The 90,206-nt window shown below is 64.6% G+C and carries 87 protein-coding genes, 2 tRNA genes and 2 pseudogenes; 48 read left to right on the forward strand and 43 right to left on the reverse strand.

Annotated elements, in window-relative coordinates; all coding sequences use genetic code 11:
- Together C489_RS03870 and C489_RS03875 are read right to left on the reverse strand one after the other, a co-directional pair.
- Positions 1–754 (reverse strand): enoyl-CoA hydratase/isomerase family protein (locus C489_RS03870; RefSeq protein ID WP_006429834.1); only part of this gene is annotated, 754 nt, incomplete at its 3' end.
- Positions 754–2,322, reverse strand: coding sequence for a long-chain-fatty-acid--CoA ligase (locus C489_RS03875; protein WP_006429835.1), 1,569 nt, complete (start codon positions 2,320–2,322; stop codon positions 754–756). The genes C489_RS03870 and C489_RS03875, both read right to left, overlap by 1 nt.
- 160 nt (positions 2,323–2,482) lie before the next feature.
- Here C489_RS03875 and C489_RS03880 point away from each other — a divergent pair, with 160 nt between their 5' ends.
- The 4 genes from C489_RS03880 to C489_RS03890 all read left to right on the forward strand — a co-directional run bounded on the left by C489_RS03880 (position 2,483) and on the right by C489_RS03890 (position 6,930).
- On the forward strand, positions 2,483–3,103 hold the full coding sequence (locus C489_RS03880) for a universal stress protein (RefSeq protein ID WP_006429836.1): 621 nt from the start codon (positions 2,483–2,485) through the stop codon (positions 3,101–3,103).
- Positions 3,104–3,289: 186 nt separating this feature from the next.
- On the forward strand, positions 3,290–4,939 hold the full coding sequence (locus C489_RS22385) for a COG1361 family protein (RefSeq protein WP_006429837.1): 1,650 nt from the start codon (positions 3,290–3,292) through the stop codon (positions 4,937–4,939).
- Positions 4,940–5,431: 492 nt separating this feature from the next.
- The gene (locus C489_RS22080; RefSeq protein WP_169331184.1) at positions 5,432–5,602 is read left to right on the forward strand and encodes a hypothetical protein; all 171 of its coding nucleotides are present in this window, start codon (positions 5,432–5,434) and stop codon (positions 5,600–5,602) included.
- Between the two features lie 749 nt (positions 5,603–6,351).
- Positions 6,352–6,930 carry a FixH family protein gene (locus C489_RS03890; protein WP_006429838.1) on the forward strand — a complete coding sequence of 193 codons (579 nt, stop codon included), beginning with the start codon at positions 6,352–6,354 and terminating at the stop codon, positions 6,928–6,930.
- Positions 6,931–7,574: 644 nt separating this feature from the next.
- On the opposite strand, the gene C489_RS03895 is transcribed toward C489_RS03890, so the two are convergent.
- The 6 genes from C489_RS03895 to C489_RS03920 form a co-directional block, all read right to left on the reverse strand.
- Positions 7,575–7,648, reverse strand: a tRNA-Thr gene (locus C489_RS03895).
- Positions 7,649–7,660: 12 nt separating this feature from the next.
- The gene (locus C489_RS03900) at positions 7,661–8,176 is read right to left on the reverse strand and encodes a GNAT family N-acetyltransferase (protein ID WP_006429839.1); all 516 of its coding nucleotides are present in this window, start codon (positions 8,174–8,176) and stop codon (positions 7,661–7,663) included.
- The gene (locus C489_RS03905; RefSeq protein WP_006429840.1) at positions 8,145–9,368 is read right to left on the reverse strand and encodes a phosphoglycerate kinase; all 1,224 of its coding nucleotides are present in this window, start codon (positions 9,366–9,368) and stop codon (positions 8,145–8,147) included. The genes C489_RS03900 and C489_RS03905 overlap by 32 nt, the downstream gene beginning before the upstream one ends.
- 100 nt (positions 9,369–9,468) lie before the next feature.
- Positions 9,469–10,074, reverse strand: coding sequence for a CBS domain-containing protein (locus C489_RS03910; RefSeq protein ID WP_006429841.1), 606 nt, complete (start codon positions 10,072–10,074; stop codon positions 9,469–9,471).
- 167 nt (positions 10,075–10,241) lie between these two features.
- The gene (locus C489_RS03915) at positions 10,242–11,012 is read right to left on the reverse strand and encodes a GTP cyclohydrolase III (RefSeq protein ID WP_006429842.1); all 771 of its coding nucleotides are present in this window, start codon (positions 11,010–11,012) and stop codon (positions 10,242–10,244) included.
- A gap of 72 nt (positions 11,013–11,084) precedes the next feature.
- Complete coding sequence (locus C489_RS03920; protein WP_006429843.1) at positions 11,085–11,411, reverse strand: DUF5785 family protein; 327 nt, start codon at positions 11,409–11,411, stop codon at positions 11,085–11,087.
- A gap of 327 nt (positions 11,412–11,738) precedes the next feature.
- Between C489_RS03920 and C489_RS03925 the strand changes: the two genes are divergently transcribed.
- The 4 genes from C489_RS03925 (at position 11,739) to C489_RS03940 (ending at position 16,856) form a co-directional block, all read left to right on the forward strand.
- On the forward strand, positions 11,739–12,041 hold the full coding sequence (locus C489_RS03925) for a HalOD1 output domain-containing protein (protein WP_006429844.1): 303 nt from the start codon (positions 11,739–11,741) through the stop codon (positions 12,039–12,041).
- A 393-nt stretch (positions 12,042–12,434) separates the two neighbouring features.
- The gene (locus tag C489_RS03930) at positions 12,435–12,620 is read left to right on the forward strand and encodes a hypothetical protein (RefSeq protein ID WP_086009363.1); all 186 of its coding nucleotides are present in this window, start codon (positions 12,435–12,437) and stop codon (positions 12,618–12,620) included.
- A 227-nt stretch (positions 12,621–12,847) separates the two neighbouring features.
- Complete coding sequence (locus C489_RS03935) at positions 12,848–15,517, forward strand: AAA family ATPase (protein WP_006429846.1); 2,670 nt, start codon at positions 12,848–12,850, stop codon at positions 15,515–15,517.
- A complete protein-coding gene (locus tag C489_RS03940) occupies positions 15,510–16,856 on the forward strand; it encodes a hypothetical protein (RefSeq protein WP_006429847.1) in 1,347 nt (448 codons plus the stop codon). The genes C489_RS03935 and C489_RS03940 overlap by 8 nt, the downstream gene beginning before the upstream one ends.
- Before the next feature lie 87 nt (positions 16,857–16,943).
- Here C489_RS03940 and mct read toward each other — a convergent pair whose 3' ends face one another.
- The gene (gene mct / locus C489_RS03945; RefSeq protein WP_006429848.1) at positions 16,944–18,116 is read right to left on the reverse strand and encodes a succinyl-CoA:mesaconate CoA-transferase; all 1,173 of its coding nucleotides are present in this window, start codon (positions 18,114–18,116) and stop codon (positions 16,944–16,946) included.
- A 160-nt stretch (positions 18,117–18,276) separates the two neighbouring features.
- On the opposite strand from mct, the gene glmS reads away from it, so the two are divergent.
- From glmS to C489_RS03975, 6 genes are all read left to right on the forward strand, one after another.
- Positions 18,277–18,732: a methylaspartate mutase subunit S gene (glmS, locus tag C489_RS03950; protein ID WP_006429849.1), complete on the forward strand. Its 456-nt coding sequence runs from the start codon at positions 18,277–18,279 to the stop codon at positions 18,730–18,732.
- The gene (locus C489_RS03955; protein WP_006429850.1) at positions 18,733–20,166 is read left to right on the forward strand and encodes a methylaspartate mutase subunit E; all 1,434 of its coding nucleotides are present in this window, start codon (positions 18,733–18,735) and stop codon (positions 20,164–20,166) included. It begins immediately after the preceding gene.
- A 1-nt stretch (position 20,167) separates the two neighbouring features.
- Positions 20,168–21,445, forward strand: coding sequence for a methylaspartate ammonia-lyase (locus C489_RS03960; RefSeq protein WP_006429851.1), 1,278 nt, complete (start codon positions 20,168–20,170; stop codon positions 21,443–21,445).
- On the forward strand, positions 21,438–22,502 hold the full coding sequence (gene mch, locus C489_RS03965; protein WP_006429852.1) for a 2-methylfumaryl-CoA hydratase: 1,065 nt from the start codon (positions 21,438–21,440) through the stop codon (positions 22,500–22,502). Before C489_RS03960 ends, mch begins: the two co-directional genes overlap by 8 nt.
- Before the next feature lie 54 nt (positions 22,503–22,556).
- Positions 22,557–23,600 (forward strand): L-malyl-CoA/beta-methylmalyl-CoA lyase, encoded by a 1,044-nt coding sequence (citE, locus tag C489_RS03970; RefSeq protein ID WP_006429853.1) that lies wholly within the window; start codon positions 22,557–22,559, stop codon positions 23,598–23,600.
- Between the two features lie 255 nt (positions 23,601–23,855).
- Positions 23,856–25,268, forward strand: a complete 1,413-nt coding sequence (locus C489_RS03975) for a GntP family permease (RefSeq protein WP_006429854.1) — start codon at positions 23,856–23,858, stop codon at positions 25,266–25,268.
- Positions 25,269–25,315: 47 nt separating this feature from the next.
- Here C489_RS03975 and C489_RS03980 read toward each other — a convergent pair whose 3' ends face one another.
- Together C489_RS03980 and tnpA are read right to left on the reverse strand one after the other, a co-directional pair.
- Positions 25,316–26,593, reverse strand: a complete 1,278-nt coding sequence (locus tag C489_RS03980) for an RNA-guided endonuclease InsQ/TnpB family protein (RefSeq protein WP_006429855.1) — start codon at positions 26,591–26,593, stop codon at positions 25,316–25,318.
- Positions 26,590–26,970, reverse strand: a complete 381-nt coding sequence (tnpA, locus tag C489_RS03985) for an IS200/IS605 family transposase (RefSeq protein ID WP_006429856.1) — start codon at positions 26,968–26,970, stop codon at positions 26,590–26,592. The genes C489_RS03980 and tnpA overlap by 4 nt, the downstream gene beginning before the upstream one ends.
- Before the next feature lie 371 nt (positions 26,971–27,341).
- On the opposite strand from tnpA, the gene C489_RS21465 reads away from it, so the two are divergent.
- On the forward strand, positions 27,342–28,031 hold the full coding sequence (locus tag C489_RS21465) for a hypothetical protein (protein WP_152423095.1): 690 nt from the start codon (positions 27,342–27,344) through the stop codon (positions 28,029–28,031).
- On the opposite strand, the gene C489_RS03990 is transcribed toward C489_RS21465, so the two are convergent.
- Entirely contained in the window at positions 27,951–28,616 is a 666-nt protein-coding gene (locus C489_RS03990) for a DDE-type integrase/transposase/recombinase (RefSeq protein WP_049890582.1), read from the reverse strand. The genes C489_RS21465 and C489_RS03990 overlap by 81 nt on opposite strands.
- Positions 28,617–28,709: 93 nt before the next feature.
- Between C489_RS03990 and C489_RS03995 the strand changes: the two genes are divergently transcribed.
- Both C489_RS03995 and C489_RS04000 read left to right on the forward strand, forming a co-directional pair.
- The gene (locus C489_RS03995; RefSeq protein ID WP_006429858.1) at positions 28,710–29,867 is read left to right on the forward strand and encodes a thiolase family protein; all 1,158 of its coding nucleotides are present in this window, start codon (positions 28,710–28,712) and stop codon (positions 29,865–29,867) included.
- Positions 29,864–30,223, forward strand: a complete 360-nt coding sequence (locus C489_RS04000) for a hypothetical protein (protein ID WP_006429859.1) — start codon at positions 29,864–29,866, stop codon at positions 30,221–30,223. The genes C489_RS03995 and C489_RS04000 overlap by 4 nt, the downstream gene beginning before the upstream one ends.
- 57 nt (positions 30,224–30,280) lie before the next feature.
- On the opposite strand, the gene C489_RS04005 is transcribed toward C489_RS04000, so the two are convergent.
- Positions 30,281–31,057 carry a DUF7547 family protein gene (locus tag C489_RS04005; protein ID WP_006429860.1) on the reverse strand — a complete coding sequence of 259 codons (777 nt, stop codon included), beginning with the start codon at positions 31,055–31,057 and terminating at the stop codon, positions 30,281–30,283.
- A 138-nt stretch (positions 31,058–31,195) separates the two neighbouring features.
- On the opposite strand from C489_RS04005, the gene C489_RS04010 reads away from it, so the two are divergent.
- The 3 genes from C489_RS04010 to C489_RS04020 all read left to right on the forward strand — a co-directional run bounded on the left by C489_RS04010 (position 31,196) and on the right by C489_RS04020 (position 34,738).
- Positions 31,196–31,852, forward strand: a complete 657-nt coding sequence (locus C489_RS04010) for a DUF7504 family protein (RefSeq protein ID WP_006429861.1) — start codon at positions 31,196–31,198, stop codon at positions 31,850–31,852.
- A gap of 192 nt (positions 31,853–32,044) precedes the next feature.
- Entirely contained in the window at positions 32,045–33,919 is a 1,875-nt protein-coding gene (locus C489_RS04015) for a midas domain-containing protein (protein WP_006429862.1), read from the forward strand.
- A 66-nt stretch (positions 33,920–33,985) separates the two neighbouring features.
- Positions 33,986–34,738: a ribonuclease H-like domain-containing protein gene (locus C489_RS04020; RefSeq protein WP_006429863.1), complete on the forward strand. Its 753-nt coding sequence runs from the start codon at positions 33,986–33,988 to the stop codon at positions 34,736–34,738.
- A gap of 144 nt (positions 34,739–34,882) precedes the next feature.
- Here the strand turns inward: C489_RS04020 and C489_RS04025 are convergent, their stop codons facing one another.
- Positions 34,883–35,164 carry a HalOD1 output domain-containing protein gene (locus tag C489_RS04025; RefSeq protein ID WP_006429864.1) on the reverse strand — a complete coding sequence of 94 codons (282 nt, stop codon included), beginning with the start codon at positions 35,162–35,164 and terminating at the stop codon, positions 34,883–34,885.
- A 246-nt stretch (positions 35,165–35,410) separates the two neighbouring features.
- Between C489_RS04025 and C489_RS04030 the strand changes: the two genes are divergently transcribed.
- The gene (locus tag C489_RS04030; protein WP_006429865.1) at positions 35,411–36,046 is read left to right on the forward strand and encodes a hypothetical protein; all 636 of its coding nucleotides are present in this window, start codon (positions 35,411–35,413) and stop codon (positions 36,044–36,046) included.
- Between the two features lie 6 nt (positions 36,047–36,052).
- Complete coding sequence (locus tag C489_RS04035) at positions 36,053–37,264, forward strand: hypothetical protein (RefSeq protein ID WP_006429866.1); 1,212 nt, start codon at positions 36,053–36,055, stop codon at positions 37,262–37,264.
- A gap of 17 nt (positions 37,265–37,281) precedes the next feature.
- Here C489_RS04035 and C489_RS04040 read toward each other — a convergent pair whose 3' ends face one another.
- The gene (locus tag C489_RS04040; RefSeq protein WP_006429867.1) at positions 37,282–38,544 is read right to left on the reverse strand and encodes a cation:proton antiporter; all 1,263 of its coding nucleotides are present in this window, start codon (positions 38,542–38,544) and stop codon (positions 37,282–37,284) included.
- A gap of 94 nt (positions 38,545–38,638) precedes the next feature.
- On the opposite strand from C489_RS04040, the gene C489_RS04045 reads away from it, so the two are divergent.
- Complete coding sequence (locus C489_RS04045) at positions 38,639–39,238, forward strand: hypothetical protein (RefSeq protein WP_006429868.1); 600 nt, start codon at positions 38,639–38,641, stop codon at positions 39,236–39,238.
- A gap of 30 nt (positions 39,239–39,268) precedes the next feature.
- Here the strand turns inward: C489_RS04045 and C489_RS04050 are convergent, their stop codons facing one another.
- The gene (locus C489_RS04050; protein ID WP_239642031.1) at positions 39,269–40,651 is read right to left on the reverse strand and encodes a hypothetical protein; all 1,383 of its coding nucleotides are present in this window, start codon (positions 40,649–40,651) and stop codon (positions 39,269–39,271) included.
- Positions 40,652–40,744: 93 nt separating this feature from the next.
- Here C489_RS04050 and C489_RS04055 point away from each other — a divergent pair, with 93 nt between their 5' ends.
- From C489_RS04055 to C489_RS23205, 3 genes are all read left to right on the forward strand, one after another.
- Positions 40,745–41,203: a MoaD/ThiS family protein gene (locus C489_RS04055; RefSeq protein WP_006429870.1), complete on the forward strand. Its 459-nt coding sequence runs from the start codon at positions 40,745–40,747 to the stop codon at positions 41,201–41,203.
- A 106-nt stretch (positions 41,204–41,309) separates the two neighbouring features.
- A complete protein-coding gene (locus C489_RS04060; RefSeq protein ID WP_006429871.1) occupies positions 41,310–41,615 on the forward strand; it encodes a CGCGG family putative rSAM-modified RiPP protein in 306 nt (101 codons plus the stop codon).
- A 95-nt stretch (positions 41,616–41,710) separates the two neighbouring features.
- Positions 41,711–41,842: a DUF7577 domain-containing protein gene (locus tag C489_RS23205; RefSeq protein WP_449289378.1), complete on the forward strand. Its 132-nt coding sequence runs from the start codon at positions 41,711–41,713 to the stop codon at positions 41,840–41,842.
- A gap of 77 nt (positions 41,843–41,919) precedes the next feature.
- Here the strand turns inward: C489_RS23205 and C489_RS04065 are convergent, their stop codons facing one another.
- Both C489_RS04065 and C489_RS04070 read right to left on the reverse strand, forming a co-directional pair.
- Positions 41,920–43,137: a TIGR04347 family pseudo-SAM/SPASM protein gene (locus C489_RS04065; RefSeq protein ID WP_006429872.1), complete on the reverse strand. Its 1,218-nt coding sequence runs from the start codon at positions 43,135–43,137 to the stop codon at positions 41,920–41,922.
- A complete protein-coding gene (locus C489_RS04070) occupies positions 43,134–43,484 on the reverse strand; it encodes an Htur_1727 family rSAM-partnered candidate RiPP (protein WP_006429873.1) in 351 nt (116 codons plus the stop codon). The genes C489_RS04065 and C489_RS04070 overlap by 4 nt, the downstream gene beginning before the upstream one ends.
- Before the next feature lie 147 nt (positions 43,485–43,631).
- On the opposite strand from C489_RS04070, the gene C489_RS04075 reads away from it, so the two are divergent.
- Positions 43,632–44,777, forward strand: a complete 1,146-nt coding sequence (locus C489_RS04075) for a TIGR04053 family radical SAM/SPASM domain-containing protein (protein ID WP_006429874.1) — start codon at positions 43,632–43,634, stop codon at positions 44,775–44,777.
- Positions 44,778–45,190: 413 nt separating this feature from the next.
- On the opposite strand, the gene C489_RS04080 is transcribed toward C489_RS04075, so the two are convergent.
- Positions 45,191–47,029: an acetyl-CoA carboxylase biotin carboxylase subunit gene (locus tag C489_RS04080; protein ID WP_006429875.1), complete on the reverse strand. Its 1,839-nt coding sequence runs from the start codon at positions 47,027–47,029 to the stop codon at positions 45,191–45,193.
- Between the two features lie 109 nt (positions 47,030–47,138).
- Positions 47,139–47,396 carry a hypothetical protein gene (locus C489_RS04085; protein WP_152423096.1) on the reverse strand — a complete coding sequence of 86 codons (258 nt, stop codon included), beginning with the start codon at positions 47,394–47,396 and terminating at the stop codon, positions 47,139–47,141.
- Between the two features lie 194 nt (positions 47,397–47,590).
- Here C489_RS04085 and C489_RS04090 point away from each other — a divergent pair, with 194 nt between their 5' ends.
- The gene (locus tag C489_RS04090; protein ID WP_006429877.1) at positions 47,591–48,739 is read left to right on the forward strand and encodes an SPFH domain-containing protein; all 1,149 of its coding nucleotides are present in this window, start codon (positions 47,591–47,593) and stop codon (positions 48,737–48,739) included.
- A 137-nt stretch (positions 48,740–48,876) separates the two neighbouring features.
- Here C489_RS04090 and C489_RS04095 read toward each other — a convergent pair whose 3' ends face one another.
- Both C489_RS04095 and C489_RS04100 read right to left on the reverse strand, forming a co-directional pair.
- Positions 48,877–49,245 carry a hypothetical protein gene (locus tag C489_RS04095; RefSeq protein ID WP_006429878.1) on the reverse strand — a complete coding sequence of 123 codons (369 nt, stop codon included), beginning with the start codon at positions 49,243–49,245 and terminating at the stop codon, positions 48,877–48,879.
- A gap of 4 nt (positions 49,246–49,249) precedes the next feature.
- Complete coding sequence (locus C489_RS04100) at positions 49,250–50,794, reverse strand: acyl-CoA carboxylase subunit beta (RefSeq protein ID WP_006429879.1); 1,545 nt, start codon at positions 50,792–50,794, stop codon at positions 49,250–49,252.
- Positions 50,795–51,065: 271 nt separating this feature from the next.
- Here C489_RS04100 and C489_RS04105 point away from each other — a divergent pair, with 271 nt between their 5' ends.
- A complete protein-coding gene (locus tag C489_RS04105; protein ID WP_049890585.1) occupies positions 51,066–52,415 on the forward strand; it encodes a sodium-dependent transporter in 1,350 nt (449 codons plus the stop codon).
- A 28-nt stretch (positions 52,416–52,443) separates the two neighbouring features.
- Here C489_RS04105 and C489_RS04110 read toward each other — a convergent pair whose 3' ends face one another.
- On the reverse strand, positions 52,444–53,178 hold the full coding sequence (locus C489_RS04110) for an SDR family oxidoreductase (RefSeq protein ID WP_006429881.1): 735 nt from the start codon (positions 53,176–53,178) through the stop codon (positions 52,444–52,446).
- Positions 53,179–53,247: 69 nt separating this feature from the next.
- On the reverse strand, positions 53,248–53,691 hold the full coding sequence (locus C489_RS04115) for a response regulator (protein WP_006429882.1): 444 nt from the start codon (positions 53,689–53,691) through the stop codon (positions 53,248–53,250).
- 185 nt (positions 53,692–53,876) lie between these two features.
- Here C489_RS04115 and C489_RS04120 point away from each other — a divergent pair, with 185 nt between their 5' ends.
- The gene (locus C489_RS04120; RefSeq protein WP_006429883.1) at positions 53,877–54,542 is read left to right on the forward strand and encodes a glycerophosphodiester phosphodiesterase; all 666 of its coding nucleotides are present in this window, start codon (positions 53,877–53,879) and stop codon (positions 54,540–54,542) included.
- A 53-nt stretch (positions 54,543–54,595) separates the two neighbouring features.
- Here the strand turns inward: C489_RS04120 and C489_RS04125 are convergent, their stop codons facing one another.
- The 6 genes from C489_RS04125 to C489_RS04150 all read right to left on the reverse strand — a co-directional run bounded on the left by C489_RS04125 (position 54,596) and on the right by C489_RS04150 (position 63,886).
- The gene (locus C489_RS04125; RefSeq protein WP_006429884.1) at positions 54,596–54,985 is read right to left on the reverse strand and encodes a secondary thiamine-phosphate synthase enzyme YjbQ; all 390 of its coding nucleotides are present in this window, start codon (positions 54,983–54,985) and stop codon (positions 54,596–54,598) included.
- A gap of 41 nt (positions 54,986–55,026) precedes the next feature.
- On the reverse strand, positions 55,027–56,052 hold the full coding sequence (locus C489_RS04130) for a HEAT repeat domain-containing protein (protein WP_049890595.1): 1,026 nt from the start codon (positions 56,050–56,052) through the stop codon (positions 55,027–55,029).
- A 132-nt stretch (positions 56,053–56,184) separates the two neighbouring features.
- Positions 56,185–58,212 (reverse strand): SpoVR family protein, encoded by a 2,028-nt coding sequence (locus tag C489_RS04135; protein WP_006429886.1) that lies wholly within the window; start codon positions 58,210–58,212, stop codon positions 56,185–56,187.
- Positions 58,205–59,533, reverse strand: coding sequence for a YeaH/YhbH family protein (locus C489_RS04140; RefSeq protein ID WP_006429887.1), 1,329 nt, complete (start codon positions 59,531–59,533; stop codon positions 58,205–58,207). Before C489_RS04140 ends, C489_RS04135 begins: the two co-directional genes overlap by 8 nt.
- Positions 59,524–61,812 carry a PrkA family serine protein kinase gene (locus C489_RS04145; RefSeq protein ID WP_006429888.1) on the reverse strand — a complete coding sequence of 763 codons (2,289 nt, stop codon included), beginning with the start codon at positions 61,810–61,812 and terminating at the stop codon, positions 59,524–59,526. Before C489_RS04145 ends, C489_RS04140 begins: the two co-directional genes overlap by 10 nt.
- 1 nt (position 61,813) lies before the next feature.
- Positions 61,814–63,886: a PrkA family serine protein kinase gene (locus C489_RS04150; RefSeq protein ID WP_006429889.1), complete on the reverse strand. Its 2,073-nt coding sequence runs from the start codon at positions 63,884–63,886 to the stop codon at positions 61,814–61,816.
- 657 nt (positions 63,887–64,543) lie between these two features.
- Between C489_RS04150 and C489_RS04155 the strand changes: the two genes are divergently transcribed.
- Positions 64,544–64,975, forward strand: a complete 432-nt coding sequence (locus tag C489_RS04155; protein ID WP_006429890.1) for a DUF5820 family protein — start codon at positions 64,544–64,546, stop codon at positions 64,973–64,975.
- Positions 64,976–65,071: 96 nt separating this feature from the next.
- Positions 65,072–65,518: a UPF0179 family protein gene (locus C489_RS04160; protein ID WP_006429891.1), complete on the forward strand. Its 447-nt coding sequence runs from the start codon at positions 65,072–65,074 to the stop codon at positions 65,516–65,518.
- A gap of 123 nt (positions 65,519–65,641) precedes the next feature.
- Here the strand turns inward: C489_RS04160 and C489_RS04165 are convergent, their stop codons facing one another.
- Positions 65,642–65,992 carry a winged helix-turn-helix transcriptional regulator gene (locus C489_RS04165; protein ID WP_006429892.1) on the reverse strand — a complete coding sequence of 117 codons (351 nt, stop codon included), beginning with the start codon at positions 65,990–65,992 and terminating at the stop codon, positions 65,642–65,644.
- A gap of 135 nt (positions 65,993–66,127) precedes the next feature.
- Here C489_RS04165 and C489_RS04170 point away from each other — a divergent pair, with 135 nt between their 5' ends.
- A complete protein-coding gene (locus C489_RS04170; RefSeq protein WP_006429893.1) occupies positions 66,128–66,757 on the forward strand; it encodes a flavin reductase family protein in 630 nt (209 codons plus the stop codon).
- A gap of 30 nt (positions 66,758–66,787) precedes the next feature.
- On the opposite strand, the gene C489_RS04175 is transcribed toward C489_RS04170, so the two are convergent.
- Entirely contained in the window at positions 66,788–67,204 is a 417-nt protein-coding gene (locus C489_RS04175) for an SRPBCC family protein (protein ID WP_006429894.1), read from the reverse strand.
- 121 nt (positions 67,205–67,325) lie between these two features.
- Between C489_RS04175 and C489_RS04180 the strand changes: the two genes are divergently transcribed.
- From C489_RS04180 to C489_RS04200, 5 genes are all read left to right on the forward strand, one after another.
- Positions 67,326–68,246 carry an ABC transporter ATP-binding protein gene (locus C489_RS04180; RefSeq protein ID WP_006429895.1) on the forward strand — a complete coding sequence of 307 codons (921 nt, stop codon included), beginning with the start codon at positions 67,326–67,328 and terminating at the stop codon, positions 68,244–68,246.
- The gene (locus C489_RS04185) at positions 68,243–70,165 is read left to right on the forward strand and encodes an ABC transporter permease (RefSeq protein WP_006429896.1); all 1,923 of its coding nucleotides are present in this window, start codon (positions 68,243–68,245) and stop codon (positions 70,163–70,165) included. The genes C489_RS04180 and C489_RS04185 overlap by 4 nt, the downstream gene beginning before the upstream one ends.
- The gene (locus C489_RS04190; protein WP_049890587.1) at positions 70,155–71,327 is read left to right on the forward strand and encodes an ABC transporter permease; all 1,173 of its coding nucleotides are present in this window, start codon (positions 70,155–70,157) and stop codon (positions 71,325–71,327) included. Before C489_RS04185 ends, C489_RS04190 begins: the two co-directional genes overlap by 11 nt.
- A gap of 124 nt (positions 71,328–71,451) precedes the next feature.
- Positions 71,452–73,323: a formate/nitrite transporter family protein gene (locus C489_RS04195; protein ID WP_006429898.1), complete on the forward strand. Its 1,872-nt coding sequence runs from the start codon at positions 71,452–71,454 to the stop codon at positions 73,321–73,323.
- 108 nt (positions 73,324–73,431) lie between these two features.
- Entirely contained in the window at positions 73,432–74,406 is a 975-nt protein-coding gene (locus C489_RS04200) for an aldo/keto reductase (protein ID WP_006429899.1), read from the forward strand.
- A gap of 163 nt (positions 74,407–74,569) precedes the next feature.
- On the opposite strand, the gene C489_RS04205 is transcribed toward C489_RS04200, so the two are convergent.
- Both C489_RS04205 and C489_RS04210 read right to left on the reverse strand, forming a co-directional pair.
- Positions 74,570–75,136, reverse strand: coding sequence for a twin-arginine translocation signal domain-containing protein (locus tag C489_RS04205; protein WP_006429900.1), 567 nt, complete (start codon positions 75,134–75,136; stop codon positions 74,570–74,572).
- A gap of 263 nt (positions 75,137–75,399) precedes the next feature.
- Positions 75,400–75,803: pseudogene (locus C489_RS04210) on the reverse strand (hypothetical protein); the annotation flags it as partial.
- Between C489_RS04210 and C489_RS22530 the strand changes: the two are divergent.
- Positions 75,798–75,980 (forward strand): annotated as a pseudogene (locus C489_RS22530) (PadR family transcriptional regulator); the annotation flags it as partial. The pseudogenes C489_RS04210 and C489_RS22530 sit on opposite strands and share 6 nt — an antisense overlap.
- Before the next feature lie 67 nt (positions 75,981–76,047).
- Here the strand turns inward: C489_RS22530 and C489_RS04220 are convergent.
- The 4 genes from C489_RS04220 to C489_RS04235 all read right to left on the reverse strand — a co-directional run bounded on the left by C489_RS04220 (position 76,048) and on the right by C489_RS04235 (position 78,524).
- Positions 76,048–76,950 (reverse strand): universal stress protein, encoded by a 903-nt coding sequence (locus C489_RS04220; RefSeq protein ID WP_049890589.1) that lies wholly within the window; start codon positions 76,948–76,950, stop codon positions 76,048–76,050.
- Positions 76,951–77,072: 122 nt separating this feature from the next.
- Positions 77,073–77,318, reverse strand: coding sequence for a hypothetical protein (locus tag C489_RS04225; protein WP_006429903.1), 246 nt, complete (start codon positions 77,316–77,318; stop codon positions 77,073–77,075).
- Positions 77,319–77,460: 142 nt separating this feature from the next.
- Entirely contained in the window at positions 77,461–78,000 is a 540-nt protein-coding gene (locus C489_RS04230) for a CBS domain-containing protein (protein WP_006429904.1), read from the reverse strand.
- A gap of 167 nt (positions 78,001–78,167) precedes the next feature.
- Positions 78,168–78,524 carry a DUF555 domain-containing protein gene (locus C489_RS04235; protein ID WP_006429905.1) on the reverse strand — a complete coding sequence of 119 codons (357 nt, stop codon included), beginning with the start codon at positions 78,522–78,524 and terminating at the stop codon, positions 78,168–78,170.
- Between the two features lie 302 nt (positions 78,525–78,826).
- Between C489_RS04235 and C489_RS22085 the strand changes: the two genes are divergently transcribed.
- Positions 78,827–78,997, forward strand: a complete 171-nt coding sequence (locus C489_RS22085; protein ID WP_006429907.1) for a hypothetical protein — start codon at positions 78,827–78,829, stop codon at positions 78,995–78,997.
- A 183-nt stretch (positions 78,998–79,180) separates the two neighbouring features.
- Positions 79,181–79,912, forward strand: a complete 732-nt coding sequence (psmB, locus tag C489_RS04240) for an archaeal proteasome endopeptidase complex subunit beta (RefSeq protein WP_006429909.1) — start codon at positions 79,181–79,183, stop codon at positions 79,910–79,912.
- Positions 79,913–80,091: 179 nt separating this feature from the next.
- Here psmB and C489_RS04245 read toward each other — a convergent pair whose 3' ends face one another.
- Positions 80,092–81,216 (reverse strand): Gfo/Idh/MocA family protein, encoded by a 1,125-nt coding sequence (locus C489_RS04245; RefSeq protein WP_006429912.1) that lies wholly within the window; start codon positions 81,214–81,216, stop codon positions 80,092–80,094.
- Between the two features lie 350 nt (positions 81,217–81,566).
- On the opposite strand from C489_RS04245, the gene C489_RS04250 reads away from it, so the two are divergent.
- Complete coding sequence (locus C489_RS04250; protein WP_006429914.1) at positions 81,567–82,262, forward strand: ThuA domain-containing protein; 696 nt, start codon at positions 81,567–81,569, stop codon at positions 82,260–82,262.
- A 24-nt stretch (positions 82,263–82,286) separates the two neighbouring features.
- Here the strand turns inward: C489_RS04250 and C489_RS04255 are convergent, their stop codons facing one another.
- Together C489_RS04255 and C489_RS04260 are read right to left on the reverse strand one after the other, a co-directional pair.
- On the reverse strand, positions 82,287–83,138 hold the full coding sequence (locus C489_RS04255) for a translation initiation factor eIF-2B (RefSeq protein WP_006429917.1): 852 nt from the start codon (positions 83,136–83,138) through the stop codon (positions 82,287–82,289).
- Positions 83,139–83,222: 84 nt separating this feature from the next.
- A complete protein-coding gene (locus tag C489_RS04260; protein ID WP_006429919.1) occupies positions 83,223–83,546 on the reverse strand; it encodes a DUF5783 family protein in 324 nt (107 codons plus the stop codon).
- 92 nt (positions 83,547–83,638) lie between these two features.
- Here C489_RS04260 and C489_RS04265 point away from each other — a divergent pair, with 92 nt between their 5' ends.
- The 4 genes from C489_RS04265 to C489_RS04280 all read left to right on the forward strand — a co-directional run bounded on the left by C489_RS04265 (position 83,639) and on the right by C489_RS04280 (position 86,227).
- A complete protein-coding gene (locus tag C489_RS04265; RefSeq protein WP_006429920.1) occupies positions 83,639–83,962 on the forward strand; it encodes a hypothetical protein in 324 nt (107 codons plus the stop codon).
- A gap of 206 nt (positions 83,963–84,168) precedes the next feature.
- Complete coding sequence (locus C489_RS04270) at positions 84,169–85,245, forward strand: Mrp/NBP35 family ATP-binding protein (RefSeq protein WP_006429922.1); 1,077 nt, start codon at positions 84,169–84,171, stop codon at positions 85,243–85,245.
- Positions 85,242–85,505, forward strand: a complete 264-nt coding sequence (locus C489_RS04275) for a hypothetical protein (protein ID WP_006429924.1) — start codon at positions 85,242–85,244, stop codon at positions 85,503–85,505. The genes C489_RS04270 and C489_RS04275 overlap by 4 nt, the downstream gene beginning before the upstream one ends.
- Before the next feature lie 119 nt (positions 85,506–85,624).
- Complete coding sequence (locus C489_RS04280) at positions 85,625–86,227, forward strand: uracil-DNA glycosylase (protein WP_006429925.1); 603 nt, start codon at positions 85,625–85,627, stop codon at positions 86,225–86,227.
- 16 nt (positions 86,228–86,243) lie between these two features.
- Here C489_RS04280 and C489_RS04285 read toward each other — a convergent pair whose 3' ends face one another.
- Positions 86,244–86,462: a hypothetical protein gene (locus tag C489_RS04285; RefSeq protein WP_006429927.1), complete on the reverse strand. Its 219-nt coding sequence runs from the start codon at positions 86,460–86,462 to the stop codon at positions 86,244–86,246.
- 110 nt (positions 86,463–86,572) lie between these two features.
- Between C489_RS04285 and C489_RS04290 the strand changes: the two genes are divergently transcribed.
- Positions 86,573–87,319 (forward strand): hypothetical protein, encoded by a 747-nt coding sequence (locus C489_RS04290; RefSeq protein WP_006429928.1) that lies wholly within the window; start codon positions 86,573–86,575, stop codon positions 87,317–87,319.
- Positions 87,320–87,555: 236 nt separating this feature from the next.
- Here C489_RS04290 and C489_RS04295 read toward each other — a convergent pair whose 3' ends face one another.
- Positions 87,556–88,899 (reverse strand): hypothetical protein, encoded by a 1,344-nt coding sequence (locus tag C489_RS04295; protein WP_006429929.1) that lies wholly within the window; start codon positions 88,897–88,899, stop codon positions 87,556–87,558.
- A 533-nt stretch (positions 88,900–89,432) separates the two neighbouring features.
- Here C489_RS04295 and C489_RS04300 point away from each other — a divergent pair.
- Positions 89,433–89,516, forward strand: a tRNA-Ser gene (locus C489_RS04300).
- Positions 89,517–90,206: the final 690 nt, after the last annotated feature.

Genomic DNA, 90,206 nt, shown 5'->3' on the forward strand with positions numbered 1-90,206 from the left:
CGCCCTCCTCGTGATCGTCGGTCTCGAAGACGATCCCCTGTGCGACGGCCTCGTCGGTCAGGGCCTGGTCGAGCGATTTCTCGAGGCCCTCGCCGACGAGTCGGTTGGCGTGGCGCAGGGCGATCGGCGGCCCGGAGACGATTTTCTCGACGAACTCGTCGGCTCGCTCGTCGAACTCGTCGGCGTCGTAGACGTGATTGACCAGTCCGAGCTCCTTCGCGCGGTCCGCGCCGAAGATGTCGCCGGTGAGGACCAGTTCCTTGGCGACGTTCTCGCCGACGATCCGCGGCAGCAAATAGGAGGTCCCGGCGTCGACGCTCAACCCGACCTGCCGGAAGACGAAGCCGAACGCGGCGTCGGTACTCGCCAGTTGCACGTCACACGCGATCGCGAGGTTCGCACCGGCACCGACGGCGGCCCCGTCGACCAGCGCGATCGTTGGAATCGGGAAGTCGATGAGCCGCGTCATCAGTTCGTTCGTCGACCGCTCGAGTCGTCGTACCCGATCGTCGGCGGGCACGTCGTCATCGATGGCCTCGGTCATTCGCTCGATGTCGCCGCCGGCCGAGAACGAGCCGCCGGAGCCCTGCAGGACGACGACGCGGGCGTCGCTGCCCTCGATCTCGTCGAGCGCCTCCGAGATCCCGGTGCTGATCTCCTCGGAGAGCGCGTTTCGCCGGTCGGGCTGGTCGAGCGTGATCGTCGCGGCTCCGTCCGCCTCGAGCTCGAGGCGGACCGCATCACCGAGCGCCATCAGTCGTCTCCCTCTCCTTCGCGGAGTTTGAACTTCTGGACCTTCCCGGTGGTCGTTCGGGGGAGTTCGTCGACGAACTCGACTTCGCGGGGGTGCTTGTACTCCGCGAGGTTGGTCAGACAGTACTCTTTGATCTCCTCCTCGGTCACGTCGCCGTCGGGCGTGCGGACGATGAAGGCCTTGACGGTCTCGCCGCGGCGCTCGTCAGGGATGCCGGCCACGGCGGCGTCGGCGACATCTTCGTGCTCGAAGAGGAGTTCCTCGACTTCCCGCGGGTAGACGTTGTAGCCGCCGGTGACGATCATGTGTTTCTCGCGGTCGACGACGTAGAAGAAGCCGTCCTCGTCGTGATAGCCGATGTCGCCCGTGTGGAACCAGCGACGGCCGCCCTCCTCGGTGAAGGCCTCCTCGTTTGCCTCGGGCAGGCCGTAATAGCCTTTCATGACGTTCGGCCCGGCGACGACGATCTCGCCGGTGATATCGTGGAGATCGGCTTCCTCCTCGTCGATCGGCCCCTCCTCGATCGGCGGAACCTCGCCGAAGTCGTCGTCGACTACCTTCGAGTCGACCCCGGGAACCGTCTTCCCGATGCTGCCGACCCGACGCCCCTCGATCGGGCTGTTGAAGTGGGTGATCGGGCTGGTCTCGGTCAGACCGTACCCCTCGTAGACCTTCGGCTCGTAGAGTTCCTCGAACTGGCGCAGGACCTCGACCGGAATCCCGGAGCCGCCAACGCCACAGAGCCGCAGCGAGGACATATCGAACTCCTCGGCGTCGGGCTGGTTGATCACGTCGTTGTACATCGCCGGCACGCCGTGCATGACCGTCAGCTGTTCGTCCTCGATCAGCGAGACGGCGTCCTGTGCGTCCCACGAGGCCATCGGATAGTACGCGCCGCCGTTGAACAGCGCCGCGTTCATCGTCACCGTCATCCCGTAGATGTGAAACAGCGGGAGGACGCCGAGCTGTTTGTCGTCCGGCCGGATGCCGTCCGGAATGAGCTTCGCCGCGGCCTTCGCGTTCGACGACAGGTTATCGTGGGTAAGCTGGACACCCTTCGGCTGCCCGGTCGTCCCGGACGTGTAGGGCTGGACCGCGACGTCGTCGTCGGCGCGGTCGGCGATGTCGGGAGCCCCCCGCTCGAGGAATTCCTCGAACTCGGTCGCACCCTCGGCGTCGCCGCCGATGCTGACCACGTGTTCGACGCTGGTTTCGTCTTGGACCTCCGTGACGAAGGGGACGAGGTCAGCCAGCGCGACGACGACCTTCGCCTCGCTGTCGCCGAGCAGGTGGCCGATTTCGCGGGACTTGTACTGGGGATTCATCGGGACGACGACCCCGCCGGCCCGAAGCGTCCCGTGGAAGGCGATCAGGTACGGCGGGACGTTCGGGAGATAGAGCGCGACGCGGTCGTCCTCGCCGACCCCCCGTTCCTCGAGTGCGGCCGCAAACGCCCCCGTCTGCCCCCAGAATTCATCGTAGCTCGTCTCGGACCCCTGATAGCCGATCGCGGTATTGTCGCCGTGTTCCTCGACGGCGTCCGCGACGTTAGTGACAAGATTTGTCATACTCCGTGCGATACGTTTCCGTGTATCGTAAAAAAGATTTACATCGTTCGGCTCGATCGGCGATTTTTCTTACCAGCGATAACAGGGGTGGCGGTCAGTCGCTGCGGGATGAGAGAGGACTCGAGGGTATTTACCGCCGCGCTCCCAATCTCGCGGTGTCATGTACCAGGACATCCTCGTCCCGACGGACGGGAGCGACGGGACCCGTCAGTCGCTCACGCACGGGTTGACGATCGCGGACCGCTTCGACGCGACGGTCCACGCGCTGTCGATCGTGCCGGAGGGGCCACTCGGCACGCTCCAGACCGACGAAGCGATCCCGGCGGCCGAGCGGGCGGTCGAGCGCGTCGAAGCGGAAGCGAAGCGGGAGGGCGTCGACGCCGCCACGGCGGTCGAACGGGGCGTTCCCCACGAGGAAATCCTCGAGTATGCCGACGAGCACGAGATCGACATGATCGTCATGGGAACGCAGGGCCGGACCGGACTCGATCGGGTGCTGGTCGGCAGCGTCACCGAGCGGATCGTCCGGATGGCCGACGTGCCGGTCGTGACCGTCCGCTTGAACGACGAGATCCGGATCGAAGACGCCGACGAAGCGGCGCGGATCGCTCGAAAGACGGCCGAACGGGAGGGCTACGACGAGGTGACCGTCCTCGAGGACCCGCATCGAACCAGCGCCTCGTGGATCGTTCCGCTCGAGACCGACGCGGGGCCGGTTCACATTCACGTCGACGCCGTGACGAGCGAGGCCCGCATCGCGCGGGGACCCGAGACCGAATAGGCCCGCCTCAGCAGGTGGCACACTGACGAGGCCGGCCCGGACGTGCCGACGGAAGTGTAGTTGGAGCCAACAGCGGGGTACGGACCGCCATCGTCGTTCCCGGAGGACTTACACGGGACAAACGCGCCGTTTTCGGTCGTAACGGTAGCGCTACTTTTTGACTGCGATTCGGGTTGGCGAGCACGAATGAGAAACACCGTGAACCGCCGACGACTGCTGCGATGGGCGGCGGCGAGTAGTACCATCCCGGTCGTCTCCGGCACCGGCCACGCACAGTCCGACGGAGCGACCGCGGGAACTAACGGCGGCGAGTCGGCCGTCGCCGTCCGTCTCGTTGACGTAACCGATCCGGTCGAGGGCGGCGGACTGCTCCGGTGGACCGCCGAACTCGAGAACCCGACCGACCGAACGGTTCGCCCGACCGTCGAGTACCTCGTCGACGGCGAATCGGCCGGGAGCGTCACGCTCACACTCGAGCCGGGAGAGACGGAACGGCCGTTTCCCCGCAGCTACCGGATCGAACCCGCCGCCCGGGATCGGGAGGTGACGGTTCGGGTCCGAACCGAGGGCGATTCGGCGGCGCGGGCGGTCACCGTGCTCGGCGTCGACGAACTGGACGATAGCTTGACGAGCCCCAACGACCCCGTCGCGGTCCAGCCGGGCACGACGGTCTTCTTCGAAGCCGGGGCCGTCGATCCCGACGCGGACCGGTCGCAGTTCACCGGTTGGTGGGTCGACGGCGAGCGCGTCGGCGACTCGCTGGTCGGCCCTGCCTGGCAGTCCGTCTACTACGCGGAGCAAAACGCCCATTACTGGCAGTACACCGCCGAGATCGAGGGCACCGATAGGGTCACCGCCGGGATCGACACCGAGGACGGCAACTACCGGGCCGACTGGACCGTAAGCGTGACGCCCGACGGGCACGCGTCGCCGACGATCGAGGCCGCTCGCCCGGAACGGGGGACGCTTCCCGTCGATCCCGGTGAGACGATCGACCTCGAGATCGACGTCACCGATCCCGATGGCGCGCTCGAGCGGGTCGTCTGGTGGCTCAGCCAGGCGGATCTCATCCTCGGCACGTCCGACGTCAGCGGGACGACGGATACGGCGTCGTTGACCGTCGATGGCGGCCTCTGTCACACGTGCTCGGTGATCGCGTGGGTGATCTCTGACGACGGCACGTTTACGTCGGACTCGCTCTGGCAGGTCGACGAGACCCGCTCCGACCACACCGGGCTGAGCGTCTCGATCACCGGGACGAACGATCCGGTCGACACCGGCGACGTGCTCGAGGTGACCGCCGAACTCGCGAACGGCGGACCTGACACAGTAACTCGGGATGTCGACCTCGTCGTCGGACACGACCCCCAGCGGGTGGATACCCGTTCCGTCTCCGTTGCCGGCGGCGGGACCGAGACGGTTACCCTCGAGTTCGAAACCGCCGTCGTCGACCGGACGCAGGCGTTCCCCGTCCGCGTCGAAACCGACGACGCCGTCGCCGAACGGACCGTCGAGGTGATCGGAACGGCCGACGCGGGCGGCCGGGTGACGATCACCGGGACGAACGACCCCGTCGACGCCGGCGACGTACTCGAGGTGAGGGCGACCCTCGAGAACGCGACCGACCGAGCCGTTGCCCGGGACGTCGAACTGATCGTCGGGCACGATCCCGCGGTCGTAGACACGCGCCGCCTCTCGATCGACGGCGGCGGGTCGGAATCGATCACGCTCGAGTTCGAAACGGCGATCGTCGCGAACGATCAGTCGTTCCCCGTCCGCGTCGCGGCCGACGGTTGTGTGGCCCAGCGCACGGTCACCGTTCGCGGGACGAACTGACAGGGAACGACACCGCCGAGGCTCGGATGGCCATCGCATGGGGTCGCTACCTCTGGGAACGCACTATCGCGGTCACGAGGGCCAGCGTCGCGTTCCGCTCGAGATCGCGTCCGACGCCGTCGCTTGTCGGTTTTGCGGAGAACGATCGAGGGACAACAGTCAGTCAAAGCGCGCCGTCCGTGGGGCGGTAGGTGGTGGTTTCGAACGCGACCCCACGGACAGGTATAACCAGATCGATCCCGAACTATAAACTTATTCACGCATCTCTCGGCCGTTCCACACCTGCACATCCGCAGACGGTCCGTCATTCGAAAGGCGACCGCCGACTATAGTCGCCACTGAAACGATTCACACACTAATCGCGACGCAGTCGTGCGATCAGGTGTACAATGACTTTCAGTGGTGACTATCGTGGCGTGTGTCTCGCCGCATCAGCCCGCCTGAGAATTCCGCGATAAACACATTTTAGTATTCGGTACCGTATGGTACACCATGGCAAACAAGAAGGGCGAGGGGCAGCCTTTCAGCGGGGTGGCCACAGAACCGGGGCGACTCGTAGGACTATTTCGTTCGGTCGATTCGCCTGAACCGCTGGTTTTGACGGCACTGGCGCTGCTGTTGCTCCTGACGCTTGCCATCGGGAACCTGATCGGATTCTGGTAACGTCGCCCGCTCGGATCTAAGACCCGCGGTGACGACGCGTCGGCCGCAGTACCACCAGCGATAGCAGCCCGGTCTCGAGACGAGACGGACGGATCAGTGAGACCCGACCGCCCCGTCGAGGCCGTCGACGCGCTCGATATCCAATAGCTATCGCTCGGCGTCTGATTGCCTCGAGAAGACCTCAAAAGGCCGCCCGGGTGGGCACAAGGGAATGGCCGCCGGGCGGATACAGGACATGGTTGGGGTTGGGTTCGGGTGCTGCTGTCGCGCCTGTGGGGAACGCGACAGTGAATATGTTCGGATCGGCCTATATCAACGCCGCCCCGATTCCGAGTGAGCAAGAATCGTCCTACTGACCCTGTGAAATCACACCCGCTCGGCGTCCCTCGAGGTCCTATCGCGCCTCTCTCGAACGGCCTCGCCGACCGTCTGGCCCTGCCCGATTGCAGCACCGTCTCACCCGCGTGGGCCTCGGTCTATCGAACCTGATACGGTCCCTCGCGGGGAAATTGCGCGGGATTGATCGCCTCGATCACCGATCACGCCACGCTGTCGTGGGGAACGGTCCCTCAGCATCGACGATCGCGTCGCCGGTCTCCTCGACCGGATAGAGCGCGACCTGATCGCGCATTTACTTTTTCTTGTCAGGTTCTAACGCGATTTAGCACCCCTATTTTCGAGAATTAGACCAGATTTTCGCCATATGTACCAAATGGCTCATGGCGCTACTATGTGGAGCATCGTACGGAATGACGCTCAAAAAACCGCTGGTCGCGCTCGTAGTATTCGGACTACTGCTAACCGGTAGCGCTACGCCGGCTCTGGCCCATAATACACAGAACGTCGAAGAATACGACATCACCTTCGGCGGTGCAGAGGAGCCGCTTATCACTGGAGAGCGGATGTGGGTAGAGTTCGAGATCGTTGATAACGAGACGGGAGAGCCCGTTGCGAACCAAGCTGAGAATTTAACCGTATCCGTCCAGCTTTCTGGGGGTGAGAAAACTGCGCTCGAACTCAGTGAGAAACACGGCGAGCCTGGTGTATACGAAGCGCCGGTCATCTTCACAGAACCCGGTGAGTACGTCGTTCATCTCGAGGGTAGCCTCGACGGGACTCAGGTTCACACTCACTTCGAAAAGGAAGTCCACGATCATACTGAGCTCGAATACCCAAATAACGGCTCACAGACTACAGAGAATGGTGACGGGTCTCAGAACGATAGTGATCAAACTGATAAAGCTGGGTTCGGCCCCTTGAACATCGTTATCGTCGGACTCAGTCTCGTGGCAGCTATCGGTGCTCTCCTGTTGCGTACGCAACGATAGCCTGCCCCAATAGCGACTCCACCACCTGCATTTATCACGAGTTGTCGAAGTGACCCTGAGACAGAAATCAGACTACTGTCAGAGCGAACTCACGCCACTGCTGCCGTCGCTCTCATCGCCACCGTCGTGATCGGCGACGTCGACTGCGCCAATCGACTCGAGTTTGGCGGCCGGCTTCTTGATCGCGCCGAAATCCGCTGCCCACTGCCGGGCCTCGCGGAGGAATCGATCGTTGCCGGTCCGAAGGTACTTCGCGTAGGCTCCTTGCCGACATCGGCGGTAAACTGGTCGCCGTGCTCCTCGAGGTCCTAACGTTCCCGAAGGCTCGCTGGGCGACTTGGAGTGTGTCCTCTGGGTGGACATCCGACTCGTTAGACATGGCCGATCAACCACGTAGCCGCCGGTGCAGCCCTCGCAGACGATGAGGTCTCCATGCTTGGGTGACGGATCACGATATCGGCCGGATCGTTGCAGCCGAGCGCTCCGCAGACCGGGGCCGGACCCGTCGGTCGCGGAGCTCACGCTGAACACCCCGGAGTGTCGCCGATAGAACGGGCGTTGAACCTCGGATTCGGGTTACTGGAAGAGGCACAACTTCCGGAAGACCGACACCGACAGGTAGAGGCCTTGAACCCACGGATTGAAGCCAGGGCAGGGATTTGAACCCCGGAAGTCTCGATTACAAGTCGAGTGCATGAACCGCCCATGCTCCCCTGGCGCAGGTCGTGGGTTAGCCGTCCTCCTTTGAGTGTGTATCGTTTTCCTCCCGGTCCTCGAGCGACCGGCCCATCGTCACCCGGAACTCGTCGTACCCCTCGCGGCGGTAAAACCGGCGGGCGGCCTCGTTGTCGGCCATCACCTCGAGGAGCATCCTGTCCGCGCCCCGCCGTGCGAGCGTGTCCTCTGCGGCCTCGAGCAGCGCGGAGCCGATACCCTGACCGCGGGCAGTGGGTTCGACGTAGATGTTCGAGAGGAGGCCGCGGGTGGTGTCGAGGTCGAGCGAGCCGCGCTCGAGCGACACGGAGGCGAACCCGACGAGTCGGCCCTCGAGGCGGGCGACGAGCAGGCCGTCGTTGATCTGATAGGCCGCGAGCGTCTCCCGCATGGTTTCGCGGTTCGCGTCGGCGCGCACGGCCGAGTCGTACTGGCGCTGATCGCGAGCGAGGCGGACCCACATGTCCGCGAGGGCGTCGAGATCGTCCCGATCGGCGGGCTCAATCGTCGGCTGCGGGTTGGTGGGGGGCATTCTCGAGTGCGGTCACGGCGGGGAGCGATTCGGCGGTGAGCATGCGGAGCGCCGCGCCGCCACCGGTGCTGATGTGAGAGAAGTCGTCGATGCCGAGTCGTCGCAGCGCGGAGGCCGTGTCGCCGCCGCCGACGATGCTCGTCGGGATTGCCGTGGCCGCGCCGTAGAGTTGTCGGGTCCCCGTCTGGAATCGGTCGTCCTCGAAGACGCCGGCGGGGCCGTTGAGGATGATCGTCTCGGCGTCGTCGAGGATCCGCCGGTAGTAGTCGAGCGTCGACTCGCCGATGTCCATGGCCGACTCCTCGTCGCCGGGTGGCAGGGCGTTGACGCCGAGTTCGTGGCGCTCGCCGTTTCGGGCGACGGCGACGTCTCGCGGGAGCGCGATCCGGTCGCCGTAGGCGTCGAGTAGGTCCGCGGCGCGGTCGATCTCGTCCCAGTAGCCCTGCTCGTAGATGAAATCCGAGCTGGCGTCGCCGAGGTCGACGCCGTCGGCGATGAGAAAGACGTTGCCGACGACGCCCGCGGTGAGGACGTGATCGGCCAGTCCCTTCTCCAAGACCGACCACGCGACGTCGATCGAATCGGGGACTTTCGCGCCGCCGAGGACGTAGACGCGGGGTTCGTCGGTCTCCTCGATAGAGCCCAGTACGTCGAGTTCGGACTCCATCACGCGGCCGGCGTAGCTGGGGAGGACGGTCGGGAGGCCGACGAGCGAGGGCTGTGAGCGGTGGGCCGCGGCGAATGCGTCGTTGACGTAGGCGTCGAGGACCGACTCGAGGCCCTCGACGAGGTGGGTCCGCGCGGCGCGCTCGGGGTCGAACTCCATGTACTCCTCGCTGTAGAACCGGGTGTTCTCGAGGACGACGCAGTCGCCGTTCCCGAGGCCCCTGATGGCCTCGCGGGCGGCCTCGGTGAAGGTCGCGTCGACGTAGTCGACGGGTTGGCCGAGCAGTTCCGAGAGGCGATCGGCGTGGGACTCGAGGGAGACGAAGTCGTCGCCGCCGGGCCGACCCTGGTGGGCCAGGACGGCGACGCGGCCGCCGCGGTCGACCAGCTCCGAGAGGGTGTCGACGTGGGCGCGGAGCCGGGCGTCGTCCGCGAGCCTGCCGTCGTCGTCGATCGGACTATTGACGTCGACGCGGACACCGACGGTAGTCCCTTCGACGTCCAGGTCGTCGAGGGTCGCGATCATTATCGACCCCTCCACCGCGACACCCGAAAGGTCTTTCTATCGGAGAGATACGGGTCGGTGGCCGCTGGCACGGGCTACCCGCCGTAGGGAGCGACTACCCTCAGACCGTCCGGCAGTCCGCACAGACCAGTTGCCCGTTGGCGTCCCACAGCGAATCGGCCAGCGAGCCGCAGGCCTCGCAGACGCCCTGGGTGGTGTACTCGTCGCCGCCGTTGGGCCGCAGTTGGGCGTCGCCCTCCTCGGAGACGCGGGCGGTCGCGGCGGCGACTCCAGGTTCACGGTCGACCGGCGGCTCGCTCGAGCGGGCAGGGGTCATCGTCGCCTGGAATGAGCCCGCGGCGGCGATGACGTCCCGCTGGGTGACCAGCCCGACGATACCGTCCCCGGCTTCGACGACGACGTTGCGGATGTTCTGACGGGCCATCGTGGTCGCGACATCGGTGAGCGACCGGTCGGGACTGACCGTGATGACCGGCGTCGTCATGGCGTCGCCGACGGTCGTTTCACCCGGGTCGTTGGCGTCGGCAACGAGCCCGAGCACGTCCCACTCGGTGACGATGCCGACCGGCTCCGCGCCGCGGACGACCAGCGCACAACTCGTCCGCTCCTCGCGCATGAGTTGAACGACATCGCGGATCGCGTCGGACTCACTGACGCCGACGTAATCGGTCGTCAACACGTCTCTGACGGACAGTTCTGATTCCATGTGTGAATGAAACCCACGGACGGGCTAAAAGCTACCTCCACTACACTTAAGCAACGCGGCGGCGAAGTCCAAGAGATCCGCGATTCATACGGTTTACTGTTCTGATTTCCCCGGTGGGACCGCAGGGCGGTCGCGGTCCCACCGGCACTGACGTACAGTAGACCGTCTCAGGCCGTTTCCCACTCGAGTTCGACCCGAGTCCCGTCGGCTCGGCAGGTCTCGAGGGCGTGTTTCGCCTCGAAGCCGGCCTCGTGGGCGCTTTTCCCGCGGCCGACGCCGACCTGCATCTCGACGTCGACTGCGGCCTCGACGTGGGCGATGGCCTCCTCGTAATCGGGTTCGGAAAGGTCGGGGCAGACGACGATGACGTTGTCGCCGCCGACGAAAAAGGAGAGGCTCTCGTGGGCGTGGCGCATGTGGCGCATGAGTTCCGCATAGCCCTGCTCAATCTCGATGAACGTGTCGTAGGCGTTGAGTTCGTCCGTGTAGTTGCCGGTCGCGTTGATCACGTCGAAGTGGGCGATCTGGACGTCGTCGTCGGTCCGGTGGTCGTCCTCGATGACCCGTCCCTCGAGACACTCGCGGCGGTTCTTGTCCTGTGCGCTGCCGGCTTCCTGAAGCCGTTCGGTCGCGTCGGAGAGCGCCTGGACCGGGCTCGTGCCGGTCGCGACGCCGAGGCTGAGCGTCACGGGGTAGCGGTTGCCGACCGATTCCTGGAGGAGCGCGTGGTCCTCGAGCGAGCAGCCGTTCGTGACGGCGATCATGTTGTCGAAGCGAGTGAAGAACGTGTAGCCGCCGCGGTTGCCGATAAACTGAGAGATATCCGCGAACAGCCGGGACTGCATCGTCTGGAGGTCTGCTTCCCGTCGCGGCTCCGGCGTCACGGTCCACGGCCCATAGTTGTCGATCTGAACGAGCGTCACCTGCGTGTTAGTCACGGTGACCGACTCTTTCGAACGCCGTCGTATAAGTGATACGTAATCCAGATTCGTGATGGGGAGAGCGGCCCGTTAGGCGTGTTTCTTTTCCGGATTCTTGCCCTGCGGGTGGTACGTCCAGAAGTCCCCGGCGCGCATCGCCGCGCCGACGGCCTTGTGCATGTCGATCATCGTCTCGAACTCCGCGGGTTCGACGTACTCGAAGATGTCGCTGAGCGCGACGACCGTCTCGTGGTTGATCCGGATCGGGTATTCGCCGTACTCCTCGACGAACTCGTCGGGGTCCATCGGGAAGTCCTCCTCCTCGTCGACCTTGTCCGCGATGATCCGCATGTCGTACTTGCGCATCCCCTCGCTGCCCTCCTCGCCGTCGGGATCGACCGGCCAGTTGCTGCTCATACTCCGACGTGTGCAGGGGACCCGCAAAAGGATTACTCTCCGCGGCGATCGTCGCTCCGGCCGCCGACACTCGAGGACGGTCTCGAATCGGCCGGTCGGCGACGACGCAGTTCGAGGGTATCGAAACGCGCGCCGGCGGACTTGTCTCGAGCGGTCACGGCTCTGCGGTTTCGATACCGGTGTCTACTCGAACGCCGACAGTGAGACCGTCTCCCGGGGGACTCGAATCCGGTATTTATCCCGGCCAGTTAAACTGTATCCGACATATTGGGTGACCGCTGAACGCCGACCGAAGTTTTATCCCTCCCGGTCGGCTGGAGTGGAGTAATGGAGAGTACTCACACAACCCGTGCGGCGACTACCGAGACGGCCATCACCCGCATCGTGGACGCAGTCGCGGACCGCGAGGGCGTCGCGCCGACGGCGCTCCAACCGCCGCTGTACGACGTGATCGATCCCGAGGCGCTGAACGCGCTCGTGTCGTCGGTGAACGGCGACGACGCCGATTCCTTCCGCGTCTCCTTCGAGTACAACGGCTACGAGATCACCGTCGGCGGCGACGGCGACGTCTCGGTTTCGGACGCCGGGTCACGGCGGTCGGTGCAGTCCGATCCCGATCTCGAACGGTAGCCCGGCCCGCCGCGGCCGCTCCGAACCTCGAGTAACGCGTGGGCCCGCTCGCGAGAGCGGTGGCAGTCGCCGTCGGCTCGAGTCCGCCGCTCTCTCCGGGCTCGAGACTGCGCGGTCCTCGCTCCCGGTCGATTCGGTCGGACTCTCTTTCACGCCGTTTGCAGTAGATATAAGTCACAACGAGTCAACGGTTAGAACGGAAGCCGATCTCCAGAACCGGGGGACGCGATCGAAACGTCCCGGGTGGTCAGAGCACCCGAGACTCGGCTTCCATCGCGCAGATCGAAGCCATGATTGCGTACATTCTACCGGGATATAAACGTCCCGCACGACCGTCGAATCGCATGACACGACTCCAGTCGGCGCTGCAGATAGATGGGGGGCGTACTCGCGATGCGTAGCGACATCGACTCGAGCGGTGACACCGACTCGAGTCCCGACGCCGACTCCTCGTCGCTGCCCGACTGTCCCCGCTGTGGCGAGCCCGTCACCACTGTGACTGTCAGCGGTCCCCACACCGGCATCGCGGGTCCGTGTGGCTGCTCGGTCTCGCCCGGACTGCTCGAGCGGGAGGAGTAGGTCGGGCCTCGAGCCCCGGCGGACAGCCGGCCGGTCGGCGGTGGCGACCACGACCACCACACCACCACCACGTTCGCCGACATCGGCCGCCGATCGGTCGGTCCGTAATCGGGGGCTCGAGTATCGTTCTGGTTACGGTATTACCGTCAAGGCTGTTGATTTAACCATCACTGCCTGTGATCTCGCAACAGGATTTATACGAGGATACTGTCTCGATTTAGGAAACAATGGGTGCGGGACTCTCGGGGACTGATGAAACGGATGCCGATCTGCCGACTGTCTATCAGGTTCCGATAAAGACAGCGGACGACGAACCGATTCGAACCAATTTCGAGCGAACCGTCGTCGACGGCGTTCGTCGGGATCGACTCGCGGATCTCTGTGACATCCCGCTCGAGCACGAGACGCTTCGCGTCTGGGGAAATCGAGAGAGCGAACCGGCCGAGGCGGGCGACTATCTTCTGTTTGCGGATCGTAACGGCCGCCATGACGGCGAGTATACGCTTCTCGCTCATGTCGAGCACGCGACGATTCTGGACGAGGAGACGGCGGCGGCGTTTACGGACGCGATCGGGTGGGGAGAGGTGACGGACACGTCGTATCCGCACGTACTGTTTCTCGACCCGATCTACGAGACGACGCTGGATCGTGCGGCCTTCTGGGAGACGCTCGGTTTCCGAGGGTGGCCGAACGATACGTTCAGCGGCATCAACTTCAGCCGCAGCGGGTCAACGTTCTTCACAGAATACGATTCGATCGCAGAGTTCATCGATCAAATCCGCGGTAACAGGATCTATCCGGCCGAATCGGTCGGTGAGTACGAAACGCTCGACGCGGCGATAACCGATGTCCGAACGCGACTCGAGCAGTCCGGAATAGAGACGACGTGGCTCAGAAGCCGCCTCGGGGAGGCGCTCGTTTCCGAGTGGTCGGCCGCGCTCACCGGGTTCAAACCATCCGATAGCGTCTCCGCGAGCACCGCCGCAACGTTCGATCAACTGCGGCGTATCTACGAATCGCTCGAACCTGAACTCGAGGTGACCGCTGACGAACTCGGTGTCCGGTCCCTCCACTCGTTTGCACCGGCGAAAATGCTCTTTTGCTGTTGGGTCCGTCTTCTTCAGGAAGGGATCGATCACGACGGGGGTGTGCTGAGTCAACCCCGATTGAATAGTATTCTTCGCGACACCTACACCGTAGAGACCGAAATCGAGACGGAGACAGAGGAGAACTCAGCATTCGAACTGACTGACAGTAGCCATCCGGTATTATCACATATTCGGTCGACCTCACCGGCGATATACGCGTTTACCGCACCATGTGACTACTGGCTCACGAGTCTGGAATATAGCGCGGTCTCTTTCGATGCAGACCATCGGAGTCGGTGGGCGGACCTCTCGGAAGGCGACGTTGCGATCCTCCACGCTCGTGCGGAGCCGTCGAACGAGGCGTTCGATCGGCAGCCGAACGGCATCATCGGCGTCGGGATTCTCGGCGAGACGTTCGAAAAAGACGAACCGTGGTGGCGAGACGAACACGAGTCCGGTGAGTCGTACCCACTGGTCGCAACGTTCGACCGGCTGTTCCTCACCGGTTCGACCGATGATATCGATACGTCTCGATCGATCACTGAAAAGACGGCATCGGAAATCAATCGGGAAAGCGCCGCATTGACGGAGGATCTCCTCCCAATCGAACGGGCGAACAGTCTCTGTGCGGCGGTTGCGGACACCGAATTCCCCGTCCAGTCACAGTACGCGACGTTTCGGACCGACGATGGGGAAATTGATTACGAACGGCCGATGGCACTCGTCGACGCGCTCACAGACGAGCTGACCGAAGTCCCGACAGTCAATGTTCACAAACCGTATCACGGTTCGATCCAGTCCGATCCGCTCGAGGGGCTCTACTTCCCGGACGATCAGGGCGAACAGATCCTCGAGCAGATCACGACAGCACTCACATCGGGCAAACACATTCTCCTGACTGGTCCACCGGGGACTGGAAAGACGGAGATCGCCCGCCGCGTCTGTTCCGCGCTCGCGGAGACGCGTCCGTCTCTGTACTCGGGGTTCGAAATGACGACGGCGACTGCCGACTGGTCGACGTTCGATACGGTCGGCGGATACATGCCGAACGAATCCGGCAGCAGTGGTGACGACGATCTCGCATTCACGCCGGGGATCGTCCTCAATCGACTCAAAAACAACCGGACGGGTACCCAGTCGAACGAGTTACTCATCATCGACGAACTGAACCGCGCCGATATCGACAAAGCGTTCGGCCAGCTTTTCACCGTTCTCTCGGGGCAGTCGGTCCAGCTTCCGTACACCAAAAACGGACGCGAGATCGAGGTGACGACGACCGACGACGTTACTGCCCACCCCGCATCCCATCAGTATCTCGTCCCGAATTCGTGGCGTATCTTCGCGACGATGAACACCTACGACAAGACATCGCTCTACGAGATGAGCTACGCGTTCATGCGTCGGTTCGCGTTTATCCGCGTTCCCGCTCCCGAACTCCCCGAGGACCGGACGGACGAAGAGCGATTGGAGCAACTCGTCTACGACTACGCAAACGCGTGGGACCTCGACCTCGATCGCCCCGAAGCAATGGCCATCGGTCGCGTGTGGCGAGAGACGAACCACGCCGTCGAGGAACGATCGATCGGCCCCGCGATCATCGAAGACGTCCTTCGATACGTCAATCAGCATCCGGAGGACGAACTCGAGTATCATCTCACGCAAGCGGTCATCAGCTACGTCTTCCCCCAACTCGAGGGCGTGCCGAAGCGACGGAAGATCGTACAGGAAATCGCAGCCGTCAGGGAGATCGACGCAGCCCTCCTCGAGCAAGCCGCTCGAGAGATGCTACAGGTGGCAGTGAATGAATAGGGACCAACTCCTCGACCACCTGACAGAGGATATCCTCGCTCACGTAATGCGCGGGTCGTTTCCCGAGCGCGAACTGGCGAAGTCGATCAAATCGGACCAGTTGGACGATCGGTTCGAAGAGTACGAACTGCTCCTCGATCTCCACTTCGTCCTCAAATCGGACGTCGTCTCGTTCGTCAGAGAACTCCCGAAACATCTGCGGAGCGTCCGAACGGAAACGCAGACGACATCGCGAACGCGGCGCGGTACTGTCGACGGACGAATCAACTGGGGAGAGACGATCAAGAAACGCTATTCCGAGCACCCACGAGACCGGTCGATTTTCGTCTGTGACAACCGATCGATCGATTACGATATTCCCGAGAATATCGTTCTGAAACGGCTGATTTCGGTTGTTCACACAACTATCCGTGAGGCCGAGGAATACCTTCGCGGGGAGTACGACTGGGTCCAAGAGACGTGGAAAGGCAACGAGAACCTCATCGACGAGTTACAACGAATCGTCGAGCGAAATGTCCACGTTCGACGAATTCGTGATCCGGACACCTACGAGCCCACCGAGCGGATGCTGACGACCGCTGAACAGTCGCGACAGGAAGTGTACCGCGAAGCTGCATCGCTCCTCAAATCTCGAGAGCGGCTATTCGCGGGCGATTCGGATAAAATTCGAGACCTCCTCGAGGAAACGGCAATCGCACCCGATGATCAGGATTCGCTCTTCGAACTGTACGTCCTCTTTCGGTTCGTCGCGACGCTCGAGCGGCTACAGGAGAGCCAGCCTGAGTTCAAGACTATCGCAACGGGTCGACAGGAGGTAGCTCGCTTCGACGGCGACAAAGAGATCGCTCTCTACCACGACAACTCTGCGTCCGACCGAAATCTGTCCTTCGTCGCTGTTCCCGACGAAGAGCAGGAGGAACTCTCGCGGACCGACGAGGTACAGCTTACGGCACAAGACATCGCCGGCGACTACTTCGGGCGAGAGTTCCGGAACCACACGGGCCGTCCCGATGTCATCGTCCTCGAGATTATCTCCGAGTCGGACGACCGGCACGAGTACCTGATCGTCGAAGTGAAAAACAGTACGAACGAGGAGACGATCCGCCGCGGAATCAAAGAGACGCTGGAGTATCTCGCCTTTCTCCGAGTCAACGAAGACTATGTCTTCGGGCACGACGACGAGAGCTACTTCGGATCAGGCTGGAACGGACTGCTGGTCGTTCAAGATTTAGATGAGGAGACCGCGTCGCTCGAGGAACAATCCGAGAATCCGGTGACGATACTGCAGGCGGCGGAGTTGGAACAGGAGTTGGCGGCTGTAATACAGGAGATTTTGTAAGCCGAGATCGATCCGGTAAGGTGTATCCGAATCGGACGTGCTCGCCAAATCGACGACTCAGCCGACGATCAGTCGTAGATCGTCGCCTTAGTCGTCAGCTGTCGTCTCCGCGTCCTCACCCAGCACTTCCTCGCGGTGCTCGTCCAACAGCGGCGCGCGACCGCGGGGCTCGGGGTTCGTCTCGCTCATCTTGATCGGGTTGCCCGCGATCTCGACGTCCCTGTCGGCACCCGGCTGTTCGACCGGCACGAGCATGTCTCGAGCCGCGACGTGCGGATCGTCGAAGATTTCCTCGGTGGTCTGGACCGGGGCGGCGGGGACCCGTCCCTCGAGCGCGCCCACGAGTTCGTCGTTGGTCTGCTCGATGGCCCACGCGGCGAGTTCCTCGCGGAGGGCCTCGCGGTGCTCGAGTCGCTCGGGGGTCGTGGGGTACTCCTCGGCCAAGTCTTCCCGACCCATCACGTCACAGAGTTCGGCCCAGTGGTTGTTGTTGAACGCGGCGACGACGGCGTAGCCGTCGGCGGTTTCGAAGGCGTCGTAGGGGAACAGCGTCGGGTGGGAGTTGCCCCGGCGGGTGGGGGCCTCGCCGGTGTAGGACTGCTGGTAGATAGCGCGCTCGGTGAAGCTGAGCATCGAGTCGTACATCGCGGTGTCGACGTACTGGCCCTCGCCGGTCTGTTCGCGGTGGTTCACGGCGGCCAGAATCCCGATGCAGTTCAGCGTCGCGGTAAAGAGGTCACCGACCCCGGGGCCGGTTTTGGTCGGCGGGCCGTCGGGCTGGCCGGTGGTCTCCATGACGCCGCCCAGTGCCTGCGCGATGAGGTCGAAGGAGGGCTGACCCTGCCGCTCGGTTTCGCCCGTCCGCGGGTCGCCGAAGCCCCGGATCGAGGAGTAGATCAGATCCTCGTTGTACTCCGTCAGCGTCTCGTAGCCCAGCCCGTACTTCTCCATCGTGCCCGAGCGGTAGTTCTCGACGACGACGTCGGCCTCTTCGACGAGCGAGAGGAAGTCCTCGCGGTCCTCCTCGTCCCCGAAGTCTAGTTCGATGCTCTTCTTGCCGCGGTTAACGCTCTGGAAGTAGCCGCCGTAGGCTTCTTCCTCGGGGTCGTCGACGAACGGCGGGTTCGAGCGGATCATATCGCCGCCCGGCCGTTCGATCTTGACGACGTCCGCTCCGAGGTCCGCGAGCAACATCGTACAGTACGGCCCGGCCAGCACCTGGGTCAGATCCACGACGCGAAGGTTCGAGAGTGCACCCATATGTGTAGCCACCTTGCGAAACCAGTACCTAAACTTTACCATCGATCATGTAGTTGCCCTCGAGAACCACGTCGGGTGTGAACTATCGACATAGGGACGCTGTTAGGATCTTTAAGGAGTATTATCATGGAAGATCATTAGGTTTATACCCGAGTCCATCATGGTTCCGAACACGATGTCCCAAACGGTCGTCCTCGGCGTGATCGGCTCCGATGCCCACGTCGTTGGCATCACAATCTTAGAGCAAGCCTTCAGTGCAGCCGGCTTCGATGTCGTGAACCTCGGCGTTCAGACCTCCCAGGAGGATTTCGCCGAGGCTGCGGTAGCCCACGACGCACAGGCTGTACTGGTCTCGTCGCTCTACGGCCACGCCGAGCAGGACTGCCAGGGATTCCACGGCGTCCTCGAGGACGCGGGCGTCGACGCGGTCAGCTACATCGGCGGCAACCTCGCCGTCGGACAGGATGACTTCGAGCAGACCCGGAAGACGTTCCGGGAGCTCGGGTTCGACCGCGTCTTCGACTCCGAAACCGATCCCGAAGACGCGATTGCTGCGCTGCGCGAAGACCTCCAGATTACACCGACGGAGTCGGAACGCGCCACGATTAGTTCCTAGATGATACGAGACGAACGGATTCCGTCCGACGAGCTACGGCGTATCGACGAGGAGATTCGGTCGAACTGGCCGACGGGCGAAGCCGTCGACTTCGAGGAAGCCATCGAGTACCACGAGTCGCTGCCGGAACACAAGCGATTCGCCGATGTCCTCGAGTCGGCCGACAAACCCCTCCTCCAACCGCGGGCCGGCGTCCCCCGGCTCGACGACCAGATCGAACTGCTGCGATACCTCCATCAGGAGGGGCAGGCGGACCTCCTGCCGACGACCATCGACTCGTACACGCGCGACAACGAGTACGAGAAGGCCCAGCAGGGCCTGGACAAGGCCCTCGAGACGGGCGACGACACCCTCAACGGCTTCCCGGCGGTCAACCACGGCGTCGACGGCTGTCGCGAACTGATCGACGCGATCGACGCGCCGATCGAGGTGCGACACGGTACCCCGGACGCCCGACTGCTCGCGGCGATCACCTTCGCCGGCGGCTTCCAGAGCTTCGAGGGCGGCCCGATCTCCTACAACATCCCGTATACGAAACGCCACGGCTTAGAGGAGACCATCGAGAAGTGGCAGTTCGTCGACCGGCTGGCGGGGGCCTACACCGAACGCGGCGTGCGGATCAACCGCGAGCCGTTCGGTCCCCTGACCGGCACCTTGGTGCCGCCGTCGATCGCGATCGCGATCATGATCGTCGAGGGGCAACTCGCCGCCACGCAGGGCGTGCGCTCGATCACGCTCGGCTACGGGCAGGTCGGCAACGTCGTCCAAGACGTGGCCGCCCTGAACGCCCTGAAGAAACTCGGCAACGAGTACCTCCCCGACGAGGTCGTCGTCACGACCGTCTTCCACGAGTGGATGGGCGGCTTCCCGCCGGACGAGGCCCGCGCCAACGGTGTCATCAGCCTCGGCGGCATGACCGCCGCCATCGCACAGCCGGACAAGGTCATCACCAAGTCTCCACAGGAGTTCCAAGGGGTGCCGACCAAGGAGGCCAATTCGGCCGGCCTGCGCACCACGCGGCAGGTCATCGACATGGCGATCGAGCAGAAGATCGACATCGACGGCATCGAGGAGGAACAGGACCTCATCGAGCGCGAGACCCGGTGTCTGATGGACACCATCTTCGAGCACGGCGACGGCGACGTCGTCCAAGGGACGCTCAAGGCCTTCGACTCCGGCGCGCTCGACGTGCCGTTCGCACCCAGCGACAGCGCGGCGGGCGCTGTCCTGCCCGCGCGGGACGACGACGGTCGCGTCCGCATCTTCGAGTGGGCCGACCTCGAGATGGACGAGGACATCAAGGAGATTCACAAGGCCAGGCTCTCCCAGCGCGCCGACACGGAAGGTCGCGACCAGTCGTTCCGGATGGTCGCGGACGACGTCGACGCGATCAGCGACGGGAAACTCATCGGCCGACCACAGGGTGACGTCTGATATGGAAATCACAGGAATACACGCCACGCCCGGTTATTCCGGGTTCTTCTTCGACGACCAGCGCGCGATCAAGCAAGGTGCCGAACACGACGGCTTCACCTACGAGGGCGAGCCCGTCACCGACGGCTTCGACGAGATTCGCCAGGCCGGCGAGACGATCATCGTCGACATCGAACTCGCCGACGGCACCGTAGTGCGAGGCGACTGCGCCGCGGTCCAGTACTCCGGTGCCGGCGGGCGCGACCCGCTCTTTCAGGCCGAGGAATACGCCCCCGTCATCGAGGGCCCCGTCGCCGACGAACTCGAGGGTCGGGACGCCACGGAGTTCCTCGACAACGCCGAACTGCTCGAGGAGATGACCGTCGAGGGCGACCGACTGCACACGGCGATCCGGTACGGCGTCTCGCAGGCGCTGCTCGCCGCAGCGGCCGAGGCCGAGAACACGACCCGAACGGACGTGATGGCCGACGCACTCGGCACCGAGCCCGCGACGGAGCCGGTGCCGGTCTTCGGCCAGTCCGGTGACGATCGCTACAACAACACGGAGAAGATGTTCGTCAAGGGCGTGCCCGTCCTGCCCCACGCGCTCATCAACAGCGTCGAGAAGATCGGCGAGAACGGCGAGGTCCTGCTCGAGTACGTTGACTGGCTCGTCGAGCGCTCGCAGGAACTGGGGCCCGAGGGCTACGAGCCTCGCTTCCACATCGACGTCTACGGCATGATCGGCGAGATTTTCGGCGCGCCCTACGACCGCGAGGAGGTCGTCGACTACTTCGCCGACCTCGAAGAGGCCGCGGCCCCCTACCCGATCCAGATCGAGGGGCCGATGGACGTCGGCAACCGCGCGGATCAGATCGACGCGATGGTCGAACTCCGCGAGGGGCTGGCCGAGGCCGGCGTCGCCGTCGACATCGTGGCCGACGAGTGGTGCAACACCTTCGAGGACGTGCAGGCGTTCGTCGACGCCGAAGCGGCGGACCTCGTGCAGGTCAAGACGCCCGATCTCGGTGGTATCCACCGCAGCGGCCAGGCGGTCCGCTACTGCGAGGGGACCGAAACACGAGCGTACCTCGGCGGCACCTGCAACGAGACCGAAACCTCCGCGCGGGCCTGCGCCCACGTCGCGCTCGCGACCGACGCCGCGCAGGTGCTCGCAAAGCCCGGGATGGGCTTCGACGAGGGGTACATGATCGTCGAAAACGAGATGCGACGAACCATCGCCCGCCGCGAGCGGGAGCAGCAACAAGTCGACACTGACGAGGTGACCGCGGATGACTGAGTGGACCGATCCCGACACGTTCGCACAGGCGCTCGAGCGAGCCGAGACCAAGGAGAAGGGCAACTGCTTCGAGGACTTCGCGGAGGGCGACCTCGTCGAGCACGACCCCGGACTCTCCCTGACGGAGTGGGGCAACGAACAGTGGATGAGCCAGACGCTCAACCACGACCCCGCCTACTGGCGGAGCGACGCCGCGGCGGAACGCGGGTTCGAGGAACCGCCGATCCACCCGGACTACCTCACCGCCGCCACCCTCGGCATCACCGTCGAGGATCTGAGCGAGAAGGGGGGCTACTTCCTCGGGCGGACCGACGTGCGGTTCCCCGGGACGCCGATCTACGCCGGCACCGAACTCCACGTCGAGAGCGAGGTCGTCAACTGCGCGACCTCGAGTTCCCGACCCGAGTACGGCATCGTCTCGTGGCGGACCCGCGGCAAAGACGCCGAGACCGGCGACGTGCTCTGCTCCTACGAGCGCACGAACATGATTCCGCGCCGCGACCCCGTGGCGACCGACGGGAGCGGCGCGGCGGCCGCCGAGGGAGACGAAGACGAGCCCGAGCTCCCCGACGAGTTCATCGCGCCCGAGGGCGGCTACTACGAGGATTTCGTCGAGGCCCTCGAGCGAGCCGACGAGGAGAACACCGCCGTCGCCTACCGCCACGAGCGGGGTCGCACGCAGGACGACGTGACCGTCGCCTCGCTGCCGTTGGCGACGCTCAACACGGCCAAACAACACCACAACGTCGACGTGATGGCCGACTCGCCGTCGGGCGACATCGTCACCTACGGCGACGTGACCCGGTCGACCGCGCTGGGCCACGCCCGCTCGGACGAGGAGACCTGGCGCGAGGTCGGCTTCGACGACGAATCGTTCCACACGTTCGTGGCGGTGGGCGACACCGTCTACGCGTTCACCCGCGTGCTCGAGGTCGAGGACGACGCCGCGAGCGACGCGGCCGGCACCGTCCGGTTCCAGCACATCGCGTTCAACCAGGACGACGAACCCGTCTACTCGGGGACACGAACCGCAGAGATTCAGAAACGTTCTAAGTAACACGATCGAACGTTACAGACGACCGCACCCAATCGCGACTTCAGATTCAAATCCATGACAGACGACATTCGACTCTGCCGCACGTTCCAGACCGCACCGGCCGCCGTTCCGAAAGACGACTCGGCGAAGTACCTGTCCTCCGCGCTCGAGGCGGAGGGCTTCCAGGCCCCCGACTGGCTCGTCCCCGACATGGAAGACGGGACCGCACCGGACATGAAAGCCGAGGGCCTCGAGAACACGATCGAGAAGGTGCCCCAGTATGACTTCCCCGGCGAGATCTGGCCCCGCGTCGAGTGGAGCTACGAGGACGAGGAGTACCGCGAAAAAGGGCGCAATCAGATCGACCGCCTCGTCGGCGAACTCGGCGACGAGATCGACGGCGTCGTCGTCCCCAAGGTCGGCCGCCTGGAAGACGTGCAACGCGCCGCCGAAGTCGTTGCCGAAGCGGAAGCCGAACACGGCTACGACGACGGCTCGATCGGCCTCTCGGTCATCATCGAAACCGGTCGCGCCCGCTCGGACCTGCGGGAAATCTCGAAGTTCGGCGAGGACTCCCGACTCACCGCGCTCGTCTTCGGCCCCGTCGACTACGCCGCCGAACTCGGCGGCCGCGACCTCGGTGACGGCATGCCCCGCTGGGACGGCCTGCTCGAGGCCCTCTCGAACGAGGCCAGCGCCGGCGGCCTGCTCTCGATCGGCGGCCCCTTCGACGACCTGTTCAAGGAACGCGCCGGCCTGACCTACTACAACGCCGATGAGTACGCCGACCAAGTCGAACACGAAGCCCAACTCGGCCTCGACGGCTCGTGGTCGCTGTACCCCAAACAGACGGTCCAAGCCAACACCGTCCACATGCCCACGCCCGAGGAACTCGAGCGCGACGTGAGCAAAATCGAACGCTTCAACGAGGCCAAACGCGAGGGCACCGGTGCAGTCACGCTCGATGGCCAGATGGTCGACGAGGCGACGTTCAAGAACTTCAAGAACACCGTCGAACAGGTCCGCGCGATCGACGAGATGCGCCCGGGTCAGACTGAGGAGTACTACGACGCGGATCTGCTCGAGCGAGCACGTGACCTCGAGCTCTCGTACCGCTGAGCTATCGAGACGCGCTGTATCGGTGACTGATCGATCTCGTTTTCGTCGCCGGTAACTCGCTCTCAGACGCGAGCACCGTTTCTCCCGTTCTCCCTCGATAGAGACGAGTTTCCGTCTGTCGCGTTCTCCTCCGATAGTGGCGAGTTTGCGCCTCTTTCGTCGGAACTACGTTTCATCGATTTTGACAGGCAAAATACAATAATTTACTATGATCGTAAACATTAATAATAGGAGAGGGTTGGGTACGATTCACGAATGGCGTATATGCCGCTCCAAGCGGTAGAGTTCGCGCATAGTCCGTTAATTACGTTCGTCATCGGGCTGCTCGCAGTCATCGCGTTGCTCGTCTGGCTCGATCTCCCGGCGTTCATCGGATTGGTCATAGCTGCGTTCACCGTCGGTGTCGTCAACACGGTCTTCCTCGCCGACTTCGGCGCAGCCGACGCCGGATCTCGAGTCGCGGCCGCGTTCGGCGAGAACATGGCCGGGATCGGGATCCCGATCCTGATGGCCGCAGTCATCGGTAAATCGATGCTCGAGAGCGGGGCGGCCCAGCGGATCGTCCGGAGCTTTCAGAACCTCCTCGGCGAATCCAACTCGGACATCTCCCTGCTCGGGAGCAGTTCCTTCCTCGCCGTCCCCGTCTTCTTCGACAGCGTCTTCTACCTCATGGCCCCCCTCGCACGGTCGATGCGCGCCCGCGTGGGTCGGGACTACACCCTCTTCATCGTCGTCGTCGGGGCCGGCGCGGCGACCACGCACGTCTTCGTCCCCCCGACGCCGGGACCGCTCGCCGTCGCAGCCGAACTCGAGACGGATCTGGGCATGACGATCGCGATCGGCATCGTGACCGCGATCCCGGCGGCGATTCTCGCCGGCCTCGTCTACGGTCGGTGGATCAACGCCAGACTCGATATCCCGCTTCGGGACACGATGTCGACGACGACCGAGGAACTCGAAGACGTCGCCGACAAACCGACGAGTTCCCTCCCGGGCATGCTCGAGTCCGCGGCACCGATCGTTCTCGCCGTCGTCCTCATCGCGTCGCTGACTGTCGTCGACGCGTTCCAGGAAATCGTGCCCGCGCTCGCAGCGATCGAGCCGGTCGCTGCCTTCCTCGGCGACAAGAACGTCGCGCTCACGATCGCTGCCCTCGCCGCGGCGTACACCTTCATGCGGCACAACGACCTCTCCCACAGCGAGTGGACCGACGAACTCACGGAGGCGCTGAAAAGCGGCGGGAACATCGCGGCGATCACCGCCGCCGGTGGTGCCTTCGGTGCGCTCCTCGCCGCCTCCGGAATCGGTGACTACCTCGCGGGTGCGCTCCAGGGCGTCGGTATCGGCCTACTGGTCACCGCGTGGCTCATCGCCGCGATCGTCCGCATCGCACAGGGGTCGGCGACGGCCGCGATGCTTACCGCCGCCGGCATCATGGCCCCGCTGACCGGCCAGCTCGAGGTTCACGCGGCCTACCTCGTGATGGTGATCGGCGCGGGTGCCAACATCTTCTCGTGGTACAACGACTCCGGCTTCTGGCTGGTCAAGGAGATCGGCGGACTCACACAAGCCGAGACGCTCAAGACGTGGACCGTCCTGACGACGATTATCTCCGTCTCCGGGCTGCTCACGAGCCTGCTGCTCTCGACGCTCTTCCCGTTCGCTTGACATCCTCCCCGCGCTAAAGCACGAGGATTCCTCCGTTGGGGTTTCGGCTATGCCGATTCCACGGAGGCAACTTGCGGGTTTGTGCGCAATTCTTTGGGACTTTCGCGAGGGTGTGATTTCCCCGACCAGTTGTGGTCGTCCCACTCGAATCGCACGGGCCGTGCCATCGGCCTGATTTCACAATCGCTGTTTTCCCGAAGGAACGTCTCCGACGCCGTGAGGTCGGCGTGCCCCTCGAAACCACATGGACACGTCAGCGTCTCCCCGTGGCGAACTGTCTCCTCGTGGTCGCCACAGTCGGGGCACGTCTGACTCGTCCACGCTTCCGACTCGGCTTCGAGGGAGATACCGTACTCCTCACAGACACACGCGAGACGGTTGATGAACTTCTTGAACGCCCAGAAGTTGTGCGTCTTCTCGTTCATCCTGACCGACCAATGCGTTTCCAACACGTCGGTCAAGTCGCCCACGTATACTGTAGCCACGCCCTCGTCGTACAGCCGTTCAACGAGGTCGCGCACCAGCGCGTTCTGTGCGTGGTCACGCCGTTTCGTCCGCTGTCGATACAGCCGTCGAATTCGCTTGGAACTGTATCGTCCCTCTCGGAGTTTCGACTGTAGGCGGGCGATTTCGTCAGTCGTCTCGCGGAACCGTCCGAACAACTCCCGACCGTCGTAGAGGTACTGGTTCCCAGTAGTCGTGGAACACGCGACGAGATTGTTCGCGCCAACGTCGAGGGCGGCTTCTTCGGAAGCCAGTGGTGAATCCAGTCGAGAATCAGGGACGGTAACTGGTTGAAAAGCCCTGAACGTGTCGCTCACCTCGTCGTATTCGAGTTCCAGACGACCCTGTTCGCCGTCCCACTTCGGGTTGCCCCGGACTTCGAGGCGGAGTCGATCGTGGTAGCCGAGTCCGTATTCGTCTTTCAGTTCTTGCCCGACAGGAATCTCAAGACGTGACTGCTTGCTCCACTGAATCGTGTACTGGTTGTTTCGGATGTAGGTACGGAGTTCGCGTCCGTCCTCCTCGTTGCCCCAGTACGACGGTGGGTTGGCGTCCTCGTCTTTCTCCTTGAGGGCGAAGAACGATCGCCACGCTTCGCTGTTCTTGCGCGTGACCTGTTGGACGGTCGCGCTCCCGACAACACCGTTGTACTGTCCACGGTATTCGGACGTGTCCCACACGTTGCCGTCACCAAAGTAGTTCTGACGACGTTCGTAGGTCAGTTCGTTCCACAGAGAAGCAGAGGCGTCGAGTAGCCGTAGAAGGCACTCTTTGTCGTTCTCGGTCTGTGGAACCACTTCGAAGGTGTTGACACGCTTCATTCGTCATCACCTTCCTGTTCAGCGATGTAGCGTTCGACAGCACCCTTCAAGGCACTTCCTGCCGTACCGACGTAGTAGGAACGAGTCCACTTCACGCGGTCGTCATACCGTTGATTGTACTTCCGCGCCGAGATACCCTTGACCCAGTTGACGATAAGGGACGGAGCATTCTTCGGTGGACTCCCGATGAACAGGTGTACGTGGTCGGCCATGACCTCGGACTCGGCCAGTTCAAGGTCTTTGTCCTCACAGATTTCCGCGAAGATGGTTTCGAGACGTTCCTTCGTCTTCCCCGTCAGGTGCGAACGCCGATACTTCGGCACGAATACTATGTGGTAGTAGAGTTCGTATTTCGCGTGACGGGTACTCTTTACCATCTATTCATACTATCATAGTCAGACGGATTAAAGGTTGCGTTGGAACCCTGTCTATGCCATCGTCAGCGGTTGAATACTGTTAGTCGACTACATCCCCGTCCTCGAAAAGCGAAACTTTCCGGTTGCACCGAGAGGTTCGCTCTCGCCATGCCCCTGAAGGGAGAGGCTTTCGCCTCGGATTTCCACGGTAGACTTAAATAAATTTTGTATAAAATCACATAGTATAGATAAAGGAGATGTACTCAAGCTTATCGACAGATATTCCACTTGCTGTAGTCAAATCGCGCCAACAGTCAGTCCTTGGATAGTGTAGTTATTAGAAAAACGAACTATGAAAATCTATTATTCATAGAAGGTGCCATAGAATTGTGATGACTGACCATATTCAGATCATTGCTATCATAGTAGGTATAATTGGATCAGTTGCTGTCATAATCAATTCTAGATTGCTGGCGAAGAAGAGAGACGTCTACACTCCCGTATATAATAAAGTGAATGAAAATATAAAATCTATCAATTATGATCGAGATAGTGGTGAATTTGATAAAATTTGGGAGACATTTGACGGTCATATTAAGGACAAAATCAGAGAAGACGACCTTGAGGGTTGGCTTGTGAGGTTTGATGGAATGGTAGTAAATCTTAACACATTTTTATATAACTATAAGCTGAAATTAGAAGCTATGTCCGATTCCTCAGATCTCGTTATCAAGTCTGGCAACGAATATATGTTTGATATGGGGGGCGAACGGGGACAGGTCTTACTTGACGATTTCATAAACCAACATGGGTGTGAAATCGTAACGACATTAGACAAAGGTGATTTGTGGAAGAGGTTACGAAGAAATTCAGAAGAGGGTTATCACCATACTGAAATCAAAAATTGGGACCCTACTGGCAAACGGATTGATTTCTTATGGGAATGTAGGGAAGAAGTCTATAGAGATGACCCGAATTTCATAGGATCGGGTCGTGTTAACTTAAGCATGATTCCACCAGACGGCGTGGGCTTGAAGCCAGGTTTCTGCGGTGACTGGATCGACGTGACTGAAGCAGTTTGAAAACGATGAGGTTCGTCGTTGTACCTCTCTGAAGACACGTTCGACCTGGTTTCTATCGCCGTGTAATTGAACGCGGTAGCTGAGGCCTTCTCGGCGGAGTCCGCCAATCAGATCATCGGCGTCGTCGACGAGAAACAGGGCGTCTTCGACGTCGTGTTTCTCGGTTAGCTCGGTGAGAAACTCCCGTGCAATCGGGATCGTATANTCGGCGTCGTCGACGAGAAACAGGGCGTCTTCGACGTCGTGTTTCTCGGTTAGCTCGGTGAGAAACTCCCGTGCAATCGGGATCGTATACGTCGGAAACAGCCGTGAATGAAGGATCCTGTTCGTTTCCGGATCGACTGCGGCGTGCAGCCAGTACTGCTGGTCATTGATTCGGATCGCCTTCTGATCAACCGCGACGCGATCCGGGCTTGCGCCGTCCGCCGGCTGTAGATCGGCCTTCTGCACCCAATTGTGGACCGCTGTTCGACTCCGTTCGACACCCAANCCCTTTTCAATGATCTCGCGGGGTGTCCGCTCTCGCTCCACAAACCCCAAGTCGATCCATCCAGTAGAGACGGCGAGGCGGTCAGTTTTGGCCATAGGCATCCAGAACTTCGACCGCCTCATTCCTAACTTAACACGGCCGCGGCGACGACCCGCAGTTATAAATTACTGACTCGAGTCCGGTAGGATATGGAACGTGTTGCAATCATCGGTGCCTCGATGACCCAGTTCGGGCAACGCGAGGGGGAGTGGATTCAGAACCTCCTCGCGGAGGCCGGGATCGAGTGTCTCGAGGACGCGGGGGTCGCGGTCGACGATGTTGAGCACCTGTACGTGTCGAACATGGCGAGCGGCGAGTTCGAGGGGCAGACCGGCGTTCCGAACGCCCTGGCCCACGACCTCGACGCGATGCCGGCGTACACCCAGCGAGTCGACCAGACGAGTTCCAGCGGCGGTGCGGGTATCTACGCCGCGTGGCAGTCGGTCGCCAGCGGGGCCAGCGACATGACCCTGCTCGTCGGCGGCGAGAAGATGACCCACAAGACGACCGGGGAGGCCACCGACGTTATCGCGTCGCTGACCCACCCCGCGGAGTACAAACACGGCGTCACGCTGCCGTCCTTTGCGGGGCTGACGGCACGGCACTACTTGGAGCGCTTCGACGCGCCCCGGGAGAGCCTCGGCAAGGTCGCGGTCAAGAACCACGAGAACGGCGTCGACAACCCCCACGCCCAGTTCCAGAAGGAAGTCGACCTCGAGACGATCCTCGAGTCGCCGATCGTGGCCGATCCGCTGCGGCTGTACGACTTCTGTCCGATCACGGACGGCTCGGCGGCGCTCATGCTCTGTCCCGAGTCGGTGGCCGAGGAGTACGCCGACGAGTACGCCGTCATCTCTGGTATCGACGGGGCGACGGACACGCACGTCGTCCACGAGCGCGAGGACCCGACCGTGATGGGCGGCGTCGTCGAGAGCGGTCGCGGGGCCTACGAGATGAGCGACACCGAACCCGAGGACATCGACGTGGCCGAACTCCACGACATGTTCACCATCCTCGAGTTCCTGCAGATGGAGGGACTCGGCTTCGCCGAGCAGGGCGAGGCGTGGCAACTCGTCGAGGAGGGCTACACCGAGCGGGACGGCGAGTTACCGATCAACACGTCGGGCGGGCTCAAGTCGAAGGGCCATCCGCTCGGAGCCAGCGGCGTGGCACAGGGTGTCGAGATCTACGAACAGCTCGTCGGCGAGGCCGGTCCCCGACAGGTCGACGCGGACGTGGGGCTGTGCTGTAACGTCGGCGGCTTCGGCAACTGCGTGATTACGACGATCATGGAGGCGGCACAATGACGATGGAAGCGACCCGCTACGACGACGGATCGATCACCTACCCCGGCCACCCGCGCGGGCCCGGCGGCGCGGAGCCGGTCGAAACGATCGACCTCAGCGAGTACACTGCCGAGGTCGTCACGTGGACGACGAGCACCGCGACGCCCCCAGGTGTCCGTGAACCCAACCACCTCGCGATCGTCGAGTTCGACGTGGACGGCGAATCGGTCCGCGCGATCGGCCAGGCGACGACCGATGATCTCGAGACGGGCGACGAGGTCCGGCCCGTCCACGTCGACGAACTCCGCGAACCCGGCGCAGGAATCAGAGAGCCCGACAGTCAAGAGTGGGACGGCTACCGGTTCGAGCCGGTCTAACGGGAGAACACGCGATCACAGTTTCACACGGCTTCGGTTTCGCGTCGCCTCAGTTCGTCAGTTTTCGTCGTCACCAGCGTCGGACCCGGGAGCGCCGGCGTCGGTGTCGTCTGCAGCCGTCCCGTCGCCATCATCGTCCGAGCCTGCGTCATCGATCTCAGTCTCGCTCGAGTCGCTGTCGCCCTCGTCGGCGTACTGATCCCGCAGCGTCTCGAGTTCGGCGTCGACGTCGACGGCGGAGTCGCGACCGTCGTCAGCGTCGTCCGTTTCCGACCGGTCATCGGTCAGCGGCCCGTCGTCGATATCGATCGTGACCCCGCCTTCGGGGTCCGGTCGATCGGGTCCGGCGTCGCCCGGCTGTGACTCTCGATCGGCAGCGTCCCGGAGGCGGCCGTCCACGTCGTCGCGGAGGTCACGCGCCTCTTTGAGGAGGTCTCGAGCCGTTTCGTCGGCGGGTAACCCACCGTCGGACGCGGCGCGCTGGAGTTCCGCTAGCACGGTATCGAGTTGGGAGAGCGTCGTCCGCCGGAGTTCGCTCGCGCGCTCGCTCGTCGCCTCGACGGCCTCGCCGGTTCGCTCGCGCGCCTCGCGTTCGGTCCGGACGACGCGTAGACTCCGCTGGAACGCCTCGAGCGCGCGGACGCTCGTCTCGAGGGCGGTGAGTACGGCGGGCAGTGCTATCTCGTCGGTGAACCGCAGGAGTTCTCGCGGCGTCGGCGGGCGAAGCGGCGGCCGCCGTCGGCTGTGCGGTCCGTCGAGTTCCTCCCGGAGGTCGTCGATCGTTCGCGTCAGTTCGCGAACGGCGTCGAGGAGTTCGTCGTCGTGGTCGTCCATGCGCGTGCTACGACCGCCGGTGTCAAAAGTCGGACGATTGAACGGGTTTCCGAGCGGTACGATTCACCGTTCGCTCGGCCGTTTCCGACCGCAACTGCCACAATTTTTATGACAGACCCGCGTGATGGATAGGACGGAATGGAAGACGACGGTGGGGCAGTCGTGTCGGACCGTGCGACGTTCGCGCGGACCCTCGACGCGCTCAAACGGGAGGGGAGCAACGTTTTGCTCGTCGGTGCGGCGGCGGGGACACACGAGCGGGTCTGTCAACGGCTGCTCGGTGGGACGAACCGAGACACACGATATCGACTGTTCGTCACCACCGAAGGCGATCGCCTCGCCTGCGAGAACGCCGACAGCGACGCGGCCGAACGGATCCGCACGATCGACTCGAGGGCGGTGCTCGAGACCGAGACGGAATCGGCGACCGAGAGCGGGGTCTCGTCGCTCGGCGCGCTCGGAATCCAAATCCTCGAGACGATCAACGAATTCGACGAGGATGCCGACGGGCTCGAGCCGTCGGCGCTTCGCGTCTGCGTCGGTTCGCTCGTGCCGCTGCTACAGGAGTATGACGCCGAGACGGTGTTTCGCCTGCTGCACGTGCTGACGGCACGGGTCGATCGGTCCCGCGGGATGGGCCACTATCACGTGCCGCTCGCGCCGGACCACGACGCCGTCGCGCTCTTCGAACCGCTGTTCGACGCGGTCGTCACGGTGCGATCCCGAGGGGGAACCGACGAACAGCGATGGCACCTTCGAGAGACGAACACGACCACCGACTGGCTCGAGTTGTAGGGCGGCCCGGTCGCGGGTCGGCTTGTAGTAACATATCGGACAGATACTCGATCGTGTATATCGAGTCGGATCCGGGGACAGCGAGTAGATCGGCGCGTTCGTCGGTCTCCGGCCGGTCTCACTCCAGTGTTATCGGTGTTACGGCACAAGGTCTATATATCGAACGACCTATCGGTTCAAAGAGTAGCATACATGGTCGAAGCTAGTACTGAGCTTCTCGGTGGAACTGCCGTTACCGTTTTCCTCGCGCTCTTGTTCTTCGGCGTCGTCGTCCTCTGGGACGTGGCCCTCGCTCTGCGGAGCGTCGGCGACAAGATCGATAAACTCGAGGACAATATCGACGACGATCTGACGGATATCGCCCACAGCTTGGATGGCATGTCGAACGGACCCGGCGGTGGCAGCGGGACCCAACTCCATCTGAGCGGCGGGACGATCAGCTCCGGTCCGGGCGCGAACCAGCCCCAGCAGGCACAGCACGCCCAACAGGCGGGACAGCAACAGGCGGCGGGACCACAGCAGGCGGCTCCCGGTCGACAGGACGGGCCAAACGCCGGGCCACAGCCCGCGTCCCACCCCCAGTATCAACAGCAGTCGGAAGCGGCCCGGCGAGAGCCCGGAGCGGAGGCAGAGCCTGCCGCGGATGATCCGTCGGCTGATTCGGCAGCTGCTGACCCGACAGAAGCGGACGCAGACGGTGATGACCCCGTCGATGAGAGTCCGCAATCGGACGACGAGCCGGAGGGTGAGCAGCCGAACGAAGGGCCAGCAGCCGAGGAGTTCGATGCGCCAGAGGAGTCGGCCGAGCATCCACACGCCGAACGCAATCGCGGCCGGTTCATCACCTCGCCCGATCGAACGGCGTGGTACGCTACGCCGCTCGACCGCGAGGCGATCGATGCGGCCCGCCCGACGATCGCCGGCGCGCTCCCGGACGGTTCGGAGTCGGAATCCGACGACGCCGAAGTAATCGCTGCGGGTTCGGGCGACACGAACGAGGCGGCTGCGAGCGACGAGGACGACGCCGTGGCGACGCCGATGCCGGGCGCAGCGCCGCCAGCAGACGAGGGTGCCAGCGAGGACGAGGACACCGACGACGCCGACGATCCTCCCGCCGACTCGGTGGCCGACGACCAAGCGGGCGAGACGGAAGACGAGTCCGCAGCCGACCCCTTCGAAGAAGCCGACTCCGCGGACGACGAGGCTGACTCGCTCGAGGAGGCCGACCAAAGCGACGACGCAGACCCCGACGGAAGCGACGATGTAGACGCCGACGAAAACGAGGCTAAGACCGACGACGGGGACGAACCCGACGCCGGACTCGAGGCGGACGAGTCGGCGGAGGCGGCCACCGACGACATCCCGCAATCGCCCGAGGAGATCGATGTGCTGTCGTTCGACGACGGAGACGAAGGGGACGAGGCCGATAGCGAGGACGGAACCGGCGATGAGGATGGGGCCGCCGACGCGGATGCTCACGGCGATGTTCCCGATCTCGTCGACGACTCGAGCGAAACCGGGCTCGCGGCCGCCGAGTCCGACACCGACACCGGAGCCGATACGGGTGACGAGTCCGACTCCGAGACGACTGCGGACGAAATCGGACCTGATGCGGACGACGGCGAATCCGCGGCCGACGACGCGGACGAACCGCCTGCGGACGCGCTCTCCGGGTTCGAATTCGACGACGAGGAGTTCGAACCCGACGAGGAAGACGTGACCGTCGAGGAGGCCGTCGACACGATGAACGAGGACGCCCCGGCACCGGAGCTCTCGAGCCACCGATTCGACGTCACGGCCGAAGAGACCGACGACGGCAGCGCGGTGCTGACCTTCGAGTTCGACGCCGGGACCGTCGACATCACCGGGTCGACCGAACGGCTGCTCCAGTATCAGATGCGCAGCTTCGCGGATCAGGCGTCGACGCCGGACGGCGAGGTCACCATCGGTCGGGACCGGATCGTCATCGAGATTCCCGATTCGGACGGGGCCGCGATCCAGCAGTGGGGCGAAGCCGCCGTCAGCATCATCGATCGAACGCTATATCTCTCCGACAACAGCAACTGACGCCGCAGTCCGCCGACACCGGTTGCGATCCAAGCGTTTTTACCCGCTCCGTGCACCCGAACAGGTGTGCGAATCGAGAACAGTTTCATTCCCGTTCACGGGGTCGGAGAGGCCACCGAACGACGCCTGTGGGAGAACGGTATCACCCACTGGGACGAGTTCGACGGCAGCGTCGTCGGCGCGACGCTTTCCGACCGCATCGAGACGTTCATTGACGAGGGTCGGACCCACTTGGACCGCGGGGACGTGTCCGTCTTCGCGGAGGCGCTGCCGGCCGCGAGCCGCTGGCGCTGCTACGAGAACGTCCGCAACGAGACGTGTTTTCTGGACATCGAGACGACCGGGCTCGACGCCGCCTGTAACGACGTGACGACCGTGAGCCTCCACCGCGGCGGCGAGACGAAAACGTTCGTCAAGGGCCGCGATCTCACCAGCGACCGCCTCGAGCGAGAACTCGACGAGGCGGCGCTGCTGGCCACGTTCAACGGCCAGCGCTTCGACGTGCCCTTCCTCGAGACGTGTTTCGACATCGATGTCGACGTTCCCCACGTGGATCTCATGTATCCCTGCAAGAAACTCGGGCTCGACGGCGGGCTGAAGGCGATCGAACGTGACCTCGGCATCGACCGGGACATGCCGGACATCAGCGGTCGCGACGCCGTCCGCCTCTGGCACGAGTACGAAGCCGGCGACGAGAGTTCGCTCGAGACGCTGATCGAGTACAACCGCGCGGACACCCGCAACATGGAACCGCTGCTGGAGATCGTCACGGACCGACTCCACGAGAACGTATTCGAGGCGGCGGTGGCCGACGACTGAGTGGTTTTTCGTTCCGGTGACTACTGCTGGCGACTCCGTCATTGCTCACTGCTCCGGCTGAACTGTACACAGGCGACTCTCGCAGCGAGAACCCGACGGCTGTTTCTCCGCGATAGTGGATTTCGCTACTTCGTTACTGACGTGTTACTCGAGCGGAGAAACGTCGACGTCACCCTCGCTCGTGACGACGACGTGATAGCCACAGAAGGGGAATTCGACGCGGCCGGTCGGCCGGTCCCGTCCGTTTTCTCGGGCCGCAAAGAGCGCGTCGAGCGCTTCGGGATTGATGACATCGTAGAGAGCGTCGTACTCGGGTGGCTCGAGGTCTACGGGATCGACGCCCTCCTGTTCGGCGACGGCAGCGATAACGTCGAAACTGAGAGACTGCTCGGCTGTGGCTTCCGACCGATCGACTGAGAGTAGCATTGACCGGACTCTTTCTTCGATCCGATATAAATCCTCTGCCCCGACACCGAAGTCAGTTACCAACCCTGGTTAGAAGCATACATATCTGATCATCGTTGTATTTTTTCGGGATTAATTATACACTGTTTCTATGTCAGTCACGCTTTCTAAAACGGTTCAGGGAGCGATGGCTATCGCACAAGCACTGGTTGTAGCCGTTAGTACGACCGTTCACGGTGACTCGAGTCGGGTATCAAACCCCGTTACATGTTCGGGGAGAGCTACTGGGCAATCCGGGCCATACTCCGTGGTACGATGAATCCCTTCTCGAGCGGACGATCGGCGGACGCCGACGGCGATGGGAGCTTCGACGAACCGGGGGAATTCGTCCCGGATCACCTGCCGGACCCGGGGCCGTTCCTCGAGGGCCACGACGTGCTCGCGGGCGAGGCACACGTCGCCTTCCACGACATCACGCGGGACCTGTTCGAAGAGCGGGGCGTCTACGACGCGACGTTCGGCTACAATCTGGCGCGGCTTAACCTCGACCGGCGACACCCCGAGGCGGGCTACCGGTACGCGGTCGACACTGACGACCCGACCGTCCTCCGGGCGGAGTTCAGCCCCACGACGGAGTTCTGCCCGCAGGCGGACGCGCTCGTCAAGGGCTCATTCCGGGCGTGGAACGGGCTGAGCGACCGCCACGAGTACGACCTCGTCCGCGTTCGCGTCCGCCCGTCTCACCACCAGTCCGACTCGCTCAACGAGACCCTCGAGTCCCTCGAATCGCAGTACCGCGAGTCCGGCGAGGTCCCGTCGGAGCCGTCCCGGGACGCGCCGAGTACCGGAGCGGCTGACCGGGGCGGCGCGGACGACGATTCGACGGTCCAATCGCCGTTCTGACCGGCGATGGCGACGGGGTCTGCAAACGCGGCCGCGACGGTCACGCGCTGGTCGCGCGCGTTCGTCGCGGTCGGCATCGGCTTTTTCCTGGCGTGGCAGGTCGCCGTCGCCGCGGGCGCGTCGCGGGCGGCGACCGTTCCGCTCGGCGTGTTCGGCTTCGTCCTGCACGTCGTCTTCGGGAAGGCGTACGCGCTCGTTCCGTCGTACTTCGCGCGCGAATTGGCCGTTCCGCACGCGCCGGCAGTCCACCTGCCGCTCGCGCTGACCGGTGCGATCGCCGCGTTCGCGGCCGGCGTCGGCATCGGCCCCTCGGCAGTCGCGCTCGCCGGTGCGGGAAGCTGGTTCCTCGGCAGTCTCGTCTTCGTCGCGACGCTCTGCTGGACCGTCCGGACCAACCTCGCAGGGCGGGAAACCGGCACCGGAACGACCGACTCCCACCGCGAGCCCGTCGACCGCCTCGCGAACGCCGCCGTCCCCGTCGTCCTCGCGTTCCTGCTCGTCGCCTCGGCGCTCCCCGTGGCGAGGGAACTCGGCCTCGAGCCGCCGGTCCTCGCGGCGAGTGGACCTGCAGCGACCCACCTGCTCGCGGCCGGCACGGCGGCCCTGCTCGTGTTCGCGATCGGGTTCCGGTTGCTGCCGCGGCTACTGGTCGCGTCGGTGGAGCGGCCGCTGGTTGCTCTCGTCCTGCTTGCCGGCACTGCCGGCCCCGTACTGCTCGCGGCCGACTTCCGCGGCGGCTCGCTGTTTCGCGCCGGGGCTGTCCTCCAAGCGACCGCGCTCGTTGGGTTCGCCATCGCCGTGGCAGCGCTCGCCCGCCGGAGCGACCGCCACCGCGTCGGTGACCGGGCGATCATCGCCGCCGCCGGCTGCGGTGCGCTGGTCGCCGCGCTGGGGCTCGTCTTCGCGTTCGCGCCCGCCGCGAGCCCGGCGACCGCGTTCGACGCCCACTACCGACTCGCCGTCGGCGGGTTCCTCGGGCTGACCATCGTCGGCGTCACCTACCGCTTCTACCCGCCCGCCATTGCCGCTCTTCCGGGGATCGGCGATTGGACTGCGAGCGTATCGATCACGGCGTTGATCGCCGGACTGGGTCTCGAGGTCGCGGGCCTGCTCGCATCGGTGCCGTCGCTGGTCGCGCCCGGTCGCTGGCTGTCGGTCCTCGGCGCGGGCTGCTACGCCGCGGTCTGCTGGACGATCTTACTCGAGCGGGCGGGCTAGGGCGAGGACGGGCGGTCTTATTCTACCCGCGCCTCGAGCCAGCGGACCGCGGGCGTCGCGGTGATGCCGTGGATGATGATCGAGATGAGGACGACGGCTCCGACGGTGGCCCACAGGAGACCCGCATCGGGGAACGCCCCCTCGTTTAACCCGTGTGCGAGGTAGTAGAACGAGCCGATCCCGCGCACGCCGAAGAAGGCGATCGTCGCCCGTTCGGCGGGGTCGCGGTCGAAGCCGAGAAACCCGATCAGTCCGGCGAGCGGCCGGACGAGGAACACGATCGCGACCGCCGCCGCGATCGCCTCGAGCGTGAGCGGTTCGAGGAGGCCGCCGACGATCGCGCCGCCGAAAAAGAGCATGATCAGCGCCATCATCACCTGCTCGGCGAACTCGCTGACCTCGTGGAGCGATCGGTTGTAGTCGTGTGAGCGCTCGTAGTGGCGGACCATCAGCGCGGCGACGAAGACCGCGATGAAGCCGTAGCCGCCGACGAGTTCGGTCGCCCCGTAGACGAGCAGGGTGCCGGCGATCGCCTCGAGTCCGCGGACCGACTCCGCGACGGGGGTGTCCGGTTCCGTCGCGAAGACGGCGCGAGCGGTCAGATAGCCGAGGACGACGCCGGCGATCACGCCGACGACGATCCGGTAGCCGACGTCGACGAGGAGCCACTCGCCGAGCCAGTTGCCCGGCGCGAGTCCGACGAGGGCGATCGCGATCGCCAGGTTGGTAAACGGGAACGCGAGCCCGTCGTTCAGTCCCGCCTCCGAGGTGAGCGCGAACCGGACCTCGTCTTCCATCCCCGCCTTCTCGTCGGCCGACTCCGCCTCGGTCCCCATTCCCGGCCCGCGGACCTGAACCTCCGAGGCCAACACCGGGTCCGTCGGGGCGATACAGGCACCGAGCAGGACCGCGGTCGGAATCACGAGCCCGGTCCACCACCCGAGCAGCGCCGCGCCGGCGATCGACAGCGGCATCGTGATCGCGAGCAGCCGCCACGTCGACGCCCACGCGCGCAGGCCCGGCACACGGTCGATCTTCAGCCCGACGCCCATCAGGGCGATGATGACCCCCAGTTCCGCGAGGTGTTCCGTCGTCGTCCCCTGCTCGAGCGGGTCGGGGGCGGGGAGGCCGATCGGCAGTCCGAAGACGAGCATCCCGAAGGCGACGAAGAAGATCGGCAGCGAGATCGCTCGATCGGAGACGAAGCGGGGGAGCACGGCGACGCCGAACAGTCCGACACCGATCACGACCAACCCGACGTTGTACAGCTCGAGGGCCATCTGGGGCGGGGAGTCCTACGACGAATCGGCCCTTCATCCCGGTGCCGGCGTTTGCAGAACGAATCCATTTGCGCCGGGAGGGCGACGCCTAGTCATGGCTCGGAACGCGGGCGACGAACGCGAGACGGCGACGCGGCGGCGGTTCCTCCAGGCCGGGTCCGTCGCCGCGGCCGTCGGACTCGCCGGCTGCATCGAGGAGATGGGCACGGAGTTCCCCCAGAACACGGAGTGGCCGGTCTCGGAGTACGTCCCCGACCTCCCCGTCGCGGAGCGAAGCGCGATCCTTGAGGAGCGGATTCCGGAACTCGCGGCCGCCGATATCGCCGATCCCGAGGGGCTCGCGTCGACGCTCGAGGAATACGAGATGACCGTCGAGTCGGTCGAACGCGACCGGGACGTGCTCACACTCGAGTACGTCAACACGGATCGCTCCGACGAGGGGAACGTCCACGACGTCGCCCTGATCGCGGGCGGCTACGCGGCGCTGCTCGACGCCGGCTACGACGCCGTCGCGCTGGGGGCGACGATCCTCGACGACGCGCCCGCTTCGTACGGCTCGGCGACGGTCGAGACTACCCATGCGGCGGAGTACAACACGGGCGAACTGACGGCCGCGGAATACGGCGAACTGGTCGTCTCGACGATCGAATCCCAGCGGTACGAACCGGAGGTCGGCGTCTCGCCGGAGGAGTAGGGGCGGCCCACCCGCGATGGCCGCTCTCGGTCACTGGTCGGGCGACACGTCCACGTCGGGTTCGCTTCCCCCTGTCGAAGCGGGGTCGTCGCTCGACTCGAGCGCGCTCGCGAGGACGCCGGCGATCCCCTCGGGCCCGTGTCGGTGGATCGTCAGCAGCATGTTCGCGACGAACAGACCCACGCCGAGCGTCGCGAGGACGCTGCTCGCGGTGACCGCGGCGGCCGGAAGCTCGATCAGCGGTGCCGCCGAGAGGCCGCCGAACCCGACGAGCGTGATCCAGAAGTCCGCCCGCTCGAGGCGGTCGTCGTAGAGATCGTCGATCATCGGCACCTGTTCGAAGCCCAGGCGATCGCTGTAGTGCTCGATCCAGATGATGAAGGGGACGATGTGGTAGAGCGAGCCGATGACGACGAAGCCGAAGACCCCGAAGAGCAGGAGTTGCCGCGCGTCGGGGTGACCGAACAGCGACTGGTAGGCGGTCGGCTCGGCCCACCACGTCGGCGCAGTGAGGGCGATCCACGCGGCGAGTGCCGCCGCGACGACCCAGTAGCGGGCGAGCATCGGCGATCGCTCGACCGTCGCGCCGGCGAGCAGTCGGACGATGACGATCACGAACGCGGCGAGTCCGAGGAGGAACGCGACCGCGCCGACGCGAGCAAGCGCCTCGAGCGCGAGCCCGCGTCCCAGCACGAGCGCGACGATCCCGGCGGGGACACACAGCTGCTCGAGGGTCAGCAGGCGCTCGCTGTACCGGTCGGGCTCGGCTTGGGTAAACATCTTCGCGAGCTGGAAGAGCGCGCCGACGACCGTCGCGAGCAGGGCTCCGAACAGCGCCAGCGTCGCGTGGGAGAGGTGGACCCCGAACCGGGTGACCGCGAGCGAATCGAACACGGGCGTCGTGAAGTCGACCGCCAGCAGGGCACCGAGCGGGGCGACGAGGGCGAACGACGCGAGCGCGACCGCGAAGTGTCGCTCCGTGAAATCGAACGGGCGCGCACGGGCGAGGGTTCGCCCGACGTTGTAGACGAACAGCCAGATCCCCGCGAGCAAGAGCGCGCCGCCGACCGGCAGCCACTCGAGGACGCCCGCGAGCAGCGCCGCCGCGAAGGCGGCCAGTCCGACGGTGACGAGCCACAACTGGGCGATCGCCAGCCGTTTGGAGTGGATCGTCACGCCGGACCAGACGGGGACGAACTGCGTCATCGCGCCCATGATCGTCACGGCGATCCAGCCCACGAGCAAGACGTGGAGGTGCGCCAGACTCGAGTATCCGGGAAGCGTTCCGACGGCCATCGCCGTACCGCCGACGACCCCGACGACGAGGAATCCCAGCGCGAGCACGAAATGGCCCAACGGGATCGCCATCGGGGGCTGCTGGTCGGTCCGCAACCCGCCCGGTATTCCGTTCATGTCTCGTAGTTCGGCCCGCACGGCCGTGCCGTTCGTCCCGAACAAGTTCGGAACGGAGGGTTTGCCGGCTCGTCACGTACCGCTACCCGAACCATGGAACCCAATCAAGCCGCGACCGCCGCCGCCGAGGAGCGAGCGGGTGGAACCGCCGCCGATCGACCGTCGGCCTCGACGACCGACCGAGACGCCGCCACGACGACCGTCACCGTGCGCTGTACCGGCCACGTCCGCGACGCCGTCGGCACGCACGAACTCGAGTTCACCTTCGAGGGCGATCGACTCCGAGATTTCCTCGAGTCGTTTTTCGAGGAGTACGACCTCGAGGACATGCTCATCGCCGAAACCGAGGCGGACGCAACCCACAGCGGGTGGGCACCGGTGCCCGACGACCTGCCCGGCACGTGGCGCAAGAACCCGGAGGGCGAACAGACGCGGCCGTACGCACGGGTCTGCATCAACGGCCGGTTCAACGAACACCGCGGCGGATTCGAGGCGGAACTCACCGACGACGACCGCGTCGCGTTGATCTATCCGTTCATGTTCTGTTGCTGAGCCCAACGGCGGCGAGAGCGGTCGTCGACGCCGGCGATCGAACTCCGGCGGACGGCCGAACGCGTTCGTCTCAGCCCTTACGCCCGTTCGGGACCGAGTAACGACTATGACCGAAGACGTCTCCGGCGTCGAACCCGTCACGCGCAACGAGCACGAGGCCTCGTGGTCGGCGAACCTCGAGGGGCCGGAACACGCCGCGGACCGGGACCTGATCGTTGAGGAGGCCAAAGACGCCGTCGCCGAGACCGCCGACGGCTACCACGTCAACCTCGTCACTCACGGCGACCACGGTCATCCCGAGACGTACCTCTGGGACGAACTCGAGGCCGCGTTCGACGGCGTTCGACTCGAGTACGTCGACCGGTGTGGCTGTGGCGGACACGTCACCCGCGTCCACGTCGGCAACGAGTAATCGGGACGGCGACCGCCGCGAAATCGGCAGACGACTGGCGTTTCCTTGCAATCGTCAGGCGGGGCGGTATTTGATCGGGGTTGCTACAATCGATGATGAGCACCCGAACGAGTCCGATCGACGAACCCGTCACCTGCCGGATCTGTGGCACCGAAAACGAGCATTGCTACACTTACTGCCGGCACTGTCTCGGCCAGCTTCCCGCGAGACCCGACTCCCGGCGCTGAGTTACTCGCGGTCGCTCGAGTCGGCGGAGCCTACTATCGACTTCGTTCCAGAAAGCGAGCGAAGAGCGCGTCGACGCTCAGTCCGCGGCACCGCCGACGACCGGCCCCGTTCCCTCGCCGTACACCTCGTCGTCACTGAGGTAACACTGCGGATCGGGGGCGAAGAGGTCGCCCGTCGTGGCAAGCGCCCGCAGCCGCGACGCGCCGCGACAGATCGACTGGTACTGACAGTCCGCACACTTTCCTTTCAGTCGCTCCTCGCGGTTCCGAAGCGCCTGGAGCAGCGGGTTCGACTCGTCGCTCCAGATCTCGCCGAACGGGCGGTCGCGGACGTTGCCCAGACTGTACCCCTGCCAGAACTGCGTCGGGTGGACGTTACCCTGATAGTCCACGTCCGCGATCCGCTCGCCGGTCGGGTCGCCGCCGTTTCGCTCGAGGTGCTCGTAGACCGCTCGGGCCTTCGCCTTGCCGAAGTTCTCGCGGGCGTACTCCACGAGGAACGCGGCGTCGGCGTAGTTACCCACCAGCAGCGTCTCGATCTCCTCGCCGCGGTCGTGGTACTCGAGCGTGAGATCGGCAACCTGCTTGATCGCCTCCCGTTTTGCCTGCGGCGAGAGGTCGGCGTCGACGATCTCGGCCCCGCGGCCGCCGTAATCGAGGTGGTAGAAACAGAACCGGTCGAGGCCCTTGTCGACCAGCAGTTCGACGACCCCCTCGAGGTCCGGCGCGTTCGCCTCGGTGATCGTGTACCGCAGCCCGGTCTTGAGCCCGGCCTCGAGACAGTTTTCGATGCCGCGCACGGCGGCGTCGAACGCGCCCTCTTCGCCCCGGAACCGGTCGTTTCGCTCGGGGAGGCCGTCGACCGAGATGCCGGCGTACTGGAGGCCGGCGTCGCGGAGCGCCGCGGCTTTCTCGGGAGTGAGCAGGGTGCCGTTCGAGGAGAGGACGGGGCGGAGTCCGCGGTCCGCAGCGTAGGAGACGAGTTCGACCAGATCGTCGCGCACGAGCGGTTCGCCGCCCGAAAAGAGGATGACGGGCGCGCCGAAGTCCGCGAGCTGGTCGAGGAACGACTTCGCTTCGGCGGTCGTGAACTCGCCGGTCGCGGGGTCGGTCTCGGCCCCGGCGTAGCAGTGCGAGCAGTAGAGGTTACACCGGCGGGTCGTGTTCCAGACGACGACCGGTCGCCGCTGTTTCTCCTCGGTGATCTGGGGCTTTTTCGACTCGTCGGCTGCGTCGTAGCGCAGGCCGTCGCCCTCGGCGTCGAGATCGCAGAGCAGCTTGCTGATCGAGATCACAGGCTGTTCACCTCGGAGGCACTCGCCGTCTCCTTGTAGACGCGCGGTTCCTCGCTCTCGTCGTCCTCGCCGCCGTCATCGTCGTCGGACCGGTCAGCGGCGTCGTCCGCGAGGCCGCGCGTCGAGTACCGTTCGACTTCCTCGGCCGGGCAGAGCCAGATGTCGGCGGCGTACCAGCCGAACAGCCGGGACGCGTGTTCGTGCGCTTCGGTCCCGCTGGCGGCGGCGACGCTGCCGACGTGGCGCATCGGGTCGCCCGCCTCGTCCCGGACGAAGACTTCCCACTGCCGGGTCGGGTTCCCTCGTTCGTCGCTCTCGACTGCCGACCGGCGTGCTTTCTCGACCATATCGAGACCTTCGGGACGAGACCGAAGGTCGTTGCGCGACCTCCCAGCGGGCGGGAACACCGGCCCGTGCCGGCGAACATCTTCCCGTCTTCCCGAGCTGCGGGAACGAGAGGGGCGCTTTCGGTCGCCCGAGACCCAGCCACCGGTATGCGCCCCGGCACTCTCGATACGTCCGAGCGACCGTTCGTCCTCATCTGGGAGCTCACGCAAGCCTGCGGGCTCGCCTGCGATCACTGCCGCGCCGACGCGAAGCCCCAGCGCCACCCCGACGAACTCTCCACGGCCGAAGGGAAGGAATTACTCGAGGGAGCCGCCGAGTTCGGCGACGGCCAACTGGTCGTGCTCTCGGGTGGCGACCCGCTCGTGCGCGACGATGTCGCGGAGCTGATCGCCCACGGCGACGACCTCGGACTGCGGATGACGATCACGCCGAGCGGGACCGGCTCGTTGACCGCTGATCGAATCGAAGAGATGGCCGACGCGGGGCTCAAACGGATGGCGGTGAGCCTTGACGGTGCCTCGCCGGAGGCCCACGACGCCTTCCGCGGCGAGGACGGCAGCTTCGAGGAGACGATCCGCGCCGTCGAGGACGCCCGCGAGGTCGGCGTTCCCGTCCAGGTGAACACCACCGTCTGTCGCCAGACGGTCTCCGAACTCCCCGAAATCCGAGAGCTCCTGACAGAAATCGGCGCGGTCATGTGGAGCGTCTTCTTCCTCGTGCCGATCGGACGCGGGCGGGTCCTCGAGCCGATCGCGCCCGAACGAGCCGACGCGGTGATGGAGTGGTTGGCCGAGGTCAGCGACGAGGAACCGTTCGGCGTCAAGACGACCGAGGCACCCCAGTATCGGCGGGTCGCGATGCAGCGCCAGCAACGGCAAGCGGATGCGGATGCCGACACGGACGACGGCGACGGGACCCCGACCGCCGGAATCAAGCGCCGAACCGGCATCGTCGCGGGCGATGGCTTCGGATTCGTCAGTCACACGGGAGAGGTGTTCCCCTCCGGGTTCCTGCCGGAATCGGCCGGCAACGTCCGTGATCGGCCGGTCACCGAACTCTATCGGGACTCCGAGCTGTTCCAGTCGCTCCGGGACCGCGATGGGCTCTCGGGGAAGTGCGGTGCCTGTCGGTATCGCAACGTCTGTGGCGGCAGTCGCTCGCGGGCGTTCGCCCACACCGGCGACCCGCTGGCGAGCGATCCGCTCTGCCCCTACGTGCCCGAGGGATACGATGGTCCGCTGCCGTGGGACGACGCCGACAGCGAAACGCGCGGCGTCTCGAGCGGCGACTGAATACCGCCTCGAGCCTTCTCGGACTCAAGCGGTACTCGATCAGGACTGACGGCTCTCGCTCTCAGTCCTGGAAATACGAGAAAACAACTCGAGCGGCGTCCGAGACCGTCTGGCTGTCGAACAGCCGAACGGGCACGCGGGGGCGAGCCCCGCACGGTCTCGAGCGCCGTCAACGATAGCTCGGTGGAGCCGCCGCATCGAGACGCCGGTATCAGACCGGTCCTCGAGTGCACGCGCCGCCGTGGCAGGGATGTATGGATGGTGGTCGTGGTCGCGCAGGCAATCGCGTCCGTCGACCGCTCGCAGAGTTCGGACCGGTGGCGCGTGCGATTACGCAACGAGCGGGAACCACCGTCGGCGTTTTCCCGAAGACGTTCGCCGGGGGCTGTGCGGCCGTCGTGTCGCGCTGATCGTTACTCGAGGACGACCAGCGTATCGCCCATGTCGACGCTCTCGCCTTCCTCGACGGCGATCTGCGTGACGGTGCCGCCCTTCGAGGCGACGATGTCGTTTTCCATCTTCATGGCCTCGAGGACGACCAGCACGTCGCCGGCTGCGACGTCGTCGCCCTCCTCGACTTTGACATCGAGGATCGTCCCCTGCATCTCGGCGTCGATGGTCTCGCCCTCGCCCTCGAGTTCGGACCCGCCGCCGCTTTCTCCGCCGGCCGGCTCCGGTCGACTGGCCTGTGCGCCGCCGGCGTCGACGTCGCCGGTCGGAATCGCGGGTGCGCCGTGTTCCTCGAGTTCGACCTCGAAGCGCTTGCCGTTGACCTCGACGGTGAACTCGCGTTCGACGGACTCCTCGTCGTCGCCCGCGCCGCCGTCACCGGTGTCGCCGCCCCACTGCTCCTGGGCCTCCTCGATGCGGCTCTCGTCGAGTTCCTCGTCTAAGTACTTCGTCGTGTGCGTGCTCCGGACGAACTCCTCGTCGGTGAGCATCAGCCGGTGGAACGGGATAATCGTCGGGATGCCCGCGATGTCGTACTCCCGCAGCGCGCGCAGCGACCGCTCGATACACTCGTCGCGGTCCTCGCCCCAGACCACGAGTTTGGCGATCATCGAGTCGTAGTCGGTGACGAGTTCGTCGCCCTGCCGCAGGGCGTCGTCGAGTCGGACGCCGACGCCGCCAGGCGGATCGTACGTCTCGAGGGTGCCGCCGGTCGCGGGCGCGAAGTCGTTGGCCGCGTTCTCGGCGTTGATCCGGAACTCCATCGCGTGGCCGTCGATATCAACGTCGTCCTGTGTGAAGTCGATCTCCTCGCCCGCGGCGACTTTGATCTGGCGCTTGACGATGTCGATCCCGGTGATCTCCTCGGTGACCGTGTGCTCGACCTGAATCCGGGTGTTGACCTCGAGGAAGAAGAAGTTCGCGTCGGGGCCGAGCAGTTCGCCCGCTTCGCGGTCTTCCTCTTCGACGAGGAACTCGACGGTACCGGCGTTGGTGTAGTCCGCGGCGGCGACGCCCCGACGCGCGGCGTCGCCGATCTTCTCGCGGAGTTCGTCCGAGAGGGCCGCCGACGGCCCTTCCTCGATGACTTTCTGGTGGCGTCGCTGTAGCGAGCAGTCCCGCTCGCCGAGGTGGCGCACGTTGCCGTGCTGGTCGGCGACGATCTGTACCTCGATGTGGCGGGGCTGTTCGAGGTAGCGTTCGAGGTAGACCGAGTCGTTGTCGAAGTAGGCCTCGCCCTCGCGCTGGGCGCTCTCGAGTTGGTCTTCGACCTCGCTTTCGTCCCAGACGACCTTCATCCCGCGGCCGCCGCCGCCGCCCTCGGCCTTGATGGCGATCGGGTAGCCGTGTTTCTCGCCGAATTCCTTGACTTCCTCGGGGTCGGTGACCGGGTCCGTGGTCCCGGGGACGATCGGCACGTCGGCCTCGCTCATGATCGTGCGGGCCTTGGTCTTCTCTCCGAGCGACTCCATGGCCTCGGCTGATGGGCCGATCCAGGTGATCCCCTCGGCGTCCTCGACCTTGCCCGCGAACTCGGCGTTCTCCGCGAGGAAGCCGTAGCCGGGGTGGATGGCGTCGGCATCGGCCTTCCGCGCCGCCTCGATAACGGCCTCGTGATCGAGGTAGGAGTCGGCAGCGCGTGCCGGCCCCACCTTGTACGCCTCGTCCGCGTAGCGGACGTGTCCCGAGTCCGAATCGGCCTCGGAGTAGACGGCGACGGTCCCGATGTTCAACTCCTCACACGCCCGCATGACGCGGACGGCGATTTCCCCGCGGTTTGCCACGAGAACCTTCCTAAACATTCCTGTGAGAACCGTCGTCAGGGTGCTACCTTACTTTTTCGCAACCGGTTCGGGAACGCGTCAGTTTTTGCCGGTCGACGGCTCCGACCGCCGCCGCTCGAAAACCGTATCAGTCACCGCCCGACTCGAGTGCGTGACACGACCGGCAGTACCGATACGTCCGCGACTCGAGGCCGGTCCCGCAGCCGCGACACGCGGTCGCTCCCGCGTCTCCGCCGGCCGAACGGTCCCCGAACGGATTCACCCGGTCGCCGTCGCCAGTTTCGAACAGATGGCGGCGCTTCGAGCCGGGCCGGTGGCCGAGCCGATCGGCTACCGCCGTCGACAGGACGGCGAGCATGGGTATTGCTACCAATGCGAGATCCATACGGGCCAAACGGATACGCCCATACTAAGTCGTATGTCTAACTAATATCCAGATACCTATACTATTCAAGGACATATTGGCTTTATAATTGTACATATGAATGTGAGGTGGCAGTACAGTCGCGGAGCCGGGCAGTACCGCGTCCCATGCTAGTTACGGGCAATCGTTATCCGCCGTCGACCCCTGATACGGGCATGGCCGAATTCGTACCCGGACCGTTGCAGACCCAGTCGCTGCTCGAGGACCCGCTCTTGCTCATCGGGGCCGCCGTCCTGCTGCTCGCGGTGATCACGGTCTGGCAGATGGTCGAGATCGTCGACGCCTATGACAGGGCGGCACTGACCGTCTTCGGGGAGTACCGCAAGCTGCTCGAGCCGGGACTGAACATCGTGCCGCCCTTCGTCTCCCGGATCTACACGTTCGACATGCGGACCCAGACGCTGGACGTGCCCCAGCAGGAGGCGATCACGCGGGACAACTCCCCCGTCACGGCCGATGCCGTGGTCTACATTCGAGTGATGAACGCCAAGCGCGCCTTCCTCGAGGTCGACGACTACCAGCGTGCCGTCTCCAATCTGGCCCAGACGACCCTGCGGGCCGTCATCGGCGATATGGAACTCGACGACACCCTCTCCCGGCGGGAAATGATCAACGAGCGCATCCGCCAGGAACTCGACGAACCCACCGACGAGTGGGGCATTCGCGTCGAGAGCGTCGAGGTCCGCGAAGTGACCCCGTCCGCGGGCGTCAAGGGCGCGATGGAGGAACAGACCTCTGCCGAACGCCGCCGCCGCGCGATGATCCTCGAGGCCCAAGGTGAACGCCGCAGCGCCGTCGAGAAGGCCGAAGGGGACAAGCAGTCGAATATCATCCGCGCCCAGGGTGAGAAACAGAGCCAGATCCTCGAGTCACAAGGTGATGCGATTTCGACCGTGCTGCGCGCCCGATCGGCCGAATCGATGGGCGAACGCGCGGTCATCGACAAGGGGATGGAAACGCTCGCCGAGATCGGGAAGGGCGAGTCGACGACGTTCGTCATGCCCCAGGAGCTCACCTCGCTGGTCGGCCGCTACGGCAAGCACCTCTCGGGCAGCGACGTGGAAGGCAACGGTGCCGACCTCGAGAGCCTCGAGTTCGACGACGAGACCCGCGAACTGATCGGCCTGGACGACATCGCCGACATCATCGGCGAGATCGACGAGCAAGCGGAGATGGATGTCGAGGCGATGGAAGAGCAGGCCCAGGCGATCAAGGAAGGGCAGGACGTGGGCATGGACGCCGAGGAGCCGATCACCATGTCCGAATCCGACGACGAGCCCGAACTCGGCTCCGACTCGGAGTAGCGCTGGCGCGCCGCGAGCGGCCGGCGGCTCGCGGTCGACCCACCTCACAGTCACCGATTGTCACGGCCACATCGGCGACGTTTCTCTCGAGAACTCGATCTCGCGAATCGGCGAACCGAAAACAGCGTTGCCGGCGCTCAGAACCGCTTCGTGCGTCCCGCGGCCGACCACGGATCGGTCGGGGCGTCCCGTGGGACGCGGACGGTCCGATGTTGCTGTGCCCGGACCTTGCCGCCGAACGCCCAGCGCTTGTCGTCCCACGTCTCCTCACCGTCGGCCGCCGCAGCGGCGGCCGCGAGCGCCTGATCGTGGAGATGTGCGCCGATGGCGGCCACGATGGCCGCTGCCTCTTCGTTGTCTGCGTCGTCCGGCAGCTCGAGGTCGACATCCGTCGGCAGCGCCGCCTCGAGGCCACGCGACCCGCTGGAATCGCCGTTCGAACCGTCGGCACCGGCGCTCTCGGGTCGCTCGCCGTCGTCGGTCGTCGGCTGTTGCTGGGAGGTCATCTGACTACAGCGGGATGTTGCCGTGTTTCTTGTCCGGGTTCGACTCGCGTTTCGTCTCGAGCATCTCGAGGTCGTCGATCAGCCGCGGCCGGGTCTCGGTGGGGACGATGACATCGTCGAGGAAGCCCTTGTCCGTCGCGGTGTAGGGGTTGGCGAACTCCTCGCGGTACTCTTCGATGAGTTCGTCGCGGAGTTCGTCGGGATTGTCGGCCTCCGCGAGTTCCTCCCGATAGAGGATGTTGACCGCCCCTTGGGGACCCATGACGGCGATCTCGGCGGTCGGCCACGCGTAATTGACGTCCGCGCCGAGGTTCTTCGAGGCCATGACACAGTAGGCCCCGCCGTAGGCTTTGCGCGTGATGACGGTCAGCAGCGGCACGCTCGCCTCGGCGTAGGCGTAGAGCAGTTTCGCGCCGTGGCGGATGATCCCGCGGTGTTCCTGATCGGTCCCGGGCATGTAGCCGGGGACGTCGACGAAGGTGACGATGGGGATGTTAAAGGAATCACAGAACCGGACGAACCGCGAGCCCTTCATCGAGGCGTCGACGGTCAGCGTGCCGGCGTTGACCCGTGGCTGGTTGGCGACGAGACCGACCGAACGGCCATCGAGGCGGCCGAAGCCGACGACGAGGTTCTGGGCGAAGTTGTCCGCGACCTCGAAGAACGAGCCCTCGTCGACGACGCTGTCGATGACGTTCGTCATGTCGTAGGGCTTTTGCGGACTCGGCGGGACGATGTCGGTCAGCGCGTCGTCGCGGCGGTCAGGGTCGTCCCACGGCTCGACTCGAGGCGGGTCCTCGACGTTGTTCTGTGGCAGATAGGAGAGCAGGCGCTTGATGTCGTCCAAGGCCTGTTCCTCGCTCTCGCAGGCGAACTGAGCCACGCCGGTCTTGTTGGCGTGGGTCATCGCGCCGCCGAGTTCCTCGTGGGTGACCTCCTCGCCGGTGACGGTCTTGGTGACGCCGGGCCCGGTGATGTACATGTGGCTCGTGTCCTTGACCATGAAGATGAAGTCGGTGATGGCAGGGGAGTAGACCGACCCCCCGGCACACGGGCCCATGATCCCGGAAATCTGTGGGATGACGCCGCTGGCTTCCTGATTCCGGCGGAAAATTTCGGTGTAGCCAGCGAGGCTCTTGACGCCCTCCTGAATGCGAGCGCCGGCGGAGTCGTTGAGTCCGATGACGGGCGCGCCGACCTCCATCGCCATGTCCATGACCTTACAGACCTTCTCGGCGAAGACCTCGCCGAGCGAGCCGCCGAAGACGGTGAAATCGTGGGCGAAGACGAACGTGGTCCGCCCGTTGACCTCGCCGTAGCCCGTGACGACGCCGTCGCCGGGAATCTGCTTCTCTTCCATCCCGAACTGGCTCGTCTGGTGGGTCCGGAGCTGGTCGAACTCCGTGAACGTCCCGTCGTCGAGGAAGTAATCGATCCGCTCGCGGGCGGTCATCTTCCCCTTGTCGTGTTGCTTCTCGATCCGCGCTTCGCCGCCGCCTTTCCGTGCCTCCTCACGGAGTTCCTCGAGTTCGTCGATGCGGTCTTCCATCGTCATGCCGGGAACACCCCTGCTCGATTCATACGCCGTTGTGCGAGGACCAACAGGAAAAGGATTCCGTAATACCATCACGGTTTATCACTCCTCGAGTCGACCGGTCGCATCCGATCGGGACACCGAACTGATATACTATTTAAAAGTAATGCGATCCGATCACTTCGTAATTCTCGCCGTCTCGACAGCGAATTGTCGACTTCAGCCGGCGTACATCATTTCGCAAACCACGAACAATTATATAGTGGCTCTTTCAAACCGATTCCACATGGCACAACGCGAAACATGGGCAACGAGAGCAGGATTTATCCTTGCCGCGGTGGGTAGTGCGGTGGGATTAGGTAACGTCTGGCGGTTTCCGTATCAGGTTGGTGAATACGGCGGTGCGGCGTTTCTCGTCGTCTACCTCGCTTTGATCGCGGTCATCGGGTTCCCAGTGATCTTAGTCGAGTTCACTGTCGGCCGGTATACGGAACGGAATCCCGTTGGTGCGCTCAAGCAGATCGGAGAGGGTGCGTGGACGAAAATAGGGTGGGTCTTCGTCACGGCCGGCTTCGTTATCCTCTCGTACTACAGCGTCGTCGCTGGCTGGGTCCTGCAGTACACCGTCTACGGACTGCAGGGGAACTACGCCGCAGACGGTGCGGCACAGTTCGGAGCGACCACGGGGGGAATGATGTCCATTCTCACGCACGCGATCTTCATGGCGGCGGTCATCGCTGTCGTCGGATTTGGTATCCGCCGTGGGATTGAATTCTCGGTGAAGTTGATGGTTCCCGCGATCATCCTCCTCTTGGTCGGTCTGGCAGTCTACGCCGGCACGCTCCCGAATGCTGGGGAGGCCTACGCATACTACCTGTCGCCTGATCTGAGTACTATTGCCGCAAACTGGACCAGTATCTTACCCGCAGCCGCCGCACAGGCGTTCTTCACGCTCTCGCTCGGGATGGGCGTGATGATCACCTACGCATCCTACCTCGGAGAGGATCGGAACCTCGCCAAAGACGCCGTCATCATCGTCGGCTTAGACACGGCGATCGCGTTCACCGTCGGCCTCGTCGCGTTCCCGGTCCTCTTCTCCGGTGACCTCGCCGTCGCCGATATCGTCGCAATCGGCGACGGTCCGGGTTTCATCTTCATCGCGCTTTCGCAGGCGTTTAGCAACATTCCGTTCGGCAGCGTTCTCGGCGCGGTCTTCTTCGGGACCGTCTTCATCGCGGCGCTCTCGAGCGCGATCAGTATCATGGAAGTCGTCGTGTCCTACCTGATCGACGAACGCGGCGTCGATCGCGTCCCGGCGACGCTGCTCATCGGGACCGCGATCTTCCTCTTCGGCGTTCCCGTCGCGTACGACGGCAGTCTCTCGTGGCTCACGGTCTACGACGAACTCGCGAACAACATCCTGCTCATTCTCGGCGCACTGTTGTTATCGATCTACATCGGCTGGGTCGGGACCGACATCGGCCTCGAGGAACTCGGCAAAGGGATTCGAAACCTCGGCGGCTGGGGAACGGCCTGGATCTGGGCCCTTCGAATTCCCGTCCTCGTCACGCTGGTCGTGATCCTCGGACTGAACGCGATCGGAGCCTACGAGGCGATCAGCGGCATCATCGGCTGACTGACGGAACTCGGTGTTTTTTCGTCGACTATGCCTCGCCGTAGACCGGCACAGCAGCGCCGCTGGTCACCGCGGCTCCGTCACTACAGAGAAACGCCAGCACATCCGCGATCTCGAGCGGATCGACCCACGAGTCGTGATCCGCGTCGGGCATCATCTCGCGGTTCATCGGCGTGTCGATGACGCTCGGCATGACGCTGTTGGCCCGTACCGTCCCGCTGTTTTCCGCGGCGATCGTCTCCATCAGCAGGCGGATGCCGGCCTTCGTGATCCGGTAGGGGCCGTCCCCGTCGCCGCCCTCGAGCGAGGATCGAGCGCTAATACTGGCGATCGAGCCATCCGTCTCTTGGAGGTGTGGCAGGGCGTGTTTCGAGGCGAGAAACGCGGTCTTCAGGTTGATGTCGACGAGCAGCTCGAACGCCTCGAGATCGGTGTCCTCGATGTGATCGCCGCCCCGCCACGTTCCGGCGATGTTCAGCAGGTGGTCGATTCGGCCGTGCTCATCGACGACGGATTCCATCAGATCCACAACGTCGTCCTCGTCGGTCAGGTCCGCCTCGTAGAACGCGAGGGCCGATTCGTCATCGGGATCGCGCTCGAGTTGGCTGTCCCCCTCTCCCGGTGCGATCACGTCGACGGCACAGACGGTCGCGCCCGCCTCGAGAAACCGGTCGACGGCGGCGCTGCCGAGCGCGCCGCTCGCCCCGGTGATCACTGCGACGGTTCCGCTGAAGTCGACGTCGAACGCGGTCGTGACTGCCATACGAGGTGTTCACGGGCCGTTCGCATCAAAGGACGGGGCCGTCGGCTCGCCAGTCACAGTCGCGTCGCGCTACGAGGACTTCGTCGGCAGCGCGGCTCGCTTGAACCAGAAGTCCGCGATCGCTTCGACCATCTCGGCGTACGCCTCGGCGTCGGTCGGTTTCGTGAGGTAGGCGTTGGCCGTGAGTTCGTAACTTTCGTGGATGTCTTCGACGGTCGCCGATCGGGTCAACACGAGCACGGGCAGCCGTGCGAGCGCCGGCTCGTCGGTAAGGGTCTCGAGGAGACCGAGGCCGTCCATCCGCGGCAGATCGAGGTCGAGCAAGACGAGATCCGGAAGCGACGGCGACTCGTCGTCGCCGGTCAGACGCGAGAGCGCTTCGTCGCCGTCGCTGGCGACGGTGACGATAACGTCGATGTCCACCCCGTCGAACGCCTCGCGGAGGAACTGCACGTCTTCGGCGTCGTTCTCGACGAGAAGGACGTGGATCGGCTCGTCGCGGTGGCTGTTCATATCAGTCTCATGATGGACACAGCGGTGACTGTCTTATCCACTCCAGTAATCGTATCGTCTTAGTCATGGTATTCGGTTAAGCCTACTTGCTAAGTAATTTGGAACGACGCGGGCAAATCGCGCGCAGACGCCGAGAGTGCAGTCCAGCGGACGACTAAAGCCGCCGGGGGTCGATAGGGCCACTAATGCGACTCATCGCGCACCGGGGCTTCGCCGCGACCGCCCCCGAGAACACGATCGGTGCCGTTCAGTCCGCGGCCGACCACGCCGATGCCGTCGAGTTCGACGTGCGACGCTGTGGCTCCGGCGAACTCGTCGTCGTCCACGACGACACGATCGACCGCGTCACCGACGGCACCGGGGCCGTCGCAGATGCCACCGTCAGCGAACTCGCCGCTCACTCGGTACTCGAGTCCGACGAGTCGATCCCCACCCTCGACGCGATGCTCGCGGCCCTGCCGCCGACCGTCGAAGTCAACCTCGAGCTCAAAGAGCCGGGCATCGCGGCCGACGTGCTCGCGGCGCTCGAAGACGCAGACATCGATAATCGCGTCGTGACGACCTCGTTTCTCGCCGCCGAACTGCGGACGATCCGTGACCGCGACCCGAGCCAGCCGATCGGGTTGCTGGTCGACCGCCACCTCGAGACGCCGGTCACGACGGCGGTCGAACTCGACTGCGACGTCCTCGGCGCGAGTTGCTGGCGCTGTCTGGCGACGCGGATCGTGCCGCGGGCGACGGCGGTGGGGCTCGAGGTCCACTCGTGGTCGATCGAACGGCGACCGATGGCGACGCTGCTCGACCGGCGCGGCGTCGACTGCGTCTCGGCGGATCGACCGATCCGCGTCTGAGCGCTCGGGAGTCGGGCACGCTCGTCGCCCGGCGGTCCTCGAGCGATCGGGCGCTAGTCGCCGACGATCGTCGTGGACACCGTCCGCGTTCGCGGGCCGTCGCACTCGACGAGCAACACCGACTGCCACGTTCCCAGCGCCAACTCGCCGTTTTCGACCGGAATCGTCACGTCGGGGCCGATCAGCGACGCTCGCAGGTGTGAGTCCGCGTTGCCGTCTAATTGATCGTGTGCGTGTCCCTCGTCGGGGACTAAATCTCGCAGGAACGACTCGAGGTCACCCCGGATCCGCGGTTCGTCCTCTTGGACGACGAGGCCGGCCGTCGTGTGCTCGACGAAGGCCGTACAGGTGCCCGATTCGCAGTCGTCGGGGACGGCCGCGGCGATGCGATCGGTCACGTCGACGGTCGTCAGCCGGGACTCGGTCTCGACGGAAAAGCCCATGCGCGAGTCCACACCCGCGAGAACGGAGTGCGTTCCGGTCGCTACGAAACCTGTGCGACGGCCCACGCGGCGCGGTCGCGAACCGTCGGTGCCGGGTCCTCGCTCGCGAGTTCCTCGAGACGGGATTCGGCCGCGTCGACGCGACCGTACCCCAGCGCGAGGCAGGCGTTTGCCCGGACACGCGGGTGATCGTCCGCGAGCGACTCGAGGAGCCGTCCGCGGACCGGTTCGATCGCGGGCTCGCTTTCTGCGGCGAGACGGGCGATCGCGTCCGCGGCGACGGCTCGGGTATCCGGATCGTCGCGCGCCAGGGCCGCGCCGAGTTCGTCACAGACCGATTCGACGGCGGCGGGATCGCAGCGGGCCGCGTCGCCGAGACAGTCGATCGCGGCGTGGCGTAGGGCCGTCTCGTCACGATCGACGAGCGCAGCCGCCCGGGCGACGAACTCGAGTGAAGGTGGCGTCGCACCGGAGCGCGCCAGTCGCCCGAGCGCCCGAAGCGCCGGGAGCCCGTACTCGTCCGGGGCTGACGCCAACGCGTCGGTGAGAACCGGGACGGCGGGTTCGATCGCCGTCGGTTCCTCCCTCGAGACGTGTTCTAACGCCAGTATCCCCTGCCGATCGTAGCCGCATCGCTCCTCAAGTACGTCGGCGATCTCTGCGGCGTGATCGGCCACGACGTCCGGCCGCTCGGCGGCGACGGCGGCGATGCATCGAAGCAGTTCTGCCGTGGCGGGCTGGTCGGCTCGTTCGACGGCGACGCCGAGGATAGCCCCGGTCGACGGCGCGACATCTGTTGGCACTTCGGCCGCCAGATCGGCGAGACAGGCGGCCACCTCGTCGTGAAAATCGATTTCGGGCCGCTCGAGCAGCGCTCGGAGCTTCGGGACCGTCGGCGCGTACGCGGCGGTCCGCCCCCGGTCGTCGATCGCGGTCCGAATTCGTTGGACCGCGGTTCGTTGTGTAGTCGGTTCCTCGGCCTCGAGTCGCGTCAGGATCGCTGGCAGATCGACTCCGGTGGCCCCCCGGCCCCGGGGCTCGACGGCCTCGCCCCCGTCCCCAGTCATCGTCTCCTGCATTGGAGATGGAGTATATAATCGTTCTGGCCGAATGACCCCGAACAACCGGTCGTTCGCGCCGAATGTCGCCGAAACCGAACCAGTTCGGGCCCGGAGGCGAGGAACAGTAGCCGAGTTGCCTTACGCCAGCCACTCGTCGGGCTTGGTGTCGTAGTCGACGTCGTCGGCCGCGAGGTGTTCGACCTCTTCCCACGGCACGTCCTCGGTCGTCATCGTCTCGCCGTTGTACCGGATCAGCTTCCCCTGCTCTTCGGCTTCGGGCTCGCGGTTGCGGCGCTTGGCGACCTCGATGTCGTGCTCGTCGACCTCCTTGACGATCGTCAGGAGGTTCACCGGCCGTCCCCACAGCTCGAAGATGCGTTTGAGGGTTTCCTTCGCTTGCCCCAGATCGAGCATGACGCCGTTGTACTGGTGGCCCAACAGCAGTTCGTTGGCGTTGTTGTAGTTCCCGTCGTAGACCGCGATCGTCGGCTTCCCGAAGTTGGTGAACTGCAAGAGCAGTTTCTTCTTGACGTCCTCGGCCGCGTCGCTGGCGACGTGGAACTGCCCTGTCGCCTGCGAGTGCTCGTAGGTGAAGTAGTTGTTCTCCGTGATGAACTCCTGGGTCAGGAACTCGTCTAAGAAGGTCACGTCGTTGTGGCTCTCCCGCACGTCGAATAGCCGGTCCCAGCCGGCCGAGAAGTCGACGTTCTCGAGTGCTTCCTCGACCGACGAATAGCGGGCGTCGTCGAACAGGTAGCGGCCGATCCGCTCGAGTTCGTTCTGGTTAACCCGCGCGAGGAAGCCGCGGTGCTGGCGCTTGACCAGCGAGTAGTGCCGGCGAGCCAGCCCCTCCTCGGTCAGCACCTTCCACGGGTATTTCGACACGTCGATCTTGCCCTCACGGGCCCGCTCGAGGGCCTCTTGGTCGACCCACTCGTCGGGAACGTCCTCGAGCTGATCGAGCGTCTCCGGAGTGATTGTCTCGATCGCCGTCGGCGGCTCGAGGGTCTCGAGGACGTCCTCGAAGTCGACGACATCGGTGAGGTTGCGCCACGAGACGCCCTCGACGCGCAGGAGGTGCTCGAGCACGTCGCGGCGGTTGGTCGTGTTCTCGACGTACTCCCAGAGTTCCATGCCGAGGCTGTAGGGGTTCAGGCCGCCGGAGGCCAGCACCTTCGCCATGTGGTCGGCGTAGTTGAGGAACTCGTCGTCGCCGGCGAAGGCCTCGTCGGTCATCATCGTCGATTCCCAGTAGGCCGCCCACCCCTCGTTCATCACCTTCGTCATCTTCTGGGCGGCGAAGTAGTAGGCCTCGGCCCGCATCATATCGAGGATGTCGCGTTGCCACTCCTCCATCTCGACGCCCCGATCCGCCTCGTCGTCGTACTGCTTGCCGTGTTCCCGGACGAACGCCAGCACGTCCTTCTGGGGCTGTTCGGGGAAGCTCCCCGTGATGTCCTCGTCCTCGAGTTTCTCGACCCACTCCTCGTTGAACACTTCGCCCTTGATCTCGTCGGAGAGCTCGAGTTCCTCGAGCTTCTCTGCGAGGTCCTCGTCGATCTCCGCGGCGGGCCCGTCGACATCGAGCCGGCGGCTGAACACCTGATGCTGGTCGATGTTGTCCTCCAGGGTGAGGCAGTGGTCGATCCACTTCTCGACCGCCGCACGGTCGATATCGGGATCGGACATGTACTCGTCGATGGCCCGCGCGTGGCGCTCGAGCATGGCCGCCGCGTTGACCTGATCCTCGTCGGCGCGCCCGCTCGTGAACATGCCGAACCAGTCGTTGTTCGCGAAGAAGTCCGAGTGGGCCTCGACGTGGGTGATGACCGCCTTCTGGTCGGCCACCGTGTTCGACTCCTGTAAGAACGCGTGGGCTGGGTTGTCGTTGTTGACGATCTCGAAGGCCTTTCCGCCGCCGTACTGGCCCTGCTTTTGCTGCTTGTCGTACTGCATGCCCCACCGCCAGTGGGGGTAGCGGCTCTGGAATCCCCCGTAGGCGATGAGTTCGTTCATCTCGTCGTAGTCGATGATCCAGTACTTGACCGGGTAGGGCTCGAGGCCGAGCTTTTCCGCGAGGTTCCGGGCCTCTTCGACCGGTTCCTCGAGGTCGCTGGCGATCGCCTGTTTGCGGAATCGGTCCGCGTTCGAATTTGATTTACTCATCGGTCTCACTCTCCGTCGAGAGGATATCGTAGATCGCGTCGGTCACGTCGTCCTCGCCGTTGACGTAGGCCACCGCGACGTCCTCGGCGTCGGTGCCGAAGTGGCGCTCGAGTTCCTCGGCGTGGGTGGCGTTGATCGCGTTGCCGCTGGGTTGGGTCTCCACGTAGGCGTGGAGGTTCGCCGGGATCTGTTCCATCATCGGAATCACGCGCTCCTCGGTGTCGTTCGAGGAGTTCTCGGAGTCGCCCGCGGCGAAGACGTAGCGGTTCCAGTCGGTCCACGGGTACTCCTCTAACAGTTCGTTCGCGAGTTCGTACGCGCTCGAGATCTTGGTGCCGCCGCCGCTGCGGATGCCGAAGAACTCGTCGCGGTCGACCTCCCACGCGTCGGCGTCGTGGGCGATGTAGACGAACTCGGCGTTGTCGTACTTGCCCTGCAGGTACCAGTCCAGCGGCGTGAAGGTCCGTTCGACGAGTTCGCGTTTCTTCTCGCGCATCGAGCCGGAGACATCGCGGATGTTGACGACGACGACGTTCTTCTCTTTCTCCTCGATGATCTCGGGGTGGCGGTAGCGCTCGTCCTCGCGGCGGAAGGGGACGTGTTTGACCCCCTCGCGGCGGATCTTCTGCTGGACGCTCTCGCGCTCGACGTTGTCCTCGACCTCCTCGATGGAGTCCCATTTCCCGCGTTCCTCGTCCGGAACGTCGTCGTAGGCCTCCTGGATCCAGGCCATCGACACCGGGAGGCTCTCGCCGCGGGCCCACTCGAAGACCTCTCGGGGCTCGATTCCTTCGACCTTGCAGAGTTCCTTCAGGAACTCCTCGTCGAAGTCCATCGCGAGCTTGCGCTTGAGCCCCTCCTTGAACATCCGCTCGAAGTCGAGGGTGCTGTTGGGGCCGCTTCGCGTGAGGTCGGTGAACGGGCCTTCCTTTTCCTCGACGACCTTCTTGCCCTTCGGGTCGAGGTCGAGCCCGAGCTCTTCGTCGAGTTCCTCGGCGAACTCCTCGGGGTCCATCTCGTAGTACTCGTGCTCGCCGCCCTCCTCGCCGGGCTCGCCGTCCTCGCCGTCGTCGTCGCCCGGCTGGGGCTGGGGTTGGCCCACCGGCTGGCCGGCGTCGGGGGTGCCGTCCTCGCCCTGGCCGACCCCGCCCTGATCGCGCTGGTCGTACTCGAACTCCGGCAGCGAGACGATCTTGACCGGGATGTTGATCTCGCCCGGCCGGCTCTGTCCGAGGTCGCCGTATTGGATGAAGTCGGCGAGGTCCTCGCGGCGCTCTTCGCCCACCTCTCGGAATCGCTCGAGGTCGTCTCTCAGTCCCATCTGTAGCTCACCTGTCCCATGACGTGTCGGCTGGTCAGTTCGGCCGACGCCTTCGAGTAGCCGAAGAGGTCGACCATCGTGTCGATCGTGTTTTCTTTGACCGCGGCCGTCTCGGTCCCGCTCGGCGGGTCGCTCCACTGGCGCGGGTCGAAGTCCTCGAAGGTCCGCTCGACGTCGTCCCAGTCGTGGCTCTCGAGGACGGTCTTGATCACCGGAATCGCGGTGAGGTCGACATCCTCGACCGAGAAGTCCTCGTCGCGGTGCTCCCAGGCGTGGCGGTTTAGCGACGTGATGACCTTCTCGCGCCGGAAGTTCCGCACGCTTTCGCGGGGGCGGTTCCCGTCGTACTCGGCCTCTGAGAACCGACCTAGATGCTCGATCTCGAACAGCTTCATCGTCAGCGGGTCGGGTTCGACGCGCTCGCCGCGGTCGTTGTACAGCGGCTCGTCGGTCTCCCACGCGTAGACGTGTTCGACGTACTCGGCGACGGTCTCCTCGTCGACGCGTTTGTCGTGCATGATGGCCTCGATGACGTCTGACTCCTGTTGGTCGTAGATGTAGTTCTTCACCGGAACGACGCGGTTCTCGAACTCGGAGCGCTCGCCCGTCGAGAAGACCGGCGCGTCGATTAGCCCCTCGACCATGGCGTTTAACACGTCCCGGGGCATGACGATGTCCTCGACCGACAGGTCGGCGTGGTGGCGGTCCCGATCGGTCTGGAGGAGTTCCGCGAGCCGGTCCCGCGTGTACGTGACCGGGATCCCGTGATCGCCGTCGTTGCCGTCGTCGTCGAAGTCGAACTCGTCCTTTTCCCGGCGGCTGTCGCCCTCCTGTAAGAAGCCCTGATCGTAGATCAGCGCCTTGTCGACGAGGTCCAGCCCGTTCGGGAGGTTCTCCTCGTCCAGTCGCGTGACGACCGCGTACAGCGCGGCCGCCTCGATGGCGTGTGGGGCGAACTCCTGGACCCGCGTCTCGCCGTCGCGATCCTTGACCGTCACCCGCACCGGCGCGCGGATCCGGTCGGCGAGTTCGTCGTAGCTCTCGGCCTCCCAGACGTTGGTCTCGTTGGTCAGTTCGCGCCGGATCAACTCCGTCTCGAGGCTCAGATTCGTCAGGTAGCCAAAGCGGTGCTTATCGAGCCGCCGTTTGAGCGCCTTCAGCGGGTCCATCCCGTTCCGATCCGAGTGCTGGTTGAGCTGGGCCTCGAGGTCGGGATTCGAGATGATCAGCAGCTGGGAGTCGACGTCCATCCCGATCCCCTTGTCCAACTTCACGGACTGCTCGTCGGGGACGTTCAGCAGCTTCTGGAGCAGGTCGGCGTGTTGGGCCGCGTCCTCGACGATCGTGAGGACGCCGTTGCCCTGCGAGAGGACGCCGTCGTAGCTAAACGCCTGCGGGTTCTTGCGCCCGCGGGAATCCAATTCCTGCAGCATGCCGTGCATCCACGACCCGACGAGTCGCTCCTTGGGCGGCCCGTCGTCCTCGGAGTGGAGGACGCCGACGCCCTGTCCCGTGTCGACGACGTAGTTTTTCACGCGGAGATGGCTCTCGTCGGTGATCGCCGAGAACAGCGCGTCTTCGCCCTCGCGTCGGTAGCGCTCCTCGAGGAAGTCGTAGGCCTCCCGCGAGAACGGGTCGAGTTGAGCGTCGACCTGAATCGGCACGTGATCGTCGAGTTCCCCGTTGAGTTGCTCGAGCAGGTCCTCGCGGACGTCCTCGGGGAACACCGACAGCGGGTGGGCTTGGACCGGGCTTTCGTACCAGTTCTGGTCTTCGGACGCGCCCGCGGTGTCGCTGCCGTAGCTCAACCCGCGGTCGCTGCCCTCGGCGGTCGAAATGTTCCACTCGACCGTGTAGCGCCGTCCCTCGGGCGTTTTCGAGTACTCGCGCAGCCCGTTGACCAGACAGCGCTTGAGTTCCGATTTGCCCGTCGCCGTGGGGCCCTCGAACCAGATGATCTTCTCGTCTTTGGCCCGGCCCGCGGCGATCGACCGCAGGTCGTCGACGAACCCGTTCAGCACCTCAGTGTTGCCGAGGATCGCGTGTTCGCCGTCGTTGTGCGGATCGTCGAAGAAGCGGTAGCGCTCCTTCTCTTCGCCCTCCTCGACCACGGTTCGGGTGCCCGCGGCCTCGATGGCCTCGAGCAGGTACTTCGACGCGTGGGAGGCGATCTGCGGGTTCTCGAAGATCCGATCGACATAGGCGGCGAGGGTCATCGGCTCCTCGTAGGTCTCCTCGAGGGCGCGATCCGCCTCGGAGACGTAGTCGTGTCCGGTCATGCTAGTCTTCCATCTCGGCCTTGGCGACCTCCGCGCCGGCGAACTCGAGCACCTCCTTTGCTCCGCCCTCGGAGTACCCCTGTTCGATCAGCGCGTCGATCCACGCCGAGCGCTCGTCGTCGTCGAAGTCGTTCGCCGACACCAGCGCCGAGAAGTTGATGTTGTGTTTCTTGTCCTCCCAGAGTTTGCGCTCTAAGGCACGGCGCAGGCGCTCGTTGTCCTGCGGGTTGAACGCCTCGCCCTCGCGGGCGCGCCGGGAGACCCAGTTCGAGACCTCTTGCCGGAAGTCCTCCTTGCGGTCCTCGGGGATGTCGAGTTTCTCCTCGACGGAGCGCAGGAACGTCTCGTCGGGCTCCTGCTCGCGGCCCGTCAACTCGTCTTCGATGGTGTCGTCGTCGATGTAGGCCATCACGTGGTCCATGTACTTCTCGCCCTGGCGCTGGATCTCGTCGATGTCGTAGGCCAGCGCGTGGCGGACGTCCTCGATGGCCCGCTCCTTGTACTCCTCGCGGACCGTCTCGAGGTAGCGGTAGTACTTCTCGAAGTTGTCTTCCGGAATCGAGCCGTGATGCTCGAGGTTCTCCTCGAAGAAGTTGAACACCGTCAGCGGCGAGAGGAACCCGCGCTGGCGGTGTTTCGAGTCCATGATGGCCTCGGCGATCTCGTCGCCGATGAACCGCGGCGAGACCCCGACCATCCCCTCGCCGATTTCGGCCTTCTGTTCGGCCTCTTCGCGGAGTTTCTTGATGTCGAGGTCGTCGCCCTCGTCGATCTCGCCGTTGTAGGCCTTGGCCTTCGAGAGCAGCCCGACGGTCTCGGTGTCGGGTTCCTCGATCCGGGTGAGGACGCCGAAGAGCCCCGCCATCTCGAGGGTGTGTGGCTCGACGTTGATGTCCGGCACGTCGGCGTTGGACAACATCTTCTCGTAGATGCTGGCCTCGTCCTCGTAGCTGAGGACGTAGGGGAAGTCGATCCGCTTGGTGCGGTCGTTAAAGGCCTCCATCTTCTCGTCGCCCTTCTTGTCCTTGTACTCGGGCATGTTCGTCCGACCCACGATCACCTGATCGATGTCGATCCGGGGGTTGTTCTTTGGCTTGATCGTCTGCTCTTGGGTCGCGTGCAGGAAGTCATAGAGGAACTCCCGCTGGAGTTTCAGCAGTTCCTCGCCGGAGAAGATGCCGCGGTTGGCGTTACAGAACGCGCCGGAGTAGTCGAATGCTCGCGGGTCGCTCTCGCCGTAGATGGCGATCTTGGAGTAGTTGACGTCGCCGGTCAGCTCCGTCTCGTCCTGGTTCTTCTTGTCCTTGGGCTCGAAGGTCTCGAGGCCCTGGCGCTTGTTCTCGTCGGCGACGAAGCGGACGATCTCGACGTGGTTCTCGAGGACCTGCTGGAGGTCGTCGTCGTAGTACGCCAGCAGCCTGTCCATGTAGAACTCGCTTTCGGGGTCGAGCGCCTGCTCGTTTTGGATCGTGTACGGCGCGTCCAGGTTCTCGTTCAAGTCGTCGATGACCCGCTGGCGCTGCTCCAAGGGGAGGAGCACGATCGGATCCTGATTCATCGGGGACCGGACGGTGTCGTCGGCCGGGTCCTGGTCCTGAATCACGTCACAGAGGTTGGTCCACCGGAAGGTGTACATCCGGCCGTCGTCCCGGAGCGTGTAGTCCTCGAAATACTTGCGGACCTGCTTGTCGAAGTGGGACTTCCCGGAGCCGACCGGTCCGAGGAGGAGCTTGATCCGGCGTTCCGGACCCAGCCGTCGGGCACCCGACTTGACCTTGTTGACGAACTCGTGGATCGACTGGTGAATCACCTTCCCGTAGAAGGTGTTCTCGCCGTCGCCCAACGGATCCTCGCTCGCGAGTTGGTACTCGACCATGCCTTCGGTCTCGTCGTAGGTGGTGCCGTAGTAGTCGAACATGTCCGCGACGCGCTGGTGGGCGTTGCGGGCCACCTTCGGGTCCTCGTAGACCTCCTCTAGGTACCAGTCGAAGGACTTGGTTTCCCGCAGGTCTGCGGGCATCGATTCCTTGTAATCCGTACTGAGCTGCTCGAGTGTTTCGATGTCACCGGTCATGGTATCATGGGGTTCCCCCGTCTGCAGTGCGGTCCGCGCGAGTGCGGAGCGTGAGCGGCCGTCGTTCGACCAGCCGCGTCTCGTGGCCGAACCGTCGGAATCCGTCGCCTCGCGTCACCCGACGTGAACGCGTCGTACTCGTCGAACTCCTCGAAGGGCGCTCGGGGAGCGTGACCCTGTTGTGGGCGGCGTCGATGTGCCGTGTCATATGTCATCTCGTACCACTTAACGTTGCGCGATGCCACGTCAGGGCTCGGCAACGATGCGCCGGGGACGGGCGCGGAGTGGATCGGTCCGGCAAACGGATACCGATAGTATTTAATGAGTGAGTAATCCAGCTACTTAGCCTTAGCCCCAAAAGGTATTTATCAGAACTTTATTTCAGGAAAATACTGCCAGAACTCTGTGTTGATGTTCGGTATCACACCCCACATTCGGGAGTTTGTGGCATAAGTTCCCGGCCTGCAACGGCCACGTGAGCTCGCGCGCGCTGGTTGCATGATAGCACGACACATCAATTACCGCTCGGAGCGCACCCGCCGATATGAGCACGACGGATCGATCCGGCCGAGCGGGGTCGACCCGCTGTGACAGCGCCGACCCACGACCGGCAGCGCTGACGACGGGGATTTAGGGCGGGCGGTCCTACCGGCGGCCATGTCGGACTCGGAAGCGGAAGACGGGGTTGACCGCTCGCGGCTGCCGGACGGCTGGACCGTCTGGAGCCGCGGCGAGGACGGCCGGCTCGTGCTCGCGTACCGACCGGACGTCTTCAACGCCGAGGACTTTCCCGCGCCGTGTCTGCCGACGCTGTATCTCACTCACGGCAAACGGACCCGCCGCCCCGGCGTCAACCCCGCCGACACCGCCGACTCCGCGGACTGGTTCGTCACGCTCTATCTCGAGCCGGACGTCTCGCTGAACGAGACGCTGCGATTCCCGACTCGAGACGCGGCCCTCGAACGGACCGTCGACCTCGCGAGGGAGTTCGACGCGGGCGAGATCGACTACCGGGGGCTGTATCAGGTACCTCGAGAGACGTACTTCGAACGGCTCGACGAACTCACTGGCGAGGAGAGCGACGACTGATCGCTCGATCTACGGCCCGTAGATGGTTCGTGGCGCGTTTCGCGCTCGCGTGCCCGGGACGTGAGCCTTAACCGCCAGTGGCGACTACCGTTTCTCATGTCGACCGTTACGCTCATCGGCTCTCAGCTGGCCGAGCCGGGAACCGAGTTCGTCTACGAGGGCGAAGCCGACGCCTGTGCCGGCTGTCCCTACCGCAGTCAGTGTCTGAATCTCTCTACCGGCACGAAGTATCGCGTCACCTCCATTCGCGAAAACGCCCAGACGCTCGAGTGTGCCATGCACGACGGCGGGGTCCGCGCCGTCGAGGTCGAACCCGCCCCGACGCGGGCCAACATCACCTCGAAGGGGGCTTTCGCCGGCAGCAAGACGAGTCTGCCGGGCCCCTGCCCGTACGTCGAGTGTCCGAGCCACGAGTACTGCGAACCCGACGGCGTCGAATTCGACGAGGAGTACCGGATCTCGGAAATCGTCGGCGAGCCGCCACACGAGGTCTGTCACCTCGATCGCTCGCTCGAGTTGGTCGAACTCGAGACCGAAAGCTAACGGGAACGGGCACGCTCTCCGTTCGATCGCTCCGGCACGGTCGCTGGTCCAATGATTCTTGTTCTGCAGTAAGAAACTCGTTCGATCGATTCCCGGCAGTTCACCGAGCGGTATGGCCGTCGCTCAGGCCTCGAGCGCGCTGTCCTCGAGCCACGACCCGGCCCAGCACTCGATCTCGCTGAAGACCGGCTCGAGGGACTCGCCCTTGTCGGTGAGGCTGTAATAGGTCGCGACGGGCGCGTCTTCCTCGATGCGGCGGCGGACAAAACCCATCTCGCCGAGGTCGTCGAGCACGCGCGAGAGGGTGCGCGCGTTCGCGCCGGTCGAGCGCTTGAGTTCGTTAAAGCGCTGCTCGCCGTCGAGCAGTTCGTGAAGCACTGCCAGTCGCCACTGGGAGCCGATCTGCTCGAGGGAGGCGATGACCGGGCAGGCGTCGTCGAGTTGCTCGCGGGATTGCGTTTGCGGGGATGACATCGATGGGTTCTGCCAGCGACTACGTCGCGAACTGCTTTAGTAGTTCGGATACGAACCGGCTAACATTGTGTTAGTAGGTTGCGGGAGTACAGTTGTGACGCCACCGCCTGGAGAACAGCGACCGGAGGTGCGTCGATGACGGACGACGGGTCGACGGCCGGCGGCGAGACCGACGCCCTCGAGATCGACGTCGACGAGCGCGACGGCTCGCTCTACCGAATCCTCTCGAGTGCGGTCGTCCCGCGGCCGATCGCGTGGGTGAGCACGAAAAGCAAGGACGGCGTCGACAACCTCGCGCCGTACAGTTTCTTCACTGTCGCCTCGGTCGACCCGCCGGTCTTGCTGTTCGCGCCGGTCGACGGTGCCGAGGGGCTCAAGGACACGCCGCGGAACGCCCGCGACACCGGCGAGTTCGTCGTCAACCTCGTGACCGAGGACCTCGCCGCGGCGATGAACGAGACCAGCGCCACGCTGCCGGCGGGCGAGAGCGAGTTCGATCACGCCGCCCTCGAGCGGGCCGACTCGACCGCGGTCGAGCCGCCGCGGGTCGCCGGGGCGAACGTCGCCTTCGAGTGTAGCCTCCGCGAGCTGGTCGATGTCGGCGGCTCGACGCTCGTCCTCGGCGAGGTCCGCCACGTCCACCTCGCGGAGTCGGTCACGACTGACGGAAAAATAGATATCGACGAGATCGACGCCGTCGGCCGGCTCGCGGGGAGTCTGTACGCGCGCACGGACGATCGGTTCTCGCTCGAGCGGCCCCCATAGCTGATCTCGGGCCCGGGGCCGGGTCGACCCTTACTGTTCGCCGCTGCCCTCGAGCAGCGCCTCGAGGTTCGCCAGCGCTCGCAGACAGACGGGGACGTACCCCGCGCCGTGTAGGGGCAGTTCGAAGGCGATCCGACAGCGATCCGCCCCGAGGTCGTCGACCCGGTGGCCGGCGGCGGGGAGTCCGGTCACGCGCCAGGTCCAGCGGCGGACCGTACACGAGGCGACCCGAAACGGCAGCCACGCACCGGGGACGCGAATTCGACCGGTCGTATCGGGTCGAATCCGTCGGTCGGTCGCCTCGACGCCAGTGACGAGCGGCGACCACTCCGGCCACTGTGTCGTATCGACGAGGGCGTCCCACGCGTCGGCGGCGGCGACGGCCAGGACGTGCGAGACCTCGAGCCGACGCCCGTCCGGCGTCCGCGCGGTCCGGATCTGCGTCATCGATCGGACCTACGGAGCCCACGACAATGGGGGTTTCCACGATGTGGCCGACTGCCGTCCGTTCCGGACAGTCACCGGCCGCTAGACTTTACTGGAGCGGCTCCCTCCGTCGGCCTATCCAATGGCCATACTCGAGGTACATGACCTCCGGAAGGAGTACGGCGGCTTCACGGCGGTCGAGGGCAGCTCCTTCGAGATCGAGCGCGGCGAGGTCTTCGGCGTGGTCGGCCCCAACGGCGCGGGCAAGACGACGACGCTGAAGATGCTGGCCGGGCTGATCGAGCCCACCGGCGGCACCGCCGTCGTCGCCGGCCACACCCCTGGCGAGCCAGCGATGCAGCGCCGCCTGGGCTTCCTTCCCGAGGAGTCCCCGCTGTACGAGGAGATGACCGCGATCGACTACCTCGAGTTCTTCGCCGACCTCTACGACGTGCCCGCGGACGTGGCCCGCGAGCGGATTCACGACTCGCTGGAGCGACTGGACCTCGAGCACCGCGACCGGCGGATCGGCAACATGTCGAAGGGGATGCAGCGGAAGGTCGCGATCGCGCGGGCGCTGGTCAACGACCCCGACGTGTTGATCTTTGACGAGCCGGCGTCGGGACTGGACCCGCTGACGACCAACTACATCATCGAGTTCACCCGCGAACTGAGCGAGGACGGCAAGACGATCGTCTTCAGCGCGCACAACCTCTTCCACGTCGAGAGTATCTGCGACCGGATCGTCATCATGAACGACGGCCGGATCGTTGCCCGCGGCACGTTAGAGGAGATCCGGGACGCCCACGGCGGCACCGAGTACCACGTCTACGCGACCGACGACGGCAGCGCCGGCCTCGACGGAACGGCGGGGCCGCTCGAGGTCACCCGCGAGAACGGACAGGTCCGCCACGTCGTCGCCGACATGGCCGCCGTCGACGCGGTCCGGGACGCCGTCGAAGCGGCCGGCGGCCGCGTGACCGACATCCAGACCGAGACGCCGAGCCTCGAGGAGATCTTCCTCGAGGTCGCGAGCGAGCCAGCGGAGGAGTCCGAGGCGTGAGCGACGGTCGCCTCCGCGGAATCGTCGCGCGACTTCGGCTGTTCGGCCGCCACCTTCGCGGCGTCGCCACACGCACGGCCCGAATTGCCCGCTGGGAAGTCTCCCGGAGCGTCGGCACCGTCGATCGGAAGACGGCGCTGGTCCTCGTTGTGATGGCGCTCGCGATCAGCACCACCGGGTTCACGGCCGCCGGCGACGGCCTCGGGCTCGAGCGGGAGATCTACGTCGTCGGCGTCGACGAGGACAGCCGCTATCACGACGTTGCAGTCGACAGCGAGCAGTTCCGGCCGGTGTCGCTTTCGGAGATCGAAGCCGAGAGCGGCGGCGATGCGAACGCCGACAGCGTGACGATTCGCGGCGACGCGTCCGTGGATGTCGTGGTGACTCGAGACGGCCGGATCGGCCACACCGGCGACAACGGCGAAGCCGCCTACGATACCTTTCGCGGCGCTGTCGAGGAGTACAACGCGAAGCTGATGGACGCGGAGGACGATCAGTCGGCCGCGTATCCGGTGCTTGTCTCGCTGGAGTACCAGCAACGCGATCTCGCCGGCTCGAGCGAGTCCGGAGCGAACGATGGGGGCGAGACCGACGGCAGTGAAACCGGGACCGAGGACGGAACCGGCGGCGGCGGTGACGGAGCCGGCGGAGGTGCGGACAGAAGCGGCGGAGACGAACCCGCGACCGGCGGGGGGACGGACGGGACCGGCGGCGGCGACGGCCCCCTGCAGGTTCCGAACGTCGGCGACGGATCGACGGCGTCGACCGCGCCGGGCACGCCCGGGTCGATTGCGCCGCCGTTTCCCTTCCAGTCGCTCGTGCTCGCGTTCCTGTTCGTCGTCCCGATGAACTTCGTGATTCAGGCCTACGGGAGCACGATCATGGACGAGCGGGTCAAGCGGCGGGGCGAACTGCTGTTGGTCTCGCCGGTCTCTCGCTATGAGATCGTCGCGGGGAAGACGCTGCCCTACCTGCTCGGACTGATCGGTATCGTCGTCGCCATCACGATCGCGATCCGGGGCGGGCCGATCGCCGTCGCCGCGGCGCTGCCGATCGCGCTGCTGTTCTTGGCGGCGACGTTCGCCGGCGCGATGCTCGCCCGCTCGTTCAAGGAACTGACCTTCGTCACGGTCACGATCAGCGTCGTGCTGACGACGTACACGTTTATCCCGGCGATCTTCACCGACGTGCACTCGATCGCGCTGATCTCGCCGCTGACGCTGGTCGTGACCGACCTCCAAGACGGGTCGATCCGACTGGGTGAGTACCTCTTCTCGACCGGGCCGTTCTACCTGTGTGCGGCCGTGCTCTTCCTGCTGGGGATCGGCGTCTACCGCGAGGAGGACATGTTCGCCCAGAAGCCGATCCCGACGAAGGTCGTCGACGCGATCGCGAGTCGCATCCGCGGCCGGCGGAGCGTCTTCGTCCTTTCGATCCTCTTCATCCCGTTCGTCTTCGCGGGCCAACTCCTCGCCGTCGCCCTGCTGTTTGCCCTGCCGGAGTCGTTCGCGGTGCCGGTCATCATCGTCGTCGCCGCCGCCCTCGAGGAAGTCGCGAAGAGCGTCCACGTCTACGCCGGCTTCGCTCGCTCGCGGTTCGATGCCACGCTTCGGACCGCCGCCGTCCTCGGCGCGCTCTCTGGAACCGGCTTCTTCGTCGGCGAGAAGGTCACTCACGTCGTCCAGTTCGTCGGCTTGCCCGATCTGTCGGTCGGCGCGGCCGCCTTCGGGCCGGCCGTCTCGAGCGACCCGCTGATACTCGTCGCGGTCTTTCTCGCGCCGCTTGCCTTGCACGTCGCGACCGCCGTCTGTTCGGCAGTCGGCGCGAGCCGCGGCCGAACGGGCTACGCGGCCGGCTTCCTCGCCGCGACGCTCGTTCATGCGGCCTACAATCTGGGGGTGATCCTCCTTGTCGCGTGATCGCGACCGCGGTCATGGTCGAGGTCGCGAGCAGACGTCGGACTCGAGCCCTCGTCGACGAGGCCCGAACCCGCCGGCTCGAGCCGACGGCGGCACCGAGTCGGGATCGACGTGGGGGGCCCGCTGGGCGGTCGCTCGCCGGGAACTGCGCTCGCTGCGCTCGGAGAAGACCATCGTGCTGGCGCTGGCGATTCAGCTGTTCATCGCGGCCTTCTCCTCGTTTCTGGTCGTCGGGCTCGTATCGCTGTACGACCCGGGATCGGTCGACGGCTACCAGACGGACGTGGCTGTCACCGGCGACGACACCCTCCTCTCGGTCGCGAACCAGCGCGACGGCGTCAGCGCCCAGCGGTACGACGACCGCGCGGCCGCCTACGAGGCGTTCGAGACCGGTGCGGTGTCGGCCGTCCTCGACGCGAACCGGAACGACGACGGCCGGCTCAGTGTCAGAGTTACGGCACCCGAGGAGGGGTTACAGACCACCCTGCTCGTCGTCCAGCTCCGAGACACCTTAGAGCACGTCGAACGCGTCGAACGCCAGCAAAACGCCGCCTCTGGGCGGCTCGAGCAATCGCCGGTGCCGGTCCCGTCCGAGGTTCAGGCCAGTCCCTACGCCGGCTTCACCTACACCATCCTGCTGCCGCTGCTGTGTTTCCTGCCGGTGTTCATCAGCGGCTCGATCGTCGTCGATTCGCTGATCGAGGAGCGCCAGCGGGGGACCCTCGAGTTACTCCGGGTCGCGCCGCTCTCGCTTGCGGACGTGATCGACGCGAAGTTGCTGGCGATCGCGGCGCTGGCTCCGCTGCAGGCGATCGCATGGCTCTTCCTGCTGACGGCAAACGGCACGTCGATCGCGGGTCCCGCGGCCTTGGTCGTGCTGGTGGCCGCACTCTCCCTGCTCGTCGTCAGCGTCGGGGTCGCGATCGCGCTGTGGGCACCGGATCGTCGACAGTCACAGTTGCTCTACTCAGTGGCCACCGTCGGCGCGCTGGTCGTCGCGACGATCCTGCCCGAGCATCCCGCAAACACCGTCGCGAAGTTCGCGATCGGAAATCCGACGGGGACGACGTGGGCGTTGCTCGCCGGCTACTGCCTGCTCGCGATCGGCGCGTTCGTCGCGCTCAGGCGGTGGCTCGGCCGGCTCGAGCCGGATTCGTTGTAGGTTCTCACCCAGCGGTTGGAACGGCCGTCTCGAGTCAGCTAGACCGATCGCGGGCCTGTCACGGGTGGCGGTTCGACACGATAGATCCTAAACGCTTAGTTCCTTTAGGGCCGCGTACCTGTTAATGAGCAACCCCGATCGACCCGAACAGGGTCGAACGGACCGGGACCCTCCCGGTCACGAGCGAGCGGAAGCCGCGAAACCCGATCAGGAACAAGTCCGCGAGGCGGTCGAGCGATCCAGAAGCGGTGCGCCGGCGGTCGGTGCCGTCGTTCGCGATCGATTTTCCTCGGACGAAATCTTCCAGCGGATCGTCGCCGCGGCCGACGAGGAGGTCACCTCCGGAGCCCGCGAACTGTTCTTCAGCGGTCTCGCGGCCGGGTTCGCGATCACGATCACGTTCCTGCTGTATGCCACGCTGACGGCCTCGACCGACGGCCACCCGATCCTGAGCAAGCTGTTGTATCCGCTCGGGTTCATCTACATCATCATCGGCGGCTACCAGCTCTACACCGAGAACACGCTCCCGCCGGTCGCGCTGACCCTGGAGCGGCTCGCCAGCGTCCCCGCGTTGCTTCGCCACTGGACGATCGTCCTCGCGGGCAACTTCGCTGGCGGCGCGCTCGGCGCACTCGCGCTCTCCTACGGCGGCGTCTTCGACGACGACTCGGCGGCCGCGGCGATGGACCTCGCGCGACACGGCGTCGAGACGCCGTGGTGGACGCTGTTCTCGAAGGCGGCCTTCGCGGGCCTGATCGTCGCCGGCGTCGTCTGGATCGTCTACGCCTCCCGCGACACCATCTCGCGGCTGGTCGTCGTCTACATGGCATTCCTCGCGATCCCGCTCGGGGACCTGTTCCACGTCGTCGTCTCCTTTACCGAGATGCTGTACATGGTCTTCGCCGGCGAACTGGCCGTTGTCGTCGGCATGACCGAATTCGTTCTCCCGGTCCTGCTTGGCAACACCATCGGCGGGATCGTCCTCGTGACCGTCGTCAACTACTTCCAGACCAGCGAACACCGCCTCGAGTCTGCCCGTTTCGAAGGGGCCGACCGGCAGCTCTCGGTTCGGGAGTGGCTGCTCGGCAGCTACGCGGGTCGGTCGTACGTGCCGCTGATCGATACCGCCGAGAGCCACGGGAACGGCAACGACGACTACCGCGTGCTCGTGCCGATCTCGAACCCGCGGACCGAGTCGACGATCGTCGACCTCGCCTGTACGCTGGCAAGCGACCACGAGAACGCGACCGTCCACGCCGTCCACATCGTCCAGATGCCGGGTCGGGCGTCGATGCGCTACGGCGCGGGACAGACTGAACGGATCGTCTCCGAGTCCGAGGACCGCATGGAGACCGTCCGCCAGCGCGCGGCCTCCTACGACATCGAGTTCGAGACGTCGACGGTCGTCTCCCACCGCTCGTTCGAGGACGTCTTCGACACCGCGGAGCGAGAGCGTGCCGACCTCGTGGTGCTCGGGTGGGGCGACGACCGGCCGTGGGGCGAGGGTCGTGCCGAAGGGCGGCTGAACGAACTGACCAGCAACCTCCCCTGTGACTTCCTCATCCTCAAGGACCGGGAGCTGGACACCGACCGGATTCTGCTCCCGACCGCCGGCGGCCCGGACTCGGACTTGAGCGCCGAAGTCGCGCGCACGCTCCAGGACCAGTCGGACGCCGAGATCACGCTGCAACACGTCGTCGCCAGCCCCGACGACCGGGAGCGTGGCGAGGAGTTCCTCGCCGAGTGGGCCGCCGAACGCGGCCTCTCGGATGCAGAAATCATCGTCGACGACAGCGGTAACGTCGAGCGGGCGATCTGCGAGCAAGCCCACGATCACTCGCTGATCCTCATCGGCGCGACCGAAGAGGGGGTCATCTCGCGGCTGATGAGCGACTCGCTGCACATGGACGTCATCAATCAGGTCGACAGCTCGGTCCTGCTCGCCGAACGCCCGAGCGACCGCAACGTGATCGAACGGCTGTTCGGCCACTGGTAACGGCGACCGTACGATTCCCGTCGAGCGCCGCTCCAAACGGGCTCGAGGCGGCGCGGTAGCGATTGCCGGCCCACGTACTGTTTTCCCGCCGTTTCGCGTAGGACCGGTATGGAGTACACGACCCTGGGTTCGACCGGGATGGAAGTCAGCCGGCTCTGTCTGGGCTGTATGAGCTTCGGCTCGAGCGACTGGCGCGAGTGGGTCTTAGAGGACGAGGAGAGCGAGGCGATCATCGACCGCGCGATCGACCTCGGGATCAACTTCTTCGATACTGCGAACCTGTACTCGAAGGGCGAGTCCGAACGGATTCTGGGCGAGGCGCTCGAGGGGCACCGCGAGGAGTCGGTCGTCGCGACGAAGGGCTACTTCCGGATGCGCGAGGACGACCCGAACTCGGGCGGGCTCTCCCGCAAAGCGATCGAACAGGAACTCGCGGCGAGCCGCGAGCGACTGGGGATGGACACCATCGACCTCTACCAGATCCACCGCTGGGATGACGACACGCCCATCGAGACGACGCTGCGGGCGCTCGACGATGCCGTCCGACGGGGGCACGTCCGATACATCGGCGGCTCCTCGATGTGGGCCCACCAGTTCGCCGAGTCGCTGCACGCGAGCGACAGGCTCGGCCTCGAGCGGTTCGTCACGATGCAGAACCACTACAACCTCGTCTATCGCGAGGAAGAGCGAGAGATGTTACCACTCTGTGACCGGGAAGACGTCGGCGTCCTCCCGTGGTCGCCGCTGGCTCGAGGCTATCTCACGCGCCCGCACGAGGACATCGACGCGACGACCCGCGGCGAGACTGAAGAGCACATGTACGACCACCCCTACCGCGAGGGCGGCGGCCGCGAGATTAACGAGCGCGTCGCCGAGATCGCCGCCGAGAAGGGCGCGACGATGGCCCAGATCTCGCTCGCGTGGTTGCTCCACAAGGACTGGGTCGACGCACCCATCGTCGGCACGACCAGCGTCGAACACCTCGAGCAGGCCGTCGAAGCCCTCGAGATCGAGTTATCCGAATCGGATATGGCGTACCTCGAGGAACCGTACGAGCCGGTGCCGGTGTCGGGCCACCAGTGAGCGAGGCCCGAGCGACAGACGCGAGGCTGAGCCCTCACCTCGAGCGAGGAGGGTCGACGCCAGGGTTGCGAACGTCGCGGGGTTCGGTCGAAAAAGAATGGTCGATCGCCGAGCGACCGCGGGAGCTCGACGCACCGAGCGATCGGCCGTCGGTCGCGATCAGTTAATTCCCGCCGTTAGTGGCGTCGGATCGCCACCAGTCGTCGTTCTCGAGGATCGACTGCGCGACCTCGTCGCTGATCGGATTCGCGTTGACCGTGGCGAGCTGCGGGTTGTCGCTGAACGGCGTCCACTCCCGGTTCATCTCGAAGACCTGCGGTCTGTCGTCTCCCTCTTCAGGTTCAGGAATGTACCCGAGGTCCGCGTTGTACTGGCCGAGGTTGGTGTCCTCTGAGATGAACAGCGGCACGATCTCGCCGGTGTTGAGCCACCGGATGTAGTAGGTGTTGTAATCCGTGAACCAACTATCCTGTACGTCGCCGTAGTTGGGACTCCACTCGACGACACCGGAGACGATGGCGAACCGCGCCTCGGGGTGGAAGTTGTTGGCGAAGATGAGCGCGCCCCACGCCTCGTCGGGACTGTCGATGATACCGCCGTCCTGTGCGGTCGCCGTGCCCGCACCGCCCCCGACGAGCGCCATCCCGGCCGTCGCCGCAGCGCTCTGTTTCATGAACTTTCGTCGCGTCGACTCCTCGTTGTCCGTCGTCGGAAGTGACTCGCGATCCATAGTGACCCTCCACTGCCAGTTGAGACGCTGGTCGCCCAATAAGGACAGAGATAGTTTCGGCGAACAGTCGACTGTAGCCAATTTTCGACTCGAACAGGTTCGGATTGGGGAGGCGAAGTATCGGACTGAGGCGAGTAATCCGCTGTTAGGACCGTCACGCATATCCGATCACAGCCGCGGCGGTGTCGGTCAGAAACAGCCCGAAACGAAACGGTCGCGGTCTCTCAACAGGAAGTCACGTTGAGACGCCCGCTCGAGCCCGGTCACGGAAGCGCTTCGGTGGCCTCGAGGAGGTCGGCTTCGGTCTCCCACCGATAGAGCCGGTCGTCTCCCTCGAGCAGATCGAAGACGCCGTCCTCCATCCAGCCGTAGGGGTGGTCCGCCTCGGCGTCGGGGTAGGTCCGCTTGAGCACGTGGGTCTTTGCGAAGTACTCCTCGGTGCCCGCGAGCAGCCCCTGCTCGACCAGGAAGCCGCTCGGGTCCCGCTCGGCGACGCCGACGACGTGGCTCACGAGGTCCGCGAGCAGGCGGAACTTCTGGATTCCGTTCACCCACTCGCCGTGCACGTCGACCATTCGGAAGGCGTAGGGTCCGGACGGCGGTTCAGCCGGTCGGCGACGAGGTTCAGCCGGCGGATCGGCTCGCTGTCGTAGTTCCCGAGGACGAACGCCAGCAGGGCTATCCGTGGAAGTTCTACCGCCTGACCGACGAGGGCCGCGAGTTCCTCGCGAACCACAATTTGCTCGCGGCCGAGGAAACGCTGCGACGGATCTACGAGACGATTTCCGATAAACCCGATAAAATGATCCGATACGAGAACCCCCCTCGTCCCGATCTCGAGTGAGTCCCCGGCGCGTCACTCTCACAGCGATGATCGGTGATCGGCCGTCTCGTCTCGAGGCGGTTCCGGTTCAGTCCGGGCTCGAGTCGCCATCGTTCGCGCCGACGGTGAGTACCGGCACGTCCGCGTGCCTGACGGTTCGTTCGGTCGTACTCCCGAGGAGATAGCGCTCGAGTCCGGTCCGACCGTGGGTCCCCATCGCGATCAATTCGATGTCGTTCTCGTCGGCGTACTCGAGGAGGCCGGTGGACGGGATTCCCTCTCGAACGGCGGTAACGGCGTCGACATCGGCGTCTCGCGCTCGCGTCGCGACCGCGTCGGTCATCGCTTCGCCCTCGGATTCGAACGCGTCGAGGACGTCTCGCGGCGCGGCGACGTGCGGGCTGGCCGCGACGTTGTTGACGTTGACGATGTTGACCGCATGCACGCGTGCGTTCGCTTGCTTTGCGATCACGAGCCCGTGCTCGACCGCGACGGCTGCGGCGTCGCTACCGTCGGTCGGCAGGAGGATCTCGTCGTAGTTCTCGATCGGCTCGTCGCGGTCGGTCGCCCGCGTGGTCAACACCGGAACGGGCGACTCGCGGACGACGCGTTCGGTGACGCTGCCCGCGACGTAGCGGTTCACGCCCGTTCGGCCGTGGGTCCCCATCGCGATCAACTCGATACCGTGCTCGTCGGCGTACTCGAGGATCTCCTCGGGCGGGTATCCTCTGCGGATCTCTGCGCGGATGTCGTCCGCCTCGGTCGCCATCGCTTCGATTCGCTCGATCGCCGCCGCGCCGTCTTCCTCGAGGCGGGCGACGAACTCTTCGTCGACGCCGCCGGCGTTGAAGAGCCCGCCCGCGGCGGCCACGTCGACGACGTTGAGGAGATGGACTGGTGCGTCGAACCAGCGGGAAATCGCCAGCGCGTGTTCGGCGGCCCGAACCGCGTGCTCGCTGCCGTCCGTCGGGACGAGGATAGCGTTGTACATCGTCGACACCGTGTTTCCGTTCGGTTGCCCGGTCCTTAATCCACCCCGCAATTCCTGTGGATCGGGAACACGTCGCTCGGCGAGCAGTGGAGCAGATCCAATCGGTCGGCACACCGCCGTGGCTACCAGAACTCGAGTGCGAGGGTGACGAGGAGCCCGCCGTGCCAGACGACGACCGCGGCCGCGTACCGCGGGTCGGTCGCCGGGACCGGCGGGTGGCGGACGACCGCCTCCCACAGGAACACCGTCGCCAGCAGCGCGCCGCCGAGGAGCCCATATCGGGGGGTGATCGCGGTGTAGAGCCCCGCGACAGCGCCGAGCAGCAGCGACGCGAGCATGCCGGCGAGCAGTCGGTCGTAGTAGTCCATCCCTATCCGATAGTACGTAATCTCGCAGGAAAAATCGTCAGCCGATTCCGACGCGGCCGGAGTCGGGGCCCGGGTCTAAGTTCCGTCAGCTCGAACGTGAGACGCGAGCAGCGGGGTTCGTCGAAACCGATCGGCGGGTCGTCTAGGACAGTCGTGCGGCGATGTCGGCTTCGGTGATGATACCGACGGTCTCGCCGGCTTCGGTGATCATCACGGCCTTGTAGTGCTCGAGGAGGTTACTGATCTCGTCCAGCGTGGCGTCTTTCGAGACGGTCGGGAAGCTCTCGCTCATGTGTTCCTCGATGGGTTCGTCGCGGTCCTGGGAGTCGAGGTGGACGAGGTCGGTCTGGCTGATCGAGCCGACGGGAATGCCGTCCTGAATGACGGCGAGCTGAGAGTAGGCTTCCTCCTCCATCTTCTTGGCGGCGTCGCTGACGGGATCGTCGGGACCGACGCTGACGACGGCTTCATTCATTAGGTCCTCGGCACGGATCACGTCGCTCTCGGCCTTTTCCAAGGCGTTGACGATCCGGCGAAGCGTCGAGAGACGCGGGTCCACGTCGCCGCCCTCGATCCGGGCGATCAGCGGCTGGGAGACGTCGGCGGTGTCCGCGAGTTCGCTCTGCGTGAGCCCGAGTTCGGTGCGGCGCTGTCGGAGATCCGCGGGCGTCGGGAGTTCCATACGAATGGATAACCACGGGTTATAGAAAGTACTTTGGGTTGATTTCGACTTCCGTCACGGATCGATGAATTGGGCGATCGAGTCGTACTCGAGTGCCGTCGCTGGGTCCCCGTGGCGTTCCGGTACTGAAACGGAACAAGCGTCGGTTCGGTGACGACAGCGCGGCCCTACTCGTCGTCTTCTTCGGTCTCGACCATGTCGACGACCGACAGCGGCACGTCGCGCAGTGCCCCGCCGACCTCGCTCTTTGCGATTCGCGAGGCGTGTTCCTCGCTGTCGGCGTTGAAGACCTCCATCTCGAGCGCGAGTCCGACGAGCGCGGTATCGGCCGCGATAAACGCGGAGTCGAAGGGTTCGCCGCAGGCGGGACAGCCCGTCGCACCGACCTCGACTTCGACGTAGTCCATGTCTTCGCTGTTGAGTCGCTTTCCGGCTTCGCTGACGGCGACGCCGATCGCGTCGTCGATCGCGTCGACGTCACGAACGAGCCATGCCGCTTCCATCGCGACGAGATAGTTTCCCATATGGGGTGGTTGGGCCGAGGGGTTTCCTGCTTTGCGGTTCGGCCGCGCCATTGCTCCCAGCGGAGGCTGCGGCTCAGGGTGCGCACGTGAACCGGATAATTCTCATACGTTACGAGAAACACCCCCATCGATTGCCACCGACATACCCGTACATCGACTCGAGTACGCCTCCAGTTGTTCCCGTGGCAACCAGAGTTTAATCGCAAGCGGGCGGCGACCCGATAGCGGCGTGACGATCATTACATATTCAATCTTTCAAGAAGGCTTATATATACCCTCCGTCTGGGCATCGATGAACGCTGATGATATCCCGCGCGTACCACGCGACCCTGTTCGCACTGTACCAACTCTGTATCGTGGTCGGCATCGTCGCGATGCCGGTCGCGATGGCCGCCCGTCAGGCCGGTCTCAACTTCCCGGTCCACCGCGTCCTCGCAAACATCGAAACGGCCTACGAATCCACACAGCAGTAACACGGCACTGACCGACGGCGACTGATCGCTAACTGGTTTTCCCGTCCGCTGATCGACGACCTGCAGGACCGGGAACCGCGGCCGACTCGGCGCTCGAGCCGAGACCGATCTCGACCGAGGGAAGCGGAAACCGCAGTGGTGACCGCCGGTGTTTTATACCGTCCCGGTCGTACGGTACGATCAATGCGTACGCCCACACACGACTCCGATTTCTCTCGGACGGTCGACCAGTTGGCCGACGATCCGAACCCCTACGAGCCGGAGGTCGGATCGATGCCCCAGAACGACCTCACACAGGCCGATCTGGACAACGTCAACAAGACCGGGACGACGACGATCGGCATTTCCACTGCCGACGGCGTCATCATCGCGACGGACATGCGCGCCAGCCTCGGCGGCCGCTTCGTCTCGAACAAGAACGTCCAGAAGGTCGAGCAGATCCACCCGACGGCCGCGCTGACCCTCGTCGGCTCGGTCGGCGGTGCCCAGTCGTTCATCTCCACGCTCCGCGCCGAGGTCAACCTCTACGAGGCTCGACGCGGCGAAGGAATGAGCATCGACGCACTGGCGACGCTGGCCGGTAACTTCGCCCGCGGCGGCCCGTTCTTCGCCATCCACCCGATTCTGGGCGGCGTCGACGAGGAAGGGAGCCACGTCTACAGCATCGACCCCGCTGGCGGCGTCATGGAAGACGACTACACCGTCACCGGGAGCGGGATGCAACTCGCCTACGGGCACTTAGAGCAGGCCTACGAACCGGACATGTCCAACGAGGAAGCGAAGACGGTCGCCGCCCGCGGCATCAAGTCCGCCGTCGAGCGCGACACCGGCTCGGGCAACGGCGTCTTCCTCGCGGAGATCACCGACGAGGGCGTCGACATCCACGGCCACCACGACTTCGACGAAGTCCTTTAAATCGGCCGAAACGGGGCAGTTTTCTGCGTTCTCAGCCGACCAGCCGCCGGGCCGATCGGACCGCTCTCTGTCCACTGCTGAGTCGATAGCGTTCCGACTCCGATTTGCGGCGTGCTATCGGACGAGAAACCAGCGCATGTCGTGTGTCGTGAGAAGCGCAGAAACGCAAACCTCGCCGGCTAGTCCAGTCGCGTCGCCTGCTCGAGTTGTGCCTCCGAGATCGGGGACTCCTTGGGTTGGGTCGCCCGCCCGGACTCGCTCGAGCGGTAGATCGCGTCGATGACCCGTTGGACGGTTAGGGCCTCTTCGACGGTGTTCGATTCCGGCGTCGCGCCCACGGCGATCGCCTCGAGGAACTGCTCGTCTTGCTTTCCGTAGCCGGTCAGGGTCTCGTCGCCGGTCATGTTGACATCGGCGAAGTGGTCGCACCCGGCCGTGCCGGCCTCGAGAATCCGTAGATTCGTGTCGCCGATATCGAACTGGGCACCCGCCTGCGTGCCGCGGACTTTGAAGTCCATGCTCTCCTCGCGGTTGGTCGCCCACGCGGCCTCGAGCGAGATGGTCTGGCCCTCCGCCGTGCGGATGAAGGCGCTGACGGAGTCGTCGACCTCGTAGGTCTCCGCTTCCGCGTCCCAGTTGTCGCCGAAGCCGTCGGGATCGGCGTACTCCTCGTCGGTGCCGAACGTTGTCCGGGCGACGCCGCTCACTTCCGTGATCTCGGGGAAATCGAGCGCGTAGAGCGCGAGGTCGAGCGCGTGGACGCCGATGTCGAGCAAGGCACCGCCGCCGGCGAGTTCGGGGTCGGTGAACCACGAGCCGGGACCGGGGACGCCGCGCCGGCGGACGTAGTCGGCCTCGACGTGGGTCAGGTCGCCGAAGCGGCCGCGGGCGTGTTGTTCGTCGAACATGGCCATCGACGCGGCGTGGCGGTTGTGAAAGCCGACCATACAGATGCCGTCCGATCGGGCCGCCGCCTCGGCGATCCGTTCCGCGCTCTCTAAGGTGTGGGCCAGCGGTTTCTCGACGAGCACGTCGAGTCCTTGCTCGAGGGCGGCGACGGCGATCGGTTCGTGGAACCGGTTGGGCGTGGTAACGATGACGGCGTCGACGGCGTCGTCGACGACGAGTTCGTCGTGAGTCTCGTAGGTGCGCGCGCCGAACTCCTCGGCGAAGCGGTCGCGTTGCTCCGGGACGAGGTCAACGCCCGCGACGACGTCTGCGCCGAGGTCCCGAATGCTTCGCGCATGGAGGTTCCCCATGCCGCCGAGGCCGACGATACCGACCCCGATCCCGTCGCCGATCATGTGTCTGCCCCCGATTTCGGTCCAGCAGAGAGAGAGGTGCGCTGAGAAACCGTTCGTTTCGATGGCAGTTGTATCCGGTTCCGTTCCATAGAGTGAGGCAGTCGGCGATCGAAATAAGGGTTGTGACCGATTAATCTGTACAGCCATTTCGTATTTCACGTATTACGATACTATTACGCCAACACTCTTCAGATGTATTGACTGAATCTAGTATTTCAATTCGATATTTCTGCCGCGGATCGGGCGGATGAGACCGCCGGTGCGGCGGCGGAGAGCCGCCGCGACCGGTCGGCGGACTCGAGCGGGTAACGGCCGACAGTATAAGCATCCGGCGCGCCGACCGGGCGGCCATGGTCGCAGTCACGATCTGGAACGAGTTCCGCCACGAACGCGAGGACGACGCCGTCGCGGCCGTCTACCCCGACGGCATCCACGAGGCGCTCGCCGACGTCCTCGCGACCGACCACGAGGTTCGGACCGCGACGCTCGACGAGCCCGACCACGGGCTCACCGACGACGTCCTCGAGTCGACGGACGTCCTGCTGTGGTGGGGCCACGAGGCCCACGACGAGGTCGCAGACGACGTCGCCGGCCGGGTACAGGAACGCGTCCTCGAGGGGATGGGCTTTCTCCCCCTGCACTCGAGTCACTACGCGAAGCCGTTCAAGCGGCTCATGGGGACGACCTGTAGCCTGCAGTACCGCGAGGACGGCGGGACCGAGCGGCTCTGGGTCGTCGATCCGGGGCATCCGATCGCCGACGGGCTCGGGGAATCGATCGAACTCCGGAAAACGGAGATGTACGGCGAGCCGTTCGACGTGCCGGAACCCGACCGACAGGTGTTCATAAGCTGGTTCGAGGGCGGCGAGGTGTTCCGCAGCGGCTGTTGCTACCGGCGCGGAAAGGGCCGGATCTTCTACTTCCGACCGGGCCACGAGACGTATCCGATCTACGAGAACGAGGCCGTTCGGCGGGTGCTGCACAACGCCGTCGACTGGGCCGCTCCGACCGAGGGCTCGCCGCGGACGTTCGGCGAGCGCGCGTAACGGGCGTTACAACTCTTCTCGACCTTACAACTCCTGGCGGCCCTCGTCGGTGATCACGCTCTCGAGCAGTTCAACCGGCGTCGCGTCGTAGGCGGGATTCTCGACGGCGAACCCGTCGGCGGGCTCGGGCATGACCTCGCTGCCCGGCCGGTGCTCGTTTTCGAAGACGAACCCCTCGCCGACGATCTTCGAGGCGGAACCGAGGACGGTGACCGGCACGTCGAGTCGGGCGGCCGTCGACGCGATCGGGAACGTCCCGACGCGGTTGTACAGCGTGTCGTCGACGATGCAGTCCATGCCGACGACGACCCGATCGCACTCCTCGAGGTAGATGCCGTGGGCGCTGTCGGTGAGCAGCGTCGTCTCGACCCCTTCGAGGTCGGCCAGCGTGCGGGCGGTCTTGCGTCCGATGTACCGCGGCCGAGCCTCGGTGACGTAGACCTCGAACGTCTTGCCGGCCGCGGTCGCCTGCTCGAGGGTCTCGATCACCGTCGAGGAGTAGTCGTGGGTCAGAATCGTCGCGCCGTCCGCGAGGGCCTCGGCGGCGTTTTCGGCCGCCAGCCGCTTGCCGGACTCGATCCGCGAGACGACCTCGTCGATCTTCTCGCCGGTGAGCCGCTGGGCCGCCTCGACAGTGTCGGGATCGGCGTCGCTCACGTCGCCGACGACCTCCCGCACGGCGTTTTGCAGCGAGGCGTGGGAGGGGTTCGCCCGCCGGAGCACGGAGCCGTTCCGCTCGAGCGCGCGAGTGAACTCCTCGACGGTCGCGAACTCGCGCTCGAGTAACTCCTCTAAGGCCTGCGCTGCGCGGACCGCAACCACCGAGGAGCTGTGTGTCTGCATCTCTCGAATTTCCTCGGCCGTCTCGTCGATCATACGCAGATGTTTCCCGTCAGCGCAAAAGGTGTTCCGGGTGACCTCACCGGTTCTGTCACGCGGCTTGCCGTATCCGCGGCGTCCTCATGCGTCGCCGTCGAACTCAAATATCCGCTGTAACTCGGCCTCGATTCGGTCGACGAGTTCCTCGAGGACCGTCTCGAACTGGTCGTGGTCGGCCACCGCGCCGGCTCGCTCCCGCGGGTTCTCGGGGAGTTCGACGCGGAACTCGCCGTTCCCCGCATAAAACGGCTCGCTCTCGCTCAGTACCTGCCGGTCGATCGCTTTGAGAACCGTCGAGTCGTATTGGCCGTGGAGCTGCTGGTAGGCCGCCGAATAGGCCTCCTCGAGTTCCTCGAAGTAGTAGACGTACTTTTCCTCGAATTTTGCCGGGTCGAACTCGGTCACAGACGTCCGTCAGCGCGCGGCCGGGTAAACGGTTCGGGACGCCGCCGACTCCCGCCCCCACGCTTACGTTCTCGAAACCCCTAGAACCGGCGATGACAGTCACCGTCCGGTACACCTGTCCGCACTGCGGAGCCGTCGTGAGCCTCGAGCGCCCGCCGGATCTGGCGGATCGGTCGGTGACGAAGGTCCGCCAACCGGGCTGGGAGTACGCCGCCCCCGACGATCCGGACCGCGAGTCGGCCGACGGGATCGAGTTTCTCTGTGGCGAGGACGGCGATGTCACCGACCTCGAGGGCGACCCGCTCGAGGGCTGTGGCCGCCCCTTCTACCTCAATTTCGTGCGCTACGAGCAGGGTGTCGAACTCGACCCCGATCCGCCGACCTACGGCGGGCCGCGGTTCGATTTCAACGCGTAGAACCGCTGATATCCGTGGCGGTTGGAGTGCAAGCGATGCACCCGCGAGGTCAGTGGGACGTACGTCCCGCCAGACTTCACGAGGTCCGCGAAACCGAAGGTTTCGCTTGATAACGAGAGGCCTTCGGCCTCTCGAACCACGAGGGAGGACCCGAAGAAAAAAGGTGGGAACACAACCCTTTTCGACGCTGGCAAGTAGCTAGTGACATGGACGAAGACGCCGTTCGCGACCATCTCCGTGCGGTCGAGGATCCGGAACTCGGCGACGATATCGTGTCGCTCGGGCTCGTCAACGACATCACCGTCGACGGCGACCAGGTCGACATCGACCTCGCGTTGGGTGCTCCCTACTCGCCGAGCGAGAGCGACATCGCCGCCGAGGTCCGCGAGGTGCTGACCGCCGAGGGCCTCGAGCCGGACCTGACCGCGAGCGTCCCCGACCGCGACGATCTCACCAGCGAGGAACAGGTGCTGCCGAACGTCAAGAACGTCATTGCCGTCGCCTCCGGAAAGGGTGGCGTCGGCAAGTCGACCGTCGCGGTCAACCTTGCCGCTGGCCTCTCGCAGTTGGGCGCGCGCGTCGGCCTCTTCGACGCCGACGTCTACGGGCCGAACGTCCCGCGGATGGTCGACGCCGACGAGCCGCCGATGGCGACCGAAGACGAGACGCTCGTGCCGCCGGAGAAATACGGCGTGAAGCTGATGAGCATGGCCTTCCTCACCGGCGAGGACGACCCCGTCATCTGGCGCGGTCCGATGGTCCACAAGGTCATCACCCAGCTCACTGAGGACGTCGAGTGGGGCCATCTGGACTACCTCGTCGTCGACCTCCCGCCGGGGACCGGCGACACCCAGCTGACGATGCTCCAGACCATGCCCGTCACGGGTGCGGTCATCGTTACGACGCCCCAGGACGTTGCACTGGACGACGCCCGCAAGGGCCTCGAGATGTTCGCCAAACACGACACCGTTGTACTCGGCATCGCCGAGAACATGTCGACCTTTGCCTGTCCCGACTGCGGCGGCGAACACGACATCTTCGGCTCCGGCGGCGGCGAGGCGTTCGCCGACGAACACGAACTTCCCTTCCTCGGCTCGATCCCGCTCGATCCGGCCGTCCGCGAGGGCGGCGACGGCGGCAAGCCGACGGTCCTCAAGGATGCGGACGGGACCAGCGACTCCCTGCGGACGATCACCGAGAACGTCGCCAACAACACCGGAATCGTCCACCGACAGGGGATCTCCCAGACCCGGCGCAGCGAGGCCGCCTCGCCCGACCGATGAGTTCCGGTCGCGACGACGGCGGGGCGGAAACCGCCGGCAATGACGGCGACGGGTTCGATCCCGATCCCGAGCGCGTCGAGCGCCTCCGCGAGATCGCCGACGACGTTCGCGGCGAGACCAGCGAGAGCAAACAGCTCGCCAACATCCTGTACCGGACCAGCGACCTCTACGACGAAAGCGAGGAGACCTCGCCCGAAGAGATCGTCCGCAACGTCAAATTCATTCTCGAGGTCAACGAACGCGGCGGCCTCGGTCGCTGAGTCCGCCGTCGATCCGCTTTGCCCTGTCCCCGCCCGCAACCGAGCGCGTCGCTTTTGGGGCTGCCACGCGAGAGACGAGTGTGGACGCGAATCAACGGTCTCGAGCGAACCCCTACGGCATGGACGAGGAGTGTACGAACTGTCCGGCGCTCTGCGAGACGCGCACACAGGTCGTCCACGGCTACGGCGACGTCGGCGCGGACTTCCTGTTCGTCGGCGAGCGCCCGACCGCACGCGCGGACGAGACCGGCATCCCCTTCGCCGGGGAGGGCGGCAGCGACGGCGACGGCGGACTGCGACGGATGCTCGAGCGGCTGGGCCTCTGTGACGTGACCGCGCCGGCAGACGACCCCGAACTCGAGAACGTCTATCTGACGAACCTCATGCGCTGTCGCGATCCCGACCGGCGGCCGACCGACGAGGAGATCGGCAACTGCGACCCCTATCTCAACGCCGAGATCCGGATGATCAACCCCGAAATCCTCGTTCCCGTGGGCGAGCGCGCACTGGTGGAACTCGGCACGGAGTACACGACGACGCCGGTCGAGGACCTCGCGCTGCCCGACGACCACGCCGAGCGGATCCGCGGCCGCGGGTTCGAACTCATCCCGATGATCGACCCGCGCGAGCAGACCGACGCGCAGACCCAAGCGTGGCTCGAGGCCTTCGCGGAGCTGATGGCGACGGACTATCGGCAGACGAAGGGACGGCGAAAGCGGTGAGAACAGCGGCGGTCCGTTACCAATACGGGTTCTCGCGCCAGCGCCTCGAGCCGACGCCCGAAGCGATCAGGCCGCCGACGGCGAGGGCCGCGACGGCGAGGACGCCGATCGTCGGCGCGAGGAAGTCGCCGGGCGAATCGATCAGGTAGCCGGTACCGAATCCGTACGCGCCGAGGACCGCCAGCGCGGCGACCGCGAGCGTCGCGAGCAGGCCGGCAATCGAACGTTCGTCCATACCCGCTCGAAGGCGCTGCTCCGTTATAATTCATCTTCATTTCCGCGGGACTCCGTCTTTCGAGGCCGGGAAGCGCCGCGTTCAAGGACCGCGGCCGCGGAGTAGCTGTCATGATCGTCGTCGTTCCGGTCGACCCGCCGCGAGACGGGCTCGTTCTCTCCGCGCTCGCCGACCAGACGCCGCTGACTGACGCCGAGGCGGTTTCGCTCTACGAGGCCGCCGTCGCCGACGTCCTGTGGGCCGTCGCAGGGAGCGGCGGCGACCTCCTGATCAATTACCGGGACGCCGAGACCCTGCCCGAGCCACACGCCGACGGCGACCCCGAGGCCGAGGTTCGGGCGCTCGTCCTCGACGCGCTCGGCGGCGATGCGGCCGAGGACGTTCGCTTCGAACGGCAGGTCGGCTCGAGCCGGTCGGCTCGCGTCGGGAACACCGTCACGCACCTGCTCGAGCAGGAAGGGGCCCAGAGCGTTGGGGTGCTCGAGCCCACGGCACCGCTGGTCAACCGAACCGAAATCGACGGCGCGGCGATGTCGCTGCGCCGCCACGAGGTCGTCCTCGGGCCGGCCGACGAGGGAAGCGTCTATTTCGCGGGCTTTGCGGAGCCGATCGATTTCACCGACGCGTACGCCACGCCGGCGCTCTCGACAATGAGCCGCCACGCGAGCGAGGGCGGTCTCGGCGTCGGGTTCGCCCCCATGCTCCCGACCGTGTCGACCCCGGCCGGACTCCGAGCGACCGTCGCCGGACTTGAGGCCCGGCAGGCGGCCGAGCGGCCGGGTGCGGAAGCGACGGCGGCGCTGGTCGACGAACTGGGGCTGACGGTCGGGGACGACGGCGGGCTCGAGCGCGAATAGACCGACTACCTGGAAGTCGGAAACGGTGACAAAGAGAGAGGGTAACAGTTTTGTAGTTTGCTCACTGCACGAATTGCCGATACTTACCGGTTCATCGTCCGGAATGTCGTACTACTGTGACGTGATTTTCCGCAGAAGAATTTTTCACTATCGGGTAAGCACTGGAGCGCATTTTAAGTCGTTTTGGTTTTGTGAGTGATGATTTTCCCCTTCGAATAGTTCGATTTTGTAACTGCTCAGCCAGTCCGCGTGGCCTCCTTCCGCTCTCGACTATCCGCAATCGATCGATACGGCTCAACCAGATAGTCCCAGATCGTGTTTGCCGCCTGCTGTCGAGGCGTATGCACGTAGGGGGACCGCGGGAGTCTTCGAGCGAGTTTGTATGCTGGTGACCCGGACGAATTCGAATAATCGACGAACCTGTCGATATCCGCGCGAGCGAGCCAGTCGAAGAACGCCTCGGCACCGGGCTCCTGATACGTCTCCCGGTGAGCGTGGTCCTGTAAATCCCTCCACATGGTCGCTTTCGCCGGGCCGAGTTTCCAGCCGCCGCTCTCGAGTTGCTCACGGGCATAGTCGAAGCTCTCTGCATCGATTCGATACCCGTGTTGATGGGGATCGAGACCGGCGAGCACTAATCCGAAAGCCGTTCGGAGGCACTTTTCGCATTTATTACAGTTGCCGGGCCCCGGTTTGAGACACGTGTGGAGGTGAATTCCGTTCTCGCGAATGAACTCCGCGAGCCGTTCGATTTTCTCCTGGCGCGTGAATTCGAAGCCGTCGCTCTGTACCGACGTACGGCCCCACGCGATATTGTCGACGATCTTCGGATGGTTGCCGACTTTGATGTCGTACTTCCGGGATGCGCCGTCCGCCATGTAGATCGTCTCGAATCCCTCCGTGAACGCAAGCGGCGCGCAAAGCCCCGTGAGTCCTAACCCCTGTTGGACGGCGTCGTACCAATCACTCTGGAGGTATCTGTTGAAGTGGGCGTTCAGCATGAAGTCGTCCAAAAACTCCATCATATTCGTTCGAACGAAGAACAGATCCAGTCCGCGAGACTGTGCGAACGCGCTGACCCGCTCCATCTTCTCCGTCCACGCGTTCGTGTCATGGAAATCGACATCGAACCCATGTATGCAAACGAGCGTGGGCTCCTCGTCTCTGTGTCGGTAGTACGTATCTAACGCGTCGACACCGCCACTGAACAGAAGTGCATTGGTCCCCGTGTCCCGCTCTTCGCCAGTGTTAGTGACCGGTGTTTGACAGCGGATGTCACCCCTGTCCATGAACTGTGGATACATGTCTCGAAAGGCCTCTCGAACGTCGGCCAAGGATTCCAGAAACCGCTCGTCGAGAGCGGGGAGTTCGACGGCAACGCCGTTCGCCCACGCGACGGGACAGACGTTCGCTACCCACGGTATGAACAGCAGGCTCTCGGGAACGTCGCTGATGTCCGTCCCATACTCTACGATGTATCTGTTAGTAAGGAAGAACCCGCTCAGTTTGTCCGGATACTCGAATTTGAAATGGACCGTCGATTCGTCTCTTTTTATCTCCTTGAGCGTGATTGCGTCCATTTTCCCCCGGTACCCACTGTACAAGGAGCCGCTATCTAATTCTGTTTATAATAGTATATTGTTTACACCAATACCTGATTTTCATCTGATACAGAATCGGAGCAATGCGACGGGTGCACTCGAGAACTTGCCCCTCTCTTCGGCTTCGGTAACAGGGCTTCAACTGCGCCGGCCGTCATCCTCGGTTGTACAGATAGCTCACGGGAGAGCAGTTCGCTCGAGATCGAGCGCATACCCGCCTCGACTTTCCGTGGCCATTGGTGGACCCTGTCGCTGCTGCCGGCGTTATTTCGGGCGGTGTCGTGAGCCTGCCCCTCGAGCGTATCGGGACCTTTGCCCATGCGAACGAGCTGTTCGATGAACGTTGTCCGGTGTCCAGTGTCGGCGGGTAGTTGCCGTTCGTTGCGGTATTCCCGAGAGGGACCGGGAATAAGAACGATACCTTCAACTTTCTCGGGCTTGGACGTAGCAATACGCCCCGTTGACGGCGATTCGGGTCTTTGAGACGTGACCGGGGCGAGGCGACGCTTCGCGGTGGGGTGGCAGAGCGGCCCAACGCGCCTGCCTTGAGAGCAGGTGGCTGTCAAGCCTCATGGGTTCAAATCCCATCCCCACCGCTTTTGCGACGCGTTCGCGAGTAATGTGAGCGAACGCCCGTGAGAACGGAGTTCTCACGATGAACGGACGTGAGGAGCAAAGCGTCAAGATAGATTTGAACTAGACCAGTCGCGCGCAGCGAAGCGAGCACGTCTGGGCGTGGTTCAAATCCCATCCCCACCGTCTTCTCACTCGCGATACTCCTCGCTTCGCTCGTCGTATAGTGTTCGTGAGAAGACGACACGTTGGGATTTGAATCAGGGAGTGAAAGGAGCGCAGCGAGTGGAACGACCGTGGTTCAAATCCCATCCCCACCGCTTCATTGCAATTTTGGTGAGTAGTATCATCACCATACTACTTCTATATCGCTCTCACCCAGATAGAATTGATCTCCGGTGATAAATCTCCGCTACGATGGTCCAAGGCTAATCAAAGTAGACTTGGCTACAAACTTCCTGATCCACCTCTTACTATTACTTTATAGATTTGTGAAATGATGATCGAGTCATACAGACTAACAGTAAGAATTCGATTCTAAGGACTACACTTTCTTGGCCAGATGGTCCTTAGCGTCACGAGCAAGTTGAACAGCCTTCATATAAATCTCATCTGGCGATCCTAGGCCGTGTTAAGTTAGGAATGAGGCGGTCGAAGTTCTGGATGCCTATGGCCAAAACTGACCGCCTCGCCGTCTCTACTGGATGGATCGA

This window comes from Natrinema versiforme JCM 10478, from assembly GCF_000337195.1.
Lineage (GTDB): Archaea > Halobacteriota > Halobacteria > Halobacteriales > Natrialbaceae > Natrinema > Natrinema versiforme.

What these genes read in the sequence shown, in the direction of transcription:
- C489_RS04005 (WP_006429860.1), bottom strand. Translation starts at nt 31,057, where the DNA reads ATGGACGACCACGACGACGAACTCCTCGACGCCGTTCGCGAACTGACG.
- C489_RS04275 (WP_006429924.1), top strand. Translation starts at nt 85,242, where the DNA reads ATGAGTTCCGGTCGCGACGACGGCGGGGCGGAAACCGCCGGCAATGAC.
- C489_RS03955 (WP_006429850.1), top strand. Translation starts at nt 18,733, where the DNA reads ATGATACGAGACGAACGGATTCCGTCCGACGAGCTACGGCGTATCGAC.
- C489_RS04290 (WP_006429928.1), top strand. Translation starts at nt 86,573, where the DNA reads ATGATCGTCGTCGTTCCGGTCGACCCGCCGCGAGACGGGCTCGTTCTC.
- C489_RS23205 (WP_449289378.1), top strand. Translation starts at nt 41,711, where the DNA reads ATGAGCACCCGAACGAGTCCGATCGACGAACCCGTCACCTGCCGGATC.
- C489_RS04010 (WP_006429861.1), top strand. Translation starts at nt 31,196, where the DNA reads ATGGAAGACGACGGTGGGGCAGTCGTGTCGGACCGTGCGACGTTCGCG.
- C489_RS03890 (WP_006429838.1), top strand. Translation starts at nt 6,352, where the DNA reads ATGACGCTCAAAAAACCGCTGGTCGCGCTCGTAGTATTCGGACTACTG.
- C489_RS04105 (WP_049890585.1), top strand. Translation starts at nt 51,066, where the DNA reads ATGGCACAACGCGAAACATGGGCAACGAGAGCAGGATTTATCCTTGCC.
- C489_RS03935 (WP_006429846.1), top strand. Translation starts at nt 12,848, where the DNA reads ATGGGTGCGGGACTCTCGGGGACTGATGAAACGGATGCCGATCTGCCG.
- C489_RS04205 (WP_006429900.1), bottom strand. Translation starts at nt 75,136, where the DNA reads ATGGATCGCGAGTCACTTCCGACGACGGACAACGAGGAGTCGACGCGA.
- C489_RS04170 (WP_006429893.1), top strand. Translation starts at nt 66,128, where the DNA reads ATGACGGACGACGGGTCGACGGCCGGCGGCGAGACCGACGCCCTCGAG.
- C489_RS04055 (WP_006429870.1), top strand. Translation starts at nt 40,745, where the DNA reads ATGGAACCCAATCAAGCCGCGACCGCCGCCGCCGAGGAGCGAGCGGGT.
- C489_RS04120 (WP_006429883.1), top strand. Translation starts at nt 53,877, where the DNA reads ATGCGACTCATCGCGCACCGGGGCTTCGCCGCGACCGCCCCCGAGAAC.
- C489_RS04245 (WP_006429912.1), bottom strand. Translation starts at nt 81,216, where the DNA reads ATGATCGGCGACGGGATCGGGGTCGGTATCGTCGGCCTCGGCGGCATG.
- C489_RS04255 (WP_006429917.1), bottom strand. Translation starts at nt 83,138, where the DNA reads ATGATCGACGAGACGGCCGAGGAAATTCGAGAGATGCAGACACACAGC.
- tnpA (WP_006429856.1), bottom strand. Translation starts at nt 26,970, where the DNA reads ATGGTAAAGAGTACCCGTCACGCGAAATACGAACTCTACTACCACATA.
- C489_RS03980 (WP_006429855.1), bottom strand. Translation starts at nt 26,593, where the DNA reads ATGAAGCGTGTCAACACCTTCGAAGTGGTTCCACAGACCGAGAACGAC.
- C489_RS03995 (WP_006429858.1), top strand. Translation starts at nt 28,710, where the DNA reads ATGGAACGTGTTGCAATCATCGGTGCCTCGATGACCCAGTTCGGGCAA.
- C489_RS04075 (WP_006429874.1), top strand. Translation starts at nt 43,632, where the DNA reads ATGCGCCCCGGCACTCTCGATACGTCCGAGCGACCGTTCGTCCTCATC.
- C489_RS21465 (WP_152423095.1), top strand. Translation starts at nt 27,342, where the DNA reads ATGACTGACCATATTCAGATCATTGCTATCATAGTAGGTATAATTGGA.
- C489_RS03975 (WP_006429854.1), top strand. Translation starts at nt 23,856, where the DNA reads ATGGCGTATATGCCGCTCCAAGCGGTAGAGTTCGCGCATAGTCCGTTA.
- mch (WP_006429852.1), top strand. Translation starts at nt 21,438, where the DNA reads ATGACTGAGTGGACCGATCCCGACACGTTCGCACAGGCGCTCGAGCGA.
- C489_RS03940 (WP_006429847.1), top strand. Translation starts at nt 15,510, where the DNA reads ATGAATAGGGACCAACTCCTCGACCACCTGACAGAGGATATCCTCGCT.
- C489_RS04150 (WP_006429889.1), bottom strand. Translation starts at nt 63,886, where the DNA reads ATGACCGGTGACATCGAAACACTCGAGCAGCTCAGTACGGATTACAAG.
- C489_RS04160 (WP_006429891.1), top strand. Translation starts at nt 65,072, where the DNA reads ATGTCGACCGTTACGCTCATCGGCTCTCAGCTGGCCGAGCCGGGAACC.
- C489_RS04175 (WP_006429894.1), bottom strand. Translation starts at nt 67,204, where the DNA reads ATGACGCAGATCCGGACCGCGCGGACGCCGGACGGGCGTCGGCTCGAG.
- C489_RS04225 (WP_006429903.1), bottom strand. Translation starts at nt 77,318, where the DNA reads ATGGACTACTACGACCGACTGCTCGCCGGCATGCTCGCGTCGCTGCTG.
- C489_RS04265 (WP_006429920.1), top strand. Translation starts at nt 83,639, where the DNA reads ATGACAGTCACCGTCCGGTACACCTGTCCGCACTGCGGAGCCGTCGTG.
- C489_RS04140 (WP_006429887.1), bottom strand. Translation starts at nt 59,533, where the DNA reads ATGGGACTGAGAGACGACCTCGAGCGATTCCGAGAGGTGGGCGAAGAG.
- C489_RS04200 (WP_006429899.1), top strand. Translation starts at nt 73,432, where the DNA reads ATGGAGTACACGACCCTGGGTTCGACCGGGATGGAAGTCAGCCGGCTC.
- citE (WP_006429853.1), top strand. Translation starts at nt 22,557, where the DNA reads ATGACAGACGACATTCGACTCTGCCGCACGTTCCAGACCGCACCGGCC.
- C489_RS22085 (WP_006429907.1), top strand. Translation starts at nt 78,827, where the DNA reads ATGATATCCCGCGCGTACCACGCGACCCTGTTCGCACTGTACCAACTC.
- C489_RS04230 (WP_006429904.1), bottom strand. Translation starts at nt 78,000, where the DNA reads ATGGAACTCCCGACGCCCGCGGATCTCCGACAGCGCCGCACCGAACTC.
- C489_RS04110 (WP_006429881.1), bottom strand. Translation starts at nt 53,178, where the DNA reads ATGGCAGTCACGACCGCGTTCGACGTCGACTTCAGCGGAACCGTCGCA.
- C489_RS04220 (WP_049890589.1), bottom strand. Translation starts at nt 76,950, where the DNA reads ATGTACAACGCTATCCTCGTCCCGACGGACGGCAGCGAGCACGCGGTT.
- C489_RS04060 (WP_006429871.1), top strand. Translation starts at nt 41,310, where the DNA reads ATGACCGAAGACGTCTCCGGCGTCGAACCCGTCACGCGCAACGAGCAC.
- C489_RS04035 (WP_006429866.1), top strand. Translation starts at nt 36,053, where the DNA reads ATGGCGACGGGGTCTGCAAACGCGGCCGCGACGGTCACGCGCTGGTCG.
- C489_RS03960 (WP_006429851.1), top strand. Translation starts at nt 20,168, where the DNA reads ATGGAAATCACAGGAATACACGCCACGCCCGGTTATTCCGGGTTCTTC.
- glmS (WP_006429849.1), top strand. Translation starts at nt 18,277, where the DNA reads ATGGTTCCGAACACGATGTCCCAAACGGTCGTCCTCGGCGTGATCGGC.
- C489_RS04280 (WP_006429925.1), top strand. Translation starts at nt 85,625, where the DNA reads ATGGACGAGGAGTGTACGAACTGTCCGGCGCTCTGCGAGACGCGCACA.
- C489_RS04045 (WP_006429868.1), top strand. Translation starts at nt 38,639, where the DNA reads ATGGCTCGGAACGCGGGCGACGAACGCGAGACGGCGACGCGGCGGCGG.
- C489_RS03875 (WP_006429835.1), bottom strand. Translation starts at nt 2,322, where the DNA reads ATGACAAATCTTGTCACTAACGTCGCGGACGCCGTCGAGGAACACGGC.
- mct (WP_006429848.1), bottom strand. Translation starts at nt 18,116, where the DNA reads ATGGGTGCACTCTCGAACCTTCGCGTCGTGGATCTGACCCAGGTGCTG.
- C489_RS04040 (WP_006429867.1), bottom strand. Translation starts at nt 38,544, where the DNA reads ATGGCCCTCGAGCTGTACAACGTCGGGTTGGTCGTGATCGGTGTCGGA.
- C489_RS04285 (WP_006429927.1), bottom strand. Translation starts at nt 86,462, where the DNA reads ATGGACGAACGTTCGATTGCCGGCCTGCTCGCGACGCTCGCGGTCGCC.
- C489_RS22080 (WP_169331184.1), top strand. Translation starts at nt 5,432, where the DNA reads ATGGCAAACAAGAAGGGCGAGGGGCAGCCTTTCAGCGGGGTGGCCACA.
- C489_RS04145 (WP_006429888.1), bottom strand. Translation starts at nt 61,812, where the DNA reads ATGACCGGACACGACTACGTCTCCGAGGCGGATCGCGCCCTCGAGGAG.
- C489_RS04180 (WP_006429895.1), top strand. Translation starts at nt 67,326, where the DNA reads ATGGCCATACTCGAGGTACATGACCTCCGGAAGGAGTACGGCGGCTTC.
- C489_RS04165 (WP_006429892.1), bottom strand. Translation starts at nt 65,992, where the DNA reads ATGTCATCCCCGCAAACGCAATCCCGCGAGCAACTCGACGACGCCTGC.
- C489_RS04115 (WP_006429882.1), bottom strand. Translation starts at nt 53,691, where the DNA reads ATGAACAGCCACCGCGACGAGCCGATCCACGTCCTTCTCGTCGAGAAC.
- psmB (WP_006429909.1), top strand. Translation starts at nt 79,181, where the DNA reads ATGCGTACGCCCACACACGACTCCGATTTCTCTCGGACGGTCGACCAG.
- C489_RS04235 (WP_006429905.1), bottom strand. Translation starts at nt 78,524, where the DNA reads ATGGGAAACTATCTCGTCGCGATGGAAGCGGCATGGCTCGTTCGTGAC.
- C489_RS03930 (WP_086009363.1), top strand. Translation starts at nt 12,435, where the DNA reads ATGCGTAGCGACATCGACTCGAGCGGTGACACCGACTCGAGTCCCGAC.
- C489_RS04080 (WP_006429875.1), bottom strand. Translation starts at nt 47,029, where the DNA reads ATGTTTAGGAAGGTTCTCGTGGCAAACCGCGGGGAAATCGCCGTCCGC.
- C489_RS03925 (WP_006429844.1), top strand. Translation starts at nt 11,739, where the DNA reads ATGGAGAGTACTCACACAACCCGTGCGGCGACTACCGAGACGGCCATC.
- C489_RS04125 (WP_006429884.1), bottom strand. Translation starts at nt 54,985, where the DNA reads ATGGGCTTTTCCGTCGAGACCGAGTCCCGGCTGACGACCGTCGACGTG.
- C489_RS04155 (WP_006429890.1), top strand. Translation starts at nt 64,544, where the DNA reads ATGTCGGACTCGGAAGCGGAAGACGGGGTTGACCGCTCGCGGCTGCCG.
- C489_RS04025 (WP_006429864.1), bottom strand. Translation starts at nt 35,164, where the DNA reads ATGCTACTCTCAGTCGATCGGTCGGAAGCCACAGCCGAGCAGTCTCTC.
- C489_RS04070 (WP_006429873.1), bottom strand. Translation starts at nt 43,484, where the DNA reads ATGGTCGAGAAAGCACGCCGGTCGGCAGTCGAGAGCGACGAACGAGGG.
- C489_RS04195 (WP_006429898.1), top strand. Translation starts at nt 71,452, where the DNA reads ATGAGCAACCCCGATCGACCCGAACAGGGTCGAACGGACCGGGACCCT.
- C489_RS22385 (WP_006429837.1), top strand. Translation starts at nt 3,290, where the DNA reads ATGAGAAACACCGTGAACCGCCGACGACTGCTGCGATGGGCGGCGGCG.
- C489_RS04130 (WP_049890595.1), bottom strand. Translation starts at nt 56,052, where the DNA reads ATGACTGGGGACGGGGGCGAGGCCGTCGAGCCCCGGGGCCGGGGGGCC.
- C489_RS04135 (WP_006429886.1), bottom strand. Translation starts at nt 58,212, where the DNA reads ATGAGTAAATCAAATTCGAACGCGGACCGATTCCGCAAACAGGCGATC.
- C489_RS04295 (WP_006429929.1), bottom strand. Translation starts at nt 88,899, where the DNA reads ATGGACGCAATCACGCTCAAGGAGATAAAAAGAGACGAATCGACGGTC.
- C489_RS03910 (WP_006429841.1), bottom strand. Translation starts at nt 10,074, where the DNA reads ATGGAATCAGAACTGTCCGTCAGAGACGTGTTGACGACCGATTACGTC.
- C489_RS04050 (WP_239642031.1), bottom strand. Translation starts at nt 40,651, where the DNA reads ATGAACGGAATACCGGGCGGGTTGCGGACCGACCAGCAGCCCCCGATG.
- C489_RS04090 (WP_006429877.1), top strand. Translation starts at nt 47,591, where the DNA reads ATGGCCGAATTCGTACCCGGACCGTTGCAGACCCAGTCGCTGCTCGAG.
- C489_RS04270 (WP_006429922.1), top strand. Translation starts at nt 84,169, where the DNA reads ATGGACGAAGACGCCGTTCGCGACCATCTCCGTGCGGTCGAGGATCCG.
- C489_RS03920 (WP_006429843.1), bottom strand. Translation starts at nt 11,411, where the DNA reads ATGAGCAGCAACTGGCCGGTCGATCCCGACGGCGAGGAGGGCAGCGAG.
- C489_RS04100 (WP_006429879.1), bottom strand. Translation starts at nt 50,794, where the DNA reads ATGGAAGACCGCATCGACGAACTCGAGGAACTCCGTGAGGAGGCACGG.
- C489_RS04085 (WP_152423096.1), bottom strand. Translation starts at nt 47,396, where the DNA reads ATGGATCTCGCATTGGTAGCAATACCCATGCTCGCCGTCCTGTCGACG.
- C489_RS04000 (WP_006429859.1), top strand. Translation starts at nt 29,864, where the DNA reads ATGACGATGGAAGCGACCCGCTACGACGACGGATCGATCACCTACCCC.
- C489_RS04030 (WP_006429865.1), top strand. Translation starts at nt 35,411, where the DNA reads ATGTTCGGGGAGAGCTACTGGGCAATCCGGGCCATACTCCGTGGTACG.
- C489_RS03880 (WP_006429836.1), top strand. Translation starts at nt 2,483, where the DNA reads ATGTACCAGGACATCCTCGTCCCGACGGACGGGAGCGACGGGACCCGT.
- C489_RS04095 (WP_006429878.1), bottom strand. Translation starts at nt 49,245, where the DNA reads ATGACCTCCCAGCAACAGCCGACGACCGACGACGGCGAGCGACCCGAG.
- C489_RS04250 (WP_006429914.1), top strand. Translation starts at nt 81,567, where the DNA reads ATGGTCGCAGTCACGATCTGGAACGAGTTCCGCCACGAACGCGAGGAC.
- C489_RS04015 (WP_006429862.1), top strand. Translation starts at nt 32,045, where the DNA reads ATGGTCGAAGCTAGTACTGAGCTTCTCGGTGGAACTGCCGTTACCGTT.
- C489_RS03900 (WP_006429839.1), bottom strand. Translation starts at nt 8,176, where the DNA reads ATGCCCCCCACCAACCCGCAGCCGACGATTGAGCCCGCCGATCGGGAC.
- C489_RS03905 (WP_006429840.1), bottom strand. Translation starts at nt 9,368, where the DNA reads ATGATCGCGACCCTCGACGACCTGGACGTCGAAGGGACTACCGTCGGT.